This window comes from Clostridium frigidicarnis (genome assembly GCF_900111985.1).
GTDB lineage: Bacteria > Bacillota > Clostridia > Clostridiales > Clostridiaceae > Clostridium_Z > Clostridium_Z frigidicarnis.
Map to the genome: position 1 here is coordinate 1 of NZ_FOKI01000015.1, position 98,668 is coordinate 98,668.

At 28.8% G+C, this 98,668-nt stretch carries 82 protein-coding genes, 1 rRNA gene, 1 pseudogene and 1 riboswitch; of the genes and pseudogenes, 71 read left to right on the forward strand and 13 right to left on the reverse strand.

Translation table 11 applies throughout. From position 1 onward, the window contains the following. The first annotated feature begins 376 nt into the window (after nt 1-376). The 18 genes from rodA (at nt 377) to BM119_RS19605 (ending at nt 23,838) form a co-directional block, all read left to right on the forward strand. Nucleotides 377-1,477 carry a rod shape-determining protein RodA gene (gene rodA / locus BM119_RS10405; protein ID WP_090041251.1) on the forward strand — a complete coding sequence of 367 codons (1,101 nt, stop codon included), beginning with the start codon at nt 377-379 and terminating at the stop codon, nt 1,475-1,477. Between the two features lie 258 nt (nt 1,478-1,735). Further along, nucleotides 1,736-2,638, forward strand: a complete 903-nt coding sequence (locus BM119_RS10410) for a M23 family metallopeptidase (protein ID WP_090041252.1) — start codon at nt 1,736-1,738, stop codon at nt 2,636-2,638. Nucleotides 2,639-2,653: 15 nt separating this feature from the next. Next, complete coding sequence (locus BM119_RS10415; protein ID WP_090041254.1) at nt 2,654-3,499, forward strand: site-2 protease family protein; 846 nt, start codon at nt 2,654-2,656, stop codon at nt 3,497-3,499. A 202-nt stretch (nt 3,500-3,701) separates the two neighbouring features. Then, nucleotides 3,702-5,564, forward strand: coding sequence for a TIGR03960 family B12-binding radical SAM protein (locus BM119_RS10420; RefSeq protein WP_090041256.1), 1,863 nt, complete (start codon nt 3,702-3,704; stop codon nt 5,562-5,564). Next, nucleotides 5,539-6,240, forward strand: coding sequence for a TIGR03936 family radical SAM-associated protein (locus BM119_RS10425; protein WP_090041374.1), 702 nt, complete (start codon nt 5,539-5,541; stop codon nt 6,238-6,240). Before BM119_RS10420 ends, BM119_RS10425 begins: the two co-directional genes overlap by 26 nt. Before the next feature lie 150 nt (nt 6,241-6,390). Then, nucleotides 6,391-7,830 carry a ribonuclease E/G gene (locus BM119_RS10430; RefSeq protein ID WP_090041257.1) on the forward strand — a complete coding sequence of 480 codons (1,440 nt, stop codon included), beginning with the start codon at nt 6,391-6,393 and terminating at the stop codon, nt 7,828-7,830. Between the two features lie 132 nt (nt 7,831-7,962). Beyond that, nucleotides 7,963-8,277 (forward strand): 50S ribosomal protein L21, encoded by a 315-nt coding sequence (gene rplU, locus BM119_RS10435; RefSeq protein ID WP_090041259.1) that lies wholly within the window; start codon nt 7,963-7,965, stop codon nt 8,275-8,277. A 2-nt stretch (nt 8,278-8,279) separates the two neighbouring features. Then, nucleotides 8,280-8,606, forward strand: coding sequence for a ribosomal-processing cysteine protease Prp (locus BM119_RS10440; RefSeq protein ID WP_090041260.1), 327 nt, complete (start codon nt 8,280-8,282; stop codon nt 8,604-8,606). 4 nt (nt 8,607-8,610) lie between these two features. Further along, the gene (rpmA, locus tag BM119_RS10445; protein WP_090041262.1) at nt 8,611-8,913 is read left to right on the forward strand and encodes a 50S ribosomal protein L27; all 303 of its coding nucleotides are present in this window, start codon (nt 8,611-8,613) and stop codon (nt 8,911-8,913) included. 160 nt (nt 8,914-9,073) lie between these two features. Continuing rightward, the gene (gene obgE, locus BM119_RS10450; RefSeq protein WP_090041264.1) at nt 9,074-10,351 is read left to right on the forward strand and encodes a GTPase ObgE; all 1,278 of its coding nucleotides are present in this window, start codon (nt 9,074-9,076) and stop codon (nt 10,349-10,351) included. Nucleotides 10,352-10,364: 13 nt separating this feature from the next. Next, nucleotides 10,365-10,673 carry a ribosome assembly RNA-binding protein YhbY gene (gene yhbY / locus BM119_RS10455; protein ID WP_090041265.1) on the forward strand — a complete coding sequence of 103 codons (309 nt, stop codon included), beginning with the start codon at nt 10,365-10,367 and terminating at the stop codon, nt 10,671-10,673. A gap of 1 nt (nt 10,674) precedes the next feature. Next, nucleotides 10,675-11,277 carry a nicotinate-nucleotide adenylyltransferase gene (gene nadD, locus BM119_RS10460; protein ID WP_090041267.1) on the forward strand — a complete coding sequence of 201 codons (603 nt, stop codon included), beginning with the start codon at nt 10,675-10,677 and terminating at the stop codon, nt 11,275-11,277. Nucleotides 11,278-11,356: 79 nt separating this feature from the next. Further along, nucleotides 11,357-11,923, forward strand: coding sequence for a bis(5'-nucleosyl)-tetraphosphatase (symmetrical) YqeK (gene yqeK, locus BM119_RS10465; protein WP_090041268.1), 567 nt, complete (start codon nt 11,357-11,359; stop codon nt 11,921-11,923). Between the two features lie 19 nt (nt 11,924-11,942). Further along, nucleotides 11,943-13,172: an LCP family protein gene (locus tag BM119_RS10470; protein WP_090041269.1), complete on the forward strand. Its 1,230-nt coding sequence runs from the start codon at nt 11,943-11,945 to the stop codon at nt 13,170-13,172. A 13-nt stretch (nt 13,173-13,185) separates the two neighbouring features. Further along, nucleotides 13,186-14,091 (forward strand): RluA family pseudouridine synthase, encoded by a 906-nt coding sequence (locus tag BM119_RS10475; protein WP_090041271.1) that lies wholly within the window; start codon nt 13,186-13,188, stop codon nt 14,089-14,091. Nucleotides 14,092-14,889: 798 nt separating this feature from the next. Further along, on the forward strand, nt 14,890-18,615 hold the full coding sequence (locus BM119_RS20415) for a glycosyl hydrolase family 18 protein (protein ID WP_090041273.1): 3,726 nt from the start codon (nt 14,890-14,892) through the stop codon (nt 18,613-18,615). Between the two features lie 265 nt (nt 18,616-18,880). After that, entirely contained in the window at nt 18,881-21,199 is a 2,319-nt protein-coding gene (locus BM119_RS10485; RefSeq protein ID WP_090041274.1) for a putative mucin/carbohydrate-binding domain-containing protein, read from the forward strand. Between the two features lie 41 nt (nt 21,200-21,240). Beyond that, nucleotides 21,241-23,838, forward strand: a complete 2,598-nt coding sequence (locus BM119_RS19605) for a putative mucin/carbohydrate-binding domain-containing protein (protein WP_143087316.1) — start codon at nt 21,241-21,243, stop codon at nt 23,836-23,838. A 116-nt stretch (nt 23,839-23,954) separates the two neighbouring features. On the opposite strand, the gene BM119_RS10495 is transcribed toward BM119_RS19605, so the two are convergent. After that, a complete protein-coding gene (locus BM119_RS10495) occupies nt 23,955-25,184 on the reverse strand; it encodes a D-alanyl-D-alanine carboxypeptidase family protein (protein WP_177199389.1) in 1,230 nt (409 codons plus the stop codon). A gap of 198 nt (nt 25,185-25,382) precedes the next feature. Between BM119_RS10495 and BM119_RS10500 the strand changes: the two genes are divergently transcribed. The 4 genes from BM119_RS10500 to selB all read left to right on the forward strand — a co-directional run bounded on the left by BM119_RS10500 (nt 25,383) and on the right by selB (nt 30,534). Then, complete coding sequence (locus BM119_RS10500) at nt 25,383-26,021, forward strand: ComEA family DNA-binding protein (protein WP_177199390.1); 639 nt, start codon at nt 25,383-25,385, stop codon at nt 26,019-26,021. Nucleotides 26,022-26,130: 109 nt separating this feature from the next. Then, on the forward strand, nt 26,131-27,159 hold the full coding sequence (gene selD / locus BM119_RS10505) for a selenide, water dikinase SelD (protein ID WP_090041280.1): 1,029 nt from the start codon (nt 26,131-26,133) through the stop codon (nt 27,157-27,159). A gap of 15 nt (nt 27,160-27,174) precedes the next feature. Beyond that, entirely contained in the window at nt 27,175-28,563 is a 1,389-nt protein-coding gene (gene selA, locus BM119_RS10510) for an L-seryl-tRNA(Sec) selenium transferase (RefSeq protein WP_090041282.1), read from the forward strand. 63 nt (nt 28,564-28,626) lie between these two features. Beyond that, nucleotides 28,627-30,534, forward strand: a complete 1,908-nt coding sequence (gene selB / locus BM119_RS10515) for a selenocysteine-specific translation elongation factor (protein WP_090041284.1) — start codon at nt 28,627-28,629, stop codon at nt 30,532-30,534. A 120-nt stretch (nt 30,535-30,654) separates the two neighbouring features. Here selB and BM119_RS10520 read toward each other — a convergent pair whose 3' ends face one another. Next, entirely contained in the window at nt 30,655-30,903 is a 249-nt protein-coding gene (locus BM119_RS10520; RefSeq protein WP_090041286.1) for a hypothetical protein, read from the reverse strand. Nucleotides 30,904-31,198: 295 nt separating this feature from the next. Between BM119_RS10520 and BM119_RS10525 the strand changes: the two genes are divergently transcribed. The 3 genes from BM119_RS10525 to BM119_RS10535 all read left to right on the forward strand — a co-directional run bounded on the left by BM119_RS10525 (nt 31,199) and on the right by BM119_RS10535 (nt 33,972). Continuing rightward, on the forward strand, nt 31,199-31,957 hold the full coding sequence (locus BM119_RS10525; RefSeq protein ID WP_090041287.1) for an acyl-CoA dehydratase activase: 759 nt from the start codon (nt 31,199-31,201) through the stop codon (nt 31,955-31,957). A 12-nt stretch (nt 31,958-31,969) separates the two neighbouring features. Beyond that, complete coding sequence (locus BM119_RS10530) at nt 31,970-33,118, forward strand: double-cubane-cluster-containing anaerobic reductase (protein ID WP_090041289.1); 1,149 nt, start codon at nt 31,970-31,972, stop codon at nt 33,116-33,118. A 341-nt stretch (nt 33,119-33,459) separates the two neighbouring features. After that, nucleotides 33,460-33,972 (forward strand): hypothetical protein, encoded by a 513-nt coding sequence (locus BM119_RS10535; protein ID WP_090041290.1) that lies wholly within the window; start codon nt 33,460-33,462, stop codon nt 33,970-33,972. A 462-nt stretch (nt 33,973-34,434) separates the two neighbouring features. Here BM119_RS10535 and BM119_RS10540 read toward each other — a convergent pair whose 3' ends face one another. Beyond that, complete coding sequence (locus BM119_RS10540; protein ID WP_090041292.1) at nt 34,435-35,187, reverse strand: TSUP family transporter; 753 nt, start codon at nt 35,185-35,187, stop codon at nt 34,435-34,437. Nucleotides 35,188-35,379: 192 nt separating this feature from the next. Between BM119_RS10540 and BM119_RS10545 the strand changes: the two genes are divergently transcribed. Then, nucleotides 35,380-35,796 (forward strand): RDD family protein, encoded by a 417-nt coding sequence (locus BM119_RS10545; protein WP_090041293.1) that lies wholly within the window; start codon nt 35,380-35,382, stop codon nt 35,794-35,796. Nucleotides 35,797-35,814: 18 nt separating this feature from the next. Beyond that, complete coding sequence (gene rlmD, locus BM119_RS10550) at nt 35,815-37,179, forward strand: 23S rRNA (uracil(1939)-C(5))-methyltransferase RlmD (RefSeq protein ID WP_090041295.1); 1,365 nt, start codon at nt 35,815-35,817, stop codon at nt 37,177-37,179. 80 nt (nt 37,180-37,259) lie between these two features. On the opposite strand, the gene BM119_RS10555 is transcribed toward rlmD, so the two are convergent. From BM119_RS10555 to BM119_RS10565, 3 genes are all read right to left on the reverse strand, one after another. Further along, nucleotides 37,260-37,796 carry a hypothetical protein gene (locus BM119_RS10555; protein WP_090041297.1) on the reverse strand — a complete coding sequence of 179 codons (537 nt, stop codon included), beginning with the start codon at nt 37,794-37,796 and terminating at the stop codon, nt 37,260-37,262. An 87-nt stretch (nt 37,797-37,883) separates the two neighbouring features. Further along, nucleotides 37,884-38,414, reverse strand: a complete 531-nt coding sequence (locus BM119_RS10560) for a hypothetical protein (RefSeq protein WP_090041298.1) — start codon at nt 38,412-38,414, stop codon at nt 37,884-37,886. 54 nt (nt 38,415-38,468) lie between these two features. Then, entirely contained in the window at nt 38,469-39,119 is a 651-nt protein-coding gene (locus BM119_RS10565; protein WP_090041300.1) for a MutH/Sau3AI family endonuclease, read from the reverse strand. A gap of 122 nt (nt 39,120-39,241) precedes the next feature. Here BM119_RS10565 and BM119_RS10570 point away from each other — a divergent pair, with 122 nt between their 5' ends. The 7 genes from BM119_RS10570 (at nt 39,242) to BM119_RS10605 (ending at nt 49,304) form a co-directional block, all read left to right on the forward strand. After that, on the forward strand, nt 39,242-39,958 hold the full coding sequence (locus BM119_RS10570; protein WP_090041302.1) for a TRM11 family SAM-dependent methyltransferase: 717 nt from the start codon (nt 39,242-39,244) through the stop codon (nt 39,956-39,958). Nucleotides 39,959-40,038: 80 nt separating this feature from the next. Beyond that, nucleotides 40,039-40,806: a DNA-methyltransferase gene (locus BM119_RS10575; RefSeq protein WP_090041304.1), complete on the forward strand. Its 768-nt coding sequence runs from the start codon at nt 40,039-40,041 to the stop codon at nt 40,804-40,806. Nucleotides 40,807-40,835: 29 nt separating this feature from the next. Then, entirely contained in the window at nt 40,836-42,728 is a 1,893-nt protein-coding gene (locus BM119_RS10580) for a DpnII family type II restriction endonuclease (protein WP_090041305.1), read from the forward strand. 103 nt (nt 42,729-42,831) lie between these two features. Next, complete coding sequence (locus BM119_RS10585; protein WP_090041306.1) at nt 42,832-44,031, forward strand: AIPR family protein; 1,200 nt, start codon at nt 42,832-42,834, stop codon at nt 44,029-44,031. A gap of 236 nt (nt 44,032-44,267) precedes the next feature. Continuing rightward, entirely contained in the window at nt 44,268-45,272 is a 1,005-nt protein-coding gene (locus tag BM119_RS10590) for a PDDEXK family nuclease (protein ID WP_090041308.1), read from the forward strand. Between the two features lie 937 nt (nt 45,273-46,209). Next, complete coding sequence (locus tag BM119_RS10600; RefSeq protein ID WP_090041311.1) at nt 46,210-47,334, forward strand: radical SAM protein; 1,125 nt, start codon at nt 46,210-46,212, stop codon at nt 47,332-47,334. 770 nt (nt 47,335-48,104) lie between these two features. Continuing rightward, nucleotides 48,105-49,304 carry a flavodoxin family protein gene (locus BM119_RS10605; RefSeq protein ID WP_090041313.1) on the forward strand — a complete coding sequence of 400 codons (1,200 nt, stop codon included), beginning with the start codon at nt 48,105-48,107 and terminating at the stop codon, nt 49,302-49,304. Nucleotides 49,305-49,684: 380 nt separating this feature from the next. Here the strand turns inward: BM119_RS10605 and BM119_RS19610 are convergent. Beyond that, a pseudogene (locus BM119_RS19610) lies at nt 49,685-49,847 on the reverse strand (transposase-like zinc-binding domain-containing protein); the annotation flags it as partial. Nucleotides 49,848-50,127: 280 nt separating this feature from the next. On the opposite strand from BM119_RS19610, the gene BM119_RS10610 reads away from it, so the two are divergent. From BM119_RS10610 to rd, 8 genes are all read left to right on the forward strand, one after another. Continuing rightward, nucleotides 50,128-50,325: an alpha/beta-type small acid-soluble spore protein gene (locus tag BM119_RS10610; protein ID WP_090041314.1), complete on the forward strand. Its 198-nt coding sequence runs from the start codon at nt 50,128-50,130 to the stop codon at nt 50,323-50,325. Nucleotides 50,326-50,733: 408 nt separating this feature from the next. Beyond that, a complete protein-coding gene (locus tag BM119_RS10615; RefSeq protein ID WP_090041316.1) occupies nt 50,734-51,489 on the forward strand; it encodes a DUF438 domain-containing protein in 756 nt (251 codons plus the stop codon). Between the two features lie 188 nt (nt 51,490-51,677). After that, nucleotides 51,678-53,381, forward strand: coding sequence for a hydroxylamine reductase (hcp, locus tag BM119_RS10620; protein WP_090041318.1), 1,704 nt, complete (start codon nt 51,678-51,680; stop codon nt 53,379-53,381). Nucleotides 53,382-53,683: 302 nt separating this feature from the next. Further along, complete coding sequence (locus tag BM119_RS10625; protein WP_090041319.1) at nt 53,684-54,457, forward strand: FAD-binding oxidoreductase; 774 nt, start codon at nt 53,684-53,686, stop codon at nt 54,455-54,457. Between the two features lie 31 nt (nt 54,458-54,488). Then, entirely contained in the window at nt 54,489-55,952 is a 1,464-nt protein-coding gene (locus BM119_RS10630) for an NADP-dependent glyceraldehyde-3-phosphate dehydrogenase (protein WP_090041321.1), read from the forward strand. Nucleotides 55,953-55,973: 21 nt separating this feature from the next. Continuing rightward, nucleotides 55,974-56,396 (forward strand): flavodoxin, encoded by a 423-nt coding sequence (locus BM119_RS10635; RefSeq protein ID WP_090041322.1) that lies wholly within the window; start codon nt 55,974-55,976, stop codon nt 56,394-56,396. Between the two features lie 121 nt (nt 56,397-56,517). Next, entirely contained in the window at nt 56,518-56,751 is a 234-nt protein-coding gene (locus tag BM119_RS10640) for a DUF2249 domain-containing protein (protein WP_090041324.1), read from the forward strand. Nucleotides 56,752-57,127: 376 nt separating this feature from the next. After that, entirely contained in the window at nt 57,128-57,289 is a 162-nt protein-coding gene (gene rd / locus BM119_RS10645) for a rubredoxin (RefSeq protein WP_090041326.1), read from the forward strand. 265 nt (nt 57,290-57,554) lie between these two features. On the opposite strand, the gene BM119_RS10650 is transcribed toward rd, so the two are convergent. Then, complete coding sequence (locus tag BM119_RS10650) at nt 57,555-58,787, reverse strand: FprA family A-type flavoprotein (RefSeq protein WP_090041327.1); 1,233 nt, start codon at nt 58,785-58,787, stop codon at nt 57,555-57,557. 383 nt (nt 58,788-59,170) lie between these two features. Between BM119_RS10650 and BM119_RS10655 the strand changes: the two genes are divergently transcribed. The 8 genes from BM119_RS10655 to BM119_RS10690 all read left to right on the forward strand — a co-directional run bounded on the left by BM119_RS10655 (nt 59,171) and on the right by BM119_RS10690 (nt 67,631). Next, the gene (locus BM119_RS10655; RefSeq protein WP_090041329.1) at nt 59,171-59,884 is read left to right on the forward strand and encodes a Crp/Fnr family transcriptional regulator; all 714 of its coding nucleotides are present in this window, start codon (nt 59,171-59,173) and stop codon (nt 59,882-59,884) included. A 223-nt stretch (nt 59,885-60,107) separates the two neighbouring features. Then, entirely contained in the window at nt 60,108-60,449 is a 342-nt protein-coding gene (locus BM119_RS10660) for a cupin domain-containing protein (protein ID WP_090041331.1), read from the forward strand. Between the two features lie 159 nt (nt 60,450-60,608). Further along, the gene (locus BM119_RS10665; protein ID WP_090041333.1) at nt 60,609-61,343 is read left to right on the forward strand and encodes a GNAT family N-acetyltransferase; all 735 of its coding nucleotides are present in this window, start codon (nt 60,609-60,611) and stop codon (nt 61,341-61,343) included. A gap of 431 nt (nt 61,344-61,774) precedes the next feature. Further along, nucleotides 61,775-62,191 (forward strand): GNAT family N-acetyltransferase, encoded by a 417-nt coding sequence (locus tag BM119_RS10670; protein WP_090041335.1) that lies wholly within the window; start codon nt 61,775-61,777, stop codon nt 62,189-62,191. 400 nt (nt 62,192-62,591) lie between these two features. Then, nucleotides 62,592-64,070, forward strand: a complete 1,479-nt coding sequence (gene thrC / locus BM119_RS10675) for a threonine synthase (protein ID WP_090041377.1) — start codon at nt 62,592-62,594, stop codon at nt 64,068-64,070. Nucleotides 64,071-64,079: 9 nt separating this feature from the next. After that, complete coding sequence (gene thrB / locus BM119_RS10680) at nt 64,080-64,976, forward strand: homoserine kinase (protein WP_090041337.1); 897 nt, start codon at nt 64,080-64,082, stop codon at nt 64,974-64,976. A gap of 12 nt (nt 64,977-64,988) precedes the next feature. After that, nucleotides 64,989-66,326, forward strand: a complete 1,338-nt coding sequence (locus BM119_RS10685) for an aspartate kinase (RefSeq protein WP_423231006.1) — start codon at nt 64,989-64,991, stop codon at nt 66,324-66,326. Nucleotides 66,327-66,344: 18 nt separating this feature from the next. Further along, nucleotides 66,345-67,631, forward strand: a complete 1,287-nt coding sequence (locus BM119_RS10690; protein ID WP_090041339.1) for a homoserine dehydrogenase — start codon at nt 66,345-66,347, stop codon at nt 67,629-67,631. 159 nt (nt 67,632-67,790) lie between these two features. Here BM119_RS10690 and htpG read toward each other — a convergent pair whose 3' ends face one another. Together htpG and BM119_RS10700 are read right to left on the reverse strand one after the other, a co-directional pair. After that, nucleotides 67,791-69,671 carry a molecular chaperone HtpG gene (gene htpG / locus BM119_RS10695; RefSeq protein ID WP_090041340.1) on the reverse strand — a complete coding sequence of 627 codons (1,881 nt, stop codon included), beginning with the start codon at nt 69,669-69,671 and terminating at the stop codon, nt 67,791-67,793. Nucleotides 69,672-70,239: 568 nt separating this feature from the next. Continuing rightward, on the reverse strand, nt 70,240-71,859 hold the full coding sequence (locus BM119_RS10700) for a zinc ribbon domain-containing protein (protein WP_090041342.1): 1,620 nt from the start codon (nt 71,857-71,859) through the stop codon (nt 70,240-70,242). A 197-nt stretch (nt 71,860-72,056) separates the two neighbouring features. Here BM119_RS10700 and BM119_RS10705 point away from each other — a divergent pair, with 197 nt between their 5' ends. Continuing rightward, nucleotides 72,057-72,923: a tRNA 2-thiocytidine biosynthesis TtcA family protein gene (locus tag BM119_RS10705; RefSeq protein WP_090041344.1), complete on the forward strand. Its 867-nt coding sequence runs from the start codon at nt 72,057-72,059 to the stop codon at nt 72,921-72,923. Between the two features lie 111 nt (nt 72,924-73,034). On the opposite strand, the gene BM119_RS10710 is transcribed toward BM119_RS10705, so the two are convergent. Beyond that, entirely contained in the window at nt 73,035-74,384 is a 1,350-nt protein-coding gene (locus BM119_RS10710) for a YjiH family protein (RefSeq protein ID WP_278336791.1), read from the reverse strand. A gap of 428 nt (nt 74,385-74,812) precedes the next feature. On the opposite strand from BM119_RS10710, the gene BM119_RS10715 reads away from it, so the two are divergent. Both BM119_RS10715 and BM119_RS19865 read left to right on the forward strand, forming a co-directional pair. After that, a complete protein-coding gene (locus BM119_RS10715) occupies nt 74,813-75,175 on the forward strand; it encodes a YccF domain-containing protein (protein WP_090041345.1) in 363 nt (120 codons plus the stop codon). Between the two features lie 157 nt (nt 75,176-75,332). Next, nucleotides 75,333-75,485, forward strand: coding sequence for a hypothetical protein (locus tag BM119_RS19865; RefSeq protein ID WP_177199391.1), 153 nt, complete (start codon nt 75,333-75,335; stop codon nt 75,483-75,485). Nucleotides 75,486-75,706: 221 nt separating this feature from the next. Here the strand turns inward: BM119_RS19865 and BM119_RS10720 are convergent, their stop codons facing one another. Then, nucleotides 75,707-76,879 carry an amidase domain-containing protein gene (locus tag BM119_RS10720; RefSeq protein WP_090041347.1) on the reverse strand — a complete coding sequence of 391 codons (1,173 nt, stop codon included), beginning with the start codon at nt 76,877-76,879 and terminating at the stop codon, nt 75,707-75,709. 172 nt (nt 76,880-77,051) lie between these two features. Further along, a riboswitch (PreQ1 riboswitch) is annotated at nt 77,052-77,095 on the forward strand. A gap of 90 nt (nt 77,096-77,185) precedes the next feature. On the opposite strand from BM119_RS10720, the gene BM119_RS10725 reads away from it, so the two are divergent. The 15 genes from BM119_RS10725 to adhE all read left to right on the forward strand — a co-directional run bounded on the left by BM119_RS10725 (nt 77,186) and on the right by adhE (nt 95,154). Next, complete coding sequence (locus BM119_RS10725; RefSeq protein WP_090041348.1) at nt 77,186-78,154, forward strand: nucleoside hydrolase; 969 nt, start codon at nt 77,186-77,188, stop codon at nt 78,152-78,154. Next, the gene (locus BM119_RS10730) at nt 78,155-78,715 is read left to right on the forward strand and encodes an ECF transporter S component (protein WP_090041349.1); all 561 of its coding nucleotides are present in this window, start codon (nt 78,155-78,157) and stop codon (nt 78,713-78,715) included. 2 nt (nt 78,716-78,717) lie between these two features. Continuing rightward, entirely contained in the window at nt 78,718-79,407 is a 690-nt protein-coding gene (locus BM119_RS10735; RefSeq protein WP_090041351.1) for a radical SAM protein, read from the forward strand. A 301-nt stretch (nt 79,408-79,708) separates the two neighbouring features. Further along, nucleotides 79,709-80,059 carry a peptidoglycan-binding domain-containing protein gene (locus BM119_RS10740; protein WP_090041352.1) on the forward strand — a complete coding sequence of 117 codons (351 nt, stop codon included), beginning with the start codon at nt 79,709-79,711 and terminating at the stop codon, nt 80,057-80,059. A gap of 209 nt (nt 80,060-80,268) precedes the next feature. Next, nucleotides 80,269-80,985, forward strand: a complete 717-nt coding sequence (locus BM119_RS10745) for an ABC transporter ATP-binding protein (RefSeq protein ID WP_090041354.1) — start codon at nt 80,269-80,271, stop codon at nt 80,983-80,985. Between the two features lie 8 nt (nt 80,986-80,993). After that, the gene (locus tag BM119_RS10750) at nt 80,994-82,610 is read left to right on the forward strand and encodes a putative ABC exporter domain-containing protein (protein WP_090041355.1); all 1,617 of its coding nucleotides are present in this window, start codon (nt 80,994-80,996) and stop codon (nt 82,608-82,610) included. A 361-nt stretch (nt 82,611-82,971) separates the two neighbouring features. Further along, on the forward strand, nt 82,972-83,157 hold the full coding sequence (locus tag BM119_RS10755; protein ID WP_090041356.1) for a hypothetical protein: 186 nt from the start codon (nt 82,972-82,974) through the stop codon (nt 83,155-83,157). A 137-nt stretch (nt 83,158-83,294) separates the two neighbouring features. After that, nucleotides 83,295-83,702, forward strand: coding sequence for a VOC family protein (locus BM119_RS10760; protein WP_090041357.1), 408 nt, complete (start codon nt 83,295-83,297; stop codon nt 83,700-83,702). After that, the gene (locus BM119_RS10765) at nt 83,703-84,530 is read left to right on the forward strand and encodes a MerR family transcriptional regulator (RefSeq protein ID WP_090041359.1); all 828 of its coding nucleotides are present in this window, start codon (nt 83,703-83,705) and stop codon (nt 84,528-84,530) included. It abuts the gene before it with no gap. A 62-nt stretch (nt 84,531-84,592) separates the two neighbouring features. After that, the gene (locus BM119_RS10770) at nt 84,593-85,951 is read left to right on the forward strand and encodes an MATE family efflux transporter (protein WP_090041361.1); all 1,359 of its coding nucleotides are present in this window, start codon (nt 84,593-84,595) and stop codon (nt 85,949-85,951) included. Between the two features lie 465 nt (nt 85,952-86,416). Next, a complete protein-coding gene (locus tag BM119_RS10775; RefSeq protein ID WP_090041363.1) occupies nt 86,417-87,241 on the forward strand; it encodes a GNAT family N-acetyltransferase in 825 nt (274 codons plus the stop codon). A 342-nt stretch (nt 87,242-87,583) separates the two neighbouring features. Further along, nucleotides 87,584-88,021 carry a GNAT family N-acetyltransferase gene (locus BM119_RS10780; protein WP_207647679.1) on the forward strand — a complete coding sequence of 146 codons (438 nt, stop codon included), beginning with the start codon at nt 87,584-87,586 and terminating at the stop codon, nt 88,019-88,021. Continuing rightward, nucleotides 88,021-89,430: an MATE family efflux transporter gene (locus BM119_RS10785; RefSeq protein ID WP_090041364.1), complete on the forward strand. Its 1,410-nt coding sequence runs from the start codon at nt 88,021-88,023 to the stop codon at nt 89,428-89,430. The genes BM119_RS10780 and BM119_RS10785 overlap by 1 nt, the downstream gene beginning before the upstream one ends. A gap of 28 nt (nt 89,431-89,458) precedes the next feature. Further along, on the forward strand, nt 89,459-92,044 hold the full coding sequence (locus tag BM119_RS10790) for a 3'-5' exonuclease (RefSeq protein ID WP_090041366.1): 2,586 nt from the start codon (nt 89,459-89,461) through the stop codon (nt 92,042-92,044). Between the two features lie 512 nt (nt 92,045-92,556). Then, complete coding sequence (gene adhE, locus BM119_RS10795; RefSeq protein ID WP_090041367.1) at nt 92,557-95,154, forward strand: bifunctional acetaldehyde-CoA/alcohol dehydrogenase; 2,598 nt, start codon at nt 92,557-92,559, stop codon at nt 95,152-95,154. Between the two features lie 95 nt (nt 95,155-95,249). Here the strand turns inward: adhE and BM119_RS10800 are convergent, their stop codons facing one another. Then, nucleotides 95,250-95,474 carry a hypothetical protein gene (locus tag BM119_RS10800; RefSeq protein ID WP_090041369.1) on the reverse strand — a complete coding sequence of 75 codons (225 nt, stop codon included), beginning with the start codon at nt 95,472-95,474 and terminating at the stop codon, nt 95,250-95,252. A gap of 213 nt (nt 95,475-95,687) precedes the next feature. Between BM119_RS10800 and BM119_RS10805 the strand changes: the two genes are divergently transcribed. From BM119_RS10805 to BM119_RS10815, 3 genes are all read left to right on the forward strand, one after another. Beyond that, nucleotides 95,688-97,280 carry an ABC-F family ATP-binding cassette domain-containing protein gene (locus tag BM119_RS10805; protein ID WP_090041370.1) on the forward strand — a complete coding sequence of 531 codons (1,593 nt, stop codon included), beginning with the start codon at nt 95,688-95,690 and terminating at the stop codon, nt 97,278-97,280. Between the two features lie 171 nt (nt 97,281-97,451). Then, nucleotides 97,452-97,946, forward strand: coding sequence for a hypothetical protein (locus BM119_RS10810; RefSeq protein ID WP_090041372.1), 495 nt, complete (start codon nt 97,452-97,454; stop codon nt 97,944-97,946). Between the two features lie 514 nt (nt 97,947-98,460). After that, a 16S ribosomal RNA gene (locus BM119_RS10815) occupies nt 98,461-98,668 on the forward strand; the annotation flags it as partial.

Consider the following 98,668-nt stretch of genomic DNA (forward strand, 5'->3'; position numbering starts at 1 on the left):
TTGGCGGATCTTATTCAACGTGTCTTAAGACACAGCCAGTAATATGCCCTTATAGGGCTAGAGCATGCCACCCGTTTTACGGGTGGTCATGACTTTATAAGTAAAAACTTTCTACAAATGTATTTAAAGGTGTAAGTATATTTGTAAAAAATACACTTAACTTTATATTAATTCATCATATAGAAAATATAAAAAAGTTTAGATGAACTTATCCAGAATTGTATCAGTGCTTATTCTTGATTTAAGAAGTAATAGTAGTTCTATGAATATATTTAGTTAATATATTGTAAAAGTTCATGAACTTAATATATTTGTAAATTAAAAAAAACATTTAATATGTTATACTATTTAGATAAATCTGAAAGGAGGGATAAGCATGTTTAGAAAACTAAATTCAGATTTAAGATTATTTAGAGAACTAGATTTTACAATTGTAATAATTTCAATAATTATATCTATATTTGGAGCATTAAACATATACCTTGCAAGTGGTATATCAGATGTTATAAAGCAACTGAGTTGGTTTATAATAAGCCTATGTGCAGCTTATTTTTTAATACTTATAGATTATAATTTAATAAAAAAGGCAATACCTATATTTTACTGGGCAACGGTAGCATCTCTTATTTTTACAAGATATTTTGGAGTTATTGTAAATGGTGCAAGAAGGTGGATTAGGATAGGGCCATTATCTATACAGCCAGCAGAATTTGCGAAACTAGCCATAATCTTAATTTTAGCTAAAAAATTAGATGAGATGGAGGGCAATGTAAATGATATTAAAAATTTTTTGATATTAGCAATTTATGCTGGAATACCAATGCTCATAATAGTGCTTCAACCCAACATGGGACTTACAATGATATGTTTTTTCATTGTATTAGGAATGTTTTTTGTATCAGGGTTAGATATAAAGGTAATAGTAGGAAGTTTTATGTCTATTATTACCTTTATTGCTCTTATTTGGAATTCGCCTCTTATGCAACCTCACTGGAAAAAAAGACTTTTATCATTTGTGAATCCATCTGCTGATGAACTTGGAATAGGGCTTCAATTAAAACAATCAATGATAGGTATAGGATCAGGTGGAGTATATGGAATAGGGCTGAAAACAGGAAGTTATGTTTCAGAATTTGTTCCTGAAAGTCAAACAGACTTTATATATGTTGTTATTGCTGAGCATTGGGGCTTCATTGGAGGAGTTTTTTTATTACTTTTATATGGAATACTAATTTATAGAGTAATAAATATAGGTAAGAGTTCTAAAGATATATTCGGCAGTATGATTTGTATTGGATTTGTATCAACATGGATATTTTCTATATTACAAAATATAGGTATGACAATAGGTGTAATGCCTATATCAGGAATAACACTTCCATTTATAAGTTATGGAGGAAGTGCTGTTTTAGCAAGTTATATGGCTTTAGCCATTGTTCTTAATGTAGGTATGAGGCGTAAAAAAATAAACTTTTAAAAAGTTTTAGATTTTGTTATATTCTTAAGATAGATATTAACATCTCAGTACTACTTAGAGTATATGATGTTAATTGCATACAGGTATCTACTAATATAGTAATTGTAGAAGTGTTTTTAGTTACATTAAAAAAGAGATTAATAAAAAATCCTTTGAAATTTTCAAAGGATTTTTTTGAATGTGCCTTATATAAGAATAATATTATAAAACTTAATCATATATTATAAGGTAGCAATTTAATATAAGTGAGGAGAGGTTATGAGATATTATAATACTCAATATGAGAAGTATTATAAAAACCTAGGAATAAGAGATAGGAAGGGGACAAAACATACAGATAATAATAGAATAAATACTAATTTAGGTAATGGAGGTATTAGTGGATATGGGAATATCAATACTCTTAATAAAGGTAGAGGAGGTTATGGAAAAAAAGAGAGTAGCATATCGATAATACCGAACTTTGGCACTAAAAATCCAGGAAAAACTATAATATTTCAACTTGTTGGAACACTTCTATTATTTACTATTATCATAGGATGTAAAGTAATAAAAACATCAGAAACAGCATATGCATATGAATATGGTAAAAAAGTTGTAAGTGAAAATTATGATTATAAAAATGCTATAGACTATGTTAAAAACTATGACTATAAATCTATAAATATTAGCAATTTAAAAGAATTTAAAATTGATGGTATAAATTCATCAGTAAGTACTTATTTGGACAAATTTAAGGTCAAATTAGGGGAATTTACTTCGGCTAGAAATGTGATAGAAAAAAATTATATGATTCCTTGTAATGGCAACATATTATACGAATTTAATAAAGAAGAAGACAAATGTTTTAATAGAGAAGTTCATAAAGGATTGGATATAGCATGTAATAATAGTGATGTAGTTGCAACAAATAGTGGACGAGTAAAGGAAGTCGGAGACTTTAATGAAGGTGGTAAATATATAATAATGGACCATGGAAATGGTATTGAGAGTAAGTACTATTTTTTGAAAGAAGTTAATGTAGATATAGAACAAGCTGTTAATATTGGAGATGTTGTTGGTAAAGGGGCTCAAAATAAGGATGGAAAAAATGATTTTATTCATTTTGAAATAACTTATATGGGTGAGGAGAAAAATCCATTAGAGTTTGTTAGAAATTAGTTTTAGGAGACGTAAATGACTAAAAAGAAGAGACTACTTATTTCATATATAGTAATTCTTATTATGATAGGATTCCAAAGGGCATTTTTAATAGCATTCATATTTGTATTTCTTCATGAATTAACTCATGTATTAACAGCTAGATTATTAGGAGTATCAGATATTAAGCTTAAAATAATTCCAATGGGAACCTACATAGAAAGTAACAGCTTTGATTACTTAGATTTAAAAGAAGATATCTTAATATCATTAAGTGGTCCAATTTTTAATTTAATATTAGGGTTTATATTTTGGAGTATAAATAAGTATTTAAGTAGTGAATTTGTTTTATGGTGTGCTTTAAGCAATTTAGCATTAGGTCTGATTAATCTTCTTCCTGCATTTCCTTTAGATGGTGCAAGAATAATCAGATGTATTTTAAATAAAAAAATTATATATAAAAGAGCGAATAATATTGTAATTAAACTTAGTTTTTTTACTGGAATTGTTATGATTATTTTCTTTATAATATCATATATTTATGGTGTGGTAAATTTCAGTATATTACTTATGGCCATACTTATACTGTATATATCACATAAGGAGAAGGAAAGGGTTGTATATATAATTATGGGGGATATAGTAAAGAAAAAATCAAAATTTTTAAAAAAGAGCTATATAGAAAATAAAAGTATATCTGTATATTATAAAAAAGATTTGCTTTACCTTATGAATATAATGGATAAAAATAAAAACAATATATTTACTGTGTTAGATGATAATATGGAATTTAAAGAGGTAATTTTTGAACAGGAAATTGTAGAAGCATTAAAAGTATATGGTAATATATCAATAGAAGAGTATATAAATATTAAGTATTAATTTATAAAAATCAAGAGGACATACAAACCTCTTGATTTTTTATGTACAGGAAAGTATAAAAATCTTTGATTCTAAAATAGAAACTTGTAACTATAAAGTAGCTACGCTACTTTTTCATGTTTACAAAAATCATATTTATTCTTATAATAGTGTTTTAGAACGTAGTTTATGTAATTTTAATATCCTAAGGAGGAAATTTTAGATGAAAAAAAACTTAGATGATATTTTGTTCAGAGTTGAAAAACCTGCAAGATATGTAGGTGGAGAGTTAAACTCTGTAATTAAAGATAAAGAAAAAGTAGATATAAGGTTTGCTTTTTGTTTTCCAGATACATATGAGGTAGGTATGGCTCACTTAGGAAGTAGAATATTATATCATACAATTAATAAAAGAGAAGATACATATTGTGAAAGGTGTTTTGCTCCATGGCCAGATATGGAAGCATTACTTAGAGAAAGTAATATACCATTATTCACCTTAGAAACTAAAGATTCTTTAAGTGAATTTGATTTTCTAGGATTTACTCTTCAATATGAGATGAGTTACACTAATATATTAAATATGTTAAATATGGCTAACATAACTATAAGAGCTTCTGAAAGAAGAGAAGATGAACCAATAGTTATGGCTGGAGGACCTTGTGCATATAATCCAGAACCACTTTATGATATAGTTGATTTCTTCGAAATCGGAGAAGGCGAAGAAGTTATGGATGATGTTTTAGAGGTTTATAAAAAATATAAGGGTAAGGGAAAGAAAAAAGAATTCTTGAGAGAAATTTCAAAGATAAGAGGGGTATATGTACCATCTCTTTATGATGTTACTTATAATGAAGACAACACAATCAAAGAGTTTAAACCTAAATATGAAGATGTTCCAGTTAAGGTAGCTAAAAGATTCATAAGCAATTTTGATAATGTTGAATTTCCAGATAAGATAATAGTTCCATTTACAGAAATAGTTCATGATAGAGTGGTTCTTGAAACATTTAGAGGATGTACTAATGGATGTAGATTCTGTCAAGCGGGAATGATATATAGACCAATTAGAGAAAAAAGCAAGGATACATTACTTAATCAGGCGGAGACTTTGTTAAAAAATACAGGATACAATGAAATATCTTTAAGCTCATTAAGTATATGTGATTATTCAGACATACAAGGTCTAATATTAAATTTGATGGATAAACATAGTAAGGATAAGATTTCTGTATCGTTACCATCAATAAGAATAGATGCTTTTTCAGTAGATTTAATAAAAGAAATTCAAAAGGTAAGAAAAACAGGACTTACTTTTGCACCAGAAGCTGGCTCTCAAAGAATGAGAGATATAATAAATAAGGGTGTTACAGAAGAGAGAGTATTAGAGGCAGCACACTCAGCATTTGAATCAGGTTGGTCTACAATAAAGTTATACTTCATGATAGGATTACCTTATGAAACTATAGAAGATGTACAAGGAATAGCACATCTTGCGGATAAGGTAGCTGGTGAGTATTTTAAGGTACCAAAAGAGGTTAGGAATAGAGGACTTAGAGTAACAGCAAGTACATCAATATTTGTACCTAAGCCATTTACACCTTTCCAATGGGCGGCACAAGCTAGAATGGAAGATGTAGTTGAGAAAATTAAAGCAGTAAAGTATAGCATAGAGAGTAAAGCTGTTACCTATAATTATCACGAGTCTTTAGTATCTTATCTAGAAGCAGTTGTAGCTAGAGGGGATAGAAGAATGTGTGATGTTATTATTAAAGCTTATGAAAAAGGTGCTAAATTTGATGGTTGGTCTGAGTACTTTAATTTTGATACTTGGATTGAAGCTATGGAAGAGTGTAATGTAGACGGAGATTTCTATGCATATAGAGAAAGAAGCTATGAAGAAATACTTCCATGGGACTTCATAGATATAGGAGTAAATAGAAAGTATCTTGAAATAGAAAACGAAAAAGCTAAAAAAGCAGAACTTACACAGAACTGTAGGGAAGGTTGTACAGGTTGTGGAGTAAATGTAAACTTTAAGGAAGGGGTGTGCTTTGAAGGTGCGTTATCTAATAAAATTCACTAAAGATGATTCAATAAAATTTATAGCTCATTTAGATTTAATGAGAACTATTCAAAAAATAGTAAGAAGAGCAGAACTACCAGTGGAATACTCTAAAGGATTTAATCCGCATATGGCGCTTTCAATGGCTCAACCTTTGTCAGTAGGACATTCTTCTAATGGTGATTATCTAGATTTAGTTTTGGCAGAAGAATTAGATGAAGACACAATAAAAAATAAATTAAATGAGTTAAGTAATGTGGGCATAAAATTTTTAGAAGTTAAAAAGGTTATAAATAATCCTAATGAAAAGAAAGTGCCACAAGGTATGGCTCTTATAGATGCTGCAACTTACACTGTTAAGATAAAATACAGTGGAAATGATAATATAGTAAAAGAAATAGAAGAACTTTTAGAAAGTCCTAAAATGGAAATAATTAAAAAAAGTAAGAAAGGAGAAAAAATGGTTGATATAAAACCACATATCTTAGGTGCTTCAGTTAGTAAAGAAGATGAATATGTAATAATAAATTTAGAAGCAGCTTGTGGAAGCAGAAACCACCTTTCTCCAGAGTTATTTGCAACTTATATAAAAGAACATACTAAAGGTTCAGTAGAAAATGCTTTTACCTATATAAACAGAATAGAAATGTTTGCAAACAAAGATAATAAGTTAGTTCCACTATATAAATATGTATAGTAGTAATTTATCTTAAGGTACATTCATTCTATTATATAAATAAGGAGTCAATCTATATACTAAATTTATGATTTTTTATAAAACATTAGTACTAGTGATTGTCTCCTTAATTTCTATTTTTGTAAAAAGTTTAAAGTAGGATGTGTAAATATGAAAGAAATATTTATAGAAAAAAGAGAACACATAAGACGTGTTGCTATAAAAGATAAAGAAAAACTAACAGAATGTTTTATCGAAGAAGAAAAAAATGAGCCAATACCTGGAGAAATATATAAGGGCGTAGTTAAGAATATAGTACCAGGAATAAAAAGTGCATTTGTAGATATAGGATATGAAAAAAACGCTTATTTACATTTAACAAATGAAACTATAAAAAAAGGTCAAGAAGTATTAGTTGAAGTTATGAAAGAAGAGTTAAATGATAAAGGAGCAAAGGTATTTAATCAGGTAACACTTCCAGGTAGGTATGTAGTTTTAAGCAATGACAAAAAAGGGCTTAGTTTTTCAAAAAAAATATTAAGTAATGAATTTAAGATAAAATGTAAAGAGAATCTAGTATTACCAGAAAAATTAGGAGTAATGATAAGAACTCAAGGTGAAATGGTTTCTGTAGATTCTATACAAAAGGAAGTAGTTTATCTTAGCGAAAAATATGAGAAAATAAAAAGGAGTTTTTTATACTCTTTAAAACCAGGTTTATTGCATGGAGAAAAAACAATACTAAATAAAGTATTAAGAGATGCAGTAAATGAAGAAAATACAAAAGTAATGGTTGATAGTAGTGAAGATTATTCTATAATAAATGAATATATAAAAGATAAAGAAGATATATCAATAGATATTTCATTATATGAAGGGCATAGAAATTTATTTGATTTTTATGGAATAGAAAAAGAAATATTAACATTAAGACATAACAAGGTAAACTTGGAGTGTGGTGGACATATTGTTATTGATAAGACTGAAGCTATGTATGTTATAGATGTAAACTCAGGTAAAAATGTTATTGGTAAATCAATAGATAGAACAGCATTTATAACAAATATGCAAGCTGCAAAAGAAATAACAACTCAAGTAAGACTTAGAAATTTAAGTGGAATAATTCTTGTGGACTTTATAGATATGGAGTCTAAAGAAGACAAAAGAAAAATAATAAACATATTAAAAGAAGGTTTTTATGGAGATAAAAATCAAACAGTAGTTTATCCTCATACAGAGCTTGATTTAGTTCAAATAGCTAGAAGAAGAAGAGGAAAAACTATATATGAATATATGGAAGAACCATGTAAAAGTTGCAAAGGTGAGGGTAAAAGACTAAAAGCATCATATATAACCCTTTTAATAAAAAATGATATTCTTAAAAAGGATGGAGAAAATTCATTAAAAGATATCTACATAGAAATGAATAGCATGTATGAAAAAATAATAAGAGATGATTTGTTCAACTTCGTTAAAGAAATAAATGGTTTTAACAAAAATATATATTTGAATTTTACTGAAGGTGTTGAATATTTTAAGGTGGAACCTTTAATATTTTTAAAACAAATAGAAAATTTATCAAAATATAAAATAGATTTTGACGAAAAATAACATAAAAAAAACTTTACAATGGATATTGTTTGTGTTAAAATTCTTTGTGTAGACCGCACACGAAAGGTTTTTAAGTGAACACATTAGCTTGTGTACCCGAGTTGGCGAGACTGGATAGAGGAGGTGTATTTAATGTACGCAGTATTAACAACAGGTGGAAAGCAATATAAAGTAGCTGAGGGAGATGTAATCTTCGTTGAAAAGTTAAACGCTGAAGTAGAAACTACAGTTGAATTAACTGAGGTTCTTGCAGTTTCTAAGGACAACGGTGAGTTTGTTGTTGGAAAGCCAGTAGTTGAAGGAGCTAAAGTTGTAGCTAAGGTTTTATCTCAAGATAAAGCTAAAAAAGTTGTTGTATTTAAGTTCAAGGCTAAAAAAGACTACAGAAGAAAGCAAGGACATAGACAACCATATACTAAGCTTGTTATAGAGAAAATAGAAGCTTAATTATGATTAAAGCTAAGTTTTTGAAAAAAAATGATAAGCTTGTAGCTGTTACTTTGAAAGGACATTCAGGCTATGCTGAAGAGGGTAGCGATATAGTATGTGCAGCAGCAACTACTTTATCTTGCACTATAGGTGATGGTATTGTTAATGTTCTAGAAGTAAAAGCTAATTGTAGTGCTAATGAAGGTGAGATTTACATAGATCTTAATGGAAATAGTGCTTCTGAAATTCAACAATGTCAAGTTTTAATGAAAACTTTGCATTTGGGTTTGAAAAATCTAGAGCTAATTTATGGTATGTATATAAAAGTAGATGAAGAGGAGGTGTAGCCCCATGTTATTAGTTAACATACAGTTACTTGCTCATAAAAAAGGAGTTGGTAGCTCCAAGAACGGTAGAGATAGTGAATCTAAGAGACTAGGTGTTAAATCTGCAGATGGACAATTTGTTTTAGCAGGAAACATATTAGTTAGACAAAGAGGAACTAAAATACATCCTGGAACTAACGTTGGTATAGGTAAGGATGATACTCTTTTCGCTAAAATCGATGGTGTCGTAAGATACGAGAGAATGGGAAAAGATAAGAAGAAAGCTAGCGTTTACCCAGTAGACGTTGAAGAAGTAATAGCTGAATAGTTTATTTAAAGGCACCCTTTAAAAATAAGGGTGCTTTTTTAAAATTATAAAAACTTTAAAAATGCAAATAATAAAGGGAACAACTAAATTTTATATAAATTTAACTCTAAAAGAAGGTAAATTTTGTAAAATGTAGAATTATAATATTGAAGGTGATAATATGTTTATAGATATAGCCAAAATATTTGTAAAATCAGGAGATGGCGGACATGGTTCTGTTTCATTTAGAAGAGAAAAATATGTTCCACTAGGCGGTCCCGATGGAGGAGACGGCGGTCGTGGAGGAGATGTTATATTAATTGCAGATAAGAATATGACAACTCTTTTAGATTTTACATATAAAAGAAAATACGTAGCTGAAAGAGGCGGCGATGGAACTGGTTCAAAGTGTTACGGAAAAGACGGAGATAATTTTATAGTAAAGATACCAATGGGTACTATAGTAAAAGATTTTGAAACAGGTAAAATAATGGCTGACCTTTCACATCATGGAGATAAATATGTTGTGTGTAGAGGAGGAAAAGGTGGAAAAGGAAATGTAAAATTCTGTACACCTACAAGACAAGCGCCAAACTTTGCAGAACCAGGAATGCCAGGAGAAGAAACATATATAACCCTTGAGCTTAAGCTTTTAGCTGATGTTGGACTACTAGGATTCCCTAATGTAGGTAAATCAACTTTATTATCTAAAGTTTCAAAAGCAAGACCAAAGATAGCTAACTATCATTTCACAACATTAAAACCTAACTTAGGAGTTGTTGCAGTAAATGGAATATCTCCATTTGTTATGGCTGATATACCTGGAATAATAGAAGGTGCTGCTGAAGGAGTGGGTCTTGGTTTAAAATTCTTAAGACACGTAGAAAGAACTAGAGTTTTAATACACGTTGTTGATATATCTGGAATAGAGGGAAGAGATCCTGTTGAGGATTTTATAAAGATAAATGATGAACTTAAAAGATATAGTGAAAAATTATCTACTAGACCTCAAATAATAGCAGCTAATAAAACAGATATGTTGTTTGATGATGAAGTTTTTATAAACTTTGAAGCTAAGATGAAAGAAATGGGATATAACAAGGTATTTAAGATGTCAGCGGCAACTGGTCAAGGTGTAGAACCTGTAATTAAAGAAGCTGCAAGGCTTTTATCAGAAATACCAGTACAAGAACTTGAAATATCACAAGAAGATATGTTTATACCAGAAGAGAAGAAATTCACTTACTCAATTAAAGTAAATGAAGAAGGGGTTTATGTGGTAGAAGGAACATTTGTTGATAGACTTTTACTTGCAGTTAATGTAAATGAGCCAGATTCTTTAAGATACTTCCATAAAGTTTTAAGAGGTAAGGGTATAATAAGTGAGTTAATGGAAATGGGTATAGTAGATGGAGATATTGTAAGATTAAATGATTTTGAATTTGAATTCTTATTATAATTGGAGGTAACCTATGATAACAACAAAACAAAGAGCATATTTAAGAAGTTTAGCTCACGGAATAAGTCCTATATTTCAACTTGGAAAAAATGGAATAGAGGATGCATTTTTAAAACAAATAGATGATGCATTAGAGGCTAGAGAACTTTTAAAGATTGCTGTTTTAAATAATAGTGGCTATGAAGCAAGAGAAGCATCAGATGCAATATGTGAAGAATTAAAGTGTGAAGGTATTCAAGCTATTGGTAATAAAGTAGTTCTTTATAGACAATCTAGAAAGAATCCAAAGATAGAGTTACCAAAGCCAAACAAGAGTAAATAGTATGAAAGTGGGAATTTTGGGTGGGACGTTTGATCCCATCCATAATGGTCACTTATATTTAGCAGAGGAAGCTTTACATATTCTAGCCTTAGATAAAGTTGTTTTTATGCCAAGTGGTAATCCACCTCATAAAAAAGGAAAATCTATAACAGATGGAAGCTTAAGATATGAGATGGTTAATGCTGCTATAAGAGATAATGAAAAATTTTTTGTAAGTTCTTATGAAATAGACAAAAATGGATTTAGTTATACTTATGAAACCTTGGAATACATGAAAATGTCTTTAAATAAAGATGATGAGATGTATTTTATAACTGGGGCAGACTGTTTAGACCAGATTTATAAATGGAAAAACATAGATAGAATATTTAATGTATGCAAATTTGTTGTGTTTTATAGGCCGGGTTTCAGTGTGGAAAGTCTTATGGAAAAAAAGAAAAAAGTAGAAGAACAATTTAAAACAGAGATTATATTTTTGCATTTATTAGAATTAAACATATCATCTACCTACATTAGGGAAAAAGTAAGGCAAGGATATAACCTATCGTATATAATACCACCTAGTGTAAACTATATCATAAAAGAACTGAATCTTTATATATAAGTTTGATATGTATTCTTTAATAACTATAAATAAGAAAACTATATATTAAGTTTAATGTATTTGCTGAGGAGGTGGACGTATGTGGACTCAAGATGAAATAAAAGCCTATCTAAAAAACAATCTAAAGGAATCAAGATATAAGCACACATTAGGTGTCGTAGAAACTGCAATAAGATTATCAGATATATATAATTGTTCAAAGGAAAAAGCAATCTATGCAGCTCTTATACATGATGTAGCAAAATATGAAAGTGATGAAAGACTTATAGAGATTTGTACAGGTAAGGGGTATAAGATAGGTACCATAGAAAAAAAATCACCATATCTTCTTCATGGTTTAGCTGGAGCTATAATTGCTAAGGAAAAAATGGGTATAAACGATGAGGATATATTAAATGCGGCTATATATCACACTACTGGACGTGAAAATATGACTTTGTTAGAGAAAATAATATATATAGCTGATTGTATAGAGCCAAATAGGGTTTTCCTTGGGGTAGAAGAACTTAGAATAATTACATTTGATAATTTAGATGATGGTATACTTAGATCTTTAGATGATAATATAAAATTTATCATAGATAGAGGGCTGTTATTGCATGAAAATACAATAAAAGCGAGAAATTATTTAATTGATTTTAAATAATATAAAAGGGTGATGATTTATGAGAAAAAAAAATAAAAAGAAAAGTATTCCTTTTATAATTTTAACATTACTTATATGTGTATTAATAGCTGGATTAACTTCAGCGTCTTTTTTTTCAATCTTCGATGTAAATAAAAGTAAAAACAGTAAAATAAATAAAAATAAGTCATCTATAAATGTGTTGATATTAGGTTTAGATATAGGAGATGCCACATTGACTGGAGATAATATTCCAAAGAGAAGCGATACTATGATGGTAGCTAATTATAATGTTGATAGTAATAAATGTAGTTTGTTATCAATCCCAAGAGATACTTATATAGAAATAAATAAAAAGAAAAATAAGATAAATGCAGCATATGCTATAGGTGGCATAGATTTAGCAAAGAAGAGTGTGGAAGAATTATTGGATACCAGTATAGATTATTATGTAACTATAGATTATGCAGGCTTCAATAGTTTTATAGATGCTATTGGTGGAATTGACATGGATATTGATAGAGATATGATATATGACGATAATACTCAGAATCTCCACATAAATTTTAAAAAAGGAGAAAACGTGCATTTAGATGGTAAAAAAGCAGAAGAATTTTTTAGATGGAGAAAAAATAATGATGGAAGTGGATTTATAGATGGAGATTTAGGAAGAATAGAAAATCAACATAAGCTAATGAATAAAGTAGTTGATAAAGTCACATCTCCTAAAATAATTACCAAAATAGGAAATATAATTAAGATTATACCTGAGTATGTAAAAATGGATTTAGGTAGTGATGAGCTTTTAAAATATGGTATGGGATTTGTGAAAATAGATAAAGATAATTTTAATCAATACACTTTAAAAGGGGACACCAAATATATTAATGGTATATCTTATTTCTTGTATGATAAAAGAAGAAATGAAGAAGCATTAGCATTGTTAAATGGTGAAAGTGAAAGAGTAGATAAGATTAAAAGTGAAAAAGAAGTAAAGGACACATTAAATGTAGAAGTGCTGAATGGAACTAAAACAAGAGGATTAGCTAAAGATATGGGGAAAATATTAAGAGACAAGGGTTATGCTCACGTGACAGTAGGTAATGGTAAAGCTGAGGAAGAAAGCAAAATAATAGTTAAAAGAGAAGATAAAAATGTAGAGGAAATATTAAAAAGAGATTTAAATATAAATAATGTTGAATATGTTCCCGATGAAGGTGGGAATTTTGATATAATAATAACGTTGGGCAAGGATTTTAAGAAAGAATAAAAAGGAGAAGAAAATGAGTAAACTAGAGAAAACAGTAGAAGAATCTTTTCATAATAAAAAAATAAGGGAATATTTAAAAGAAGAATTGCAGCTATCAACAAGGCTTATAAGAGGTGCTGCTATGGACAAGAGACTTCTTGTAAATAATAAAGTTGTGAAGCTTAATTATAAGGTTCAAACTGGTGATTTAGTAGAAATAATATTATCAAAAGAAGAAAGTCAAAACATAGAGCCGGAAAAAATGGATTTAGATATAGTCTATGAAGATGAAGATCTAATTGTTATAAATAAACCACCATATACGGTAGTGCATCCAACTAAAAGTCACGGAAGTGGAACTTTGGCAAATGGAGTTTTGTATTACTTTAAGGAAACTAATCAGAACTGCATAGTAAGATTGGTTAGTAGACTTGATATGAATACATCTGGGTTAATTATAATAGGAAAAAATCAATATGCTCATATGGCATTATCTAGAGATATGCAGAAAGAGGATTTTAAAAAAATATATTTAGCAATAACTCATGGAAATTTGAAGGATGATAAGGGAACTATTGATTTACCCATATATAGATCAGATGAGGATCCTGTAAGAAGAGTAATAGATGAAAGAGGGCAAAGAAGTATCACCCATTTTGAAGTTATGGAAAGATATGAGAAAGGTCAGCTTGTAAAATTATCCTTAGATACAGGAAGAACCCATCAAATAAGAGTACATCTTAATCATTTTGGATGTCCAATATATGGTGATACATTATATGGATTTGAAGAAGATGAAAAAATAATACCAAGACAAGGTCTTCATGCATATGGATTAGAGTTTCCACACCCTAAGACAGGAGAGATTATAAAGCTTACAAGTAAATTACCAAAAGATATGGAAGCGTTAATAGAAAAATTAAAATCAAAAGATTTTTAGATTAAGATGGAAGTTTGATTAGTCTAGATAAACAGTAGGATAACTCTAAGGTATAGAGCTATTGAGCAGTGATTATGTACTACTTAAGAAAAGAGAGTCAAGGAATTTAATAAATAACAAGTAACAAATAAAAGCTTATATCATATATTTTTAATAACAGTATAGTTGGTAAGGTTAGATACACTGTAGAACATGTATCTAACCATTTTTTTATTTGTACAGGAAAGTATAAATAAATTTTATCCTAAAATGTAGATAAAACTAAGATTAAAGAGTTTTTGAATTAAAACTTTAATTAGTGACAAGTTAATGAAAAAATCTTCTCAGTAAGATTTCCAAAATAAAAAGATCTTATTAAAGAAAAATCTGTGATTTTCAACCACAATTATAAATTTTAAATTGTCAATTAAAACGTAGTGCAGCCATTTTTTGATTGTAAAGTAATTTTATGTTAAACAATTTAATAGAGGTGTATTAAAGAACAATATGATAATAAAATAACAATATATTCAATAAATTAATAAATTTAAGACAAAAAAATAAATGATTACTTTATAATTATAAAAAAAATATTGTTATTTTAAATTTAAATTTAAAACTAATTAAATAACAAATTAAACTTACAGAAAAATAGTGTTGAAAAATAAAAAATATATGTTAAAATAAAGTCAATATAAGAAAAATATGTTTATATAGTAAAAAATTAAATTTAATTAAATAAATATCCTGAAATATTGATACAGTTAATAAAAACATCTATATATTTAATAAATTTTATTACCAGGGGGAGATAAAAAAATGGCAAAAAGAGCATTTAAAAAAATGAAAAAATCAGTAGCAAATTGTGTAGTAGCATCAATGTTATTAGGAGCAGTTGTACCAGTGGCACCATTTGTAAACGCATCAGCAATGGAAAATTCAAAATCTATGAAACGTAATGTAATGTATTATGGTGATTGGTCAATATGGGGTGGACAAGATAATTTTTATCCAAAAGACATACCAGCAGATCAATTAACACATTTAAATTTTGCATTTTTAGATTTTGATAGTAATGGAAATTTGATTTTTACAGATAAGGGAGCAGCAGTTGAATCACCAGTAGGAGAAGAAGGAGTGCAATGGGGAGCTAGTAATGCTGGAGTATTATCAGCATTACAGGAATTACGTGCTAAAAATCCTAACTTGAAAATAGGTGTATCTCTTGGTGGATGGTCAAAAAGTGGGGATTTTTCAGTAGTAGCTAGAGATTCAGCTAAGCGAAAAAACCTTGTAGATAATGTTTTAAAATTTATTAAATATACTAATATGGATTTTGTAGATATAGATTGGGAATATCCGTGTTCAGTACGTGAACCAGATTTAGTAGATAACCAACGTGATGAGGGAACTTTAAATAGTATTCCAGAAGACAAAGAAAACTATATAAAACTGTTAAAAGATTTAAGAAATGGTATAGATAAGCAAGGAGTAGAGCTAGAGAGGCCATATGAATTATCAGTTGCTCTTCCAGCATCAAAAGCACAGCTTGATAAGGGTATAGATATTAAGTCATTATTTGACATTGTAGATTTTGCTAATATAATGACTTACGATATGAATGGAGCTTGGAATACAACAAGTGGACATCAAACAGGCTTATATACAAATCCTAATGATCCTAACAAAGGAGCAGGATTATCCGTAGATGAAAGTGTTAATTATTTAAAAAGCAAGGGAGCAGAGGCTAATAAAATAGTTGTAGGAGCTGCGTACTATACACGTGGATGGGAAAAAGTTGTAGGAGGAAGCGATCCAAAAAATCCAGGACTTTTTGGACAAGCTCAAGTTATTACAAAAGATTCAGACCAAACACCAACAAGTGGAGCAAAAAATGAAGCACCACTTACTATGGGTGATGGTGGACGTAGTGGCGGAGTCTGGTCATACCGTAGTTTAAATGGTTTAAAATCCCAATACCCAGGTGTTAAGGAGTACTGGGATGATTCGGCAAAGGCACCATATCTTTATGATCCAAATTCAGGAGCTTTATTTACTTACGACAATGTTAAGTCTGTAGGTGAAAAAGCTAAATATGTAAATGATAATGAATTAGGCGGTATGATAGGATGGATGGCAGGACAAGATGCTCCTACAAACAATGGTAGTAAACGTGATGAATTAACAAAAGCAACAAAACAGGGATTGTTTGGAGAAAACAAATTACCTGAATATGAAATAAAATATAGTAAGTTAAATGTTACGGCAACAGTTAAAACTTATAAGGAATCTTGGGGAAATAGTGGCGGATACGAAATAACTATAAAGAATAACGAAACTCCTAATGAATCTAATGATGTATTAAAAAGTGTTGAAACATCAGCAGAAAGTTTGAAGCTTCCTAAGTTCTATATAAAGAATGATGGAGAACAATTAAGTGGAGATTACACCGCTGGTAAAGTAACAAATGAAGATGGATATACAGTGGTTGATCTTAAATCAGTATGGGAAGGAAAAGAAATTAAACAAGGACAGTCCTATACATTTAAATTAAAAGCAAATAAGGCACCAGAAAATATTGATAATATAAAAAATATAGAATTAGTTCAACGTCTTACAGAGGCAGGAAATGAAATGGCTCGTCAAACAATATTTGGAGATGATAAAATTACTCCTACAAATACAGCACCTGTACTTTCAGGAGTTACAGATAAAACAGTAGAATTAGGTGATGAATTTGATGCTTTAGAGGGAATAACTGCAACTGATAAAGAGGATGGCATTTTAACAAATAATATAAAAGTAACAGGAGAGGTTAATACCGATGCTGCTGGAAAATATAATTTAACTTATAAAGTTCAGGATAAACAAGGATTAGAAGCAACTAAAGAACGTATAATAACAGTTAAGGAAAAAGAGGAAAGTGATTTAAACTTTGGAGTTGGACAAGGTATAGAATGGCCAAAACAAGTTAATGCACCATTTACAGATATGGTTTCATGGATAACAAACCCTGATTACTCAAACAATGGATGCGTAAACCTAACTAGAATTTCACAAGATACAGGTGTTAAATATTTTAATCTAGGTTTTATACAAACACTTTCAGGAGATATTAAAGATGGTAAACTTCAGTGGGGTTGGGGAGGATATTCAGTATTAAATGAAGAGAATAATACTAATGACCAATATCAAGGTATCAAAAAATCTATAAGAGAACTTCGTGAAAATGGTGGAGATGTTGCTATTTCATTTGGTGGAGCCAATGGAGTAACTTTATGGGAAGCAACTCAAGATGTTGAAGTTTTAGCTAACACTTATATGGAATTAGTTAAAGGATATGGATTAACTAATATTAATTTAGATATAGAGGGAGCAGCACAAGATAAAACTAAAAATATAGCTAATGCAAAAGCTGTAAAAAAAGTACAAGATGCAACTGGAGTTAAGGTAGTATTAACTGTACCAGTTTTACCAAGTGGATTAACTTATGACCAAATAAACCTTCTAGATGCATATCTTTCACAAGGTGTTGATTTAGAGGTAGTTAATTTAATGACTATGTGTTATGGACAAGGTACTTTACAGCCAGGTGAAAACTATGGAACAGCATCCTTAAGAGCAGTAGATAGTTCTAAAGATCAATTAAAGGATTGTTATAAGCGCTTTGCTTCAAAGGATTTAACTGATGAAGAAGCTTATGGAAAACTTGGGACTACCCCTTCTATAGGATATGAATCTACGGATCATCCTGTATTTACAACAGAATGGGCAAAATTAGTTGTTGATCATGCAATAGATAGAAAAATTGGTATGACATCATTTTGGTCAATGAATAGAGATGCTAAGCTAGATGATAATAGTGGTATACCATCACAATATGCATTTACTAATATATTTAGATCTTTTGGATCAGGTGGTGGGGTAACACCTCCTAATGAAAATAGTGCACCAGTTTTAAATGGAGTTAGTAATAAAACAATAACTGTAGGAGATTCTTTTAATGCTTTAGATGGAGTATCTGCAATTGATAGAGAAGATGGAGATTTAACAAAGAGCATTAAAGTTTCAGGAGAGGTTAATAACAAAGTTTCTGGGACATATAAATTAGTTTATAGTGTAACAGATAGTAAAGGACTAACAACTACTAAAGAACGTACTGTAACAGTAAAAGAAATAGTAATAGATGAATTACCTGAATGGAGTAGAGAATATGCTCAATCTAAAGGATATCTACCGGGAACAAAGGTAAGACACAAAGGCAAGATATGGCAACAAGTTAGTGGTAGTGCATCATGGTGGGCAGAACCAGGTTCTTCAGGTGCAACAGAGTGGAAAGCTATAGGAGACGATCCAAACTATGTTGAAACAATAGAAGAATGGAGTGACTCACATCAAAGTTCACTTGGGTACACACCAGGAGTTAAGGTTACTCATAAAGGTAACACTTATTTACAAACAGGTGGAAGTTCAGGAAATGAGACTGTTTGGTGGGGTGAACCAGGAACTTCATCAGGGAATTCATATTGGAAGCTTATAAAATAATAAAAATAGAGTGAGCTTGAAATTTTCAGCTTAAATAAGAATGCAATAAGTAAATAAAAAACTATAGAAAAAATCCGATATTCCTTTAGTAGTTAGTTTGAACAACAAACAACAAAGAGAGGAATATCGGATTTAATAACTGGTTATTTACAAGTTGGAAATCCATTAGAAGTCACCACTAATTTATCATATATATAAGAGGATGGGTACCATATGTATAGTAAATTTAGAATTTAACATAGAATAAAAAAGGGGGCAATATTTAATGAAAAAAAAATATTTATTACTTGGAATTATAAGTGCCTTTATGGCAATGGGGATTGGCCATACACAAGTAGCAAATGCAAGAACTAATGCTACCTCTATGTATGTTAATCCACAACAAGCACCTCAATCAGATATTATGACAATTGATTGGTCTGCGGTGAAAAATCCACCGTATACATACTGGGCTGTTCACAATTGGAATGCTGGTGGAGAAGCTGGAGGGTATGCTGGGTTTCAACAACGTGATAATAAGCGTACTGCACATTTTGCAATTTGGGATCCCATTGCTGTTAGGCAAGCAATAAAAGCAGAATACCTTTCACCAAGTTCTACTTCATCACGTTTTGGTGGTGAAGGTGAAGGAATGAAAGTTGAAACAGATTATAACTGGCAACCAAATAGTTGGTATAAGATGACTATGCGTAGTTGGCAGGAAGATGGCCACACAAAATTTGGTCAATGGATAAGAGATGAATATACTAAACAATGGAAACAAATAGCTGTTTTAGATTTTCCAGTAGCAAATGTTAAATTTAATAATGTTGGTGGAATGTTTCAAGAGGATTGGGCTGGAAATGGAGGTGCAGAAAGAGAAGCAAGATTGAAAAATGCATATAGCAGAAGAGATAGCGACAAATCTTGGGCTTCATTAAATAGACAACAAATAAATGTTCAATATCCACAATTAAATTGGAATGGTGGAGGAAACTCAGAGTATGTTTGGGTTAGTGCAGGCGGTAACGCTAGACCATCAATTAATAGTGGACAAGTATTCACATTAAATCAACCAAGTAAGCCAGACATGGGAAATTTAGATTTTGATATTATAAACAAAAAGTACGAAAACGGCAAGTTAAATATTTCATGGAAACTAAAAGATCAAAGTACACCTCAATTTAAAGGGAAAATAGAAATTTATAATAATTCTAGTATGACAGGTTCACCTGTTAAAACTATTAATAACATAAGATCATATAAAAATGAAATAAATGAATCTGCTATATTAAGTAGCGAAAATGGTCTTTATGCAAAAGTAATAATAACAGATTTATTTGATAATGTAGTTACTAAAACAGTTAATTTAACTAACGGAAATCAAGAGGTAAATAAAGGTTCATTGTTTACATTTGACTTTAAGGGCTATAGTGACAAACAATTTGCTAAACTTGATCTTGATCTACAAAATTTAACTAGTAAACTTACAGTTAAAAATATTAAAACACATTATTATTTTAAAGATAGCTATGCTTCAATTTTAGTTCAAGATAAAAATGGTATGACTGTTTTTTCTAGAGATTTCATTGGAAGTGAAGTTAATGATGCTTCAAGTGAAAATATTCCGTTAAAAGAAGGTTATTATTTAACAGTAAAACATAGGGAGTACTCAAATAGACTTTTTATAACTAATAAAGATAATAATGTAGAACTTAATAAAAATTCTACTAATTCATATCAAATTGGTAAAAATCAATTAAAATCTGTTGATCCAGGAAGTATACCAAAGCCTAGTGAAAACCCTTATCTAGGTAAAAATTTTGATTTTACTTTTAAAGGCTTAGGAGATGTGATTTTTGCACAATTAGATTTAGATTTAAATGCCCAACAAGCAAAATTTGATATAAAAGCAAATAAGCCACATGTTTATTTTAAAGATAGCTATGCATCAATTGTAATTAAAGATGCTGAAGGCAATTCTGTTTATGAAAAAGACTTTATTGGAGATAAATTAAATGACTCTTTGATAAAAAATATTCCACTTAAAGCTGGATACTATATAACAATAAAGCATAGGGAAGCAGATAACCGTTTATTAATTACAAATACAAGCAATAACTTAGAATTAACTAAAGGATCAAGCATAAATTATCAAATAAAAGATAATGGTGTAACTGAAGTTTCAGCAAATGAAATTCCTGTTCCAGATAAAGCAACTTATTACGGAACTGAATTCAGTGCTATTTTTAGAGGATATGCTGATAGGACTTTTGCTGATGTGAAAATGAATTTAACTAAAAAAGAAGCAACAATAAGTATATCAGAAGGTATTGTTCATAGTTATTTTCCAAACACTTATGCTTCAATTTTAATTCAAAATAGCAAGAAAGAAACTGTGTATTCTAAGAATTTCATTGGAACTATTAATTATTCTAAAAATAGTGAAATAGTTTCCATTGAAGAAGGAAGTATAATTACAATTACTCATTTAGAGTCTAATAACAGATTACAAATTGTTAATACAGAAAACCAAGTTCAGTTGCAAAAAGGAACTTCTGTTACTTATCAAGTTGTAGACGGTGGTTTAAAGAAAATATTATAAAATAAAAGTACACTTAAATTCAAAAAAGGAAGTGATAATTTATGAAAAAAAAATCTTTGTTAATTGGGGTCATGACAATATTAATGGGACTAGGAATTGGAAATGCAAAAGTAGCTCATGCAGATTCAGGCGCTACTGCAATGTATGTCCGTTCAGTACAAAACCAACCATCAGACATAATGACAGTTGATTGGTCTGCAACAAAAAACCCACCGTATACTTATTGGGCAGTTCACAATTGGAATCCTGGTGGTGAAGCTGGAGGTTATGCTGGGTTCCAACAACAAGGTAGCAAACGTACATTACATTTTTCAATTTGGGATCCTATTGCTGTTAGGCAAGCAATAGAAGCAGAATATCTTTCACCAAGTTCTTCTTCATCACGTTTTGGCGGAGAAGGTGAAGGAATGAAAGTGGAAACAGAATATAACTGGCAACCAAACAGTTGGTATAAGATGACTATGCGTAGCTGGCAAGAAGATGGTCATACAAAATTTGGTCAATGGGTAAGAGATGAATTAACTAAACAATGGAAGCAAATAGCTGTTTTAGATTTTCCAGTAGCAAATGTTAAATTTAATAACCCTTATGGAATGTTCCAAGAGGATTGGGCTGGAACTGGATATGCAGAAAGAGAAGCAAGATTAAAAAACTTTTATAGTAGAACAAGTATTGGAACTTGGAATTCTTTAAATCAACAAAGAATAAATGCTCAATATCAAGAAAGAAATTGGAATGGTGGAGCAAATTCAGAGTACCTTTGGGTCACTTCAGGTGGTAATACAAAACCATCTATAAGTAATGGACAAGTATTTACATTAAATCAACCAAGTAAGCCTAACATGGGAAATTTAGATTTTGATATTATAAATAAAAAGTATGAAAACGGTAAGTTAAATATTTCATGGAAGCTAAAAGATCAAAGTACACCTCAATTTAAAGGAAAAATAGAAATTTACAACAATTCTAGTATGACTGGCATGCCAATTAAAATAATAGACAACATAAAGTCATATAAGGATTCAGTAAATGAAATAGCCCAATTAACTAGTTCAAATGGACTTTACGCTAAAGTTAATATTACAGATTTATTTGATAATACTGTTACTAAAACAGTTAAACTAAATGGTAATGAATCTGAAACTACAGATACTGAAGCACCAACTATACCACAGAATGCTAAAATTATAAATATAACAGAAACTTCAGCCCAAATACAATTCGATCCTTCAACTGATAATGTAGGCGTCAATAAATACTGGGTATGGGACAATATCAATAAAAAATATATAGGGTCTTCCACTTCAACAACTGTTGATTTAAAAGACTTAACTCCTAACACAGATTATTCTATAATTCTTAGAGCATTTGATAAAGCTAATAATTACTCTGGACCTTGTTTTCTAAAATTTACAACAAAAGGTGAATCGAGTTCATCATTTAGATTTGACTTTAAAGGATATAGCGACAAACAATTTGCTAAACTTGACCTGAACCTTGCAAATTTAACTAGTAAACTTGTAGTTGAAAACATTATGCCACATTATTATTTCAGTGATAGTTACGCATCAATTTTAATTCAAGATAAAAATGGTGAAACTGTTTTTGCTAAAGATTTTATTGGTAATGAAATAAATAATGCTTCAACAGAGAATATTCCTCTACAAGAAGATTATTATTTAACAGTTAAGCATAGAGAGTATTCAAATAGACTTTTTATAACCAATGAAGATAAAAATTTACAACTTACTAAAGATACTACTAACTCATATCAAATTGGTAAAAATCAATTAAAATCTGTTGATCCAGGAAGTATACCAAAGCCTAGTAAAAATCCTTATATAGGTAAAAATTTTAATTTTACTTTTAAAGGCTTAGGAGATGTGATTTTTGCACAATTAGATTTAGATTTAAATGCCCAACAAGCAAAATTTGATATAAAAGCAAATAAGCCACATGTTTATTTTAAAGATAGCTATGCATCAATTGTAATTAAAGATGCTGAAGGCAATTCTGTTTATGAAAAAGACTTTATTGGAGATAAATTAAATGACTCTTTGATAAAAAATATTCCACTTAAAGCTGGATACTATATAACAATAAAGCATAGGGAAGCAGATGACCGTTTATTAATTACAAATACAAGCAATAACTTAGAATTAACTAAAGGATCAAGCATAAATTATCAGATAAAAGATAATGGTGTAACTGAAGTTTCAGCAAATGAAATTCCTGTTCCAGATAAAGCAACTTATTACGGAAGTGAATTCAGTGCTATTTTTAGAGGATATGCTGATAGGACTTTTGCTGAGATGAAAATGAATTTAACTGAAAAAGAAGCAACAATAAGTACATCAGAAGGTATTGTTCATAGTTATTTTCCAAACACTTATGCTTCAATTTTAATTCAAAATAGCAAGAAAGAAACTGTGTATTCTAAGAATTTTATTGGAACTATTAATTATTCTAAAAATAGTGAAGTAGTTTCCATTGAAGAAGGAAGTATAATTACAATTACCCATTTAGAGTCTAATAACAGATTACAAATTGTCAATACAGACAACCAAGCTCAGCTGCAAAAAGGAACTTCTGTTACTTATCAAGTTGTAGATGGTGGTTTAAAGAAAATTAGTCAATAAAGTTGCTATATTCAAATAAAAATTTAAATTATATGTAAAAAAGTGAGTATTAACAATATACAAATTGTTAATACTCACTTTATTTTTAAAATCAATTATGTTTTATTATAAAAACATTATAGGTTTATTCTTGTACGCTTTGTTCTTTGAATTATCATAGTTACAAATATAAGTGTTAATGATATTAATAATGCAGAAGCCATTAAAACCCTAGAATCAATATTACCAGATTCCATAATATTATTCTCCGGTTTATCTATTCCACTTAAGAGATTTATTTTACCAATTTTATCACCATCTAAGGTAATAGTAGCAGTAGAAACAACATCATCCTTCTTAAAATCAATTTTATCTAAATTGGTGTTTTTAAATTTTATTTTAGGGGTATTTTTTTTATCAACATTTTCTAGGTAATAGAAGTCATTTTCACTTAACAATGGAATGCTTGTAGAATTAATATTTTTTGATGTTAATTCATCACCTTTACCTAGGAATTTAGTTAATTTAAAATTATTAAATCCATATTCAAATAACTTTACACCATCTTCGAAATATCTAGCTTTATCATCAGTATGTATAATTGCCGAAATAAGGGTTACACCATCTTTTCTAGCTGCACTTATAAAGCTATGTTTAGCATCTATTGTATATCCAGTTTTTCCACCTATACAGTATGGGTAATATGTACTAGAATTTTTAGAAAGTATAGTAAGTCTATTAGTAACCCATCTTTCTGTTTTCACCTTTTCATTAGGTAAGATTTTATAATAAGGTTTTTGAGCTATATCTTCAAACTCTTTATGTTTTAAAAGTTCTCTTAAAATTAATGAAAGATCTTTGGCACTTGTATAATGATCTTTATCATATAAACCACTTGGATTAACAAAATGAGTGTTAACTGCACCAAGTTCATCAGCTCTTTTATTCATAAGGTTTGCAAATTCAGGTATAGAACCACTAATATGCTCAGCTAAGGCTTCGGCTGCGTCATTACAAGAGCCTATAATTAATGCATTTAGAAGGTCTTCAACAGTCATAACTTCACCTTCTTCAAGACCAAGGGCTGTACCATCTGCACAAGCTGGAACTTTTCCGATTGTTACCTTGTCAGTTAAAGAAGTTTTTTCTAAAGTTAAAAGAGCTGTCATTACTTTTGTTGTAGATGCAGGAGGTAATTTTTCATCCATGTTTTTGTTGAATAAAACCTGTCCAGTGGATGCATCCATAAGAACTACGCCTGCTCCTTCTACATCTGGTGGAGTTGATGCATATGCATTAATAGTAAATGATGTAGAAATAATTAAAAAACCTGCAAGTAAAAATATTAAATTTTTCATATGTTTCATAAAATAATCCTCCAAATTAACAATTTTAAATGACATATATAAACAAATAAAGATATTATCATTGTTTATAGTGTATAATTTCATCGAAAATTTATCGCTTTTAATAGTATACCAAAAAAATAACAAATTTTCGATATAAAAATTTCTCTATTGGCAATAATTATATTTAATACTATGAATTTGAAAGGAGAATTTTTCTTGAAAAGGAAACAAAAAATTATTGGAGCAACTATAATACTTATAATTTTTATAAGCATTCTTTCGGTGAAATTTGTAACTTCAAAAATTTCACAAAGTAGTATTGGCTCATTAAAAGAAGAAGATATTTTTATAGAAAAGGTAGAAGAACCTAAGGAAAACAAAAGTGAAGGGAAACAAAGTAAGTCATCTAGAATTACTGTAGAAATTAAAGGCCAGGTAAAGAAACCAGGTGTTTATATATTGACTAAAGATAGCATATTAAAGGATCTTATATATGAAAGTGGAGGTATTACAGAAGAAGGATATGTTGAAGATATAAATCAAGCAGAGAAACTAAGAGATAATAGTGCTTATAGAATACCTAATAAAAATGAAGAAAAAAATAACACAGGAAACATAAAGTCCACATTAGCATCATCTAATGGAAATAATGGTGGAAGTGGTGATCAAATCAGTTTAAATAATAGTACAAAAGAAGAACTTAGCAAACTACCAGGAGTTGGGCCAGCAACAGCAGATAAAATAATTGCATGGAGAGAAAGTAATGGGAGTTTTAATTCTATAGAAGATTTAAAAAAGGTTTCAGGTATAGGAGAAACAAAATTTAATAATTTAAAGGATAAGATTACACCTTAGGTACATTCAAAAGGCTTTAATTAATGGGATAAATATAGTCATATTCTTTTAAATTTCTGTAAAATAATATATAATGTGATAGAAGAATGAAAGAATAGAGGTGGAACAAATGAGTAAGAAGTTAACTGAATTAACTAAGACCTCAGGATGAGCAGCAAAAATAGGGCCGGAGACCCTTTCGAAGATATTAAATAAATTACCTAAAATGCATGATGACAATCTTATTGTTGGAATAGAGACAAGTGATGATGCTGCGGTATACAAATTAAGTGATGATATAGCAACAATACAAACATTAGATTTTTTCACACCAGTTGTAGATGATCCTTATATGTTTGGTCAAATAGCAGCTGCAAACTCTTTAAGTGATGTATATGCTATGGGAGGAAAACCAGTAGTAGCATTAAATATAGTGTGTTTTCCAAATTGCTTAAATATAGATGTACTTGGAGAAATTCTAAGAGGTGGAGCAGATAAGGTTTTAGAATGTGGAGCAGTAGTTGTTGGTGGTCATTCAGTTCAAGATGATGAACCTAAATATGGACTTTCTGTAACAGGGGTTGTACATCCAGATAAAATATTGAAAAATTATGGATGTAAAGTAGGAGATGTGTTAATTATTACAAAACCTTTAGGTACAGGAATACTTAATACAGCTATAAAGGGAGAGATAGCATCCAAAGAAGCTTATGATAAATCAGTAAAAGTAATGGCAACTTTAAACAAATATGCAGGAGAAATAATTATGGAACATAATGTAACTGCATGTACTGACATAACTGGATTTGGAATAATGGGTCATGGATATGAGATGGCAAGTGGCTCAAATGTAACTTTAAAGTTAGATAAAAATTCAATACCATATATAGATGAAGCAAAAGAATATGCTAGTATGGGGCTTGTGCCAGAGGGAAGTTATAATAACAGAGCTTATTTAGATGGAAAGTATGAATTAAGAAATATAGATACATGGCTTGAGGATATATTATTTGATCCTCAAACTTCAGGTGGTCTTTTAGTTTCTATATCTAAAGAAGAAAGCAAAAGTCTTATGAATGAGCTTAGTACATTAGAACTTCCATGTGCGATTATAGGAGAGGTTATAGAAAAAGAAGACAAATATATAATAGTTGAATAATCGGGGGTAACTTTTATGAAAAAAGAATTACTAAGAAAACTTCCAAAGGTTGATGAGGTTCTTTTAAGTGATGATATAGAAAATTTAATAGAGCTCCACGGAAGAACTTTAGTTGTAGATTCATTAAGAGAAGCTATAGATTTTTATAGAAATAAGGTTTTAAAAGATGAAATAAATAACTTTGAAAAAGAAGAGGTTATAAATTACTCAATAGGACTTATTCACAAAAAAAGCAAACCAAGATTAAAAAGAGTTATAAATGCTGCGGGTATAGTTATACACACAAATCTTGGTAGATCACTTTTACCTAAAGAAGCTGTAGATAGTATGGTAATGGTCAGTGAAGGATATAACAATCTTGAATATGACATAGAAAAAGGAAAAAGAGGATCAAGATATAGTCATATTGAGGATTTAATTATGAAAATAACTGGGGCAGAAGGGGCCGTTGTTGTAAATAATAATGCAGCAGCAGTTATGCTTGCACTAAATACTGTATGCGAAAATAAGGAAGCCATAGTATCTAGAGGTCAGCTTGTGGAAATAGGAGGATCTTTTAGAGTTCCTGAAGTAATGAAATTCTCAAAAGCAAAACTTACAGAGGTTGGAACAACAAACAGAACTCATTTATATGACTATGAAGACAATATAAATGAAAACACAGGAGTTCTATTGAAAGTACACACTTCTAACTTTAAAATTATGGGATTTACTGAAGAGGTTCCACTAGAAGAAATGGTGAAGCTTGGACATAAACATAATATACCCGTAGTTGATGATTTAGGTAGTGGCGTCTTAGTAGACCTTTCAAAATATGGCTTCATATATGAACCTACAGTACAGGAAAGTGTTAGAAAAGGAGCCGACTTAGTAACTTTTAGTGGTGATAAAATGTTAGGTGGACCACAAGCTGGAATTATAGTTGGTAAAAAGGAATATGTAGATAGAGTTAAAAAGAATCAATTAACAAGAGCATTAAGAATAGATAAGGTAAGAATAGCAGCTCTTGAAGCAACATTAAGATGCTACTTAGATGAAAAAGAAGCAGTTAAAAAAATACCTACATTAAATATGATGCTTATGTCAGAGGAAGAAATAAAGAAAAAAGCTCAAAGACTAAAGAGAAAATTAAGTGGTATTTCTAAAGACTTCAAGGTTAAATTAGGAGAAGATTATTCCATGGTTGGAGGAGGATCTATGCCAATGGAAAAAATGGAGACAGTAGTTTTAAGAATTACAAGCTCCAAGTATTCTTCTGATGAAATCGAAAAATACTTAAGACTTTATGATACGCCTATTATTGTTAGAGTATACAAAGGTGAAGTTATAATTGATGTTAGAACTTTATTGGACAAAGATTACGATATAATAGCAAAAGCACTTAAGTCATATGAAAATAAATAAACTAACATACTGACTAGTTATTTATTTGAATGTGCCTAAGTCTATGGGAGAGGAATAAGAAATATGAAACATGTTATTGTAGGTACAGCAGGACATATAGATCACGGAAAAACTACTCTTATTAAAGCGCTAACAGGAAGAGAAACGGATACTTTAAAAGAGGAAAAGGATAGAGGGATATCCATAAATCTAGGTTTTACATTTTTTGATCTTCCGTCAGGAAGAAGAGCAGGAATAATAGATGTACCTGGTCACGAAAAATTTGTAAAGAATATGCTAGCAGGGGTTTCATCTGTAGATGTAGTTATACTTGTAATAGCAGCAGATGAAGGGATAATGCCTCAAACAGAAGAACATTTTGAAATTCTACAGCTTTTAAATGTAAAAAAGGGAATAATAGCATTAACAAAAGCTGATTTAGTGGATGATGAATGGATTGAAATGATGAAAGAGGATGTTCAAGAAAGATTTAAGGGAACATTTCTTGAAGATTCTCCAATAATTCCGGTATCATCAAAAACAAAAATGGGAATAGATAATCTTATTTCTATACTAGAAGAATATACAGAAGAAGTTGAAGCAAAAGATACGGAAGGACACTTTAGATTGCCAGTAGATAGAGTGTTTACAGTAAGTGGATTTGGTACTGTAGTTACAGGAACAATAATAAGTGGTAGAGTAAAAGAAGGAGATATAGTAACAATATATCCTTCAAATGCCCAAGGTAAAATAAGAACAATTCAAGTTCATGAAGAGAATGTAACTATTGCAGAAGCAGGACAAAGATGTGCTCTTAATATATCTGGAGTTAAGAAAGATGATGTTAAAAGAGGAGATGTTATTTCTATAGAACATGTTATGGAACCTTCTATGATAATAGATTCTAAATTATATCATATAAAATCTGCAGAAAAACCTATAGAGAATAGGCAAAGACTTAGATTATATCATGGTACCTCAGAAATTTTATGTAGAGTTGTTATTTTAGATAAAGAAGAGCTTAAGCCAGGAGAAGAAGCATATGTACAATTAAGACTTGAAGCTCCTCTTACATCTCAAAGAAATGATAGATTCGTTTTAAGAACATATTCTCCAATGCATACAATAGCAGGTGGAACAATTATAGAACCTGTGGCTAAGAAGGCTAAGAGATTTAATGAAACATACATTGATGAGCTAAAGGTAAAAGAAGAAGGAAAAGCTGGGAGTTTAATAGAGAATACAGTTAAAAATATAAGTGGATCCTTCCCAACAGTATTTGATATATTAAAGGCTCTAGGAAAAAATGAACAATTTATAGAAGATAATTTAAAGGTTTTAGTAGATGAGGGTGTGCTTATCAAATTATCTTCATTAGACAAAGCCATATATATACACAAAGATTTTCTAAAGAAGAAGAGAGAAGAAATAGAAAATATTCTCGAAAAGTTTTATAAAGAGAACCCTTTAAAAGCAGGTATGCCTAAAGAAGAGATAAAAGCTAAAGTATTTGGAAAATCCCTAAAACAAAAAAATTATGATGAAGTAATGAGTCTCTTAGAAGAGAGAGAAGTTATAAAACAAATAAATAATTTAATAGCATTGTATTCTTTTCAGGTTAAATATACAAAAGAGCAGCAAAATATGAAAAATGCAATAATTAGGGAATTTAAACAAGGTGAATATACTCCACCTAAATATGAAGATTTATCAAAAAATGAAAAAGACAAGAAAAATTTCAAAATGGTTTATGATTCATTAATAGATAATGGAGATCTTATTAAGCTTACAGATGATGTTGTGTTCTCTAGCGAACATTATGAAAAATCAAAGGAATTAGTTGTGAATTTTATAAATGAAAATGGAGGTATAACTCCAAGCGATGGAAGAGATATGTTAAAATCTTCTAGAAAGTATGTTGTTACACTGTTTGAACACTTTGACACAATAAAGCTTACAAAAAGATTAGAAGATAAGAGAATATTATTTTAATAAAAAATCCTATTATATTGTATATTTTTATACATATAATAGGATTTTTTTAAAATAATACATATGATTATTAAATTAAATATTATTAATTTAGATTTAAATAAAAAATATTAATAATACCTATAATATTTTTTTGAGTTTTTCAGAAGTATAATCTTTAATATATTTATCCTTGGTATCAGGATTTGTTATTAGTAAACTTACAGAATTATCTTTTATCCTTAGAACTTTTCCCTTAAGTTTTGTACCTATAACATTTACCGAAGTTGCAATATCAAGGTTTTTCACTTTATCGTTGTTACAATATGGGCAATTATCTTGGTGTGGAAAAATTTTTTTGCAGTTTAAACAATACAATAAGCGTTTCATATTATACTCCTCCAATATGGGTTTCCTTTATATATATATTCTAATAATATGAACAAGTATTTATAAAAAGAACTAAAAGTTATAATTAGGCACATTCAAAAAAATAATAAGTAGTATGCTAGTATATTTGACTTGTTATTTTTTTAATGTGCCTTAAGAGTTATAAATCCATGTATAGAAATATGTAATAAAAAAGGCGTTTTGTATAGAAATATGTAATATCAATGTATTACTTGGTGATTTTTAGGTAGAATTACTTATGTAGTATAACCTAGGAGAAAGGAAATGACAGTGTATGTATTATGTTGGAATTGATATAGGATCTACGGGGTCTAAGGTTGCAGTTATGGAGAAGGATGAAATAAAACTGCTTATGGTGCAACCAACTGGATGGAGTAGTATTGAAACTGCAAATAGTATAAGAAAAAAGCTGGAAGAAAACGGTGTAACAACAGAAAATAGTAAAATTGTAGCTACCGGATATGGAAGAATTTCAGTACCTTATGCAAATAAAGTTGTTACAGAGATAACTTGTCATGGAGTTGGAGCTTCATACCTATTTCAAGGAAACTGTACAGTACTTGATATAGGAGGACAGGATACTAAAGTCATAACATTAGAAGATGGAATGGTAAAAGATTTTATAATGAATGACAAGTGTTCAGCAGGAACAGGAAGATTTTTAGAAGTTATGGCCAATACTTTAGGATTGAATCTTGAAGAATTAAGCGATTTAGCTAAAGATGGACAAGGAGTAACAATAAGCTCTATGTGTACTGTTTTTGCGGAGTCAGAAGTTATAAGCCTTATAGGTAATGGAACAAAAAAAGCGGATATTGCATATGCAGTATTGGAGTCCATTGCAAGTAAGGTTAAGTCACTTTGCACAAAACACGGAAAGAGTAATATATATTATTTAACTGGTGGACTTTGTGAAAATTCATATTTAATAAGTTTACTTGAAGATAAATTAGAAGCAAGTGTTAAAAGTGGGGAAAAGGGAAGATATGCAGGGGCTATAGGAGCAGCATTACTTTCAAAAAAAGTTAAATAGGGGGAAATATAAATGAATAATCAATTACCAAAAGAATTTGAAGAATTTAGTGAAGCAAGAAGAAATGGATTTATAAAGGTAAAAAACTTTAAAGATAAAGGATACAATGTTGTAGGTACATTTTGTACTTTTACACCTTGGGAACTTGTAGAGGCAGCTGGTGCAATAGGAATATCAGTATGTTCTGTTAGTGATGAAACAACTGAAGAGGCTGAAGCACATTTACCTAAAAATTTATGTCCACTTATAAAATCAAGCTATGGGTTTGCTTTAACTAATAAATGCCCATACATATATTTTTCAGATTTAATATTAGGGGAAACAACTTGTGATGGAAAGAAAAAAATGTTTGAGCTTTTAGGAGAAATAAAAAATACTCATATAATGCAACTTCCTCCTAGTAATCAAGGAGAAGCTTCATTTAACATGTGGAAAGCTGAAATGATAAAAGTTAAGGAAAGACTTGAAAAAGATTTCAATGTTGAAATAACTGAAGAAAAGATAAAAGAAGCTATAAAAATAAAAAATGAAGAAAGAAAAGCAGCTGAAGAATTTTATGCATTAGGTAAATTATGTCCTCCTCCAATTTGGGGATATGATATGCAAAAGGTTCTAGAAGGAATAGCTTACACTATGGATAGAAGAGAGGGTATACAAAACCTAAGAAACTTAACTGAAAAAATAAGAAAAGAATATGAAACTGGAAAGAAACCAGTTCCAGAAAATGCTCCAAGAATTCTTATAACAGGATGTCCAAGTGGTGGAGTTGCAGACAAGGTTGTTAAAACAATTGAAGATAATGGAGCAGTTGTTGTCTGTTATGAAAACTGTGGAGGAGTAAAAGAAAAGAGAAAACTTGTAAGAGAAGATATAGATCCAATGGACGCATTAACTGAAAAATATTTATCTATACCTTGTTCAGTAATGTCTCCTAATGATGGAAGAATGGATCTTCTTAAAGAATTAATAGAAGAATACAATATACAAGGAGTTATAGATATAACTCTTCAAGCTTGTCATACTTACGCAATAGAAACATTTAATGTTAAAAACACTGTTAATAAAAAGGACATACCATATTTAAATATAGAAACAAATTATTCAGAGTCAGATATAGGACAATTAAAAACAAGAATAGCAGCATTTATAGAAATGTTATAGAACTGATCTCCATTAAGTGGAAATTTTTTTACTATTTAAATTTTAGACTAGTTATTTTCTTTTATGTGTCAAAAAGAGTTAATCCTTTTGGGGTTAGCTCTTTTTGGTGGCAATTAAATTTTAGAAAAATAGGATTTTTAAGGTATATTTAATTTTATTATTGTAAAATTAAACTATAATTAATATTAGAAAGATAATTACAAGAAAATAATAGTTAATTCTACAAAGATAAGATTTTTAAAAAGTAAATTTAAAGATATAAGGAGGGGAAGTATATGAAAAAAAGTATTGTTAGGTATAAACTTTTATAATATAAGTGATTATTAGTTGGGGGATTATAAGTGGGAATAATAGTAGACATAATTTTTATATTACTATGTTTAATAATGATTTCTTGGACTATATGTCTAAGAATAAAAGATTATAAAAAAGTAGAACCATATGTTGAAGAAAAATGTTTATATAAATGCTATATAAATAAAATAGTCATATATTTATATTGGGTTTTAATTATATTTTTTGTAATATCCTTTATTATAGAAGGTGAAGTTAGTGCTTATAAAATGGTTTTGATTGTTATGATTATAACAAGTGCTTTATCAATGCCACATGGGTTTAGTATTTGTGACAATGGAATATACTTTAATGATTTAATAAATAAGCCTATATTCTTTATACCATATGAAAAAATTGATAGTTGGCATTTTAATAAGTTTGATCGTAATCTATTAACTATTAAATCAGAAGTTAAAAGTTCATTATTTAAATTACCAGAATTTAAAATAAAAAAAGAAGATGTAGATAAAATTAATAAAATTTTGTTAAATTATTGTGGGGAAAAAAAGGACAGATAAATAAAGAATAGTTACAAGTTGTGAGTGACAAGTTAATGATGTTTTTCTTCACTTTGTTCAGAAAAATTTAACATTGATTTTTAACTCTATAGTTAAAGTGTAAATTTTATAAAGGAATAATTTAATAAGAAGAGAATGATAAGCGTTAGTAAAAAACTATCAATGTAGAGTTTATTTGAGCTATAAGTGGAAAGTTAATTTCAAGTTTTAATAAACATATGGAATCATATAAAGAAAAGTAAGGGCTAAGCGTTAGCAAACTATCTGGCTAACAACTAGTGTTGTTGGTGTAAAAAAATTTATATGGCGTTAAAAAATCCAATTGTTTGAACAAAGTGAGTTATTGGATTTTAGCCATATGAAGTTTTTTACACCTTACAATACTTTGTGCAGTCAGCTAGTTTCTGGTGCTTAGCCCTCACTTTTCTACTTAGATGAATTTTCTTGTATAACGGCTATTTATTAGCCTATGTATTGAATTAATAGTTTTACAGCAGCTCCAAGACTCATACAAACAAAAATTGGTTTTATAAGCTTACTTCCTTTAGTAAGAGCAGCTTTTGTTCCAAATCTTGCTCCTAAAATCATAAATATAGCTACTAATATTCCGTAAGAGTAATTTATCTTACCGCTTAAAGCAAATACCACAAGAGAGGTAACATTACTTACGAAATTAAGCATTTTGGCATTTCCGGCTGCATTTACAAAATCAAATTTGTAAACTTTTATAAAAGCAAATATAAAAAATGAGCCAGTTCCAGGTCCAAAGAATCCATCATAGAATCCTATGATAAAAGCAAAAATCATGCCGAAAGTTAAGTTTTTCTTAGTTAAATCCTCAAATTTATTTACAGCTCCTAAGTTTTTTGAGAATAATGTGTATAGACCAACAAATAATATAAGAATTGTAACTAAAGGATATAAAAAGGTTTGGTCTATAAGGAGTACAGATTTTACTCCAAGTGCTGCACCTACAAGAGTAAAAGGAGCTAAGTATTTTATAATATCAAAGTTTACTTTTTTAGATTTTGCAAATTTTATAGAACTGGTTAGTGATGATGTAGTAGCAGCAAATTTATTAGTACCTAGTGCTATATGAGGTGGTATACCTGCAATCAAAAAAGCAGGAACACTTATTAGTCCACCCCCACCTGCAATTGAATCTACGAATGCAGCAATAAATCCAGCTATACATAGAAATATAATATTTAACAATGTTTATCCCCCCTATATATTAAAAAGTTAAGGTACATTCAAAAAAATAACAGTCAGTATGCTAGTCTATTTTCTTTCATGTGCCTAACAACAAAATTATATCATAATTTGTTGAATAAAGTAGTAATATTTACATCATACTTAAATTGTAGTATATTAATAAAAGTAGTAAAAAATAGGGAGGTATAAGCTTTGATAAGTAATGATAAGGAAAATGTAAATGAAAAGGTACAAGAAGAGAAGGTTGACATTACTATAGATGAAATTTTAGCAGTAGAAGATGGTAATTTAGAGGAAATGGAATTAAGACAGGAAAATGGTGGTGAAGAGGTAATGCCAAAGAGAAGTGAAAAGAAATCTTTCTTTGGAAAAAGGCTTCAATCTATAATAGTTGATCAGGTTTTAATAGGAGTTATATCATATATATTGTTATTAGCATCTGACTTGTTTTTAAGATTTGTATTGGGTTTATATATAGCAGATATGATGCTTATGTTTATTGTACTATTATTAATAGTAGAAATATTATATCCATTAATATTAGGTGGAACTAAAGGTGGGAACACTCTAGGAAGAAAAATGGCAGGATTAAGCCCAATTAATAAATAAGCTAAAAGGAGTTTACAGATGAAAAAAGGACAAGAACTTGAAGTTTTTATAGAAAAAACTGAGTTTGGCGGATATGGTGTAGGATATAGAAATGATAAAAAGGTATATGTTAAGGGAACAATTCCAGGACAAAAGGTTAAAATAAGAGTATCAAAGAAGAAAAAGGATTATTTAGAGGGAAAAGTCTGTGAGATGTTAGAAAAAGCACCTTATGAGATAGATGCTCCATGCCCACATTTTGGACCTTGTGGGGGATGCTCAACACAATTCATATCCTATGACCAACAACTAAAATTAAAGACTGTAGAGGTTATGGAGTTATTCTCTAATGCTATGGTTACTATGGGAGATTTTTTAGGAATAGAGGGTAGTCCAGAAGTATTTGAGTATAGAAATAAAATGGAGTTTTCTTTTGGAGACATGGAAAGAGGAGGAGAACTTCAACTTGGAATGCATAGAAAAGGAAGTCCTTTTTCAATTGTATCAGTAGGAAGCTGTATGCTTGTGGATGAGGATTTTAGAAAAATATTTAATTTAACTTTAGAGTATTTTAGAGAAACAAAGCTTCCACATTATAGAGTAATGGCTCATGAAGGCTATTTAAGACACTTTATAATAAGAAAAGGTAAGAATACAGGGGAGATATCAGTTAACCTTGTTACATCAACTCAGGTTGATTTTGATCTTACAGAGTGGTTAGAGAAGGTTAAAAGTTTAGAACTTCAAGGAACATTAACATCAGTAATACATACAAGCAATGATTCTTTATCTGATGCTGTAGTACCTGAGAAAGTTGATGTTTTATATGGAAGAGATTATATAATGGAGAATATACTTGGATTAGACTTTAAGATATCACCATTTTCTTTCTTCCAAACAAACTCTAAAGGTGCTGAAACACTTTATTCAATTGTTAAAGAGTTTATGGGAGATTCAGCAAAGAACAAGGTTGTTTTTGATCTTTATTGTGGAACAGGAACAATTGGCCAAATAGTAGCAGGGGATGCTAGTAAGGTAAAAGGAATAGAAATTATAGAAGAGGCTGTAGTAGCTGCTAATGAGAATGCTAAGCTAAATGGTTTAGACAACTGTGAATTTATAGCAGGAGACGTAGCAAAGGTTATAACAGAGCTTAAGGATAAGCCAGACATTATAATACTTGACCCTCCAAGAAGTGGAGTTCATCCAAAAGCATTGGAGTATGTTGTTAAGTTTAATGCAGAAGATTTAATCTATGTTTCATGTAATCCTAAGACTTTGGTTAATGATCTAAAGTATTTAACTGAGCATGGATATACGGTACAGAAAACAAAGCTTAAGGATATGTTCCCTAACACTCCTCACGTGGAGACGGTAGTTAAGCTACAAAGGAAACACAGTTAAACCCTTGAATTTTCAAGGGTTTTTCTTTTTGGGAAATTAAATATGTTTCCTAATACAAAGATAGGAAATATATTTACTAATTATCTACCATTATGCGTTGCTGATGAAACTATGGAATAGATATCTCCATCATTTCGAATATTAGTCATTACGTTTCTAAACATATAAGCATCAGCTCTATTAGTTTTTTCTTGTAGCATTAACAATTCACCAAAATTTAATAAAAATTCTACTGAATAGTCTCCATAGTTATTCAATTCTCTATAGTCTTGGAGTATTTGTGCATCACGAGAAATAACTAAGTTGTTTAGAAGTAAATTATAATCTCGTGAGGTTAAGCCTTGAATACTATTCCATCTTGTTAATAGTGTGTCTATGAAGGAATTAACTAAAGTTGCATTATGTTCTTTTTTTATCAATAAGTCTATTGTAAAATGTATATGTTTTGGGGTACGTCTTCTTGAGTTATTTGCTCTATACTTTAATACGATATCATTTTCTGAAAGTGTTCCTGGAAAAACATAAATAGTTTCAGAGGTACATTCTATATCTATAATTGATTGAGTCCTCTGACCGTCTCTTGTACTAAACTCTTGACCATGTGAGTAAATAGCCATGATAAAACCTCCTTTTAAGTAACATAGTAATTGGTTTATGTTTGAATAAAGTGAGCAAATAGTTAACAACTAAGTTTTAATGAATTTTTAATTCATATGTGGAAGTCCAAGAAAGTTTAATGGTATTTCGTTAAAAAAGTAGTAGCAGTTATTTTCTAATATGAAGTCTAGTACATCTTTATATTGCGGATGAGAAAACCAGTCGTTAAAAATGTATAGATATTCAACTCTTATACCAAGAGGAGAGAAAAGCTTTGAGTATTGTCTTTTCTTAAAACCACATGTTTGAAGTTTTTCATCAACAGAACCAGCTACATTTTGAAATTTCTTTTCAATGATAAAAACGGTTTTTGTACTTTCTAAATAAATAGCTTCATCAGGGAGTAATTTCTTAGATATAACCTCTTTATGGTTAACTCCATTAGGTTCTAGTAATACTCTGTATAGGTCATGTTTGCATGCAATTGTACCTATAAAATTACCGTTAAAATATAGGGTGTTGCCTTGAACAGCATAGCCAGGTATCTTTAATAGAGCATCTCTTAAATCGGTTTCTTGTTCAAATTTAAGTCCATTTGCATTTGTTTGGCTACCGCCGCCATATATATTTTTAGCCATAACACTTAACAACTCCTTCGATAATAAAATGTAGTATTTAGTTATATAGTTAAGTTACTTTATATTCACAATGTATTTCATGAATTCCTTTTTAAAGTAGAAAGCATGATTTTTATTGGAAACTTCTTTTTTGTAAATATCTGAATAAATAGGATGATAAGGTTTTGAATCCTTACTACGAATTTGAATATATTCACCATTTGATGTATGAATAAAGCCATCACTGCTAGTTTTTATATGTTCATTAAGCTGATTACAAATAGAATAATAATCTTTTTCTAATTGTAACTTTAAATCATGAAATTTATTATCATCTAGATTTACATGGACACAAGGTAAAAACATCCATTCAGATGGGTCACCAACTTTACTTATTGGAACATAGAGTAAATTGTTAATTTTCTTATATAGGTTACTTTCATAAAAATCTTTACCATTTAACAATTCATCTATCATTGTTGAAATTTGAGTAATAAACATAGTTTCTAATGGTTTTCCAGTAGTATCACATTTATTTGTTTTAAGTTCACCATCTTCAAAGTCCAAATTTGTATTGGATAAATTTAGACCTAATGTTATTTCTAATAGTTGTCCACTTTTGCCTTTGTTCTTTATAATATCTGTCATTTGTTCTTGTTTTAAGACTTGTCCAAATCTTTTACCAGCTAAAGCATCTATTAGTTTTTTAGCTTCATCTAATTTCATAATATCTCTCCTCATAAATACTAGATTTTTGTATAAATACACTACTAATTATACAAGTAATAGTAGTGATTGTATATAAAAGACAGATATTGACTAAGATTATTAAGATAGAGGTGATGAAAATGAGTGAGATATTTAATTTAGAAACAAAAACTTTGTGGAGCTTTAAAGAAAGAGGGGAATGGGGTACACATAAAGGGGATTATCCAGGGAATTGGAGTCCATTCGTTCCTAAAAATATTATTTTGAGATATTCAAAAGAGCATGATTTAATATTAGATCAATTTTTAGGAAGTGGAACTACACTTATTGAAGCAAAATTATTAAATAGAAGAGGTATTGGCTGTGATGTTAATCCTATAGCATTGGATTTATCTAAAAATAGAATTGAAGGAGTTAAGGGCAGTAATTCCATTCAATTAGTAAAAGGTAATGCTAAAAATTTGAACTTTATAAAAAATGAATCAATAGATTTAATATGTACGCATCCACCGTATTCAAATATTATAAAATATAGTAAAGACATTAATGAAGACATATCGCTACTTAATATTGATGACTTTTATGAAAGTATGAGAGCAGTGTCAAAAGAAGCTTTTCGAGTGTTAAAAAAGGGAAAATATTGCGCGGTTATGATGGGTGATATAAGGCGAAATAGTTGCGTAATTCCATTGGGATTTAATGTAATGAATTTATTTTTAAATCAAGGGTTTAGATTAAAGGAAATAATCATAAAAGAACAACATAATTGCAGTTCTACGAAATACTGGGAGGAAATAAGTTTGGAAAAAAATTTTTATCTTTTAGCTCATGAATATCTATTTATTTTCTTTAAATAATATTCAATAATAACTGGATTTATTTCTAAATACCTTTATAATATAGATTGGATGATACTAGTTATAAAGGTGGCGATAGTGTGGAGTATATCAAGGAGAATAATTATAAGTTATTGTTAGGTGATTGTATTAAAGAACTAAAGAAAATTGAAAGTAAATCAGTAGATATGATATTTGCAGATCCACCCTATAAGCTTAGTAATGACGGGATAACGTGTAAGTCAGGAAAAATGGCAAGTGTAAATAAAGGAAGTTGGGATAAATCCTTAGGGGTTGAACTTGATTATAAATTTAATATGAAATGGTTAAAAGCTTGTGATAGGGTTTTAAAGGATGATGGAACTATGTGGATATCAGGAATATACCACATTATTCATTCAATAGCTTTTGCATTACAGAAAATGGACTATTACATAATAAATGAGATTACCTGGGTAAAGCCTAATGCAGCACCTAATATGGGATGCAGATGTTTTACTGCAAGCCAAGAAACAGTACTTTGGTTAAAGAAAACTAAAAAAGCAAAGCATATTTTTAATTATCAGCTTATGAAAGAAATAAATGGTGGTAAGCAGATGAGAAGCGTATGGGAAATACCAACAACCCCAAAGCGAGAAAAAAATAACGGTTATCATCCTACTCAAAAACCAAAAGGATTATTATATAGATGTATAATATCAAGTACTAATGAAGGAGACTCTATTTTAGATCCGTTTTGCGGGTCTGGGACAACTGGAGTTGTAGCAATAGAAAACAATAGGGTCTTTATAGGAATTGATAATGATAAAGAATATTTGGAGCTTACAAACAAAAGAATAAAACAGATAATTAACGGAATTACTAAATAGGTAATGAGGTAGATTTAGGAGTGATAACAATGAATTCTAATATAAAACCATTTTTAAAGTGGGCAGGAGGTAAATCGCAGCTTTTAGGTGAAATAATACAAGAGCTACCTGCAGATGTTAAAAAGTTAAAAAAATACGTTGAACCTTTTATTGGGGCTGGTGCTGTATTTATATGTTTTTTAGAAAATGATTATTTTGAGGAGTATATTATTAATGATATAAACTCTAAATTAATAAATTTATATAAAGTCATTAGAGATAAACCAGAAGATTTAATTAGCGAAATACAAGAATTGAAAACTAAATATCTGAATGCAGAGTCTGAAGAAAGAGAAAAACTATTCTATGAAATAAGAACTAATTTTAATAATTCTAATTGTAGTAGTATAAAACTAGCTTCATATTTTATATTTTTAAATAAAACATGTTTTAATGGATTATATAGGGAAAATTCAAAAGGTGATTTTAATGTTCCTTTTGGGAAATATAGCAATCCAAGTTTCTTTGATAAGGAACAATTGATGGAGATATCTAGATTATTAAACTTAAGAAATGAAAATGGCGAATTAAAAGTTAAGATATTAAATAAGTCTTTTAATGAGTTAGAAGAATATATAGATGCTGATACATTTGTATATTGTGATCCACCCTATAGACCGGTAACAGTAGGTGGGTTTACATCCTACAATAAAAGTAATTTTAACGATGAAGCACAGACTTTGTTAAGAGATTTTTATAAAGTCATAGATGCTAAAGGCGCAAAAATAATGTTAAGTAATTCAGATCCTAAAAACTTGGATGAAAAAGATAATTTCTTTGATGATTTATACTCAGACTTTAGTATAAAAAGGGTTTATGCAAAAAGAAATATAAATTCAGTAGGTAGTGGAAGAGGTAAGATTACAGAGTTATTAATAACAAATTATAAAGATGATAGGGGGATGGAAGTGGCAATAACTGAAGTTAACACAGAACCAAAGAGTTACTTAGAAACACAATCTAGTGATTTAGTAAAAATATTTACTAAGTCGTTACTAGAAACAAATAGAGGTTTTAATTTCTATGTTAATTGGGAAAGACCAGCTACAATTGTAAGTCAATATAATATAGAACTTAATACTTTGAATGCATTAGTTAAAAACAAAAACTATGATGATGATTTTAAAAAAATAGTTAAGAGATTTCCAACAGTTATAAATGTTTTGCCAGCTCTATTTGCTTTGTCAAAAGATGAAAGAGAGAATTTGAGAAAAGGTAAGGATGTTTTAAAGGTTGTGAATATAGATGCTTTAGAAGAAGATTTGCTAGAGTATAGATTTAATATTGGGGAGGAAGAAAATCTAACTGAAGAAGAAATAGACAAATACTTAGACTTTACTAAAAAAATAGGATTGAAATACTTATTTACAGATTTACTAGAAAAACACTTAGTTGATTATCTAATAGGATGCGAAGTAGGGTTAGATAGTAATGGAAGAAAAAATAGAGGTGGATTAGCATTTGAATTAGCCCTTGAACCTATAATAGTAGGTATTGCAGAAAAGTATGGAATAGAAGTAATAACTCAAAAACAATTTAAAACGTTAGTACAAAAGGGATTTGATATCTCTGATGATATAGCTAGTAGAAAAGCTGACTTTATATTGATAAAGGATAAGACGGTAATGAATATAGAAGCTAATTTCTTCAGCGGTTCTGGTTCAAAGCCAGAAGAAATAATAGATTCATATATAAACAGGCAAGGTGATTTAAAGAATAATAATATTGAATTTGCATTGGTGACTGATGGTAAAAAATGTTGGGGGAATGAAGAAAAACCCCAATTGCTTAAAGGATATAGACATTTAAATTATTTATTAAATTTTAATATGTGTAAAATAGGTATGTTGGAAGAGATAATTAGAAAAAATTTTAAAATGTAAAGTTAAAATCATTTACGAATAAAACTTAATAATATATAATATAATAAAGTATTCATACTCTTATGGATACTTTATTATTTAATCTTAAGGAGGTCATATTCTTATGGCAGAAAAATTAATAACTATTAAAAATGATTTAGACAAGTGTGAAAAAATTATGTTTCCAGTAACAGAAGTAAGAACATTTAATGAAAATGTAGGAACAGAGCAAGAACAAATAACTATATGTTCAAGGGTTTTAGTTAAAGATGTACCTGAGAATATTTGGATGGATACAAATCCAAGAGAACAAAATTTTAATACAAATGTAGCTAAAAAAATAGAAGATAGTCTCCTTTGTTCCTCAACGGATAATTTTCATTTGTTGAATAGAGGTATTTTAATTTCAGCACATCATGCAAGAGTTATAACCAGAGATGAAGAGAAATTTGTTGAGATATATCTTAAAGATAAATCAGTCCATGGAAATATAGATGGAGGACATACCTATAGAATAATTTGCAATAATAAGAATTTAATTACGTTTACTAAGAGAGTAAATATTGAAATAATGACTGGAATAGAAGAGTTTTATGAAGATTTGGCTGCGGCTAGAAATACATCTGTTCAGGTTCAAGATAAATCTATTGCAGAATTACAAAATAAGTTTGGTATTATAAAAGATGCTCTTTTAGAAGAACCTTATTATGAAAATATAGCATATAAAGAGAACTCAGAAGGTGAAATAGATGTATCAGATATAATAGCAATACTAACAATGTTTAATATTGATAGATTTGGAGATAAAAAGCACCCTATTATATCATATAATTCTAAAAAGAGATGTGTTGATTTATATTTAGAGGATTATGAAAGAGGTACAGAAAATCCCTATATAAAGATGCAGCCCCTAATGGGAGATATTTTTGCATTAGTAGATTATATTGAGACTAATATAGCAAAAGCATATAATAAGACTGGTGGTAAGTATGGTGCAATCAAAGGAGTTGTATGTTCAACTAAGAACAAAAAATTTGATAGATTGTTTGGCCAACCAGGACAGAAAAATGAGTATAATTCTCCTAAAGGATTTTTATATCCTATAATAGGTGCATTTAGAAGTTTAATAAAAGAAGAAGATGGTGTAATGGTGTGGAAAGATGATCCGATAAAAGTTTTTGATGTTATAGGGCCACAACTTATTTCAAGCGTAGTAGATGCGAGTAAGACGCTAGGAAATAATCCAAATGCAACAGGTAAATTTATTGGATTATGGGAAAATCTTTATACTGCAGTTAAACTTTATTATTTAGAAAACAAATAATTATATAGAAGAATTAAGAAGCCACTGAACATTGGTAATCAGTGGCTTTCTTTATAGTGTTCTTAAAAGCTTTAGATTGGATATATAATAATATTTTTTCAATAGTATCTTTTCACTTCATGATTAGAAAGTGAGTTAAGATGAAAAATATTTATGTTATAATATAAATATTAAAGCTAAAAAAGTAGTGAAGAAGTTGAAAATAATAAACGTAATCGTAATAGGTGGTAATAATTATGTTAATTCCAGTAAAAATAAATAAATCTATAGATATTCAAGATATTGAAATAACAAATACTAACTTTAAAAATTTAAACTTGAAAGAAGAGCACATTGAAGAATTCTTACGTTCAAACATAGAAGTTATATTTCAGGATGAAACTCTTCTTGTAGTTGGTAGGCAGGTTGTAAATAAGGAAAATGGAAGAAGTGATTTAACTGCAGTAGACCAGAATGGTAATCTTGTATTAATTGAAATCAAAAGAGATGTTGAGGATATTAAACAAAGACGAGAGGCTTTTGAATTTCAGGCTATAAGATATGCGGCAAGTTATGCTAAGATAAAAACTACTGATGAGCTTGTTGATAAGATATTTGCTTCTTATATTGAAGAATATAAAGATGAATTTGAACTAGGTGATTTAACTGCCTATGAAAAAGCAACAAGAATATTGAATGATTTCCTTGAAAAGAATAATGCAGCTAAGACATTTAATTCTAGGCAAAGAATTATTCTTATAGCATCTTCTTTTGATAGCCAAACACTATCAGCAGTTGCTTGGCTTATAGCTAATAATGTAGATATCAGTTGTTTCGAATTAAGTCCAATGAAAATTGGTAATAATTATTTTATAGATATTAATAGGATGTTACCTCCTCCGGCATTAGAAGATTTTTATGTTGAAGTTGACGATAAAAAAAGATCAGTGTATTCAGAAAAGAGAAACACACCTATCACAAGATCTTATCTTCCAAGGATGGATAAATTATTTGAATGGGGAGTTATAAAAGCTGGTGATACTGTTGTAATTAAGAATTTTGGCAACTCAGAAGCTACAGTTATTGATACTAAAACTGTAGAGTATAATGGTCAAAAACTTACATTTAATCAATGGGGAGAAAAGGTTACAGGATGGTCAGCTCTAAGTGTTTATGAGTGGACCATAGTTAAAGGTAGTGAAAAGACTTTACATGAAATAAGGAAAGAAAAACTGTTGCCTGTTGAAAATGAAACAGAGTAAAGAGAACAAAAAAAACAAGGGTACTATGGAAAATCACACAGGTATCCTTGTTTTTATATATACGTTAATAAGAAACAGGGGGAAACTATGAAATATAATAATTTATATAATTTTAAAAACACAGTAAAAAACTTTTTGAATATTGACAAGCTAGAGTTTACTGATAAAGTCTCAGAGTTTAAACTTTGAGATCGGTGCTGGGTTAAACCATTTAATTTTAGAGTTAAAAAGAAAGGAGATAAATATAGTACAATTAAAATGCCTAACATATTGAATTTTATGCGAATTTATAAATGTTTTGAAAATATGTAAAATTTGAGAGCATCAATCCAAGCCCTATTAGCCACGTGGAGACGGTAGTAAAGCTTAAAAGGAAACTGTAACTAAACAATAAACCTCTGCTTTTTATAAAAAAGGTTTGACTAAATTAGAATAAAGATTTGCTTTTATGGCTCACAGGCTTTGACAGTGGGCTTTTTTCATAACCAAAATGCAAGAGAAAAAGCTTGAAACAATGGCTGAAATCATGTATTATCAAAGAGTCAGAGGGATAAATATAGGAGAAAATGCTTGAAGAAACTATCGAATATATGAGAAATGCTTGAGAAAATAAATTGAAAAAAGCAAGACTTTATTTCAAATCCCAACGAAGGAATCAGGGCTTGAGGGTTGTGAAAAAGCAAGAGATTTTTTTAATTGTACAGAAACACATATAGCTAAAAGTTAGTAATATCAATGATTTGAAGCCCTTGGGTGTATGTACACACATTCGAGGGTTTTCATATGTGGGAACATATAAATAGAGCAAAGTGTTCTGGGGAATATATCCCAAAAGGAAACACGTGGAATACGTTTGTCTTTAGAAGAATATGTGAAAAAGCACAGCAAGAAGATTTGGATTGAATCTTTAGGAAGATTAATTAGAGGAGGATACATTATGAAAATTTCAAAGAAAGATGCGTTGATATGGTTTGAGTTTTTTGCAATATTGCCAGAGGATGAGGAAGTTATGATAAAACAACAAGAAATCATTTACTCTACATTTGCACAAATTGAGGCAGCAATTGATCATAGAAATGATACGTTAATGTCGGAAATTAGGAATTTCAAAACTTTAGAGAACAGAACTTTTTTTGTGGGAAATGAAAGCAAATTCCCCAAAGGATGTCGTTCTTGTTTGTTAGGAACTGGTTTGAGTGCAATTAGGAAAACGAATAAATGTAACTTAGAGTGTAAGTTCTGTTATAATTATGGAGAACTAGATGATATGGTTCCAGTTGGTGAAGGTATGTGGGAAATCGGAGGCGCAAAATTTTATGAGAAGGATATTGATTTACTTCTTTCCATCCACCACAAACCTACTGGCATTTGCTACGTTTATTTAGAGCCATTTATGGAAATTGAAAAATATTATTCGGTTATAAAGAAATTTAGTGATGCTCAAGTTTATCAACATCTATATACAAATGGTACTTTAGCTACGGAAGAGACATTGAAAGCATTAGGTGAAGCTGGTCTTGACGAGATACGTTTCAACCTGGGTGCATCTAATTGTTCGGACAAAGTTATTGAAAATATTAGAATAGCGAAAAAATATATTAAAAATGTAGGTATTGAAACTCCAATGACTCCAGAGTTTTTTGAAGCTTTTTTTAAGAAAAAGCAAGCAATCTTAGAGACAAAACTCGATTTTATAAATTGTGCAGAACTACATTTAAATGAGAATAACATAGATAATTATTATGAGGAAAATATGTATATTTCTAGACATGGCTATATATCTCCGATTTGGAGTAGGGAATTAACTCTGAAATTCATGAAAATAGCTGATGAAGAAAACTGGGATTTAGTAGTTCATGATTGCTCAAACCATACAAAATTTGCAAGAGATTTGAATTTGAGTAGCAAAGAGGGTAAATGGTTTGGAGCCAGTAATTATGCCTGTGAGTTTTCCAGGATACCCTACGAAGTATTTTTACCAATACTGCGTGATGACAGTTTCAAATTTTTAAGTGAAGAAGAATTACCTTACGGCTATAAACCAGGAGAGCTGATTTTTTAGAGAGTCTTTAACTATGTGCTTTTGTAGAAGAGAATGCATGTATACATATTTGAGAGCTTTCGTATGTGTGGACATATAAATGGTGAAAAGTATTCTGGGTAATATATACATAAAGGAAACACATCGAGTGCGTATTAAAGCTTAAAAGGAAACACAGTTAGAGGTATTGGTATAGCTTGGGTTAGGAAATGGTAAAAATAGTATATGTTTCTTGATACAGGGTTAGGAAACATGTGAGAAAATAAAATATAGTTGAGTAGAGCCCTTGAGTGTTTGATGATGCACTTAAGGGCTTTCTTTTTTGCATATAATATATTTATAAAAATCATTGGAAAGATGATTTGTTGTGTTGACGAGAAAAGATAAGTCACACATAAATCAACCTATCATAAAAAAAGTTATTGGATAATAAAACAGAAGTTAATCTTTTCTATTTATGAGGATAACATTAAATTCTTCCTACGACAACTATCTTACCACTCAGGGTTAGGTTTGAATCTTGTTTTGATTGATTAAGGAAGCAATATATTTGAAGAGCCCGGTGCGGTAATTCCGCACGCCGGGATTCTGTGCGGGGTGCGTTGGGCAACTAACGCGACCATAAAAAATTAATGTTACATACTTGTCCTTATATGGTAATTTTTATATAATGTTTTAGAGGATAGACAATAGTAAATTATTGTTCACCAGCAGGTTTTACTAAAATGAATACTTAAATAATAACTTTAATTGTCTTTTTACCATGATAATGTATTGAAGGAGAGATAAGATTGAAAACTATATTTGATTTAAGAGAGAATCAAGATGGTGAAGTTTATGAGGCCATCCAAAATCTTTATGGTGAGCCTTTGAAGGTAGTTAGATTGTATGCTAAATCAATCACTGCATGTATTGGATGTTGGAACTGTTGGCTCAAGACCCCTGGTAGATGTGTAATGAAAGATCAAATGGCTGAATCTTATCCCAACTATGTAAACAGTGATGTTGTAATTTTATTAATCGATACAGCTCAAGGATTTATCAGCCATAAAGCCAAAGCTTTTTTGGATAGGACAATTCCACATTACAATCCATATATAAAAATTGTAAATGGAGAATGTCATCATGTTGCTAGATATAAGAGCTATCCTGATATGGTATTTTACTATGATACTGAAGGTATAACTACTCAAGAAGAACAAGTTATTGAGGATTATTTGTATCGTACGGCCTACCATTTTCAATCTAAAGCCTACCGCATTGTAAAAGATGGCAGTCTTCAATTGTGCCTACTGGAATCAAGAAAGGCTAAAAGACAGGTTGTTGCTTTTAATTCAATTGAACCTATGGAAAAACTAGTGATTTACAATGGTTCTCCTAGAAGGAGTGGCAGTAATTCCACACTTATTCTGAAAAAAGTTATTGAAGCCCTTAGTGATAGGGTTGAGATTCGTGATTTGAAGGAAGTAGATAAATGGGAGGAATGGGCAGAGGCTTTTAAAAGAGAGAATCATGTAATGTTCTTCATGCCATTATATGTTCATGCAATGCCTTCCCATGTCATGGGATTTATTGAGAAACTTCAAACCTCCAGAGGAAGTATAAGCTTTTTTGTACAATCTGGCTTTCCAGAAAGTAGCCAGTCTCACTATCTCGAGGCATATTTTGAGAGGCTAGCTCTCAGATTGGGAAGAACTTATATTGGTACAGCAATTAAGGGTGGGGTGGAAGGTTTACAGATGAGGCCTACTAAGGCTCAAGAAAAGATTATTGAACCAATGGTAAATTCTATTGTTAACTTAGTGTGTGAAGGAAGTTTCAGCCCAAGCAGTATTTCCCAGTTGGCCAGACCAGTTCGATTGAGAAAGGGTATGGAAATTCTCTTTAAGGTATTTACCAAGATTGGGCTAATAAACTTTTTCTGGGATCAACAGCTTAAAGAAAATGATGCATATGAAAAACGGTTTGATTGCCCTTATCTACTAAAATAATTTACGTTACAATATTTATATGATAATGGTAAGGAATCAAATATTTACTGAAACTCGATATTATATAAAATGAAGGAGAAATTTATGAAGAAACATTGAAACGTGAGGTTAGAGAGGAAACAGGTCATATAATCAACAACTAGATGATTATAAATTGAATTTAGCTACAGATCAATTTGAGTATATGAATACAAGATCTATAGATAGAGATGATTATTTTAAATATGCTCGGGAATAAGTGCTATCAATTATACAAATGATAGTAGTAACGTTATTATGTTTCTAGATAATAATAATAAGAAATGGAATTAAGTTAATTATATATGTTCTAATAAAGTTTCTACAGTTTAATATGTTTCTGTAGGAACTTTATTTTATTATAAAAATATTTGTTTGCCATTATACTTACCATTTCTTGATATAGTTTCAGAATTACAGATAGGACATACTTTTCCCTTAGAAAATCTAAATTCTTTAACCTCTTTTTCCAACCTGGCTTACTTGCGAATCTAAGACAAGAATTTCTTCTAAAATTGCACAAACTGAAAATATAAACATTTAGGTGGAATATAAATACAAATACAAACATTAATGTAAATAATTACAATTACAATGGTGTTTAGATTTGGGAGGTAATTATGAGTAAACAAGTTGTGAAATAAACTTACTATAGAAAATATGATTTGAAAATTCTTAAAATTATCCAATATAGGTTTTAAGTACTGTTTGTGTTAACATTTTTATAGATTATTATTTACTAGGTTGGTTAAGATATTAATGCCGGCAAATAATAATTTATAAAACTTTAAGGAGGTAGACTAATATGTCTTCATATAATAATAAAACTTTAGTACCAGAAGCAAAACAAGGTTTAAACAGATTAAAAAACGAGGTTGCATCAGAAGTTGGAATACAAAACTATGAAAATGCAGATAAAGGAAACCTTACTTCAAAGCAAAATGGAAGTGTTGGTGGAGAAATGGTTAAAAGAATGGTAGAAAGTTACGAAAAAGGACTTTAGAATATAAATAATTATTAACGCACCAAGAACTAACTTGGTGCGTTAATATATGTAATTCAACAATAAATTCCTTATAAATTATAAATGTTTTTTATTTTAAAATATCCTGTAAAGTTTAAGTCTTAAGTTTGTACTTAAGATATATAGGCAATACAGGATATTTTTTTATATTTTTTATTCTTTTTGAGAGAGGCAGGTGTAATATGGCAGACGAAAAATGGTTAGATGGTTTAAAGGATAATAACAAATGGTTATTGAGAGCTATGACAGGGCCGTTATAGGTGCTGTTATGGCTCTTTTATTTTTTGAATTTGATTTAAATCACATTTTTATAAATCAAAGTTAAGTAGAATTGAGACATAGAGATGTGTGATCTAAAAATTAGTTTTATATAAGGAGGAATTAGAAATGGATAATAAAAAGATAGAAAAATTAACTGAAGTTTTACAAAAATTAAATCAGTCGGGTATAACAGAACCTTTAAGAAAAGAGGCTTTAGATATTGTTTCCAATATAAGTCCTATTGAACTATCAATTGCGGAACAAAATTTAATAGAAAAAGGAATGAATCCTCAAGATTTAAGGCATCTTTGTGATATTCATATGGAAGTTCTAAAAGGCGAACTTGATAAAATTAAAACAAAAATTGAACCAGGTCATGTTGTGCATACACTTATTGTTGAACATGATAAGATTCTTGAGTTTTTAACAGAACTCGAAGAAATTAATTCTAAAATTCAAAAATTAGAAAGCTATAACAGTAGTTTAGAAGAATTTGAAGCATTAAAGACTGTTGCAAATAATATATTAGATGCAGAAAATCACCACCAAAGAGAAGAAAAAGTATTGTTTACTGAGATGGAAGACAGAAATATCACTGGTCCAACTAGGATTATGAGAATGGAACATGATGATTTAAGAGCTAAGAAAAAGCTTTTAATACAGACAGCTGAGGAAGCTTCTCAATTAGAATTTAATGAGTTTAAAGAAAAGGTTGATGATACAGCAAAATATATAATATTTAACTTAAGAGATCACATATTTAAAGAAAATTATATTTTATACCCTACAGCAATAGAATCTATAAAAGAAAAGGAAATATGGAAGGACATGAAGAGAAGATGTGATGAAATAGGGTATTGTGGATTTACACCTAAAGTATAATTTCTTAAATAATAAGTTAAAAATAGGCGAATTATAATGAAGAGTTATATGAATCAATAGAAACAAATTATTAATTTTGAATTAGTAACTTATGTTACGGAAATTATGAGAAGAATGTAGTAAACTTTAAATTGTCGAAGTTAAGAAATAATTAATTTTTATATAAAAAGAAAATAGGAGGACATAATATGTCAATGTTTTGTTATCAATGTCAAGAAACTGCTGGATGTAAAGGCTGTACTAAAATAGGTGTTTGCGGTAAAGACGAGCATGTAGCAAAGGCTCAAGATTTATTAATATATGTAACTAAAGGACTAGCTATAGTAAGCAACGAAGGAAGAAAAGTTGGAGTTATAGATAGTATTGTAGATAAATACATAACAGAAAATTTATTTACAACAATTACAAATGCAAATTTTGATAGAGATTCTATTTTAGATAGAGTAAGAGAAACTTTAAAATTAAGAGAAATGTTAAAAGTAAAAGTTGTTAAAGCTGGTGGAAAAGTGGGAGAAGTAAAAGTGAATGGTGGCTTTTTCAAAAAAATATTTGGAATGCAAACTACAGAAATGATAATGCCAGATGCAGCCACTTGGACAGCTGATAATACAATAGAATTTGATGAAAAGGCTGAAAAAGTAGGGGTGCTTTCAACTGAAAATGAAGATATAAGAAGCTTAAGAGAACTTATAACTTATGGATTAAAGGGACTATCTGCTTATATGAAGCATGCCATGAACTTAAAGTACAATAATGAAGAGGTTCATGGTTTTATGGCAAAAGCATTAGCAGCCACAATAGATAATAGTTTAACTGTTGATGACTTAGTTACACTTGCACTACAAGCAGGTAAATTTGGTGTAGATGGTATGGCTTTACTTGATAAAGCTAATACTGAAAGCTATGGACATCCTGAAATAACAACTGTAGATATTGGGGTTAGAACTAATCCAGGAATATTAATTTCAGGACATGATTTAAGAGATTTAGAAATGTTACTTAAGCAAACAGAAGGTACTGGAGTAGATGTTTACACTCACGGAGAAATGCTTGCTGGACAATATTATCCAAAATTCAAGAAATATGAACATTTTGCAGGAAACTATGGTAATGCATGGTGGAAGCAAAAAGAAGAATTTGAAAAATTTAATGGACCAATTATTATGACTACTAACTGTATAGTTATTCCAAAAGATTCTTATAAGAAAAGATTGTTTACAACTGGTGCTACTGGAATGCCGGGATGTGTTCATATAGAAGCTGATTCTAAAGGAACAAAAGATTTCTCTAAGGTTATAAAAATGGCTAAAAAATGTAGTGCACCTACTGAAATAGAAAAAGGACAAATAGTTGGTGGATTTGCTCATAACCAAGTTTTAGCACTTGCAGATAAAGTTGTAGATGCTGTTAAAACTGGCGCTATAAAGAGATTCTTTGTAATGGCTGGTTGTGACGGAAGAGCTAAATCAAGAGATTACTATACTGATTTTGCAGAAAAATTACCAAAGGATACAGTTATATTAACTGCAGGTTGTGCTAAATACAAATATAATAAATTAAATTTAGGTGATATTGGTGGAATTCCAAGAGTATTAGATGCAGGACAATGTAATGATTCATATTCATTAGTTGTAATAGCACTAAAACTTCAAGAAGTATTTGGGTTAGATGATATAAATAAATTACCTATATCATACAACATAGCATGGTATGAACAAAAAGCTGTAATAGTACTATTATCATTATTACATTTAGGGGTTAAAAATATTCATTTAGGACCAACTCTTCCAGCATTCCTTTCACCAAATGTTGCTAAAGTATTAATAGATAACTTTGGAATTGGTGGAATCACTAATGTAGAAGATGATATGAAGATGTTTTTGGAAGCTTAAGAAATAGTATAATTTTAAAAATAATTGATACACAAAGTACAAAATTACACCATATTAATATAATATTATTTACCATATAGAATCCTAGCTACTTAATTGTAGCTAGGATTTGTTTTTTTGCTTTAAGTTAATTACCTTTTATTAAACTCCTATATTATATATGTTAGCTATTTTTTGAAAATTTGATTTGAATCATATTGTATTTATTTTTATGAAGATATAATAAACTCATAAATTAAATCAAACAAATTCAAGAAAAATAAACTTGAAAATGAAAAACTAAAGAAGAAGAGGGGAGTTCAATGATAGATAATAAGGTGAATTCAGATAATAAATGGAAGGGATTTAAAGACTTTATAGTATTTAATAAAGTTAAAGAAGATGAGGCAGTTACATCATTATATTTAAAGGCATCAGATGGAAGCAAACTTCCAGAGTTCATAGCAGGGCAATTTATAGCTATCAGACTTAGAAATGAAGATAATACTCTCACTAAGCCTAGACAATATACATTGTCTATGAAGTCCAATGGAGAATTTTATAGAGTAAGTGTAAAGAGAGAAGAGAAGGGCTTCTTAAGTAAAAAGTTATGTGATGAAATAAAGATAGGAGATACTCTTGAAATAACTGTACCAATTGGAAAGTTCATATTAAAGGATAATGGAAAGCCATTAGTTTTAATAGGAGGAGGAATTGGAGTAACACCAATGCTTACAATGGCTTATGATGCAATAAGTAGTGGTAGAAAAATACATTTAATTTATAGTATACCTAATTCAAAGAATCATAGTTTTAAAGAAGAAATAGAGAGATTATGTGAAAATAACAATTTCAAGAGTAATGTATTCTATACACGTCCTAATGAAACTGATGCATTAAGAAAAGATTTTTATATAAAGGGTAGAATGTCAAAGGAATGGATGATAGATAATTTACCAAAGGATGGAGACTTCTATTTTTGTGGACCGGTACCATTCATGAAGGATGTTTATCATAATTTAATATCAATGGGAATTGAAAAGGAATATGTAAATTTTGAAATGTTTGAATCAGGAGAAGATATAACAAAAGAGTAAAAAATGTAAATAACTAAGGAGGAAATATATTATGTTTGATTATATAAAGGATGAAAATAAGACTTTCAAAAATTTAATAAATGGAGAATGGGTTAGTAGTATGAGTGGAAACTTTATAGATATAAATTCACCTCTAGATAATTCATTATTAGGTAGAGTTCCAGCTATGACAAAAGAAGAAGTTGATAGTGCAGTACAAACTGCCAAAGAAGCTCAAAAAAAGTGGAAGGATATAACAATAAGTGAGAGATCAGAAGTATTATATAAGGCAGCAGATATTTTACTAAGAAATATAGATGAATTATCAGAGCTTATGATGATGGAAATTGCTAAGGATAGAAAAAGTTGTAGATCAGAGGTTTCTAGAACAGCAGATTTCATAAAGTTTACAGCAGATACAGCTAAGAATTTATCTGGTGAAAGTATTCCAGGAGATAGCTTTCCAGGCTTTAAGAATAATAAAGTATCAATTGTAAAAAGGGAACCATTAGGAGTTGTACTTGCCATATCTCCTTTTAATTATCCAATAAATTTATCAGCTTCTAAAATAGCACCAGGATTAATGGCAGGAAATTCAGTTGTATTAAAACCTGCAACTCAAGGAAGTTTATGTGGATTATATCTAGCAAGAATATTTGAGGAAGCAGGAGTTCCAGCTGGAGTATTAAACACAGTTACAGGCAGGGGAAGCGAAATTGGAGATTATATTACTACTCATAAAGAAATAAATTTCATCAATTTTACAGGTAGTACAGAAATAGGAGCTAGGATTTCTAGGATGACCAATATGGTACCCCTTTTAATGGAGTTAGGTGGTAAAGATGCAGCTATAGTTTTAGAAGATGCTGATTTAGAATTAGCAGCAAGTAACATTGTTGCAGGTGGATATTCATATTCAGGTCAAAGATGCACAGCAGTAAAGAGGATTTTAGTAGTAGATACAATAGCAGATAAATTAGTAGAGAAAATAAAAGAAAATATGAAAAAGCTTACTTTAGGAAATCCTTTGGAAAAAGACGTAGATATTGTACCACTTATTAGTTCTAAAGCTGCAGATTTTGTTTATGAATTAATAGAAGAAGCAAAAGAAAAAGGAGCGGATTTAGTTGTAGGTGGGAAAAGAGATGGTAATTTAATTTACCCAACACTTTTTGATAATGTTACAACAGATATGAGACTTGCATGGGAAGAACCATTTGGTCCAGTAATTCCAATTATAAGAGTAAAGGATAAAGATGAGGCTATAGAAATAGCTAATAGATCAGAATATGGACTTCAAAGTGCGGTATTTACAGAAAATATTAATGATGCTTTTTATGTGGCTGACAAGTTAGACGTAGGAACAGTTCAAATAAATAATAAGACAGAGAGAGGTCCAGATCATTTTCCATTTCTTGGGGTAAAAGCTTCTGGTATGGGAACTCAGGGAATAAGATACTCAATTGAGTCTATGTCTAGACTTAAGGCGACTGTAATAAATTTCAAAAATAAATAATAAATTTTAGGAGGAATTGATATGAAAATCATTTATTGGAGCCAATCAGGAAATACAGAAAAAATGGCAAGATTGATACTAGAAGGAATAGAATCAGAAGGTAAAAAAGCTGAATTATTAGAAGTGTCATCAGTGTCACTTGATGATGTGAAAAATGAAGGAATACTTATCTTGGGATGTCCAGCTTCTGGAGCTGAAGAATTAGAAGAAAGCGAAGTGGAACCTTTTGTTAAATCATTAGAAAGAAACATACAAGGAAAAAAAGTTGCACTTTTTGGTTCATGGGGATGGGGCAACGGTGAATGGATGACAGAATGGGAAAATAGAATGAAATCATATGGAGCTACATTAATAAGTGAAGGTTTAACAGTTCAAGAATGTCCTGAAGGTGAAGATGAAGATAAATGTATAAATTTTGGGATATTAATAGCAAAATCAGAATAAAGATCTAAAATTATGTGATTTGAATCATATTTTATTAAAAGCAATAAAGTTATAATAAACCCAGAAGTTAAATAAAAAATAAATTTTAAGAAAAGATAATAAAAATTAGGAGGAATCAAATATGTTAAATTTTGCTGCAACTGTGGATGCTAGAAAATATGAGCCAAGAGATAAGCATCCTGTTATTTTTAAAACTTTTGAAGGCTTAGCATCTGGTGAAAAAATGGAACTTGTAAATGATCATGATCCTCGTCCACTATATTATCAGTTTATAATGGAACTACCAGAAACATTTGAATGGGAATACCTAGAAGAAGGACCTGAGGTATGGAGAGTTGCAATTACAAAGAAATAAATTTTTAAAAAGGATGTCTCTGATAGTAATCTGAGACATCCTTTTTAGATGTGCCCAGCATGGGCAACAACTTGGCAATGGGGAACCTAATCTTAGTCTTAAAAATCTTGTTGAAGCAACTAAAAAAGTAATAGATACATTGTTCTAGAAAAAAGTTTATAATTACATGGATCTATTAAAACACATATGGAGCGTTACATGCTTATAAAAAGAAAATGATTAAGTTGATTGGTAGAATAAATAAATCATCTAATAAACTCATAAAATACGAATAGAGATAATTACTACACAGAACTTGCATAGGATGTATTAAAGTTAACGAAAGTGGAAATGATATTATGAACACAAAATTTCAAAAATATTGAGGAGGTTTATTATGGACAGTTATGTTTGTATAGTATGTGGTTATATTTATGATCCAGAGGTAGGTGATATTGATAATGGCGTTGCTCCTGGAACAAAATTTCAGGATATTGCTGATGATTGGGTATGCCCTTTATGTGGAGTACCAAAATCAGATTTTGAAAAAGTAGAATAATAAAATTATAGTACATAAATTAGTTTTAAACGAAAATAATCATTAAAATATTAGAAAAATGATAAATTTATAAAATCACTGATAATTCAGTGATTTTATAAATTTATGGACAAAGGATGTTATAGTAAGTAGATTTAAAAATTGTGCTATGGCATATTAATTGTCACCTCAAAAGCACCTTATGAGAGTAAGATAGTCCTATACTTAATCTCATTGGTGCTTGAGGTGATATTGATATATTCTTAATTAATGTCTCACGGTATTTTTAAATTGCACTAAGTAATAAATCGGCAATATATATGACTAATCGTTCAATGCTTTTTAGGTTATCTTCGTTAGGTAAAAACCTAATTCTTAGTGGTAATTCTATATCAATCATACCAGTAGATTTAATTACATCAGAAGTATTCAATACTTTTAGATTAGTTTCATTTAAATAGTCTTGAACTACTTCTATAGCCTCTCCACTCCAACCATAAGATCCAAAGGCTGCGCCTAGCTTGGATTCTAAATTTAAAGATTTAAGGTTCTTCAGTACATCTTCCATATTTCCAATCATGTCTGCATACCTAGTGGAACTGCCAAAGAAAATTGCATCAGCTTCATTAATAGACTTCATTACTTCTTCCATTGGGATCTTATTTACATCTATGACTTTTGAAGTTATATTTTGCTCTTGAAACTTTTCATTAAGAATAGTGGCAATCTTTTTTGTGCTACCTGTCATAGTAGAGTATAGAATAAGTGTTTTTTTATCTAAATCTGTATTCTTACTCATATTATCATAAATATCTATAAAGCTTTTAACATCCTCCCTAATAATAAATCCATGAGATGGTGCTATCATTCTTATGTCTAAATCTCTTATCTTTTCAATCATATTCTGAACATATCTTCTATGAGGGTGCATTATCAATTTATAATAGCCAACATAGTCATTCTTTATATCTTCTTTTGCCATATCATTAAAGTACTCATAGTTGGCTAAATGTGTACTAAAAATATCGCAAGGAAATAAAATTTTATCCTCTTCACAATAAGTTATCATAGTTTCTTCAGTATGAAGATATGGTGTTTCTATGAATTTAAGGATTTTGCCACCTATATCCAGAGTATCACCATCACCTACAACTAGAAAGTCTCTATTATGAAGTTTATACATTTCCTTAAGTTCATTTACAGCTAGCTTTGTGCATACAATTACAGCATTTTTGGCTCTGGCAGCCAAGCTTCCAAGGGCGCCAGAATGATCAGGTTCAGTGTGATTAATTACAATATATTTAATTTTATCAAGTCCGATTATATTTCTTAAATTTTCTATAAATTCTTTTCCAAAGCTTATATCAACAGTATCAATCACTGTAGGTTTTTCAGTCATTAATAAATAACTATTATAAGTAGTTCCTTTAGTTAAAGTCAATCTATGAAAAGGTACATTTCTATCATCAACTTTACCAATCCAAAATATATTTTCACTTAGCATAATATTTTTTTTCATAATGTATTCCTCCAATATTTTAATTTATCTCTGTATGTTTTTGTTTTTATATGGCTCTAGTTTATATTTATTTAATTTATAAAAATATGATTGAAATCAAATTCTATAAAGAACTTGATGTGTGCCATTTGTAAAGGTCATAAAAAAACACTATGACAAATTATTAATTTTAAATTAGTAACGTATGTTACAGATATTGCGAAAGAAATATATTAAACTTTAAATTGTTAAGGTCAAAATAATAAAAGAAAAAATAGTTGGTGGATTTAACGATTCATATTTGTTTTAGTATTTTTGGTTATAATATTAGGTGAAAAAATTTTATTAACTGAAATTTTAAATCGTTAATATAAGAAAAATAAAAAAAGAGTGGTGATTATGTTATGAATAATAATTGTGGAAATTGCTGTAATAACTGTAGAGGACAACTTTGTGCCAGTAAGGTTCCAATATTTGAAAATTTAAATAATGAAGAATTACTAGAGGTTGTAAAAACTATTAATCATAAGGAATATAGTAAAGGCGATGTTATTTTTACAGAAGGAAATGTAGCAAATACACTTTATTTTGTAAATGAAGGAAATATAAAATTATATAAGTATACTAAAGATGGTAAGGAACAAATATTACATGTTCTCACAGAAGGAGAATTTTTTGGAGAATTAGATCTAATAAAACCTTCCAAATACGGATTTAACTCAAAAGCAATAGTAAATTCTAAGATATGTACTCTTACTAAAGATGAAATGAAAGATATAATTATGAGAAAGCCAGAGATTGGAATAAAAGTATTAGAAACTATGGGCGAAAGAGTAGCAAAAGTAGAAAATCTTGTGCAGAATCTTGCAACTAATGATGTTGATTCAAGATTGGCTTATTTATTAATAGATTTAATGGAAAAATATGGGGAACTTATAGAAAAAAATATATCTATAAAATTACCTCTATCAAGAGAAGATATGGCGAGTTTTATTGGAGTAACAAGGGAAACTATAAGTAGGAAATTGAAAAAGTTTGAATATGAGAAATTAATAAAAATAATAGGAACAAAGAATCTTATAATTTTAGATGAAGAAGGCTTAAAAGATTATATTTAAAACAAAAAGCTTATTATTACATTGTTGGGTAATGATGAGCTTTATTTTTGGAATGCTTTTTATAGTTAAGTCGTAACAATCTAACATAATATATGTAAAAATAAATTATACTGGGTATTTTGATTTAAATCACATTTTATTAAAATCAATAAAGTTATAATAAGATTATAAGTTAAATAAAAATAAATTTTAAGAATGAATAAAAATTTAGGAGGAAAAGATTATGAATGGAAAGTTTTTTAAAAATATAGAATTTGCAAAGGTATTAGCACTTAAAGAAGATGTGAAGTATGCTGAGGGACAAGTAGTTAGTAAGACAATAGTTCAAACACAGAATGTAGGTGTAACTTTATTTTCATTTGATAAGGGAGAGGAAATAAGTTCACATTCAGCACCAGGAGATGCATTAGTTTATGTATCAGAAGGTGAAGTTACTATAACAATTGGAGATAACGAGCCTGTAATTGTTACAGAAGGAAATTTTATAGCTATGCCTGCTAATATTCCTCATGGGTTAGAAGCAACTGAAAGATTTAAAATGATGCTAATAGTAGTAAAGGGTTAGTTATAAAAATAGAAACATAATTTTACTACAAAATACTACAAAAATATACTTTATAAAGTTGTATAATAAAAATAAAATAAGTTTAACAAGTAAATATATAATGAGGTGATTATAACGATTTATAAGGTAGATGAAAATTTAAGAAAAAAGTTATTTTCTATGTTTGAAAATATGGATAATACTATGATTCTTTCATATCTTCAAGGGCATATGGGACATGCTTGGGTTGATGACCTTGAGAATCCTACAGCTGTACAAGTTGTGGTAGGAGATTTTCTATTTTATGCTGGAAATCCTAACACAAAGGGGGCAGAAGAGTTATTATATAATCTCCCAGAAGATAGTCTAGTAATTGTGAATACTGATGAATGGAAGAATCGTATAGAAACTATTCATAAAGGCTCTATAGAAAAATTTAAACGCTATGCATTTAAGAAGAATGCTAAATATCTTCATTGTGAGCATATACAATCTTTTTTAAAGGCATTACCAGAAGGATATGAACTTAAAAAAGCAGATAAAACTTTGGCTTATGACCCATCTTTTCAAGAGCTTTCAGAAGATTTTACAAGTCAGTTTGAATCTATAGATGATTATATAAATAGAGGAACAGGCTATTGTATCTTGTATGATGGACAAGTTGTTTGTGGAGCATCGTCATATAGTATTTATGATGATGGAATTGAGATTGAAATTGATACACATCCTAACCATAGAAGAAAAGGTTTAGCAACTATAGCGGCATCCGCATTGATTTTAGATTGTCTTGATAGAGGAATTTATCCAAGTTGGGATGCAGCTAATCTTCAATCTGTTAATTTAGCACAAAAACTCGGGTATGTCTTAGATGATGCTTATGATACGTACTATATTCGTAATATAAGGCACATTTAAATTGAAGATATGGAATAAGGCATATGAAAATAAACTAGCATACTGACTAGTTTATTTTTATATGCCTAAGAAGATTATATTCTCATGCTCTAAAATAGGTACGAAAATGATATTATTCAAATATAGTTTTTTATGCTTTAAGTACTTTTAATACACTTTTCTCAGCTTTTGAAGCATTAGAATCTTTTGTGTTTTGTAATATAATATAAGAAAGGATGATATTAATCATCAAATTTGGAGGGAATTTTATGAAACAAAAAGATGTAATAATTAGAAAGGCACAAGTACAAGATAAAGATAGTTTATCTAATCTTATCTATAGTACTGAGGTTCACCCAGAGAGCGTTTGAGGGGGAGAAAGTAAAGAAGAGTGCCTAGAAGTATTAAAAGAGCTATTTACAACCAAAGGATCTAGATATAACTTAGATTATATTTCAGTTGCTGAAAAAGATGAGGTTATATTAGGTGCAATCATATTAATACCATATGATGAGCTTGATTCACTTAGTATGAAAACTTATATGAAAGTAATTCATTATTATGAAAGTATTTATGACAAATTCTTGTACATTTTAAATAACTTTAAGTATACAATTTTTAGAGAGTGTAGAAGAGGAAATTTATATATAGCTAACGTTGCAACATCAAAGGAAGCAAGAGGATTAGGTGTAGGTAAGCTTCTTATGAAATATGCAGAAGAAACTGCTAAAAATCAAGAATTTAAAGGGGTTTCTCTTATTGCTAAAAATGAGTATGTAAGTACTTTCTATGAAAAACTTAAATATAGAAAAGTTTTTGATAGAAGTATTTTAGGAGAAAGACTGATAAAGATGGCTAAACCCATTTAAAATAAAATAACAAAAAAACTCCCAAGTATTAGGTGCTCGGGAGTTTTTTTGTTGTATAGGAAATTATAGAGAAATTTAACACTGGAAGGCTGATAAAACCTAGGGTTAAATGGCTTTTAATTTTGAGAAACCTATAGATTTTAAACAATAAATATTAATGAGTAGTAAAAGTTTTCATATAAGGGCTTTTACTACTCATTAATTAATTATCAGGAAAAAAGTTTTTTGTATTCTGCAGAAAGACACTTGACTTTGTGTGGAAAACACTGTAGCATAATATACAACGAATCTCCATTCATATTATGTTTAATATAAATATCAGATGAGTTAATCTAGGAGTTTTACATGTAAATATAAATTTGTTTAAAATCAACATTAATGGGGGCGATAACAAATGAAAATTTTGTATAAGAGTACAAGAGGAAAAGAATTAGTACAATCATCAGAGGCTATAATAAAAGGAATTTGCCATGATGGAGGATTATATATACCAGCTAAATTTCCCAAAATAGATCTAACTTTTGAAGAGTTAAGTAATTTAGACTATAAGAGTTTAGCCATATATATATTGAAAAAATTTCTAACAGATTTTAGTGAAGATGATATAGAAACTTGTGTAAGTAAGGCATATGATAGTAAATTTAATGAAAAAACTATAGTTCCATTAAACAAAAAAGGGGAAGCTTACTTTTTAGAACTTTATCATGGACCTACTTTAGCATTTAAAGATATGGCATTATCTATATTGCCACATTTATTGAAGGCTTCATGTAAAAAACTAAAAATGGAAAAAGAAATGGTTATCCTTACTGCTACGTCTGGGGACACTGGAAAAGCGGCATTAGAAGGATTTAGAGATGTAGAAGGAATAAAAATAATTGTGTTTTTTCCGGAAAATGGTGTAAGTGATATTCAAAAGAGACAGATGATAACTCAAAAGGGAGAAAATACTTTTGTTATTGGAATTAATGGAAATTTTGATGAGGCACAAACAGGAGTAAAGAATATATTTAACCATAAAGAATTTAATGAATCATTAGAGGAAAAAGGTTATATGTTAACATCCGCTAATTCAATAAATATAGGAAGATTAATTCCTCAAATAATATATTATATATATGCATATGGACAAATGATAAAAAATAAAGAGATAAATATTGGTGAAAAGATAAATATAGTTGTTCCTACAGGGAATTTTGGAAATATATTAGCAGCACATTATTCTAAAAACATGGGAGTGCCAATAAATAAGCTTATATGTGCATCAAATGAAAATAATGTGTTAAGCGATTTTTTTAATACTGGAGTATATGATAAAAACAGAGATTTTAAGATTACTAATTCTCCATCCATGGATATACTAGTTTCTAGTAATTTAGAAAGGTTATTATATGAAGTAAGTGATCATGATGAGGGTAGAGTTAAGGATATTATGGACAAGCTTAAGCTATATGGAAAGTATGAATTAGAATCAAATGTGAAAGAGAAGCTAAAAGATTTTTATGGGGGATTTGCATCAGATCAAGAGTGTTCAAATACAATAAAAAAATTATATGATGAGTCAGGATATGTTATAGATACTCATACTGCAGTAGCCTATAAAGTTTATAAAGATTATAAAGATAAAACTAAGGATTTAACTAAAACTGTAATAGTATCTACAGCAAGTCCCTTTAAGTTTACGAGAGCTGTATGCAAAGCATTAAATATAGATGAGTATGAATTAGATGATTGTAAGCTTTTAGGAAAGTTAGCTTCACATACAAATCTACAAATACCTAAAAATTTAAAGGATATATATTCAAAAGAAATATTACACAAAGGTGTATGTGATAAAGAAGAAATGAAGCTTGTAATAAAAGAAATTTTGGAATTGTAGGTGGGAAGTATGTTAGAAATTAAGGTGCCAGCAACTAGTGCTAATTTTGGTCCAGGCTTTGATGCCTTGGGTGTAGCCTTAGATTTATATAATAAATTTTATATAGAAGAAATAGAGGAAGGATTAGTAATTGAAGGATGTGATGAAAAATATAGGGGAAAAGATAACTTAATATATAGAGCCATGGAGGAATGTTTTAAAATAACAGGATATAATCCGAAAGGAATACATATAAAAATAAAATCTGAAATTCCACTATCTAGGGGTTTAGGGAGCAGTGCTTCTTGTATAGTAGCTGGAGTATTAGCTGCCAATGAAATTAGTGGAAATAAGTTAGATAAAAAAGAAATATTAAATTTAGCAACTAAAATAGAAGGTCATCCGGATAATATAACTCCTGCATTATTTGGGGGAATGACTGTGTCTATATGTGATAATGATGAAGTTTTATATAATCAAATATTTGCACCTGAAAATATTTGTTTCTGTGCATTGATACCTGAATTTACTTTATCTACAGAAAAGGCAAGAGCAGTTTTACCTAAGGAGATTTCTTATAAAGATGCAGTATTTAATATTAGTAGAGTATCTATGCTAGTATCTGCATTATCAAATTCTAATTTAGGTCTTTTAAAAGTTGCCTGTGAAGATAGAATTCATCAAATTTATAGAGGAGAGCTTATAGATAACTTTGATGACATAATTAAAATTTGTAATGATTTAAATTGTTTAGGGATATTTTTAAGTGGTGCTGGGCCAACAGTTATGGCTTTGGTAGAAGAAACAAACTTAGAATTTTTTGAAAAGATATCAGAAATGTTAAGTAATTTAAATAATAAGTGGAGTATAAAAAAACTGAGATTAGATAATGTTGGAGCTACATTAAAAAAACGCAATGCAGAATAAAGGTTACTTTGCATGGAACGGAGGATTATTATAGAAAATATAGTAGTTGCTAAGTTTGGAGGAAGTTCACTTTCAGATAGCAAACAGTTTGAAAAAGTTAAGGCAATAGTATTAAGTGATGAAAAAAGAAGATATGTAGTGCCATCAGCACCTGGGAAAAGATACAAAGAAGATGAGAAAGTAACAGATTTATTGTATTTATGTCATGAACATGCTGAGAAAAACATATGTTTCGATAAAGTATTTTATATTATAAAAAATAGATTTGTAAATTTGGTAAAAGAGTTACATATAAATCTTGATATAGAAAAAGAGTTGAATCTTATAGAGGAAAAAATTAAAAATGGAGCTTCGGCAGATTATACTGCAAGCCGTGGAGAATATTTAAATGGATTAATATTAGCAAATTTTTTAGATGTTGAATTTATAGATGCTTCTGAAATAATATTTTTTAAAGAAAATGGAACATTAGATGAAGAAAAAACTAAATTTAATGTAAATAATAGATTATCTAATATAAATAAAGCAGTTATACCAGGATTTTATGGTTCTATGAGAAATGGAGAAATAAAAACTTTTTCAAGAGGTGGTTCAGATATAACAGGTTCTATAATAGCTAGTTATGTTAATTCTAATTTATATGAAAATTGGACTGATGTATCAGGGTTTTTGATGGCTGATCCTAGAGTTGTAGATAATCCCCAAAGTATAAAAAAAGTAACATATAGAGAATTAAGGGAACTTTCTTATATGGGAGCTACTGTACTTCATGAAGAAGCTATATTTCCTGTACGAAAAGCAGGAATTCCAATAAATATAAAAAATACTAACAGACCAGAAGATCATGGAACCTTAATAATAAATGATATTGGACCAGCAAGTTATGTTGGTACTATTACAGGTATAGCTGGTAAAAAGGATTTTATAGTTATAACTGTAGAAAAAAGTATGATGAATGGGGAACAAGGATATTGTCGGAAGATTTTATCTATACTTGAAGACCATAATATTTCATTTGAGCATATGCCATCTGGAGTAGATACAGTATCATTGGTAATTTCAGAGGCAGAATTAGATGGCAAATTAGAAGCTATAATAAAAGAAATAGATAGAGAGTGTAATCCAGAGGCTATAGAGGTACATCCACATATGGCATTAATAGCAGTAGTTGGTAGAGGAATGAATAGGACTATAGGAATATCTTCTAAAGTATTTAAAGCATTAGCCTTATCAGAAGTTAATGTAAGAATGGTTAGCCAAGGATCAAGCGAAATAACAATAATTATTGGGGTGGAAAATAATCAGTTTGAAAAAGCAATCAAATCCATATATGAAGTATTTGGAAATTAATATAAAAGAGGGATGAAAATGAAAAAGGTAAAAGTAGGATTATTAGGATTGGGCAATGTAGGAAAAGGTGTTTGGAAAATATTAAATATGAATAAAGATGAACTTCAAAAGAGATCAGGTTATGATATTGAAATAAGCAAAATATTGGTAAATGATTTAAATAAGAATAGAAATATAGATGTTCCAAGAGAACTTTTAACTACTAATTTTGAAGAAATATTAATGGATGATACTATAGAAATTGTGGTAGAGGCTATAGGTGGAGTAGAACCATCAGTGGATTATATGGTAAGAGCTATGAAAAGAAAAAAACATATAGTTACAGCTAATAAAATGGCTATTGGAACAAATGGAAAGATTCTTTTAAAAACAGCTAAAGAAGAAAAAGTAATGTTTTATTATGAAGCCAGTGTAGGGGGAGGAATACCTATTATACATGGTTTAAAAGAAAGTCTTACAGCAAATAAAATTGAAGAAGTTATAGGAATAATAAATGGAACTACTAATTATATACTAACAAAAATGACTCTTGAGGGATTAGATTTTCATCAGGCATTAAAAGAAGCCCAAGAAAAAGGGTATGCAGAGGCAGATCCAACATCAGATATAGAATCCTTTGATGCTATGTATAAATTAAGTATTTTATCTTCTCTAGCTTTTGATACTATGGTTAATATAGATTCAATTCACAGAGAAGGAATTACCAATATAAGATCTATTGATATAGAGTATGCAAAAGAATTTGGCTATGTAATAAAACCACTAGCTATAGTAAAAGAAAGAGATGGACAATTAGAACTAAGAGTACATCCTACAATGATTCCACAAACACATCCTCTTGCCAATGTAAATGATTCTTTCAATGCTGTCTTCATAAAAGGAAATGCAGTAGGAGATTTAATGTTATGTGGAAGAGGAGCTGGAGAACTACCTACAGGAAGTGCTGTTGTAGGAGATATAGTATCTATTTTAAGAAATAAAGAGAATATATCATGTGAATTTAATTCTAAAAAGGTTGATAAAAGCAATGATATAAAAGATATGGATTGTATACAATCAGAATACTATGTGAGAATAACTGTTAAAGATAAACCAGGAATTTTAGGTGAAATTTCTACTGTGTTTGGTGAAAATAATGTAAGTATATTATCAGTTATCCAAAAGGGTAAAAGAGAAAAACAAGTTACTTTAGTGTTTATTACTCATAGTACTTTAGAGGGAAATATTAATAAAGCAATAGAGAGGATAAAATCTTTAGAAGATGCGGAAAAAATAGAAAATATAATAAGAATAGAAAATTTATAGTTAGTCTTTTTGACTTTACACTTGGTTGAATATCTATTATAAGAGGTATATTTTATTCATAAGAATTAGAAAACCGCACGCTACTAAATGTAGTGTACGGTTTATTTATAGTATATACATTAAATATTTTTTTGTTTGAGATTCATTATACTTATTTTGTTATACCATTATTTTGCAGATATTATTTGTAAATTCTACAGGATCATTTATTGTTAAGCCTTCTATAAGAAGCGCTTGATTATATAATAAATTAGTGTATAGGTCAAACTTATTTTTATCTTTATCATAAGCTTCTTTAAGTGATTTAAAGACATCATGATTTATATTTATCTCTAAAATTTTATCTGCCTTTATAGTTTCATTATTAGGCATAGCACTTAGTATTTTTTCCATTTCAATTGAAAGTTCACCATCATTTGATAAGCATACAGGATGATTTTTTAATCTTTTTGATGATCTAACATCCTTAACTTTATCTGATAATACATTTTTCATGTGTTGGAATAACTCATTATTTTCTTTATTGTCAGTGTCAGAAGAATTTTCATCTTTTTCAGTGTCTATACCTAAATCACCGCTAGATACTGATTTAAATTCTTTCTCTTTATAAGACATTAACATTCTTATAGCAAACTCATCAACATCGTCTGTAAAGTATAATATTTCATATCCTTTATCTGAAACCACTTCTGTCTGAGGAAGCTTTTCAATTCTGTCATTTGATTCACCAGCAGCATAGTAAATATATTTTTGATCTTCAGGCATTCTAGAAATATATTCATCTAAAGTAACCATTTTCTTTTCTTTTGATGAATAGAACATTAATAAATCCTGTAAAAGATCTTTATTGCTTCCAAACTCACTATATATTCCATATTTTAATTGTCTTCCAAAGGATTCATAGAATACTTCATATTTTTCTCTATCATTTTTTAAGATACTTTGTAATTCACTTTTTATTTTGTTTTTTATGTTTTTAGCAATAAGTTTAAGTTGTCTATCATGTTGTAGTATCTCTCTAGATATGTTAAGAGATAAGTCTTCAGAGTCAACTATACCAGTTACAAAGCTAAAATAGTCAGGCAAAAGGTCAGCACACTTATTCATAATTAAAACACCATTTGAATAAAGTTCTAATCCTTTTTCATAATCTTTTGTATAGAAATCATATGGAGTTTTTTCAGGAATAAATAAAATTGCATTATAACTTACTGCACCATCAACACTAATATGAATATGTTTTATTGGTTTATCAAATCCATAGTGCTTTTCAGCATAGAAGTTTTCATAATCTTCTTTAGTTAGTTCTTGTTTATTTTTTCTCCATATAGGAACCATACTATTTACAGTATCTTCTTCAGTATATTTTTCATATTTATTTTCATCATCACTTGAAGGTTTTTCTTTAGTTATATCCATTTTTATTGGGTATCTAATAAAATCTGAATATTTCTTAATTATAGATGTCAATCTATGTTCATCTAAATATTCATCAAAGTTTTCATCTTCTGTGTTTTCTTTAATTTTTAATATTATATCTGTACCAATAGAATCTTTTTCACATGGTTCTATGGTATACCCATCCACACCTTTAGATTCCCATTTATAGGCTTCGTTACAACCTAAAGCTTTACTTATAACAGTAACAGTATCAGCTACTAAGAATGAAGAATAGAAGCCAACACCAAATTGACCAATTATATCATATCCATCTTTAAGGTCATTTTCTTTTTTAAAGTTTAAAGAGCCACTTTTTGCTATAACCCCAAGGTTATCATCTAACTCTTCTTTTGTCATTCCAATTCCAGTATCTGAAATTTTTAATAATCTATTTTCTTTATCAGCAACTATTTTAATGTAGTAATCCTCTTTCTCGAAGACTAAAGAGTCATCTGTTAAAGTTTTGTAATAAATTTTGTCAATTGCATCACTTGAATTTGAAATAAGTTCTCTTAAAAAAATCTCTCTATGAGTATAGATTGAATTAATCATAAGATCTAATAGTCTTTTAGACTCTGCTTTAAATTGTTTTGTTTCCAATTAAATCTCCCCTTCCAATATAAATAATAATTACTTATTTAATTATTATATCAGTAAATTCTTTATAAGTAATATATTTGTTAGCAATCACTACTGATGAGTGCTAATCAATAATTTTTATATAACATATTTTTAAGTAGATGTCAATATTGTTTAAAAAAATCATATGAAAGTTATACATTAAATAGGGGGTTATATTAAGAATATGTAAATCAAATAGAAAAGTTATATTGAAATTTAAAAATATAAGTATAATAAAGTAATAATTTTCATAAATATAATTTATTTAATAATGTAATCCAGTGAAATTTCCATATAATAAAAGTCTAAAAGTATTATATATTACTTAAAATGATAAAAAATACTCCATATATATTATATAGGAGCAGAGAACTAGATAAGCTTATAATGAAAATACAAAGCATCATTGAAAGCAGTGTAAATAAAATTTTTATTTTACATACTTTCAATCTTTCAATAAGGCACATTCAAAAAAATAACAAGTCAGTATGCTAGTATATTTGACTTGTTATTTTCTTTCATGTGCCTAATGCTTTGTAGTTTTAAATTACTTTAAGTCAACTTCAGTATTAGAAGTTAATTTAACATCTTTAATTTTAACTTTTTCACCCTTAGAATTTACTTTTGAAACTGAATATATTCCAGGTATCAATTCAATATTTTTTGATGTGAATTTTTCATCATTAAAATATATTGGCTCATCTGAGGGTAATGTTATGTTTAAAGGAATTAAGTCAATTTTTTTATCACTTGTTAAATATAGATTAGTATTTACTTGAACATTTTCATCTGCATTATCAGAAAATGACTTTGAGTTAATACTATTAATAAACGATTCATCATCTTTAAGTAGTGATAAAAAAGCTTTTTTTTCGGACGATGGAATTTCATTATTAACTAGAACTTTATCTAATGCGGTTTCATCTGAATTTTTTATAGCAGTTTCTAAATTGTCGTTAAAGGTTCGTACATTTTCATATAATATTGCTGTATTTACACTTTTATAAAGTATAAATACTATACACATACATATTAATGCTGAATATAATAATTTGAATTTTCTAAGATTCTCATATCGAGCATTTGAAAATTCTCGTTTGATTTTTTGATCCTTTAAAGTTGTCTCGGCAGAAGTTTCTATGTCACGTAGAGTATTTAAAATATTTCCTAAAAAGCTATGATATACAAATATAGTTTTAATTAAATCTAAGTTATTTAAATCAAATTTATAATCTATTTCTTCAATATGACTTAAAAAGTTTGCCGTTATGTTCTCATGACAGTAATCTACAAGCTCATTACTTAAAATTTTATCATGACTTATCAAGTTAGAATATAGTGAATCAATCTTTAATATAGGTATATTTGAAGAATTTAATATAGAAGCCTCATCATTTACAACAAGTACTAATGGATGAACATTTATATGTTCATTACACACTTTTTTTTGTTTTAAGTTAATATACTTTTCTATATAATTACACGGGATAGATAAATCTTCTTTGAGAGATCTTGAAATTAAATTCTTTTTCATCCCTTGATGTTTAAAAGCTCTACCGTCAGGAGAAACTTCAAGATGAACATTATTATCTCTAGAAAAATTAAATATCTTTAATGCAAATATACCATTATTAGTTATAACTAACTCATCAATTATTTTAAAATCATTGTCATAAGGTATTGTAATATTATATAGACTTTTACTGTAGCTTAACTTGGAAATAGAGCTATTAGTAAGGGCTTTACTTTGCCTATATAATTCATATGTAGTTTTATATTTATATAAAGACTTAAGGTCCCTTAAAAGAGGAGATATAATATCTCTTATGTCAGTCACATCTTCATATGAAAATAAGTTAAATATGTCGTCAGGTACTATTAAAAATTTATCTATATTTTCACACAAAATATAATAAGAATCGAAATCTTTTTCTAAGGTCTCTAATATGCTTATACAATCTTTTAAAGTAAGATTTCTTCTAATCGCTAAAAAGTTTAATTCTTTACATAAAAATTTGAACTCATCTATTAAAATTCCTTCTATAAAGTTATAATAAGATAAAGGATCAATATATTCTTTGGATTTAACAATTTTTTTACTGCTTTTATTTAGTGTTTCTAGTTTATTTTCCATTGTAGGTTTAACTTCAGTTATTTTAGAAAACATAGGTATATACCCCCTGTAAGATAATTCTATCACATATGTATATATTTATGAATATATAGTATAAATTATTCGATGAATTAGTAAAGACATAAGTGCTTTTTCATTAACTTGTTACTTATAACTATAAACTTGTCACTTAAAAGGTGGCGTAGACACTTTTTTATGATATAATATTTTCGGGAAAGAGAGGTGCTTTTATGAGTGATATAGCAGGTCAGGGATGTGACATTTTAGTCCCATTTAATGAAAGAAAGCCTTTAGAGGAAATTGAGCGCAGTATCATAAAAAAGTATAGAAAGACTGTATGGTCAAAATTTATAAAGGCAATAAAAGATTATAAGCTTGTTGAAGATGGAGATAAAATAGCAGTTGCAATATCAGGTGGAAAAGACAGCTTGTTAATGGCTAAATTGTTTCAAGAACTTAAACGTCATGGTCAAGTGAATTTTGAACTTGAGTTTATAGCAATGAATCCAGGATACCATGAAAATATAAAGGAGCTTTTAATAGATAATTGCAATTATTTAAATATACCGGTAAACATATTTGATACGGATATATTTGAAATAGCAAACAAAATAGCAAAGGATTATCCATGCTATATGTGTGCTAGAATGAGAAGAGGATCTTTGTATGCAAAGGCTAGAGAGCTTGGATGTAACAAGTTAGCTTTAGGTCATCATTTTAATGATGTCATTGAGACAACTTTACTTAATGTGCTTTATGCAGGAAACTTTAAAACTATGCTTCCAAAGCTTAAAGCAACAAATTTTGAAGGTATAGAACTTATACGTCCACTTTATTACATAGAGGAAAAGAATATACAACGCTTCATTCAAGGTAGTGGTATATGGCCATTAAATTGTGCCTGCATGGTTGCTGCAAAGAAAATAGGAAACAAACGTTATGAGATAAAAGCATTAATTGAAAACATAAAGAAAGATTTTAATGATGTAGACAAATCTATATTTAAGGCAGCAGAAAATGTAAATAAAGATGCAATATTAGGATGGATAGAGGATGGTGAACATCATTCTTATCTAGATGGATATAAAGAGGATTAAATGTAATATAGATTATAACTAAAAGAAAAAGCTCTGTAGGTCTAATATAAGCTACAGAGCTCTTCTTTTTCATTATATAGTCAAACACAATTATCAATTCTAAATTGTTAATTAGAATAAAATGTGAGCAATTAGTGAAATTATAGGAAGTGTTACTATGGTTCTTGCAAGGAAAATCAAAAGTAAATCCTTAAGCTTTAATGGGATTTTAGAACCTAGTATAAGGCCTCCTACCTCAGACATATATATTAGTTGTGTTACTGATAAAGCTGCAACTATAAATCTAGTCATATCACTAGCAATTGATGAAGCGATTACTGATGGTAAAAACATATCCGCAAAGCCTACCATTATGGTTTTTGATGCTAGTACAGCCTCAGGAACCCTTAAAAGTTGTAAGAAAGGTATAAAAGGTACACCTAACCATTCAAAAATAGGAGTATATTCAGCTAATATTAGAGCTAGAGTTCCCATACACATAACTACAGGTGCTACTCCAAGCCACATGTCAAACACATTTTCTAGGCCATCTTTAAAGAATTTTAATATACTATTATTTCCACTTGCTTTTTCTACTGCTTTGTTTAGTCCGAAAGAAAATCTTGTATATCCTTCAGGTATGTCCTCAGTATTGTTAGGTACCTCTTTTACATAAGAATCTTCTATGTTTCTTAACGGTGGTAGTCTTGGAATGACAATTGCTGCTACAACACCAGCCAAAGATACAGTTAAATAAAAGGGTACAAACATATGAGATAAATTAACCTGAGATATTACAACTAAAGCAAAAGTTATTGATACAGCAGAGAAGTTAGTTGAAATTACAGCAGCTTCTCTTTTAGAGTAAAATCCATCTTCATATTGCTTACTTGTTAATAAAACACCTATAGTTCCATCTCCAAGCCATGAAGTAATGCAATCAACAGAAGAACGTCCAGGTAATTTGAATATAGGTCTCATTACTTTACTAAGAAGTATTCCAAAAAACTCTAACAAACCAAAATCAAGTATTAAAGGAAGTAATAATCCAGCAAATAAAAATACTCCAAATAATACTGGAAGTAAACTAAAAAGTAAAAGTCCGCCAGTATTTTCGGACCAAATAGCTTCAGGTCCTATGTTAAAGTAAGTACATATAACAAATATAAATCCTAAAATTCTTGATGCAAACCAAACCGTCGATACATTAAATAAATTATTTAAATATTTACTGTTAATTATAAATTTAGGCTTAAACATCTTTGTTATCAAAGATATAAAAAAAGTTATTGATATTAAAAGTGTCATAATTAATGGTAAAGCACTTCCAAGTGATATTGACACTAATTTTGAAAGTGTAGCTACTGGAATAGTAACTTGTCCTTGTATAACCATAGGAGTCATAAAAAGTAATATTCCTATAGTTGATGGAATTATAAATTTAAGTAGTGCAATTAAATTTAATTTTTTTGATGCATTTATTTCCACGAGAATCTCTCCTTATCTCAATTGTTTTATATTTATACAATATAACTATATAATAATGCATAAATATACAAAAATCAATATTGTATTCAAGGGAAATAGATAAATTTATGTATATTTTAAAAATAAATTGTAAAAAACTTTTTATAACTATAGATATAATTAATACATATAATGAAGGGATTATATTTTTATATACACCCTAGTTATTCAGTGACACATGATGTGGTAACTGTCGTTGTAGAGTAGATTTAATAGGTATAAATATAGATTGAGTAGTTCTAATTAATAAAGTAGATGATTTAATCTATATTGAAATTTATTAAATTTAGTTCTAAAATTTAATAAGATATTAGAGTTAATGTTTAATTCTTGTATAAAATAAAATTATATAAATATAAAGACTATATACGAAGGAGAAATATATGGGATGTTTAGGAAATTTAATATGGATAGTTTTTGGAGGTTTTATACATTCAATTGGATGGATACTTATAGGATGTTTATGGTGCTTAACAATAATAGGAATACCAATAGGAAGGCAATGCTTTAAAATGGCATCACTTGAATTTGCCCCTTTTGGAAAAGAGATTGTAACAGCTAATGATTCCACAGTAAGTTTTTTAGCAAATATCTTATGGTTGATTTTTGGTGGACTTGCTTTAGCAATAGGAAATTTTATTAGTGGATTAATTCTTTGTATAACAATTATAGGTATTCCTTTTGGAATACAGTTTTTTAAACTTGCAAAGCTTTCTTTATGTCCTTTTGGGAAAGAAATAATATAAGTAAGATATATTATTAAAAGTTTATTTCGAAAATAAGAATTTTAATAATAGATTCATACCATACTAGAATTAAATAAGAATTTAAGGCATAAATACGATTGTGTTTTATCAAAATGCAAAGACATATTTGTGTATATAAAGATTAGGAGGGTATGGTATGAATAAAGATGATGAAAAAAACAATAAAACAATAAAGAAAGAGATTGTAAAAGATAAAAAAGGGTCCTATGTAAGTGAGGTGCAAGAGTTTAATAAACCAGCAGATTATGAAGAGGCTTTTAAGCAATATTATCCTAAGAAGGATGTATAAATTAGTATATTTAAAAATAATATAATTATAAGATTCAAAAATAAAGATAGATTAAAAGCTATGAAATTAAGGTATTACCTTATATTACATAGCTTTTATATTTTATATAGAATTTTATAAGGCATATGAAAGAAAATAATAGACAAGCATACTGGTCTATTATTTTTTTGAATGTGCCTAAGTTAATTTTAAGGGATAATTTAATATGTAATGTATAAAAATTACTGTATATGTATTAAAATAAATTTAACATGGGAATCTCCCCATCCTAAATCAAAAGGAACATGATATCTATCTACAGTATGTGAATTTATTAATGGATAACCATGAGAATCAAAGGCCGTAATTATAGCGGTATGGTCCACATCATTTCCAAGAGCATATGCAATGACATCTCCAACCTGTAATTTTGATAAAACTCCGTTTGGGGAATCAGTAGTAGGTTGTAATATGTTTTTGAAGTCACCTTTTTTAACAAGTTTACCTTTTCCACTATATAAAATATAGTTTTTAAAGGCATCAGCATTACACCATGAAGCGCTTACCTCTGCACCGTTAAAATTTTTATATACACAATACCAACTTCCATCATGTTTAAGACCACCGCCTTCTTTGTCTCCAAGACATTGAGAAACAAAGTTTGTACAGTTGCCTCCTATACCAGTAAAATTTTTATATTTAGTATTGTATTTGTTTTTTTCTTTACCAGTTGCCCAAGTGACACCACAATAATTGTCAGCATACTCAGCAGCTTTGGTTCTATTATAATTTAGTTTTGAAGAGGGATTATTTATAGTAGGAGTAAAAGTTACGAAATTATAAACTTGAGTTTTGGTATCTGCAATTTTAGTTTCAGAATAGTCTACAGAATAATTTTTAAGACCATCTTCAAAACAATCTAAATAATAATCTTTGCACACAATAAATGAATCATTTAAAGGTTTTAAGTTTATAGTATGAAAAAGGGTGACCCCAAAATTATTTTCACAATTATCAGAGTCATTTAAGTAAGAATAGGTAAATTTAATACTTTCATCTACTCTTACAGATGCAGATGATTTATTTATATTAATGGATTTAAATAGGGGGTAGGAATCTATAGATTTTATAATAATACCCCTTTCTAAAGCCCAATCTCTTAAATATTTTGCTCTTTTTACTTCGTGTTCAAATGCCCATTTACCATCACCACAGTTTAAATTATATCTATCTTTAAAATTTAATATATCTCCATTCAAAGCTATATTATTTTTAATTTCAAAAAGATTATTTATAAAGGTTTTAATATTTTCATCTGAATTGTCAGTGGAAGCTAATGCCGGTGATGATAAAGAAAAAATAATTAAAAATAAAAAAATAAAAATAAAAGAGTTTTTAATTTTAGATTTTATCATAAGTAATACACTCCTATAAGTAATATTTATTTTAGTATTCCAATTAATTATTAACAGTATTCATATACTAATAAATATATAATTAGCAAAATATATATTGAAATTTAATATTAAAATAATAAAAAAATATGATATACTTTAACATGAAATCCTAAAATCCACTAAGTATATAGTGGGACTGGTTCGAGAACTCCCAGTATAAAAAACTAAGGGTTTACGGTAAGGTGACATAGCTGTATCCTTAGGCATAGTTTTTTGAAAAACTATGTATATCCAGGTCTCAATAATGAGAAAAGGAGAAGGAATATGGAGAAAAAGAAAGTAATTATTGATTGTGACCCGGGAATAGATGATTCCCTAGCATTACTTCTAGCGTTAAAATCCGAAGAGCTAGAGGTAATAGGAATTACCATAGTTTGTGGTAATGTACCAGTAGATTTAGGAGTAGAAAATGCTCTTAAAGCTTTAGAAATAGCAGATGCACTTCATGTGCCAGTTTACTTAGGAGAAAATAAACCTCTTAAGAGAGAACTTGTAACAGCTCAAGATACTCATGGAGAAGATGGAGTTGGAGAATGTTTTTTTGGAAAAATTAAAGATGGCAATGTTAGAGATGGTGCTGTAGATTTTATAGTTGATACTTTGAAGAACAATAAGGATATATCTATAATTGCATTAGGACCATTAACCAACATTGCAAAAGCCATTATGACGGATAAGGAAGCCTTTAATAATTTAAGTGAATTTGTATCTATGGGAGGAGCATTTAGAATACATGGAAATTGTTCGCCTGTAGCGGAGTTTAATTATTGGGTAGATCCTCATGGAGCAGATTATGTGTTTAAAAATCTTAATAAAAAGATTCACATGGTTGGGTTAGATGTTACTAGAAAAATAGTGTTAACTCCGAATATTATTGAATTAATAAAAAGGTTTAATGATAATGTATCTAAATATATTGTTGATATAACAAGATTTTATGTGGATTTTCATTGGAACCAAGAAGGTATAATAGGGTGTGTTATTAATGATCCTTTAGCTGTAGCATACTTTATAGACAGAAGCATTTGCAGTGGATTTTCATCTTACACAGAAATTGTCCATGATGGAATAGCAATGGGACAATCTATAGTAGATAAAGAAAAATTCTATGGAAAGGAAGATAACTCTTACATCCTAACAGAAGTTGATGAGAAAAAATTTATGTTAATGTTTCTTGAAAAACTGTTTAAAGATAAGAAAAATATCTTAAAAGCAGTTAAGGAGGTAATATAGATGAATAAAAACTCATCACCATTTAAACTAAGTATAATAGCACTAGGAATGGCATTAAATATAGTAGGTGCATTTATAGCATTAACATTAAGATTACCTATATATTTAGATTCTATAGGAACTATAATGGTATCATTCTTGATGGGTCCCTCCTACGGAATTATAACAGGTATATTTGGAAGTTTAGTTAGTGGAATAACATTTGATGTATATTCTATTTACTTTGCACCAGTTCAAATATTCACTGGACTTTTATGTGGAGTAATGTTTAATAAAGGCTTTATGAAGGGATTTAAAATGGTGTTTGGAGTATTGATGGTTTCTATATTCTCATCACTAGTAGGAGCTATAATATGTGCATATGTTTTTGGTGGAATAACTTCTTCAGGATCATCTTATATAGTGGCCATACTTTCAAATATAGGTGTAAATAAGGTAGTAAGTGTATTTGCTGTGCAGTTTTTAACAGACTATGCTGATAAGTTTGTAACAGTATCACTTGTACTTGTTGTTATAAATTCCATGCCTTTTAGTATAAAGCAAAAGTTAAAAAGGAGTTAATAATGGATAGATATAATACAATAGAAAACAAGAATCAAAGGGAAATATTGCTTTTAAAGGGATTCCCTTGTATATGGGGGAAATGTTCTTTTTGTGATTATATATTAGATAATTCAACTTCAGAAGATGAAATAAATGAATTAAATTTTGAAGTTTTAAATAAAGTAACAGGAAAATATAAAGTTTTAGAAGTTATAAATTCGGGAAGCTGTTTTGAATTACCAAAAAAAACTTTAGAAAGAATTAAAGAAGTAGTAGAAGAAAAAGGAATAGAAAAACTATTCTTAGAAAGTCATTGGTTTTATAGAAATAAAGTAAAAGAAATGAGAGAGTATTTTAAAGTTCCTATAACATTTAAAATAGGGGTAGAATCTTTTGATTATGAGTTTAGAAATACATTTTTAAATAAGAATGCAAAATTTAGAACAGTGAAAGAGCTACAAGAATACTTTGATTCGCCATGTATGATGGTAGGAATAAAAGGTCAGACAAAAGAAATGATAGATAAGGATATGGAAATAGTCCTTAATAATTTTGAACACGGAACTATTAATGTATTCACTCCAAACACTTCTAAATTAGAGAAGGATGATGAGCTTATACAATGGTTTATAGAAAAATATAAATATTTAAATGATAATCCTAAAATAGAAGTATTATATAACAATACAGATTTTGGGGTAGGGGACTAACTAAAAAGATACAGGAATTAATTTTCTGTATCTTTTTTCTGTAGAAATTTATCGATTGACTTTTAGATTAAGGTATATTCAAAAAAATAACAAGTCAGTATACTAGTATATTTGTACTTATTATTTTCTTTCATGTGCCTAAGGTGGAGTTTGATTAAAAAGAATTTAGCAAGTGAAAAGTTGCAAATTGAAGGTTAAAATTTGGAGGAAATTATACTGTAAAAATATACACAATATTGACTTAATATGTTTATATTGGTAATGTATATAGGGGGATCAAATAAAGTAGGGGGGATAAAAAATGAAAAAAATTATTTCAATATTACTTTTAAGTGGAGCCATTATGTTTTCAATACCATCAATTAAAGCTGAAGCCATTGCAGGAAATCACTATGTAGGTGATTCACATGATGCTTCAATAGTAAATTATAATGCAGAAAAGTTTTTTCAATTATGGGATAGATGTGATGGTGTAAAAGATCTTCAAATGAGATTATCACGTATTGGTTATGGTTATTTAGATAAAGATGGAATATATGGACCAGCCACTAAAGATGCAGTAATGAAGTTTCAAAGAAGTTATGGATTAAATGCAGATGGTTTATATGGACCATCAACACATAGAGTTTTAATTAATGGGTGTAATTGCTAGTAAATTTATCATATAGATAAGGTTTTGGATTTTATGGTTTAAGGGGTATACAAGATCTTCTAAGTTTAATAAAGTAACTTAGAAGATCTTTTTATTTAAGGAGAAGTTAATACTAATAGTTAACTAAATTTGATATTATTTAACTAATGAGTTATAAGGCACATTCAAAAAATTTATTATAGATGTAAAAAGGGAATGGAGTGAATTAAGTGGTTTTAAAAGTGGTGAATTTAGAAAAAAAGTTTAAAAAAGTAGTTGCAGTTGATAACATATCTTTTTCATTAGACAAAGGAGAAGTTGTTGTTTTAGCTGGACCTAATGGAGCTGGAAAAACAACAACTATAAAGTGTATTTTATCTTTGTTAAAGAAGGATTCAGGGGAAGTATATGTTTATGATAAGGATGTTAAAAATAGAGAAGTAAGAGAAAAGTTAGCATACATACCAGAATCACCAGATTTATATCCATTGTTGACAGTGTGGGAGCATTTAAAATTTATAGCATTGGCTTATAGAGTAAAGGATTGGAAAAAAAAAGCAGAAGAGCTTTTGAAGATATTTGTAATAGAAGATAAACGAAATACTTTAGCAAAAGAGTTATCAAAGGGAATGAAACAGAAACTTTCCATATGCATGGCACTTGTTCATAATCCAGAAGTATTTCTCATAGATGAGCCATTTATAGGATTAGATCCAAAGGGTATTAAAGATTTTAAGGACATGCTTAAAATATTAAGAGATGATGGTAAAACAATACTTGTAAGTACACATATATTATCATCAATTGAAGAATTAGTAGATGAAATTATAATAATGAAAAAAGGAAAATTGTTAGATAAGGGATCAAAGGATTATTTAATAAAAAAATATAATTTTGATAATAATTCTAATCTTGAAGATATATTCCTAAAGATTACAGAAGAGTAGGTGGAAATATGTGGACTAGAGATTTAGGTGTTCTAATTTATATGGACTTAATGAAGTTTAAAAATGGTATAAAATATGGATTTACAAATCCAATAAAAGCTTTAAAAACAGTATATGGATTTTTGATTCCAATATTTTTTATATTGTTGCCTGTTTTATTAGACAAGAAAATACCAAATAAAAATATAAGAACATTTTTAGAATATGAAACTTTAATAAATGTTAGAGGTGGAATTACATTAATTTTAATTCTTATATTGGCCATAACTATAAGAATTTTAAGTGGTGACTATGTAGTTGGGGGATTTAAAAATACAGATGTCCAGTATTTATTTCCTTCACCAATAGGAGAAAGAACAATACTTTTTTATAGTATGATAAGAAGTATGATGTCTACTATAATAGGATATGCATATATGTGGTTTATATGTTTAATAACTTTTTTCAAAAAAAGTTCTGTAAATATAAACAATATGATATTTTCTTTTGTAGGAGTAATGATTTTAATAGTTATTTATAAAAGTTTAGGATATTTTCTGTATTCAATAAAGATAAGATTTAATGCAAAAGCACTTATAAGTTGTTTAGGAAAAGCTATATTAGGGTCTGCGTTAATATATATAGTATATATTGGATATAAATTGTATTTATTAAACTTTGATTTTAATGAGTTATTTACAAATTATATTATTGGAAAAGTGCCAATTATAAATGATTTTGAAAAAATTATAACTCTTCCTATAGTTAAGGAAAATGTAAATCCATATTCTTCATTAATGATTATCTTAGCAATAGCTATAATATTTATAACATTATTTTTATTGTTTAGTGTAAATTATTATGAAGATGTAGCAGAGAAATTAGATGGGTTAACTGAACAAATAAACGAAGCAAAAGAAAGTTCTAAAGATTTGAATAAGGCATCAGATAGGGCATATAAAAATGTAAAAGAAAATGTATCATCAAAGGATCTGTTTGGAGAATGGGCTTTTTCATGGAAAAATAATTTGTTAGATAAGAAAAAGAATATGTTAAAAAAGAGAATTATAATTGCAATAGTTATACTAGCATTTGGAGGCTTAATAACTAGATTTATATATACTTTTACAGGACCAGATGGTGTAGTATTGATGATTGCCCTGTTCTTATGTTTCTTTCAAAATACATCTAAGGCATCACAATTATTTAAGAGCGAGCTTAAAAGTATGTATATATACTTGTTACCAGGAAGTGCCGTAAGAAAAAGTTTAGCTGTAATAATAAAACCTATTTCCCTGGGAATATTGTATAGAATATTATTTTTTATACCAATATTAATATTTTTACCATCAAATAAGCTTTATACTTTATTAGTTATGATAGATGTAGTCTTATTTTCTATAATGGTTACGTTTAAAGATATATCCATTATTTTATCAGTTCCTAAAGATGAAGATGATGGTGGTCCTATAGGAAGTTTAATTTCTTTTATTTTGAAAGGAGTTCCAGTAGGAATCAGCTTGTTTGTGCTTATAAAAGGAAATAAATATGTTTTAGCAGCAATAATTTTAATGATAATAACTATACTAGAAATAGTTTTACTAAGATTTATTTGTGAAAAATTATTTGGAAGAATGGAATATTAGTAAAGAAATATGCTGTCTCTAGATAATTTTAATTAATATATTTAGAGATCTCTATCATAAGGCACATTCAAAAAATAACAAGTCAGTATTCTGGTCTATTTTGTGTCATACTTCGTCAGCGATATAATCTCATAGTTTATGCTATGAACTAATATCACTTCCTTATCTGACACAAAATATACATGGCATCTTGGACTTGTTATTTTCTTTCATGTGCCTAAAGAGTTAAATTACTTATATTAAAGTAATTTAGCTCTTTTTTTATATTTATTTGTTAACAAAGAATTTATAAAAAACTTTGTTAAATAGTTGTCAATAAAATATTTAAAACATATAATATAAATAAAAGGAGGTAAAATATATGAGTGATATAATGATTCTAACATTATACGGTAACATGGAAGTAGAGGATTATTGGGAAGTAGATAATATACAAGGGATAAGCTGTATTTTAGATAACTTAAATTCAAGCAATAAAGTATTTACTATAACCAATTTAAAAAATGAAATAGATAAAAATAAAGAAGTGGAATATGTTTATTTTTAAATCATTTATAGATATTAAAAATTATTATTGAATTTAAAAACTTATCAGCTTAAGTATAATATATAAGTTGATAAGTTTTTAGTTTTTAGTAATATATAATTGTACGTTAAAAAATAGAAATAGAGGAGAGATAAAAAATGACTATGAAATCAATCCATCATGTTTGTATCCAAACAGAAAAATATAAGGAATCATTAGATTTTTATACTAATATTTTAGAATTTAAACTTATAAGTGAAACACCTAATTTTCATACAAGAGATTTTAATACTTGGCTTGAACTTAATGGATTTATGATCGAACTTCAAACAAGCAAAAAAGGTGATAAATTAGGAATGTGGAGTTCGTTAAATGAAGGTATAGTACATATGTGTTTTTTAGTTGACGATGTAAGAAAGGAATATGATAGGATAAAAAACTTAGGATACAACAATTTTAAAGTGAAAAATGGAGAAGAAATATATAAAGTAGAAAATAGCTATTTGGTTAAAATTAAGGCACCTGAAGGTACTGAAATTGAATTAAGAGATATAAAGGGAATTTAAATGAAAAATAAAATCTTAATAGGGGAAATGGCAAAATTACATAATATATCAACTCAAACATTAAGGTATTACGATAAAATAGGATTGTTCAAACCAAGACATGTAGATGAAGACAATGGATATAGATACTATGATATAGAGCAGTGTGGGAATCTAGATTCTATACTGTTTTTAAAAAATCTTGGAATGCATTTAGAGGAAATAGAAAATTATTTTAAAAATAGAAATCTAAGTTCAATAAAGGATGTCTTAAAAAATCAACAAGAAAGATTAGAAGAAGAAATTAAAATTTTAAAGGAAAGAAGTACTGCCATAGATAATAAAGTTAATGCTTTAGAGTTTTATACTAATAGTAAAAATCTTAATGTTCCTATATTAAAAGAAATAGATGAGAGGTACATGGTTTATATTAATTTTAAAAAAGGTGGAACTATTGAGCTTGAGTATGGGATAAAGGCCTTAAGTAATTTAGTTATGGATGACTTATCACTTTTTAAGGGGAGTATAACTTGTATAATAGATAAAAGTAATTTACACAAAAAGAACTATGATTATTGGAAAGCTGTTGCACTTGTGTTTAATAAGGATTTTGTATGCAATAATAAGTCAAAGCTAAAAACTATAACTCAAGATAACTTTGCAACTATTGTTTTTAGAGGGGGAATAAATAGTGGTGAAAAATATTATAAAAAATTATTGGATTATATATATATAAATAATTTGAAGATAAATGGAGATGGACTTATCATGACAATAAGTGATATTTCATATTCCTCTTATGAAGGTGATTACATATATGAAATACAAATTCCTGTAATAAAGCCTTGACCTTATAGTTACTATAACCTTTAGAATTATGTATGGTTAATAATTCTAAGGGAGGGGTACATATGAAGGGAAATATAGATGTTTTAGAAGACGATGTATTAAAATTATTTATAAAATATGCAATACCATCTATATTAGGTGTTTTAGGAATGTCATCTTATGTTTTTTTCGATACTATGTTCATAGGTCAAGGATTAGGAAGTGAAGGATTAGCAGCTTTAAATATAGTGCTTCCAGTTTTTAGTTTGTTTAATGCAACAGCATTCTTATTTGGAATGGGTGGTGGTGCTGCAATATCTGTTTGTATAGGAAAGAAAAAATATAATAAGGTAAATGAAATTTTTACTCATGCACTTATATTGTCAGTTATAATTGGAGGGATATATACACTTATAGGAACGATATTTTTAGATAAACTATGTTATTTTTTAGGAGCTGATGCTTCAACAATAACTCTTGTAAAAGAATATTTAAGGATAATAATGGCAATGAGTATAGGGTTTGTGCTAGTTGGAGAGTTAAATGTCTTCGTAAGAAATGATAAATCTCCTAAACTTGCTATGTGGAGTATGATAATTCCTAGCTTAGTAAATATAGTGTTAGATTATATATTTATATTTCCAATGGGCATGGGAATGAAAGGTGCTGCTTTAGCAACAGCAATTTCTCCAGTTACCAGTCTATTAATGCTTTCAACACATTTTATTAAAAAAGAAAGTATGCTTAAACTTTCATTTAAGGGAATTAAATTTGGAATAATGAAAAGAATTATATTAAATGGGTTTCCTTCATTTATAGTTGAAATTTCAGCAGGTGTGGTTATATTTGCATTTAATATAGTAATATCATATTTAAGTGGAAGTATTGGACTTGCAGCTTACGGAATTATTGCTAATGTTGCGATAATATGCAGAGGTGTGTTTAATGGTACAGCTCAGGCAATACAGCCAATACTTAGTGTAAACTATGGTGCTGAAAAATATGATAGGGTAAAAAAGTGCTTATTTATAGCTAGAGTAACAGCTTTTACCTTAGGAGGAGTATCTTTATTAATAGGAATCTTATTCCCAAGGAATTTAGTGAATATATTTAGCAATGATGGAGAAAAGCTTGTTTCAATAACAGTTACAGGAATATACATATATTTCACATCATTTTTAATAGAGGGTATTAATACAGTAAATTTAGCATATTTTCAAGCTGTAGAAAATGTAAAATCATCAAGCATTATTTCTATAACTAGAGGATTTGTAGGGATATTTACAGGATTAATTTTCCTTCCTCAAATGTTTGGACTAAAAGGTGTATGGGCAACAGTGCCATTTTCAGAAAGTGTAACTTTTATAGTTTCCATTACATGTTTTTTAATTTTTGATAAAGTTATTACAAAAAATAAAATATCATTAAAAGGCATTAATTAGTTTTATAGAAATATATATTATAAGGTTAAATAGAGTAAGTCTCTAACATTTAGGTGGTAGAAAGAATATCACGGAATGAAGAGTTATTCTATGGAGCCATTAAAATTTATATAACTTGATTTAAAGAAAAGATGTTAGAAATTTTAATAAGGCACATTCAAAAAAATAACAAGTCAGTATGTTAGTATATTTGACTTGTTATTTTTTTGAATGTACATAATTATATAAGAGTAAATTAAAAAAAGTAATAATTATAAGGATAGGTGAGCAAAATATATGTACATCTATCCTTTTTGTAAATACAAAACAATTAAATATACAAAACAGTATTAATTAATGCAAATAAGGGTAAATAAGATCATATAGGCAATAATTAACCTATAACAAAATAATTGTAAATTGTATTCTGAAAATTCATATTATATAATTAAAGCAAGAAGTATAATAAGTATAAGGGGGTATTATATGAGATTAGTAAAAGCAAGTAAAATTGATAGACGAATTGTAAATAATTATTTTATATTAAATGATAGGTTCTTTAACCCAGAAATAGAGAGAACAATAGAAGAAAATAGAGCTATGGTTTTAGAGGAAAATGGAGTTATAAAAGCGTTTATATGCATTTTAGGAAACAAAATAGAAAATGGTGAACTTTTAGGAAAAATAATGCTTAATATTAATTGTGATATAAGTGATGAAATAATGGAACAAATTTGTCAATGGATAAAATACAATAGAAAACATTATGATAGGTTTGTAATTTATAAAGCCCCAAAAGACAAGGTTCATATATTAAAAAAAGAGGGCTTTAATATAAAAGAAGATCTTATAGTATATGAGAAGATTTTAGAAAAAGAAAATTTTAAGGTCTGTAACAATCTAGAGAAAGTTAGTGGTGCTGACTTAAAGGAGATAAATTCTTTAGATTGCAGGGCTTTTGATAAGATTTGGAGAGAAAATAAAAATAGTTTATATAGACTTTTAACTAATGAAGACAATAACTTTAGGTTTATAGCATTAAAAGATGAAGGAAAGATAGTAGCATTTGCATTTTATAGATATAGACCTCATATAGGTGAAGGATATCTTAATAGAATGGCTGTTGATCCATCTTATCAAGGCAAGGGCATTGGTAAGATGTTATTAGAAGATGCACTAAATTGGTTTAAGAAAAAGGGCGCAGAAACTGTAAGACTTACAACTCAATGTAATAATGAAAAAAGTGTGGCTTTATATAAAAATTATGGATTCAAACCTGTAGATAAATCAATAGTAATAACTTATAAGTAATGTTAATCAAAATCATACAGAAAGTAAATAATATTTTGTTGAAAGAGTAATATTTATATTTTTAAGTAAAAAATTATGAAGAAATTAATATAAATAATGAAACTTACTATCTTATGTTGGTCTTAAAATTATTAGATTTTATAATGACAATGTAAGTTTTAAAGCTTAAATAACAAAATAATAAGACACTCATAGCGAGTTGAGTGTCTTATTATTTTGTTATTTTATCGTGAGTTGATTTTCAAAAATCTATTATGTTATTTTAGACATATAGATTTTATATATCTAATTTTGTTGTTATAATCTATTATGTAATATTATTAATGAATGGATGTGATATAAATGAATGTAAAAGTGTTTATAGGGAAAAATGCAATGTTTTTTAAAGATGCAGAGTATATAAGAAAAAAGGTTTTTGTAGAAGAGCAAGGAGTACCTTATGAAAATGAAATGGGATATGAAGATGAAACAGCTACTCATATTGTAATTTATCATTTAAACAATCCTGTAGCTGTTGGAAGAATAGTAGAGGATGATAATGGGGATTTTAAAATTGGTAGAATTGCTGTAATTAAAGAATTTAGAAAAGAAGGTTATGGAAAGGAGCTTATGAATACTATAATATCTCTATGTAATAGAGAAAAGGATAAGAAAATAAAACTAAATTCTCAGCTTAATGCTGTAAACTTTTATAAAAAGTTAGGGTTTAAAGAGTGTGGAGAAGTTTTTTTAGAGGAAAAAATAAAGCATATAGCTATGGTATTTGAGGGGAAAATTTAATGGCCAAGAGAATTGATTTGACAGAAGGAGCAATTGTAAAGAAATTAGTAAAATTAGCTATACCTATAATGGCAACATCTTTTATTCAAATAGCTTATAATATGGCTGATATGATTTGGATAGGTAGAGTTGGAAGTAACGAGGTTGCAGCAGTAGGTACGGCAGGATTTTTTGCTATGATAGCAGCATCCTTAGCTATGGTATCTAAGGTTGGAGTAGAAATAAAAGTTTCTCAAAGCTTAGGTAGACATGACGATGAGGCAGCAAAAAATTATATAGTAAGTGCTATTCAAATAAATATATTACTTTCTATTATTTACTCAATTATAGTAATTATATTTAAAAAAGAGTTTATAGGATTTTTTAAGTTAGGAAACGAAGAAGTTATAAAAATGGCAGAAGTTTACCTATTAGCCATAGGAAGTGCTATGAGTATAACTTGTATGATACCTGTATTTACAGCTATTTTTAATGGAGCAGGTAATAGTAGAATACCTTTTGTTATCAATGCAGTAGGATTAGTTATAAATATAGTTTTAGATCCTATATTAATAATGGGCATAGGACCATTTCCTAAATTAGGGGTTTTAGGAGCAGCACTGGCAACAATAGCTGCACAATGTGTAGTAGTAATTTATTTTATATCTATTATCTTAAAAAGTAAGGAAGAATATTTAAAGTTTAATATATTTAAAAGGCCTAATATAAGAACTATAAAAACAATATGTAAATTAGGACTTCCATCTGGATTTCAAAATGGATTATTTACATTATTCACTATTTTAATTGCTAGGGTAATAGCAGTATGGGGGCCAGTACCTATAGCAGTACAAAAGGTTGGTTCACAAATAGAAGCTATATCATGGATGACAGCAGGAGGATTTTCAACAGCATTAGGAGCCTTTGTAGGACAAAATTATGGGGCTAAAAAATATGATAGAATAAAAAAAGGATATAAAGCAACCATAATGATGGCAATTGTAGTTGGGGGGATAACTAGTTTACTTCTTATATTTGGAGGGGAATTTATATTCTCAATATTTATACCTGAAAAAGAAGCTATAAGTTACGGAAAAGAATATTTAAAAATATTAGGATATTCTCAACTGTTTATGTGCATAGAAATAACAACAGCAGGTGCATTTAATGGTATAGGAAGAACGTATATACCAGCAAGTATCAGTATAATATTAACTGGACTTAGGGTTCCATTTGCAATATTACTATCTTCAACAGCTCTTTTAGGGCTGAATGGCGTATGGTGGAGTATAAGCATAAGTAGCATTCTCAAAGGAGTAGTTGTTACATCAGTTTTCCTTATAATGCTAAAGAAAAACAAATTAATTAAGGATAAAAATTTTCAGGGTACAATATTACCAAAAGAAACTATAGAACTTAGTAGTAAGTAAATGTTTAATTTAATTTGGAGTGAAGTAAATGGAAAACAAAAATTATTTAAGGGAATTAGATAAATTAAATGAAAACCAAGAGGACGTTGTAAATGATATAAATTCTAATCTTCTAACGTTATCTCCAGCTGGAACTGGAAAAACTAAAGTTATAGCTTTAAGAACAGCTAATATAATATTCAATGGTGTTTTTCCAGATAGGATTCTATGCTTAACTTTTACAAATAAAGCATGTAATGAAATGAAACAAAGGATTATAACTACGTTAGGAAGAGATGGATTGAAAGTAAAGGTGAAGACCTTTCATGGATTTTGTTTTGATATTATAAAATCTGAGGCAAAAAGAAATACTGATATATCTCAGGATTTCTTGATTTTTGATGAAGAAGATTGCAATGAAATAATAAAAGAAATTTTAGGTAGAGTTAAGATGGATTTATATATGTTAAGCAATTTCATATATGAAGTTAAGCATTTTTCTATAGAAATAGATGCTAAATATAGAAATGATATTGAGTTTGTTACAAAAGAATTTATAAAACTCAAAGGGGACAAGTTCTTTAAAAAATTTAATTCAAAAGATAATGGATTTACAGAAAGAGCACTAAAAAAAAGAGGATATGGTTTGGTTAAAAAATATGATGATATGCTAATGGAACGACATGGATTAGATTTTTCAGATCTTGTAGTAAAGGTATATGAATTATTAGAGGATAAACACACTTTAAATAGGTGGAGAGAAAAATTCCAATACATACAAGTTGATGAGGTCCAGGATACTTCTATATTAGAATATGAAATTATAAAAAAACTAGCTCTAAATAAAAAATTAAGTTTTTTCGGAGATACAAATCAAACTATATATCAGTGGAGAGGATCAAAGCCATTTGAAATAATAAAGGATTTTAAAGAAAGCTTTAACCCAGTTAAAGAGATATTTTTTGATAAAAATTATAGATCAACAAAAACATTAATAGAGGTATCGTCAGAGTATATAGAAAAAATAAGAAGTATGTATATTATTGAAGATGATTTACTAAAACATAAAAAAATAAAAAGCTATTCTGAAATAAATGGAGATAAAGTAAGCTATAAATGTTTCAATACATTAGATGAAGAGGCAAACTTTATTTGTGATAAAATTCATAAAAATTATAGAGATAAACTTAGTTCTATAGCAATACTCACAAGAAACAATAAAATGAATGTAGCATATTCTAATGTACTTGAGAAAAAAGGGATACCTTGTTTTTTAGTTGAGGAGTTTAAATTCTTTAGAAGAAAAGAAATAAAGGATGTTTTAGCTTATATAAAACTTTCACTAAACAAATATGATATTAACAGTATGAAAAGGATAGCTTTAAATTATGTATCTAATGTGGGAGATAAAACCTTAGAATATATTGAAAAAAGAGAAAATAAGGATTTAGGTATAAGACTCACAGATTTTCTTGAAGAAAGTACCATAGAACTTGGGGAACCATATAGAAGGTTATGTGATGGCTTGACAAGTGGAGAGGTAGTTGTATTTGATGTAGAATCAACAGGAATAGATATAACTAGTGATGAAATAATACAGATTGCAGCTATAAAAATAAATAGAGATGGCTCTATGGTTAAGTTTGAAGAATTTATAAAACCTAAAAAAAGTGTTGAAAATTCTTATTTAGTACATGGTTTCAGTGATGAATATTTAAAAGAAAATGGACGTGAAGCTAAGTCTGTTTTAGGAGAATTCTTAGAGTTTATTAAAGACAAAATCATAGTTGGACATAATATACAATATGATTTAGGAATACTTAGTAGTGAACTTAGAAGATTAAAAATGAATAAATATAATATTAAGGGTTATTATGACACATTAGATATGGCAAGAAAACTTTATCCTAATTTAGAAAATCATAAGTTAGAAACTTTAAGTAATTTTATAAAAGTAGAGATAAAACCAAGTCATAATGCCATGGATGATATTCTTGCAACTAAAGATATATTAATTCATATGGTAAAAAAGTTGAATGAAACATCTTTAGAAAGAATGTCTATTATGGGGCTGTACAACAAACGATTTAAAGAATTAAAGTTTCAAATAGATAAGATAAGTAGTTTAATGGAAGAAGTAAGACCACATGTTATATTAGAAAAAATATATGAATTAAGTGATATTATGAGTATATATAAAAGTAAAAAGGAATTAAATAGAATAGAGAACTTAAAGGAACTTTATGAGTTTTTTAAAAATGGAGATGATTTAAGTTTAAGTTCCAAGGATTCACTTATAAGACTTCTTACTATAACATCATTATCTAATAGTGAAATAGATAGAAGTTTTTCAAAGGAAAATAAGGTGCCTATAATAACAATTCATCAAGCAAAAGGATTAGAATTTGATACTGTGTTTCTTCCAGCTTTAAATGAAAATATTTTTCCAAGCTATTTAAGTATAAAGGAAAATAATATTTTAGAAGAATGTAGATTATTTTATGTAGCCATAACTAGAGCAAAAAATAATCTGTATTTATTAAGACATAAACATAAATATGGAAGAGAAGAAAGAATGGACAGTGAAAGTAGATTTATAAGTTATATTCCAAAAGAATATATAGAAAGAAATTAATCAGTGATAATCTTCAGTAAGTGACAAGTTACAATAGAGTTAATTATGTTTTTCTTTATTTTGTTTAGAAAAACCAACCTCAACTTGTCACTTGTCACTCAAAAATTTGTCACTAATTTATTTGTTTTTAATGAATTGTTAAAAAAACTACAAAATAAACCAAGGGAAAATGTTTTCAAGAGATTGAAAATTTATAAACCCACAAAAATTTAAAAATGTGTTTACACTAGCAGAAGTATGTGATAATATTAACAATATAAGGTGTATGAAACAAAGCACTAAGAAAAGTAAATTAGTAAGAAATGCATGAATTTAAGAAATAGTGTATTAGATTATAATTATATAATAAAGTTATAGTAAAAAACATTTATTTTTTAAAATTGTTTGTTAAATAACTATCAAACTTTAGAAGTAAACAAATAGTTGTTATAGAATCATTTTAAAAGCAAATTATAATTTATAGAAATAATAGAGATAGTAAAATTAGCACGATATTTAAGGAGTGAATATTAATGAAAGTAAATAATGTTGAAACACTAATGAAAAGATTAGAACAAATAAGAGATGCACAAAGAAAATTTTCTACATATTCTCAAGAACAAGTTGATGAGATATTCAGACAAGCAGCCATAGCAGCAAATAATGCTAGAATTCACTTGGCTAAAGTAGCAGCTAAAGAAAGCGGAATGGGAATAGTTGAAGACAAAGTTATAAAAAATCACTTTGCTTCAGAATATATATATAATAAATATAAAGATGATAAAACTTGTGGAGTTATAGAAAAAGATGAAGCATTTGGGTTAACAAAGATTGCAGAACCAATAGGAGTTGTTGCAGCAATAGTACCGACTACAAACCCAACATCTACAGCAATATTTAAAGCATTAATATCTTTAAAAACTAGAAATGGAATAATATTTTCACCACATCCAAGAGCTAAGGGTGCAACGATAGAAGCAGCTAAAATAGTTTTAGAAGCAGCTGTTAAAGCTGGAGCTCCAGAAGGAATCATAGGATGGATAGATGAACCATCAGTTGAATTATCACAAATAGTAATGCAGGAAGCAGATATAATACTTGCAACAGGTGGACCAGGAATGGTTAAAGCTGCTTACTCATCAGGAAAACCAGCTATAGGAGTTGGGGCAGGAAATACACCAGCTATAATAGATGAAACAGCTCATATAAAAATGGCAGTTAACTCAATATTATTATCTAAAACATTTGATAATGGAGTTATATGTGCATCAGAACAATCAATAATTGTTATAAAAGATGTATATGAAGAGGTTAGAAAAGAGCTTAAAGAAAGAGGCGCTTATATATTAAAGAAGGATGAAATAGATAAAGTAAGAGAAGTAATTCTTAAAAATGGTGCATTAAACGCAGCAATAGTTGGTCAATCAGCTAATAAAATAGCAGAAATGGCTGGAGTTAAAGTTCCAGAAAATATTAAGGTATTAATTGGAGAGGTTCAATCAGTTGAACTTGAAGAGCCATTCTCTCATGAAAAATTATCACCAGTCTTAGGAATGTATAAAGCAAATTCATTTGAAGAAGCATTAGTTAAGGCAGAAAGACTAGTTGAACTAGGTGGTTTCGGTCACACATCAGTATTATATACAGATACAAGTAAATGTAAAGATAGAGTAGAAAAATTTGGAGCTACTATGAAAACTGGTAGAACTATAATAAACATGCCAGCAGCACAAGGAGCTATAGGAGATATATATAACTTTAAATTAGCACCATCTTTAACTTTAGGCTGCGGTTCTTGGGGTGGAAACTCTGTATCAGAGAACGTTGGAGTTAAACACTTATTAAACATCAAGAATGTAGCTGAGAGGAGAGAAAATATGCTTTGGTTTAGAGTTCCAGAAAAAGTTTATTTTAAATATGGTAGTTTAGGAGTTGCCCTTCAAGAATTAAAAGATATGGGTAAAAAGAGAGCATTCATAGTAACAGATAAAGTATTATTCAATTTAGGATATGCAGATAAAATAACTAATATATTAGAAAATAATAATATAGAATTTAAAGTATTCATGGATGTTGAGCCAGATCCAACTCTTCATACAGCAAGAAGAGGAGCAGAAGAAATGAAGAGCTTTGAGCCAGATGTAATTATAGCTCTTGGTGGAGGTTCTGCAATGGATGCATCAAAAATCATGTGGACATTATATGAGCATCCAGAAGTTGCATTTGAAGATTTAGCAATGAGATTTATGGATATAAGAAAAAGAGTTTATAAGTTTCCAACGTTAGGAGTTAAAGCAGATCTTGTATGTGTTACAACTTCAGCAGGAACAGGTTCAGAAGTAACACCATTTGCAGTTATAACTGATGAAAAAACAGGGGTTAAATATCCATTAGCAGATTATGAATTAACTCCAGATATGGCCATAGTTGATGCTGAACTTATGATGAACATGCCACAAGGACTTACTGCAGCATCAGGAATAGATGCATTAACTCATGGTATAGAAGCTTATGTATCAGTACTTGCATCTGAGTTTACAAATGGATTAGCACTAGAATCTATAAGATTAATATTCAAATATTTACCACAAGCATATGGTGAAGGAACAACTAATATAAAAGCAAGAGAAAAGATGGCTCATGCGTCATGTATGGCAGGTATGGCTTTTGCTAATGCATTCTTAGGAGTATGCCACTCAATGGCACACAAATTAGGATCAATGCACCATCTACCACATGGAGTTGCTAATGCCATATTAATAGATGAAGTAATAAGATTTAATGCAGTAGATAGCCCAAGAAAACAAGCAGCATTCCCTCAATATAAATATCCAAATGCTAAATGGAGATATGGAAGAATTACTGATTACTTAGGACTTGGTGGAAATACTGATGATGAAAAAGTAGAATTACTAATAAAAGCTATAGATGAATTAAAGAAAAAAGTTAATATACCAATGACAATATCAGAGTTTGGAGTTTCAGAGGAAAAATTCTATACTACATTAGAAGAGATGAGTGAGCAAGCTTTTGATGATCAATGCACAGGAGCTAACCCAAGATACCCATTAATATCTGAAATTAAACAAATGTATGTAAATTCATACTCTAATAAGAAACAAGGTAAATAATAATTAAGCCCAAAACGAATTAACAATATAAATAAGACTCAATAAGGAAATAATACTTATTGAGTCTTATATTTTCTTTCATGTGCATTAAGTGATTATTTAAGTTTAAGTATTCTACCATATCTATTCATAAATATAGTAGAAATCTCTTCGTTGAGATAATATTTATTATTTTTTTCTATAAAGAAGCCTTGAAAAATCATTTTATTAAAAACAAAGTTCTCCTTAATATTTAATTCAAGTAAGGATTTGGATGTTTCTTCACTAACAGCATTTGATAACTTAAAAAGTTCTATATAACTTAGCTTTTTTTTTAGCATAATTATAGAGGTGTTAATAAGATCACTTCCTTTTCAAATGTAGATTTATAAAATAACTTTACAGGTAAATTTTATCATATATACAAGCTAGGATAAAGACAGCTAGAGGAGTTATATACAATTAAATCTTAGACATAGAGTAAAATTTTTGTTATAATATGCTGTAAGTTTAAAAATACTTAAATAAAATTTATTATAGAGAGGTTAATGCTAATGATTACAGTAAGTAATATAGGTTTAAGATACGGCGCAAGGAAATTATTTGAAGACGTAAATTTAAAGTTTGTTCCAGGAAATTGTTATGGTGTTATAGGAGCAAATGGAGCAGGAAAGTCTACTTTTTTAAAAATACTTTCAGGTGAAATAGAGGCTAATACAGGAGAAATTATAATACCTAAGAATGTAAGAGTATCTGTTTTAAAACAGGATCATTATCAATATGATGATAAAGAAGTAATGGAAACAGTTATAATGGGAAATACTAGACTATATGCAATAATGAAGGAAAAAGATGCTTTATATGCTAAGGCAGATTTTACTGATGAAGATGGAATGAAAGCATCAGAACTTGAAGGTGAATTTGCAGAGTTAAATGGTTGGGAAGCAGAAGCGGAAGCATCAATGCTTTTACAAGGACTTGGTATAGCAACAGATCTTCACAATAAGTCAATGAGTGATCTTAAAGGTGATGATAAGATAAAGGTTCTTTTAGCTCAAGCTTTATTTGGAAAACCAGAAGTTTTAATACTAGATGAGCCTACTAACAACTTAGATATCAAAGCTATTACATGGCTTGAGAACTTCTTAATAGATTTTGAGGGAACAGTTATAGTAGTATCACATGATAGACACTTCTTAAACATGGTTTGTACTCAAATCTGTGATGTTGATTTTGGAAAAATAAGATTATATGTTGGTAACTATGATTTCTGGTATGAATCAAGCCAACTTGTAACACAAATGATAAAAGATCAAAATAAGAAAAAAGAAGAGAAGATAAAAGAGCTTCAAAACTTTATAGCTAGATTCTCAGCTAATGCATCTAAATCTAAGCAAGCAACTTCAAGAAAGAAATCACTTGATAAGCTTACAATAGATGAACTTCCATCATCATCAAGAAGATATCCTTTTGTTGGATTTAAACCAGAAAGAGAAGTTGGAAATGATATATTATTTGTAGATGGAATTTCTAAGACAGTAGATGGAGTTAAGTTATTAGATAATGTAACATTTAGACTTGGAAAAGAAGATAAAATAGCGCTTGTTGGAGATGAAATAGCTGTAACAACTCTATTTAAAATTTTGACAGGTGAAATGGAACCTGATAGTGGAGAATATAAATGGGGAGTAACTACATCACAAGCATATTTTCCTAAAGATAATACTGAATTCTTCAATGACTCTGAATTATCTTTAGTTGATTGGTTACGTCAGTTCTCTGTAGATCAAACTGAAAGCTATTTAAGAGGATTCCTTGGAAGAATGTTATTCTCAGGAGAAGAGGCTTTAAAGCAGGCTAAGGTTTTATCAGGAGGAGAAAAGGTTAGATGTATGTTATCAAGAATGATGCTATCAAGTGCTAACGTGCTTATACTTGATCAACCAACTAACCATTTAGATCTTGAGTCTATTACAGCTTTAAACAATGGACTTATAGATTTTAAGAGTGTAATTTTATTTGCATCTCATGACCACCAATTTATACAAACTATTGCTAATAGAGTAATAGAATTAACACCAGGTTCAATGATAGATAAGCAAATGACATATGATGAGTTCTTGAACTTTAAAGGTATAGAACAATAACATATAGACATAAAGGCCTTAAGGTATTAAATCCTTAAGGCCTCTTTTTCGTCTAAATTTAATGGGAAAGATAAAATTAAATAAAATATTATAAATATAGAAATAAAAAAGGAAAATATGTAATAAAATAGAACTATAAAAAGAATGGTATTATTGCTAGGAGGGTAATTTATGAATATATTAAGTACTGAAAAATCTAAATCAAATAAAGAAAAGACTGAAAATGATAAAAGTAACATAATAAGGTTTAACAAGCCCAAAGGAACAGAAATTATATTAGGGATAATATTTACTATTTTATGTATAAATTCATTATATGGATTAAATAACTTATTTTCGAATAATGTAAGGGTAGGAAATGGATATATTGTATTTAATTTAATTATAATAGCCTTTTCTGCATACTTTGCATTTAGGATGTTACTTAGAGATAAGTTAGGCTATGTAAAATTAGAAAAAGATTATATTGGTATAAATAAACTTATAAAAGAAAAGAAAATAAACTATAAAGATATAAAAAAAATAGTAAAACTTTTAAGAAAGGATAAGTTGATATGTTATAGAGTAATAACAAAAGAGGGAATCTTTGATATTCCAATGGAGTATTATAAAGAAGAAGAAATTCATAAAATAAATGCATATTTGAAAAGTAAAGGTAAATTATAATAAAGCGAAATCGGTGGATAACTATATAAATAACTTTATATAGTTACAAATTAATAGTGAGAAGTAAGTTAATGATGTTTTCTTTGTATTGTTTTTTAAAATTAATGATTTAATCTTTAATCCTATATTTTTATGGGAAAATCAATTCTCAATTAAAGTTTGAGTAACCACTTTTGTTCTTCTATAGGATATTATAGATTTTAAATTTATGAATAACTTTGTGAAATTATAGGATAGAATAATAATTTATAAGATTAAAGTAAATTATTCCAAGGAAACATATCCACGTGTATCAAGATAAGATATAAATAGCATTATAAAGAAAAAAAGAGAATATAGATATCTATATACAAATTTTGAATATAAAAAATTATGTCTAATGTCATAAATATGATATTATTAATCTCGTCGACAGGTTCGGCAAATGATTTTTGAAAATTGAACAGATTAAGATAAAGAACCAGCAATTCTTTTACAGTAAATAATTAGCGAAAAGCTAAGAGATTAAACTTTTTAAATTGAGAGTTTGATCCTGGCTCAGGATGAATGCTGGCGGCGTGCTTAACACATGCAAGTCGAGCGAGAGAGTTTCTTCGGAAACAATCTAGCGGCGGACGGGTGAGTAACACGTGGGCAACCTGCCTTGTAGTGGGGGATAGCCCTCCGAAAGGAGGATTAATACCGCATATTGTCACATTGAGGCATCTCAAAGTGATGAAAGG

Coding starts and splice junctions, on each gene's coding strand:
- rodA (WP_090041251.1), top strand. CDS start 377: ATGTTTAGAAAACTAAATTCAGATTTAAGATTATTTAGAGAACTAGAT.
- BM119_RS10410 (WP_090041252.1), top strand. CDS start 1,736: ATGAGATATTATAATACTCAATATGAGAAGTATTATAAAAACCTAGGA.
- BM119_RS10415 (WP_090041254.1), top strand. CDS start 2,654: ATGACTAAAAAGAAGAGACTACTTATTTCATATATAGTAATTCTTATT.
- BM119_RS10420 (WP_090041256.1), top strand. CDS start 3,702: ATGAAAAAAAACTTAGATGATATTTTGTTCAGAGTTGAAAAACCTGCA.
- BM119_RS10430 (WP_090041257.1), top strand. CDS start 6,391: ATGAAAGAAATATTTATAGAAAAAAGAGAACACATAAGACGTGTTGCT.
- rplU (WP_090041259.1), top strand. CDS start 7,963: ATGTACGCAGTATTAACAACAGGTGGAAAGCAATATAAAGTAGCTGAG.
- BM119_RS10440 (WP_090041260.1), top strand. CDS start 8,280: ATGATTAAAGCTAAGTTTTTGAAAAAAAATGATAAGCTTGTAGCTGTT.
- rpmA (WP_090041262.1), top strand. CDS start 8,611: ATGTTATTAGTTAACATACAGTTACTTGCTCATAAAAAAGGAGTTGGT.
- obgE (WP_090041264.1), top strand. CDS start 9,074: ATGTTTATAGATATAGCCAAAATATTTGTAAAATCAGGAGATGGCGGA.
- yhbY (WP_090041265.1), top strand. CDS start 10,365: ATGATAACAACAAAACAAAGAGCATATTTAAGAAGTTTAGCTCACGGA.
- nadD (WP_090041267.1), top strand. CDS start 10,675: ATGAAAGTGGGAATTTTGGGTGGGACGTTTGATCCCATCCATAATGGT.
- yqeK (WP_090041268.1), top strand. CDS start 11,357: ATGTGGACTCAAGATGAAATAAAAGCCTATCTAAAAAACAATCTAAAG.
- BM119_RS10470 (WP_090041269.1), top strand. CDS start 11,943: ATGAGAAAAAAAAATAAAAAGAAAAGTATTCCTTTTATAATTTTAACA.
- BM119_RS10475 (WP_090041271.1), top strand. CDS start 13,186: ATGAGTAAACTAGAGAAAACAGTAGAAGAATCTTTTCATAATAAAAAA.
- BM119_RS20415 (WP_090041273.1), top strand. CDS start 14,890: ATGGCAAAAAGAGCATTTAAAAAAATGAAAAAATCAGTAGCAAATTGT.
- BM119_RS10485 (WP_090041274.1), top strand. CDS start 18,881: ATGAAAAAAAAATATTTATTACTTGGAATTATAAGTGCCTTTATGGCA.
- BM119_RS19605 (WP_143087316.1), top strand. CDS start 21,241: ATGAAAAAAAAATCTTTGTTAATTGGGGTCATGACAATATTAATGGGA.
- BM119_RS10495 (WP_177199389.1), bottom strand. CDS start 25,184: ATGAAACATATGAAAAATTTAATATTTTTACTTGCAGGTTTTTTAATT.
- selA (WP_090041282.1), top strand. CDS start 27,175: ATGAAAAAAGAATTACTAAGAAAACTTCCAAAGGTTGATGAGGTTCTT.
- selB (WP_090041284.1), top strand. CDS start 28,627: ATGAAACATGTTATTGTAGGTACAGCAGGACATATAGATCACGGAAAA.
- BM119_RS10520 (WP_090041286.1), bottom strand. CDS start 30,903: ATGAAACGCTTATTGTATTGTTTAAACTGCAAAAAAATTTTTCCACAC.
- BM119_RS10525 (WP_090041287.1), top strand. CDS start 31,199: ATGTATTATGTTGGAATTGATATAGGATCTACGGGGTCTAAGGTTGCA.
- BM119_RS10530 (WP_090041289.1), top strand. CDS start 31,970: ATGAATAATCAATTACCAAAAGAATTTGAAGAATTTAGTGAAGCAAGA.
- rlmD (WP_090041295.1), top strand. CDS start 35,815: ATGAAAAAAGGACAAGAACTTGAAGTTTTTATAGAAAAAACTGAGTTT.
- BM119_RS10555 (WP_090041297.1), bottom strand. CDS start 37,796: ATGGCTATTTACTCACATGGTCAAGAGTTTAGTACAAGAGACGGTCAG.
- BM119_RS10560 (WP_090041298.1), bottom strand. CDS start 38,414: ATGGCTAAAAATATATATGGCGGCGGTAGCCAAACAAATGCAAATGGA.
- BM119_RS10565 (WP_090041300.1), bottom strand. CDS start 39,119: ATGAAATTAGATGAAGCTAAAAAACTAATAGATGCTTTAGCTGGTAAA.
- BM119_RS10570 (WP_090041302.1), top strand. CDS start 39,242: ATGAGTGAGATATTTAATTTAGAAACAAAAACTTTGTGGAGCTTTAAA.
- BM119_RS10580 (WP_090041305.1), top strand. CDS start 40,836: ATGAATTCTAATATAAAACCATTTTTAAAGTGGGCAGGAGGTAAATCG.
- BM119_RS10585 (WP_090041306.1), top strand. CDS start 42,832: ATGGCAGAAAAATTAATAACTATTAAAAATGATTTAGACAAGTGTGAA.
- BM119_RS10590 (WP_090041308.1), top strand. CDS start 44,268: ATGTTAATTCCAGTAAAAATAAATAAATCTATAGATATTCAAGATATT.
- BM119_RS10600 (WP_090041311.1), top strand. CDS start 46,210: ATGAAAATTTCAAAGAAAGATGCGTTGATATGGTTTGAGTTTTTTGCA.
- BM119_RS10610 (WP_090041314.1), top strand. CDS start 50,128: ATGTCTTCATATAATAATAAAACTTTAGTACCAGAAGCAAAACAAGGT.
- BM119_RS10615 (WP_090041316.1), top strand. CDS start 50,734: ATGGATAATAAAAAGATAGAAAAATTAACTGAAGTTTTACAAAAATTA.
- hcp (WP_090041318.1), top strand. CDS start 51,678: ATGTCAATGTTTTGTTATCAATGTCAAGAAACTGCTGGATGTAAAGGC.
- BM119_RS10625 (WP_090041319.1), top strand. CDS start 53,684: ATGATAGATAATAAGGTGAATTCAGATAATAAATGGAAGGGATTTAAA.
- BM119_RS10630 (WP_090041321.1), top strand. CDS start 54,489: ATGTTTGATTATATAAAGGATGAAAATAAGACTTTCAAAAATTTAATA.
- BM119_RS10635 (WP_090041322.1), top strand. CDS start 55,974: ATGAAAATCATTTATTGGAGCCAATCAGGAAATACAGAAAAAATGGCA.
- BM119_RS10640 (WP_090041324.1), top strand. CDS start 56,518: ATGTTAAATTTTGCTGCAACTGTGGATGCTAGAAAATATGAGCCAAGA.
- rd (WP_090041326.1), top strand. CDS start 57,128: ATGGACAGTTATGTTTGTATAGTATGTGGTTATATTTATGATCCAGAG.
- BM119_RS10650 (WP_090041327.1), bottom strand. CDS start 58,787: ATGAAAAAAAATATTATGCTAAGTGAAAATATATTTTGGATTGGTAAA.
- BM119_RS10655 (WP_090041329.1), top strand. CDS start 59,171: ATGAATAATAATTGTGGAAATTGCTGTAATAACTGTAGAGGACAACTT.
- BM119_RS10660 (WP_090041331.1), top strand. CDS start 60,108: ATGAATGGAAAGTTTTTTAAAAATATAGAATTTGCAAAGGTATTAGCA.
- BM119_RS10665 (WP_090041333.1), top strand. CDS start 60,609: ATGTTTGAAAATATGGATAATACTATGATTCTTTCATATCTTCAAGGG.
- thrB (WP_090041337.1), top strand. CDS start 64,080: ATGTTAGAAATTAAGGTGCCAGCAACTAGTGCTAATTTTGGTCCAGGC.
- BM119_RS10685 (WP_423231006.1), top strand. CDS start 64,989: ATGGAACGGAGGATTATTATAGAAAATATAGTAGTTGCTAAGTTTGGA.
- BM119_RS10690 (WP_090041339.1), top strand. CDS start 66,345: ATGAAAAAGGTAAAAGTAGGATTATTAGGATTGGGCAATGTAGGAAAA.
- BM119_RS10700 (WP_090041342.1), bottom strand. CDS start 71,859: ATGTTTTCTAAAATAACTGAAGTTAAACCTACAATGGAAAATAAACTA.
- BM119_RS10705 (WP_090041344.1), top strand. CDS start 72,057: ATGAGTGATATAGCAGGTCAGGGATGTGACATTTTAGTCCCATTTAAT.
- BM119_RS10715 (WP_090041345.1), top strand. CDS start 74,813: ATGGGATGTTTAGGAAATTTAATATGGATAGTTTTTGGAGGTTTTATA.
- BM119_RS19865 (WP_177199391.1), top strand. CDS start 75,333: ATGAATAAAGATGATGAAAAAAACAATAAAACAATAAAGAAAGAGATT.
- BM119_RS10720 (WP_090041347.1), bottom strand. CDS start 76,879: ATGATAAAATCTAAAATTAAAAACTCTTTTATTTTTATTTTTTTATTT.
- BM119_RS10725 (WP_090041348.1), top strand. CDS start 77,186: ATGGAGAAAAAGAAAGTAATTATTGATTGTGACCCGGGAATAGATGAT.
- BM119_RS10730 (WP_090041349.1), top strand. CDS start 78,155: ATGAATAAAAACTCATCACCATTTAAACTAAGTATAATAGCACTAGGA.
- BM119_RS10735 (WP_090041351.1), top strand. CDS start 78,718: ATGGATAGATATAATACAATAGAAAACAAGAATCAAAGGGAAATATTG.
- BM119_RS10740 (WP_090041352.1), top strand. CDS start 79,709: ATGAAAAAAATTATTTCAATATTACTTTTAAGTGGAGCCATTATGTTT.
- BM119_RS10750 (WP_090041355.1), top strand. CDS start 80,994: ATGTGGACTAGAGATTTAGGTGTTCTAATTTATATGGACTTAATGAAG.
- BM119_RS10755 (WP_090041356.1), top strand. CDS start 82,972: ATGAGTGATATAATGATTCTAACATTATACGGTAACATGGAAGTAGAG.
- BM119_RS10760 (WP_090041357.1), top strand. CDS start 83,295: ATGACTATGAAATCAATCCATCATGTTTGTATCCAAACAGAAAAATAT.
- BM119_RS10765 (WP_090041359.1), top strand. CDS start 83,703: ATGAAAAATAAAATCTTAATAGGGGAAATGGCAAAATTACATAATATA.
- BM119_RS10770 (WP_090041361.1), top strand. CDS start 84,593: ATGAAGGGAAATATAGATGTTTTAGAAGACGATGTATTAAAATTATTT.
- BM119_RS10775 (WP_090041363.1), top strand. CDS start 86,417: ATGAGATTAGTAAAAGCAAGTAAAATTGATAGACGAATTGTAAATAAT.
- BM119_RS10780 (WP_207647679.1), top strand. CDS start 87,584: ATGAATGTAAAAGTGTTTATAGGGAAAAATGCAATGTTTTTTAAAGAT.
- BM119_RS10785 (WP_090041364.1), top strand. CDS start 88,021: ATGGCCAAGAGAATTGATTTGACAGAAGGAGCAATTGTAAAGAAATTA.
- BM119_RS10790 (WP_090041366.1), top strand. CDS start 89,459: ATGGAAAACAAAAATTATTTAAGGGAATTAGATAAATTAAATGAAAAC.
- adhE (WP_090041367.1), top strand. CDS start 92,557: ATGAAAGTAAATAATGTTGAAACACTAATGAAAAGATTAGAACAAATA.
- BM119_RS10800 (WP_090041369.1), bottom strand. CDS start 95,474: ATGCTAAAAAAAAAGCTAAGTTATATAGAACTTTTTAAGTTATCAAAT.
- BM119_RS10805 (WP_090041370.1), top strand. CDS start 95,688: ATGATTACAGTAAGTAATATAGGTTTAAGATACGGCGCAAGGAAATTA.
- BM119_RS10810 (WP_090041372.1), top strand. CDS start 97,452: ATGAATATATTAAGTACTGAAAAATCTAAATCAAATAAAGAAAAGACT.